127 protein-coding genes, 2 pseudogenes and 3 riboswitches (2 of these 132 cut by a window edge) are annotated in these 115,343 nt (G+C 40.6%); of the genes and pseudogenes, 11 read left to right on the forward strand and 118 right to left on the reverse strand.

Annotated features, from left to right (window positions below):
- The 35 genes and pseudogenes from LIT25_17105 to LIT25_17275 form a co-directional block, all read right to left on the reverse strand.
- Positions 1-276 carry the 5' portion of a ubiquinol-cytochrome c reductase iron-sulfur subunit gene (locus LIT25_17105; GenBank protein USK32310.1) on the reverse strand. It extends 234 nt beyond the left edge of the window, so the window shows 276 of its 510 coding nt (coding positions 1-276); the start codon lies at positions 274-276; the stop codon falls past the left edge of the window.
- A 141-nt stretch (positions 277-417) separates the two neighbouring features.
- Positions 418-873: a YpiF family protein gene (locus tag LIT25_17110; protein USK32311.1), complete on the reverse strand. Its 456-nt coding sequence runs from the start codon at positions 871-873 to the stop codon at positions 418-420.
- 99 nt (positions 874-972) lie between these two features.
- A complete protein-coding gene (locus LIT25_17115) occupies positions 973-1,173 on the reverse strand; it encodes a hypothetical protein (GenBank protein ID USK32312.1) in 201 nt (66 codons plus the stop codon).
- A 19-nt stretch (positions 1,174-1,192) separates the two neighbouring features.
- On the reverse strand, positions 1,193-4,876 hold the full coding sequence (locus LIT25_17120) for an Ig-like domain-containing protein (protein USK32313.1): 3,684 nt from the start codon (positions 4,874-4,876) through the stop codon (positions 1,193-1,195).
- Positions 4,877-5,043: 167 nt separating this feature from the next.
- The gene (locus LIT25_17125; protein ID USK32314.1) at positions 5,044-5,583 is read right to left on the reverse strand and encodes a ReoY family proteolytic degradation factor; all 540 of its coding nucleotides are present in this window, start codon (positions 5,581-5,583) and stop codon (positions 5,044-5,046) included.
- An 81-nt stretch (positions 5,584-5,664) separates the two neighbouring features.
- Positions 5,665-6,933 carry a tetratricopeptide repeat protein gene (locus LIT25_17130; GenBank protein ID USK32315.1) on the reverse strand — a complete coding sequence of 423 codons (1,269 nt, stop codon included), beginning with the start codon at positions 6,931-6,933 and terminating at the stop codon, positions 5,665-5,667.
- A 24-nt stretch (positions 6,934-6,957) separates the two neighbouring features.
- Entirely contained in the window at positions 6,958-7,851 is an 894-nt protein-coding gene (locus tag LIT25_17135) for a hypothetical protein (protein ID USK32316.1), read from the reverse strand.
- A gap of 185 nt (positions 7,852-8,036) precedes the next feature.
- The gene (gene aroA / locus LIT25_17140) at positions 8,037-9,353 is read right to left on the reverse strand and encodes a 3-phosphoshikimate 1-carboxyvinyltransferase (protein USK32317.1); all 1,317 of its coding nucleotides are present in this window, start codon (positions 9,351-9,353) and stop codon (positions 8,037-8,039) included.
- A gap of 14 nt (positions 9,354-9,367) precedes the next feature.
- Positions 9,368-10,480, reverse strand: a complete 1,113-nt coding sequence (locus LIT25_17145; GenBank protein USK32318.1) for a prephenate dehydrogenase — start codon at positions 10,478-10,480, stop codon at positions 9,368-9,370.
- Between the two features lie 215 nt (positions 10,481-10,695).
- The gene (hisC, locus tag LIT25_17150; protein USK32319.1) at positions 10,696-11,778 is read right to left on the reverse strand and encodes a histidinol-phosphate transaminase; all 1,083 of its coding nucleotides are present in this window, start codon (positions 11,776-11,778) and stop codon (positions 10,696-10,698) included.
- A 55-nt stretch (positions 11,779-11,833) separates the two neighbouring features.
- Positions 11,834-12,652, reverse strand: a complete 819-nt coding sequence (gene trpA, locus LIT25_17155) for a tryptophan synthase subunit alpha (GenBank protein USK32320.1) — start codon at positions 12,650-12,652, stop codon at positions 11,834-11,836.
- Positions 12,615-13,844, reverse strand: a complete 1,230-nt coding sequence (gene trpB / locus LIT25_17160) for a tryptophan synthase subunit beta (GenBank protein USK32321.1) — start codon at positions 13,842-13,844, stop codon at positions 12,615-12,617. Before trpB ends, trpA begins: the two co-directional genes overlap by 38 nt.
- Positions 13,825-14,481, reverse strand: a complete 657-nt coding sequence (locus tag LIT25_17165; protein USK32322.1) for a phosphoribosylanthranilate isomerase — start codon at positions 14,479-14,481, stop codon at positions 13,825-13,827. Before LIT25_17165 ends, trpB begins: the two co-directional genes overlap by 20 nt.
- Positions 14,474-15,235 carry an indole-3-glycerol phosphate synthase TrpC gene (trpC, locus tag LIT25_17170; protein ID USK32323.1) on the reverse strand — a complete coding sequence of 254 codons (762 nt, stop codon included), beginning with the start codon at positions 15,233-15,235 and terminating at the stop codon, positions 14,474-14,476. Before trpC ends, LIT25_17165 begins: the two co-directional genes overlap by 8 nt.
- A complete protein-coding gene (trpD, locus tag LIT25_17175; protein ID USK32324.1) occupies positions 15,225-16,244 on the reverse strand; it encodes an anthranilate phosphoribosyltransferase in 1,020 nt (339 codons plus the stop codon). The genes trpC and trpD overlap by 11 nt, the downstream gene beginning before the upstream one ends.
- Complete coding sequence (trpE, locus tag LIT25_17180; protein USK32325.1) at positions 16,241-17,761, reverse strand: anthranilate synthase component I; 1,521 nt, start codon at positions 17,759-17,761, stop codon at positions 16,241-16,243. The genes trpD and trpE overlap by 4 nt, the downstream gene beginning before the upstream one ends.
- A gap of 380 nt (positions 17,762-18,141) precedes the next feature.
- Positions 18,142-18,528: a chorismate mutase gene (gene aroH, locus LIT25_17185; protein ID USK32326.1), complete on the reverse strand. Its 387-nt coding sequence runs from the start codon at positions 18,526-18,528 to the stop codon at positions 18,142-18,144.
- On the reverse strand, positions 18,525-19,613 hold the full coding sequence (gene aroB, locus LIT25_17190; protein ID USK32327.1) for a 3-dehydroquinate synthase: 1,089 nt from the start codon (positions 19,611-19,613) through the stop codon (positions 18,525-18,527). The genes aroH and aroB overlap by 4 nt, the downstream gene beginning before the upstream one ends.
- On the reverse strand, positions 19,613-20,785 hold the full coding sequence (gene aroC, locus LIT25_17195; GenBank protein ID USK32328.1) for a chorismate synthase: 1,173 nt from the start codon (positions 20,783-20,785) through the stop codon (positions 19,613-19,615). The genes aroB and aroC overlap by 1 nt, the downstream gene beginning before the upstream one ends.
- 101 nt (positions 20,786-20,886) lie before the next feature.
- Positions 20,887-21,649 (reverse strand): annotated as a pseudogene (locus tag LIT25_17200) (protein-glutamate O-methyltransferase CheR).
- Between the two features lie 175 nt (positions 21,650-21,824).
- Complete coding sequence (ndk, locus tag LIT25_17205) at positions 21,825-22,271, reverse strand: nucleoside-diphosphate kinase (GenBank protein ID USK32329.1); 447 nt, start codon at positions 22,269-22,271, stop codon at positions 21,825-21,827.
- Between the two features lie 101 nt (positions 22,272-22,372).
- Positions 22,373-23,335: a heptaprenyl diphosphate synthase component II gene (gene hepT / locus LIT25_17210; GenBank protein ID USK32330.1), complete on the reverse strand. Its 963-nt coding sequence runs from the start codon at positions 23,333-23,335 to the stop codon at positions 22,373-22,375.
- Between the two features lie 133 nt (positions 23,336-23,468).
- Entirely contained in the window at positions 23,469-24,164 is a 696-nt protein-coding gene (locus LIT25_17215) for a demethylmenaquinone methyltransferase (GenBank protein USK32331.1), read from the reverse strand.
- 1 nt (position 24,165) lies between these two features.
- The gene (locus tag LIT25_17220; GenBank protein ID USK32332.1) at positions 24,166-25,059 is read right to left on the reverse strand and encodes a heptaprenyl diphosphate synthase component 1; all 894 of its coding nucleotides are present in this window, start codon (positions 25,057-25,059) and stop codon (positions 24,166-24,168) included.
- Between the two features lie 27 nt (positions 25,060-25,086).
- Positions 25,087-25,314 carry a trp RNA-binding attenuation protein MtrB gene (gene mtrB / locus LIT25_17225; GenBank protein USK32333.1) on the reverse strand — a complete coding sequence of 76 codons (228 nt, stop codon included), beginning with the start codon at positions 25,312-25,314 and terminating at the stop codon, positions 25,087-25,089.
- Between the two features lie 18 nt (positions 25,315-25,332).
- The gene (folE, locus tag LIT25_17230) at positions 25,333-25,899 is read right to left on the reverse strand and encodes a GTP cyclohydrolase I FolE (GenBank protein ID USK32334.1); all 567 of its coding nucleotides are present in this window, start codon (positions 25,897-25,899) and stop codon (positions 25,333-25,335) included.
- Positions 25,900-26,115: 216 nt separating this feature from the next.
- Positions 26,116-26,394, reverse strand: a complete 279-nt coding sequence (gene hbs, locus LIT25_17235) for a non-specific DNA-binding protein Hbs (GenBank protein USK32335.1) — start codon at positions 26,392-26,394, stop codon at positions 26,116-26,118.
- A gap of 526 nt (positions 26,395-26,920) precedes the next feature.
- A complete protein-coding gene (gene spoIVA / locus LIT25_17240; GenBank protein ID USK32336.1) occupies positions 26,921-28,399 on the reverse strand; it encodes a stage IV sporulation protein A in 1,479 nt (492 codons plus the stop codon).
- A 200-nt stretch (positions 28,400-28,599) separates the two neighbouring features.
- Entirely contained in the window at positions 28,600-29,322 is a 723-nt protein-coding gene (locus tag LIT25_17245) for a hypothetical protein (GenBank protein USK32337.1), read from the reverse strand.
- A gap of 27 nt (positions 29,323-29,349) precedes the next feature.
- The gene (locus tag LIT25_17250; GenBank protein ID USK32338.1) at positions 29,350-29,550 is read right to left on the reverse strand and encodes a DUF2768 domain-containing protein; all 201 of its coding nucleotides are present in this window, start codon (positions 29,548-29,550) and stop codon (positions 29,350-29,352) included.
- Positions 29,551-30,849: 1,299 nt separating this feature from the next.
- The gene (locus LIT25_17255) at positions 30,850-31,884 is read right to left on the reverse strand and encodes an NAD(P)H-dependent glycerol-3-phosphate dehydrogenase (GenBank protein USK32339.1); all 1,035 of its coding nucleotides are present in this window, start codon (positions 31,882-31,884) and stop codon (positions 30,850-30,852) included.
- 15 nt (positions 31,885-31,899) lie between these two features.
- Positions 31,900-33,210, reverse strand: coding sequence for a ribosome biogenesis GTPase Der (der, locus tag LIT25_17260; protein ID USK32340.1), 1,311 nt, complete (start codon positions 33,208-33,210; stop codon positions 31,900-31,902).
- Positions 33,211-33,373: 163 nt separating this feature from the next.
- Positions 33,374-33,565 (reverse strand): hypothetical protein, encoded by a 192-nt coding sequence (locus LIT25_17265; protein ID USK32341.1) that lies wholly within the window; start codon positions 33,563-33,565, stop codon positions 33,374-33,376.
- A complete protein-coding gene (locus tag LIT25_17270) occupies positions 33,562-34,458 on the reverse strand; it encodes a YIEGIA family protein (GenBank protein USK32342.1) in 897 nt (298 codons plus the stop codon). The genes LIT25_17265 and LIT25_17270 overlap by 4 nt, the downstream gene beginning before the upstream one ends.
- 1 nt (position 34,459) lies before the next feature.
- Positions 34,460-35,053, reverse strand: coding sequence for a hypothetical protein (locus LIT25_17275; GenBank protein USK32343.1), 594 nt, complete (start codon positions 35,051-35,053; stop codon positions 34,460-34,462).
- A 180-nt stretch (positions 35,054-35,233) separates the two neighbouring features.
- Here LIT25_17275 and LIT25_17280 point away from each other — a divergent pair, with 180 nt between their 5' ends.
- Positions 35,234-35,365, forward strand: coding sequence for a YpzI family protein (locus LIT25_17280; GenBank protein USK32344.1), 132 nt, complete (start codon positions 35,234-35,236; stop codon positions 35,363-35,365).
- A 106-nt stretch (positions 35,366-35,471) separates the two neighbouring features.
- Here LIT25_17280 and fni read toward each other — a convergent pair whose 3' ends face one another.
- The 10 genes from fni to prsW form a co-directional block, all read right to left on the reverse strand.
- Positions 35,472-36,533 (reverse strand): type 2 isopentenyl-diphosphate Delta-isomerase, encoded by a 1,062-nt coding sequence (fni, locus tag LIT25_17285; GenBank protein ID USK32345.1) that lies wholly within the window; start codon positions 36,531-36,533, stop codon positions 35,472-35,474.
- Positions 36,534-36,545: 12 nt separating this feature from the next.
- Positions 36,546-37,691 carry a 30S ribosomal protein S1 gene (gene rpsA, locus LIT25_17290; GenBank protein USK32346.1) on the reverse strand — a complete coding sequence of 382 codons (1,146 nt, stop codon included), beginning with the start codon at positions 37,689-37,691 and terminating at the stop codon, positions 36,546-36,548.
- Between the two features lie 129 nt (positions 37,692-37,820).
- Positions 37,821-38,405 carry a 1-acyl-sn-glycerol-3-phosphate acyltransferase gene (locus tag LIT25_17295; GenBank protein USK36319.1) on the reverse strand — a complete coding sequence of 195 codons (585 nt, stop codon included), beginning with the start codon at positions 38,403-38,405 and terminating at the stop codon, positions 37,821-37,823.
- A 5-nt stretch (positions 38,406-38,410) separates the two neighbouring features.
- Positions 38,411-39,082: a (d)CMP kinase gene (gene cmk, locus LIT25_17300; protein USK32347.1), complete on the reverse strand. Its 672-nt coding sequence runs from the start codon at positions 39,080-39,082 to the stop codon at positions 38,411-38,413.
- A gap of 86 nt (positions 39,083-39,168) precedes the next feature.
- Complete coding sequence (locus LIT25_17305) at positions 39,169-39,363, reverse strand: YpfB family protein (protein ID USK32348.1); 195 nt, start codon at positions 39,361-39,363, stop codon at positions 39,169-39,171.
- Between the two features lie 250 nt (positions 39,364-39,613).
- Positions 39,614-39,859 (reverse strand): flagellar brake domain-containing protein, encoded by a 246-nt coding sequence (locus tag LIT25_17310; GenBank protein ID USK32349.1) that lies wholly within the window; start codon positions 39,857-39,859, stop codon positions 39,614-39,616.
- Positions 39,853-40,011 (reverse strand): hypothetical protein, encoded by a 159-nt coding sequence (locus LIT25_17315; GenBank protein USK32350.1) that lies wholly within the window; start codon positions 40,009-40,011, stop codon positions 39,853-39,855. The genes LIT25_17310 and LIT25_17315 overlap by 7 nt, the downstream gene beginning before the upstream one ends.
- A gap of 147 nt (positions 40,012-40,158) precedes the next feature.
- Positions 40,159-41,502 carry a germination protein YpeB gene (gene ypeB, locus LIT25_17320; protein ID USK32351.1) on the reverse strand — a complete coding sequence of 448 codons (1,344 nt, stop codon included), beginning with the start codon at positions 41,500-41,502 and terminating at the stop codon, positions 40,159-40,161.
- A 12-nt stretch (positions 41,503-41,514) separates the two neighbouring features.
- The gene (sleB, locus tag LIT25_17325; GenBank protein USK36320.1) at positions 41,515-42,402 is read right to left on the reverse strand and encodes a spore cortex-lytic enzyme; all 888 of its coding nucleotides are present in this window, start codon (positions 42,400-42,402) and stop codon (positions 41,515-41,517) included.
- A gap of 193 nt (positions 42,403-42,595) precedes the next feature.
- Positions 42,596-43,249 carry an intramembrane metalloprotease PrsW gene (gene prsW, locus LIT25_17330; GenBank protein ID USK32352.1) on the reverse strand — a complete coding sequence of 218 codons (654 nt, stop codon included), beginning with the start codon at positions 43,247-43,249 and terminating at the stop codon, positions 42,596-42,598.
- 116 nt (positions 43,250-43,365) lie between these two features.
- Between prsW and LIT25_17335 the strand changes: the two genes are divergently transcribed.
- Positions 43,366-44,334: an asparaginase gene (locus LIT25_17335; GenBank protein ID USK32353.1), complete on the forward strand. Its 969-nt coding sequence runs from the start codon at positions 43,366-43,368 to the stop codon at positions 44,332-44,334.
- A gap of 424 nt (positions 44,335-44,758) precedes the next feature.
- Here LIT25_17335 and LIT25_17340 read toward each other — a convergent pair whose 3' ends face one another.
- The 13 genes from LIT25_17340 to LIT25_17400 all read right to left on the reverse strand — a co-directional run bounded on the left by LIT25_17340 (position 44,759) and on the right by LIT25_17400 (position 55,479).
- On the reverse strand, positions 44,759-44,923 hold the full coding sequence (locus LIT25_17340) for a transposase (protein USK32354.1): 165 nt from the start codon (positions 44,921-44,923) through the stop codon (positions 44,759-44,761).
- Between the two features lie 165 nt (positions 44,924-45,088).
- Complete coding sequence (locus LIT25_17345; protein USK32355.1) at positions 45,089-45,277, reverse strand: helix-turn-helix domain containing protein; 189 nt, start codon at positions 45,275-45,277, stop codon at positions 45,089-45,091.
- Positions 45,278-45,473: 196 nt separating this feature from the next.
- Entirely contained in the window at positions 45,474-46,442 is a 969-nt protein-coding gene (locus LIT25_17350; protein USK32356.1) for a YpdA family putative bacillithiol disulfide reductase, read from the reverse strand.
- Positions 46,443-46,537: 95 nt separating this feature from the next.
- Positions 46,538-47,809 (reverse strand): Glu/Leu/Phe/Val dehydrogenase, encoded by a 1,272-nt coding sequence (locus tag LIT25_17355; GenBank protein ID USK32357.1) that lies wholly within the window; start codon positions 47,807-47,809, stop codon positions 46,538-46,540.
- A 331-nt stretch (positions 47,810-48,140) separates the two neighbouring features.
- Entirely contained in the window at positions 48,141-48,737 is a 597-nt protein-coding gene (locus LIT25_17360; protein USK32358.1) for a genetic competence negative regulator, read from the reverse strand.
- Between the two features lie 131 nt (positions 48,738-48,868).
- A complete protein-coding gene (locus LIT25_17365) occupies positions 48,869-49,789 on the reverse strand; it encodes a MerR family transcriptional regulator (GenBank protein ID USK32359.1) in 921 nt (306 codons plus the stop codon).
- 130 nt (positions 49,790-49,919) lie between these two features.
- A complete protein-coding gene (locus LIT25_17370) occupies positions 49,920-50,318 on the reverse strand; it encodes a hypothetical protein (GenBank protein ID USK32360.1) in 399 nt (132 codons plus the stop codon).
- Positions 50,319-50,360: 42 nt separating this feature from the next.
- Positions 50,361-50,996, reverse strand: a complete 636-nt coding sequence (locus LIT25_17375) for a CBS domain-containing protein (GenBank protein USK32361.1) — start codon at positions 50,994-50,996, stop codon at positions 50,361-50,363.
- 69 nt (positions 50,997-51,065) lie between these two features.
- Positions 51,066-51,524: a YpbF family protein gene (locus LIT25_17380; protein USK32362.1), complete on the reverse strand. Its 459-nt coding sequence runs from the start codon at positions 51,522-51,524 to the stop codon at positions 51,066-51,068.
- 110 nt (positions 51,525-51,634) lie between these two features.
- A complete protein-coding gene (locus tag LIT25_17385; protein ID USK32363.1) occupies positions 51,635-52,351 on the reverse strand; it encodes a LysM peptidoglycan-binding domain-containing protein in 717 nt (238 codons plus the stop codon).
- Positions 52,344-52,940, reverse strand: a complete 597-nt coding sequence (locus LIT25_17390) for a CPBP family intramembrane metalloprotease (protein USK32364.1) — start codon at positions 52,938-52,940, stop codon at positions 52,344-52,346. The genes LIT25_17385 and LIT25_17390 overlap by 8 nt, the downstream gene beginning before the upstream one ends.
- A gap of 4 nt (positions 52,941-52,944) precedes the next feature.
- On the reverse strand, positions 52,945-54,420 hold the full coding sequence (locus tag LIT25_17395) for an ATP-dependent DNA helicase (GenBank protein ID USK32365.1): 1,476 nt from the start codon (positions 54,418-54,420) through the stop codon (positions 52,945-52,947).
- 9 nt (positions 54,421-54,429) lie between these two features.
- Complete coding sequence (locus LIT25_17400) at positions 54,430-55,479, reverse strand: helix-turn-helix domain-containing protein (GenBank protein USK32366.1); 1,050 nt, start codon at positions 55,477-55,479, stop codon at positions 54,430-54,432.
- Positions 55,480-55,760: 281 nt separating this feature from the next.
- Here LIT25_17400 and LIT25_17405 point away from each other — a divergent pair, with 281 nt between their 5' ends.
- Positions 55,761-56,009: a ferredoxin gene (locus tag LIT25_17405; protein ID USK32367.1), complete on the forward strand. Its 249-nt coding sequence runs from the start codon at positions 55,761-55,763 to the stop codon at positions 56,007-56,009.
- 41 nt (positions 56,010-56,050) lie between these two features.
- Here the strand turns inward: LIT25_17405 and LIT25_17410 are convergent, their stop codons facing one another.
- Positions 56,051-56,632, reverse strand: coding sequence for an ECF transporter S component (locus LIT25_17410; protein USK32368.1), 582 nt, complete (start codon positions 56,630-56,632; stop codon positions 56,051-56,053).
- A 151-nt stretch (positions 56,633-56,783) separates the two neighbouring features.
- Positions 56,784-56,921, reverse strand: a riboswitch (FMN riboswitch).
- Between the two features lie 180 nt (positions 56,922-57,101).
- On the opposite strand from LIT25_17410, the gene serA reads away from it, so the two are divergent.
- The gene (serA, locus tag LIT25_17415; protein USK32369.1) at positions 57,102-58,676 is read left to right on the forward strand and encodes a phosphoglycerate dehydrogenase; all 1,575 of its coding nucleotides are present in this window, start codon (positions 57,102-57,104) and stop codon (positions 58,674-58,676) included.
- 151 nt (positions 58,677-58,827) lie between these two features.
- Here serA and LIT25_17420 read toward each other — a convergent pair whose 3' ends face one another.
- The 21 genes from LIT25_17420 to LIT25_17520 form a co-directional block, all read right to left on the reverse strand.
- Positions 58,828-60,081 carry an ATP-binding protein gene (locus LIT25_17420; protein ID USK32370.1) on the reverse strand — a complete coding sequence of 418 codons (1,254 nt, stop codon included), beginning with the start codon at positions 60,079-60,081 and terminating at the stop codon, positions 58,828-58,830.
- 160 nt (positions 60,082-60,241) lie between these two features.
- Positions 60,242-61,054: a histidinol-phosphatase gene (locus LIT25_17425; GenBank protein ID USK32371.1), complete on the reverse strand. Its 813-nt coding sequence runs from the start codon at positions 61,052-61,054 to the stop codon at positions 60,242-60,244.
- A 66-nt stretch (positions 61,055-61,120) separates the two neighbouring features.
- Positions 61,121-61,978: a peptidoglycan DD-metalloendopeptidase family protein gene (locus LIT25_17430; protein ID USK32372.1), complete on the reverse strand. Its 858-nt coding sequence runs from the start codon at positions 61,976-61,978 to the stop codon at positions 61,121-61,123.
- Between the two features lie 415 nt (positions 61,979-62,393).
- On the reverse strand, positions 62,394-63,536 hold the full coding sequence (locus tag LIT25_17435) for a hypothetical protein (protein USK32373.1): 1,143 nt from the start codon (positions 63,534-63,536) through the stop codon (positions 62,394-62,396).
- The gene (gene sigX, locus LIT25_17440; protein ID USK32374.1) at positions 63,533-64,069 is read right to left on the reverse strand and encodes an RNA polymerase sigma factor SigX; all 537 of its coding nucleotides are present in this window, start codon (positions 64,067-64,069) and stop codon (positions 63,533-63,535) included. The genes LIT25_17435 and sigX overlap by 4 nt, the downstream gene beginning before the upstream one ends.
- Before the next feature lie 295 nt (positions 64,070-64,364).
- Complete coding sequence (locus LIT25_17445; protein ID USK32375.1) at positions 64,365-64,943, reverse strand: cob(I)yrinic acid a,c-diamide adenosyltransferase; 579 nt, start codon at positions 64,941-64,943, stop codon at positions 64,365-64,367.
- A gap of 71 nt (positions 64,944-65,014) precedes the next feature.
- Complete coding sequence (locus tag LIT25_17450; protein USK32376.1) at positions 65,015-65,530, reverse strand: ECF transporter S component; 516 nt, start codon at positions 65,528-65,530, stop codon at positions 65,015-65,017.
- A gap of 15 nt (positions 65,531-65,545) precedes the next feature.
- Positions 65,546-65,965 (reverse strand): DUF4430 domain-containing protein, encoded by a 420-nt coding sequence (locus LIT25_17455; GenBank protein ID USK32377.1) that lies wholly within the window; start codon positions 65,963-65,965, stop codon positions 65,546-65,548.
- 165 nt (positions 65,966-66,130) lie between these two features.
- A riboswitch (cobalamin riboswitch) is annotated at positions 66,131-66,334 on the reverse strand.
- Between the two features lie 90 nt (positions 66,335-66,424).
- Complete coding sequence (locus LIT25_17460; protein USK32378.1) at positions 66,425-68,230, reverse strand: HAMP domain-containing protein; 1,806 nt, start codon at positions 68,228-68,230, stop codon at positions 66,425-66,427.
- Entirely contained in the window at positions 68,227-68,949 is a 723-nt protein-coding gene (locus LIT25_17465) for a response regulator transcription factor (GenBank protein USK32379.1), read from the reverse strand. The genes LIT25_17460 and LIT25_17465 overlap by 4 nt, the downstream gene beginning before the upstream one ends.
- 247 nt (positions 68,950-69,196) lie before the next feature.
- Complete coding sequence (gene ccsB, locus LIT25_17470; GenBank protein ID USK32380.1) at positions 69,197-70,372, reverse strand: c-type cytochrome biogenesis protein CcsB; 1,176 nt, start codon at positions 70,370-70,372, stop codon at positions 69,197-69,199.
- Positions 70,373-70,397: 25 nt separating this feature from the next.
- On the reverse strand, positions 70,398-72,035 hold the full coding sequence (locus LIT25_17475; GenBank protein ID USK32381.1) for a cytochrome c biogenesis protein ResB: 1,638 nt from the start codon (positions 72,033-72,035) through the stop codon (positions 70,398-70,400).
- A 16-nt stretch (positions 72,036-72,051) separates the two neighbouring features.
- A complete protein-coding gene (gene resA, locus LIT25_17480) occupies positions 72,052-72,573 on the reverse strand; it encodes a thiol-disulfide oxidoreductase ResA (GenBank protein ID USK32382.1) in 522 nt (173 codons plus the stop codon).
- A 100-nt stretch (positions 72,574-72,673) separates the two neighbouring features.
- Positions 72,674-73,399 (reverse strand): rRNA pseudouridine synthase, encoded by a 726-nt coding sequence (locus tag LIT25_17485; GenBank protein ID USK32383.1) that lies wholly within the window; start codon positions 73,397-73,399, stop codon positions 72,674-72,676.
- Positions 73,400-73,577: 178 nt separating this feature from the next.
- Positions 73,578-74,105: a spore maturation protein gene (locus LIT25_17490; protein USK32384.1), complete on the reverse strand. Its 528-nt coding sequence runs from the start codon at positions 74,103-74,105 to the stop codon at positions 73,578-73,580.
- Position 74,106: 1 nt separating this feature from the next.
- Entirely contained in the window at positions 74,107-74,700 is a 594-nt protein-coding gene (locus LIT25_17495) for a spore maturation protein (protein USK32385.1), read from the reverse strand.
- Positions 74,693-75,850, reverse strand: coding sequence for a D-alanyl-D-alanine carboxypeptidase (locus LIT25_17500; protein ID USK32386.1), 1,158 nt, complete (start codon positions 75,848-75,850; stop codon positions 74,693-74,695). Before LIT25_17500 ends, LIT25_17495 begins: the two co-directional genes overlap by 8 nt.
- Before the next feature lie 157 nt (positions 75,851-76,007).
- The gene (locus LIT25_17505; GenBank protein ID USK32387.1) at positions 76,008-76,496 is read right to left on the reverse strand and encodes a YpuI family protein; all 489 of its coding nucleotides are present in this window, start codon (positions 76,494-76,496) and stop codon (positions 76,008-76,010) included.
- Between the two features lie 27 nt (positions 76,497-76,523).
- Entirely contained in the window at positions 76,524-76,934 is a 411-nt protein-coding gene (locus tag LIT25_17510) for a hypothetical protein (protein USK32388.1), read from the reverse strand.
- Positions 76,935-77,037: 103 nt separating this feature from the next.
- Positions 77,038-77,622: an SMC-Scp complex subunit ScpB gene (gene scpB / locus LIT25_17515; protein USK32389.1), complete on the reverse strand. Its 585-nt coding sequence runs from the start codon at positions 77,620-77,622 to the stop codon at positions 77,038-77,040.
- A gap of 4 nt (positions 77,623-77,626) precedes the next feature.
- The gene (locus LIT25_17520) at positions 77,627-78,373 is read right to left on the reverse strand and encodes a segregation/condensation protein A (GenBank protein USK32390.1); all 747 of its coding nucleotides are present in this window, start codon (positions 78,371-78,373) and stop codon (positions 77,627-77,629) included.
- A gap of 201 nt (positions 78,374-78,574) precedes the next feature.
- Here LIT25_17520 and LIT25_17525 point away from each other — a divergent pair, with 201 nt between their 5' ends.
- Both LIT25_17525 and LIT25_17530 read left to right on the forward strand, forming a co-directional pair.
- Complete coding sequence (locus tag LIT25_17525; protein USK36321.1) at positions 78,575-78,676, forward strand: YjcZ family sporulation protein; 102 nt, start codon at positions 78,575-78,577, stop codon at positions 78,674-78,676.
- A 111-nt stretch (positions 78,677-78,787) separates the two neighbouring features.
- Complete coding sequence (locus LIT25_17530; protein ID USK32391.1) at positions 78,788-79,312, forward strand: DUF309 domain-containing protein; 525 nt, start codon at positions 78,788-78,790, stop codon at positions 79,310-79,312.
- A 20-nt stretch (positions 79,313-79,332) separates the two neighbouring features.
- Here LIT25_17530 and LIT25_17535 read toward each other — a convergent pair whose 3' ends face one another.
- The 7 genes from LIT25_17535 to LIT25_17565 all read right to left on the reverse strand — a co-directional run bounded on the left by LIT25_17535 (position 79,333) and on the right by LIT25_17565 (position 85,935).
- The gene (locus LIT25_17535) at positions 79,333-79,689 is read right to left on the reverse strand and encodes a GNAT family N-acetyltransferase (protein ID USK32392.1); all 357 of its coding nucleotides are present in this window, start codon (positions 79,687-79,689) and stop codon (positions 79,333-79,335) included.
- Positions 79,690-79,879: 190 nt separating this feature from the next.
- Complete coding sequence (gene ribE, locus LIT25_17540; protein USK32393.1) at positions 79,880-80,344, reverse strand: 6,7-dimethyl-8-ribityllumazine synthase; 465 nt, start codon at positions 80,342-80,344, stop codon at positions 79,880-79,882.
- A gap of 15 nt (positions 80,345-80,359) precedes the next feature.
- Complete coding sequence (locus LIT25_17545) at positions 80,360-81,556, reverse strand: bifunctional 3,4-dihydroxy-2-butanone-4-phosphate synthase/GTP cyclohydrolase II (protein ID USK32394.1); 1,197 nt, start codon at positions 81,554-81,556, stop codon at positions 80,360-80,362.
- Between the two features lie 14 nt (positions 81,557-81,570).
- Positions 81,571-82,215 (reverse strand): riboflavin synthase, encoded by a 645-nt coding sequence (gene ribE, locus LIT25_17550; protein ID USK32395.1) that lies wholly within the window; start codon positions 82,213-82,215, stop codon positions 81,571-81,573.
- A gap of 6 nt (positions 82,216-82,221) precedes the next feature.
- Positions 82,222-83,310, reverse strand: a complete 1,089-nt coding sequence (gene ribD / locus LIT25_17555) for a bifunctional diaminohydroxyphosphoribosylaminopyrimidine deaminase/5-amino-6-(5-phosphoribosylamino)uracil reductase RibD (GenBank protein USK32396.1) — start codon at positions 83,308-83,310, stop codon at positions 82,222-82,224.
- 146 nt (positions 83,311-83,456) lie between these two features.
- Positions 83,457-83,603, reverse strand: a riboswitch (FMN riboswitch).
- An 866-nt stretch (positions 83,604-84,469) separates the two neighbouring features.
- Complete coding sequence (locus LIT25_17560) at positions 84,470-85,384, reverse strand: NERD domain-containing protein (GenBank protein USK32397.1); 915 nt, start codon at positions 85,382-85,384, stop codon at positions 84,470-84,472.
- A 116-nt stretch (positions 85,385-85,500) separates the two neighbouring features.
- Positions 85,501-85,935, reverse strand: coding sequence for a peptidylprolyl isomerase (locus tag LIT25_17565; GenBank protein USK32398.1), 435 nt, complete (start codon positions 85,933-85,935; stop codon positions 85,501-85,503).
- 193 nt (positions 85,936-86,128) lie between these two features.
- Here LIT25_17565 and LIT25_17570 point away from each other — a divergent pair, with 193 nt between their 5' ends.
- Positions 86,129-87,010, forward strand: coding sequence for a DUF1002 domain-containing protein (locus LIT25_17570; protein ID USK32399.1), 882 nt, complete (start codon positions 86,129-86,131; stop codon positions 87,008-87,010).
- Positions 87,011-87,332: 322 nt separating this feature from the next.
- Here the strand turns inward: LIT25_17570 and lysA are convergent, their stop codons facing one another.
- The 19 genes from lysA to spoIIM form a co-directional block, all read right to left on the reverse strand.
- The gene (gene lysA, locus LIT25_17575) at positions 87,333-88,655 is read right to left on the reverse strand and encodes a diaminopimelate decarboxylase (protein USK32400.1); all 1,323 of its coding nucleotides are present in this window, start codon (positions 88,653-88,655) and stop codon (positions 87,333-87,335) included.
- A 139-nt stretch (positions 88,656-88,794) separates the two neighbouring features.
- On the reverse strand, positions 88,795-90,270 hold the full coding sequence (locus LIT25_17580; protein USK32401.1) for a spore germination protein: 1,476 nt from the start codon (positions 90,268-90,270) through the stop codon (positions 88,795-88,797).
- Positions 90,230-90,835 (reverse strand): stage V sporulation protein AE, encoded by a 606-nt coding sequence (locus LIT25_17585; protein USK32402.1) that lies wholly within the window; start codon positions 90,833-90,835, stop codon positions 90,230-90,232. Before LIT25_17585 ends, LIT25_17580 begins: the two co-directional genes overlap by 41 nt.
- A 9-nt stretch (positions 90,836-90,844) precedes the next feature.
- Positions 90,845-91,195: a stage V sporulation protein AE gene (gene spoVAE / locus LIT25_17590; GenBank protein USK32403.1), complete on the reverse strand. Its 351-nt coding sequence runs from the start codon at positions 91,193-91,195 to the stop codon at positions 90,845-90,847.
- Positions 91,195-92,217 (reverse strand): stage V sporulation protein AD, encoded by a 1,023-nt coding sequence (gene spoVAD, locus LIT25_17595; GenBank protein USK32404.1) that lies wholly within the window; start codon positions 92,215-92,217, stop codon positions 91,195-91,197. Before spoVAD ends, spoVAE begins: the two co-directional genes overlap by 1 nt.
- A gap of 19 nt (positions 92,218-92,236) precedes the next feature.
- On the reverse strand, positions 92,237-92,689 hold the full coding sequence (gene spoVAC / locus LIT25_17600) for a stage V sporulation protein AC (GenBank protein ID USK32405.1): 453 nt from the start codon (positions 92,687-92,689) through the stop codon (positions 92,237-92,239).
- A gap of 19 nt (positions 92,690-92,708) precedes the next feature.
- A complete protein-coding gene (locus LIT25_17605) occupies positions 92,709-93,131 on the reverse strand; it encodes a stage V sporulation protein AB (protein USK32406.1) in 423 nt (140 codons plus the stop codon).
- Positions 93,121-93,741 carry a stage V sporulation protein AA gene (locus LIT25_17610; protein USK32407.1) on the reverse strand — a complete coding sequence of 207 codons (621 nt, stop codon included), beginning with the start codon at positions 93,739-93,741 and terminating at the stop codon, positions 93,121-93,123. Before LIT25_17610 ends, LIT25_17605 begins: the two co-directional genes overlap by 11 nt.
- A 207-nt stretch (positions 93,742-93,948) precedes the next feature.
- Positions 93,949-94,707 carry an RNA polymerase sporulation sigma factor SigF gene (gene sigF / locus LIT25_17615; protein ID USK32408.1) on the reverse strand — a complete coding sequence of 253 codons (759 nt, stop codon included), beginning with the start codon at positions 94,705-94,707 and terminating at the stop codon, positions 93,949-93,951.
- Positions 94,708-94,718: 11 nt separating this feature from the next.
- Positions 94,719-95,159 (reverse strand): anti-sigma F factor, encoded by a 441-nt coding sequence (gene spoIIAB / locus LIT25_17620; GenBank protein USK32409.1) that lies wholly within the window; start codon positions 95,157-95,159, stop codon positions 94,719-94,721.
- A complete protein-coding gene (gene spoIIAA, locus LIT25_17625; protein ID USK32410.1) occupies positions 95,156-95,509 on the reverse strand; it encodes an anti-sigma F factor antagonist in 354 nt (117 codons plus the stop codon). The genes spoIIAB and spoIIAA overlap by 4 nt, the downstream gene beginning before the upstream one ends.
- Positions 95,510-95,648: 139 nt before the next feature.
- Positions 95,649-96,809 (reverse strand): D-alanyl-D-alanine carboxypeptidase, encoded by a 1,161-nt coding sequence (locus LIT25_17630; protein USK32411.1) that lies wholly within the window; start codon positions 96,807-96,809, stop codon positions 95,649-95,651.
- Between the two features lie 118 nt (positions 96,810-96,927).
- Entirely contained in the window at positions 96,928-98,232 is a 1,305-nt protein-coding gene (locus LIT25_17635) for a pyrimidine-nucleoside phosphorylase (GenBank protein ID USK32412.1), read from the reverse strand.
- 17 nt (positions 98,233-98,249) lie between these two features.
- On the reverse strand, positions 98,250-99,077 hold the full coding sequence (locus tag LIT25_17640; protein ID USK32413.1) for a purine-nucleoside phosphorylase: 828 nt from the start codon (positions 99,075-99,077) through the stop codon (positions 98,250-98,252).
- 13 nt (positions 99,078-99,090) lie between these two features.
- Positions 99,091-100,278, reverse strand: a complete 1,188-nt coding sequence (gene deoB / locus LIT25_17645; GenBank protein USK32414.1) for a phosphopentomutase — start codon at positions 100,276-100,278, stop codon at positions 99,091-99,093.
- A 266-nt stretch (positions 100,279-100,544) separates the two neighbouring features.
- Positions 100,545-101,438: a site-specific tyrosine recombinase XerD gene (gene xerD / locus LIT25_17650; protein USK32415.1), complete on the reverse strand. Its 894-nt coding sequence runs from the start codon at positions 101,436-101,438 to the stop codon at positions 100,545-100,547.
- A 6-nt stretch (positions 101,439-101,444) separates the two neighbouring features.
- Positions 101,445-101,669 (reverse strand): YqzK family protein, encoded by a 225-nt coding sequence (locus LIT25_17655; GenBank protein USK32416.1) that lies wholly within the window; start codon positions 101,667-101,669, stop codon positions 101,445-101,447.
- 111 nt (positions 101,670-101,780) lie between these two features.
- Entirely contained in the window at positions 101,781-102,242 is a 462-nt protein-coding gene (locus LIT25_17660) for a transcriptional repressor (protein ID USK32417.1), read from the reverse strand.
- Positions 102,243-102,356: 114 nt separating this feature from the next.
- Positions 102,357-103,007 (reverse strand): stage II sporulation protein M, encoded by a 651-nt coding sequence (gene spoIIM, locus LIT25_17665; GenBank protein USK32418.1) that lies wholly within the window; start codon positions 103,005-103,007, stop codon positions 102,357-102,359.
- 123 nt (positions 103,008-103,130) lie between these two features.
- Between spoIIM and LIT25_17670 the strand changes: the two genes are divergently transcribed.
- Positions 103,131-103,694 carry a GNAT family N-acetyltransferase gene (locus tag LIT25_17670; protein ID USK32419.1) on the forward strand — a complete coding sequence of 188 codons (564 nt, stop codon included), beginning with the start codon at positions 103,131-103,133 and terminating at the stop codon, positions 103,692-103,694.
- Here LIT25_17670 and LIT25_17675 read toward each other — a convergent pair.
- Genes LIT25_17675 through LIT25_17685 form a run of 3 tightly spaced genes read right to left on the reverse strand, consistent with a single transcriptional unit; the run spans position 103,691 to position 106,053 of the window.
- Positions 103,691-104,275 carry a VanZ family protein gene (locus LIT25_17675; protein USK32420.1) on the reverse strand — a complete coding sequence of 195 codons (585 nt, stop codon included), beginning with the start codon at positions 104,273-104,275 and terminating at the stop codon, positions 103,691-103,693. The two genes, LIT25_17670 and LIT25_17675, sit on opposite strands and share 4 nt — an antisense overlap.
- Positions 104,276-104,315: 40 nt before the next feature.
- Positions 104,316-105,500: an endonuclease Q family protein gene (locus LIT25_17680; GenBank protein USK32421.1), complete on the reverse strand. Its 1,185-nt coding sequence runs from the start codon at positions 105,498-105,500 to the stop codon at positions 104,316-104,318.
- Between the two features lies 1 nt (position 105,501).
- Positions 105,502-106,053, reverse strand: a complete 552-nt coding sequence (locus tag LIT25_17685; protein ID USK32422.1) for an NUDIX hydrolase — start codon at positions 106,051-106,053, stop codon at positions 105,502-105,504.
- Positions 106,054-106,277: 224 nt separating this feature from the next.
- Between LIT25_17685 and LIT25_17690 the strand changes: the two genes are divergently transcribed.
- From LIT25_17690 to LIT25_17700, 3 genes and pseudogenes are all read left to right on the forward strand, one after another.
- The gene (locus LIT25_17690) at positions 106,278-106,400 is read left to right on the forward strand and encodes a Z-ring formation inhibitor MciZ (GenBank protein USK32423.1); all 123 of its coding nucleotides are present in this window, start codon (positions 106,278-106,280) and stop codon (positions 106,398-106,400) included.
- A 69-nt stretch (positions 106,401-106,469) separates the two neighbouring features.
- Positions 106,470-107,375 (forward strand): aldo/keto reductase, encoded by a 906-nt coding sequence (locus LIT25_17695; GenBank protein ID USK32424.1) that lies wholly within the window; start codon positions 106,470-106,472, stop codon positions 107,373-107,375.
- 222 nt (positions 107,376-107,597) lie between these two features.
- Positions 107,598-108,101 (forward strand): annotated as a pseudogene (locus LIT25_17700) (DUF3189 family protein).
- 115 nt (positions 108,102-108,216) lie between these two features.
- On the opposite strand, the gene LIT25_17705 reads toward LIT25_17700, so the two are convergent.
- From LIT25_17705 to LIT25_17745, 9 genes are all read right to left on the reverse strand, one after another.
- Complete coding sequence (locus tag LIT25_17705) at positions 108,217-108,717, reverse strand: VOC family protein (protein USK32425.1); 501 nt, start codon at positions 108,715-108,717, stop codon at positions 108,217-108,219.
- Positions 108,718-109,329: 612 nt separating this feature from the next.
- Complete coding sequence (locus tag LIT25_17710; GenBank protein ID USK32426.1) at positions 109,330-109,998, reverse strand: NlpC/P60 family protein; 669 nt, start codon at positions 109,996-109,998, stop codon at positions 109,330-109,332.
- A 235-nt stretch (positions 109,999-110,233) separates the two neighbouring features.
- Complete coding sequence (gene rpsN / locus LIT25_17715; GenBank protein USK32427.1) at positions 110,234-110,503, reverse strand: 30S ribosomal protein S14; 270 nt, start codon at positions 110,501-110,503, stop codon at positions 110,234-110,236.
- A gap of 149 nt (positions 110,504-110,652) precedes the next feature.
- Entirely contained in the window at positions 110,653-111,009 is a 357-nt protein-coding gene (locus LIT25_17720; protein USK32428.1) for a hypothetical protein, read from the reverse strand.
- Between the two features lie 249 nt (positions 111,010-111,258).
- Positions 111,259-112,464 (reverse strand): GTP-binding protein, encoded by a 1,206-nt coding sequence (locus LIT25_17725; GenBank protein USK32429.1) that lies wholly within the window; start codon positions 112,462-112,464, stop codon positions 111,259-111,261.
- Positions 112,465-112,594: 130 nt separating this feature from the next.
- Positions 112,595-113,752 carry an NAD(P)-binding domain-containing protein gene (locus LIT25_17730; GenBank protein ID USK32430.1) on the reverse strand — a complete coding sequence of 386 codons (1,158 nt, stop codon included), beginning with the start codon at positions 113,750-113,752 and terminating at the stop codon, positions 112,595-112,597.
- A 578-nt stretch (positions 113,753-114,330) separates the two neighbouring features.
- A complete protein-coding gene (locus LIT25_17735) occupies positions 114,331-114,585 on the reverse strand; it encodes a DUF3886 domain-containing protein (GenBank protein ID USK32431.1) in 255 nt (84 codons plus the stop codon).
- 68 nt (positions 114,586-114,653) lie between these two features.
- Complete coding sequence (locus LIT25_17740; GenBank protein USK32432.1) at positions 114,654-115,322, reverse strand: CoA transferase subunit B; 669 nt, start codon at positions 115,320-115,322, stop codon at positions 114,654-114,656.
- Positions 115,323-115,336: 14 nt separating this feature from the next.
- On the reverse strand, positions 115,337-115,343 hold the final stretch of the coding sequence (locus tag LIT25_17745; protein ID USK32433.1) for a CoA transferase subunit A. 689 nt of this gene lie beyond the right edge of the window; 7 of the gene's 696 nt are visible here — the last part of the coding sequence; the start codon falls outside the window, past its right edge; it ends in the stop codon at positions 115,337-115,339.

Raw genomic sequence — 115,343 nt, forward strand, 5'->3', positions numbered from 1 at the left:
TTTGTCATTTTTAAAAACCCATGCTGATCTAGGTTCATCAGACTTGTGCCAGGCATCAACTTGTTTAATTTTAAAATTAAATCGTTGAGGTTCTTTAGTAATTTCATCTACATTCACTACCTGCACAAGATCTTGCTCTTCAACCTTGCCCAGTACAGGGTCGAGCGCAAAGCGAACCATTGGCATTAGCATACCCGCAGCCATGAAACCGCCTACACCTGTCAGCGTATAGTTGAGAAATTGTCGTCTTGAAACCCGATGTTTTTTCTCGCTCATCATTTTCCCCCCTCTATCTTAAGCTGAAGTCCGTCAGGACATACGATAAAACCATATAAAACTAGGACATTCTCATGATATATCAATCTTCCAGTAAGGTCAATATTATCCTTTTTTGGAACTTTAAAAATGTAAGGGTTTTTATGAAACCCTCCAAGATTGTAAGAAAATGTTCAAAATTTGACGCACTTGATCCTCAATCATTTTCCTTTTCAGGGACTCGTCCATATGTTCCATAGGAATTGGAGGAAGATAGATCACGCTGTCCTTATGCGGACCGCCTTCATTTCGCCACAATTCATCGCTCGTCACGAAAAAAATATGCTTGAAATTGTCCTTTAATTCATGATACCATTGTAAAATTGTTTTTTCACTGTCATGCATTTGTCCTGATATGTACGTGCAGGCTGGAAGCAAAAAAACTCTTCCTTTAAGCTGGCGTTCAAGGTCTTCTGTGATCAGTGATGTATACTCTCCCTCTCCCGCCAAAGATTTCAGATTATTTCCAAATCCTATTTGAACAAGCGGGATTATGGCGGTATCTACATATTCTTTTGACTGAAGAAACATGTTTGTGTCTTCTGATGTCCATTTCATGACTTACATCTCCCTCTGCTTATTATGTAATAATTATATAGGTATTATTTGTGTTTGTTAATAAGGTTTTGAAATTGTGACAGATATTGGCTTTTCAGCTCATTGTGAAGAACCTTTTGTTCCAAAATCAGTCTTATCAATTCTTACTTTAAATGTTATTTCTGCTTCGCTGAATTTCTTATCCCATTGCTTTCCATACTTTCTCCAATATGAAGGATGCTGATTTTTAACATACTGAAAGAGACCGGCCACACCTGTCTTATACTCGTGCTGAAGCATAAAAACTAAAAGCCCCTTCATTTTAGAAGGGGCTGTATTTTTAAGTTTTTTGGTATTTTTTTCTAAACAAAATCGTTCCCAATATCAGCAAGAGAGCTCCTATCACCATGTAAGTATAGGTATTTGTCGATGTCGCAGGAAGCTTATTGTTTTCATTCTTCGAATCTGTTTCACCTGCTGTTTTGCTTTCTGAGAGATGTTCATTGGATGTATTTGGGCCCTGAACTGTTTCGTTTTCTTCATCAATGTCAATCGGACCCGGAGGATTTTCCCCTTCTGCCGGAGGCTCAGTCCTTTCATTTTCAAGAGATAAAATGAATGTACCTCCAAGCTCCCGATCCACTAAGTCAACCGTTACTTGCTGTTCACTGGAAACCTTGTATTTTTTACCGCTGTATAAATCAATAACATCAGCTACTTTTTCAAATGGCACATCAATTGTTATCTGCTGATCTTCTTCTGTCGTGTTTAATCCGATAACCAGAGATTGATCTTTGTATTCTCTTTTGAAGACAAGGTATCCATCTTCATTGCTGCCTGCTACTTTTGTCCGATCTCCTTTTGCAAAAATGCTTGAATAGTCTTTACGGATGTTTAATAGCTTCTGGTAGTGAGTTAACAGATCATTATTTTCCGTATTGTCCCAGTCAAGATTGTATCGATTTTCATTAAACTCGCCTTTATCCATGTCGCCAGCGTGTTTTCCAGTTTGCCCAAGCTCTTCTCCGTAATAGATAACCGGCTGTCCTTTGGCTGTTATTTGAAGAGCAGCAGCAATTTTCTGCTTGCTTTTATCTCCGCCTGCGTGCGCCAGCAAGAAACCGTCTTCATCATGGCTGCTCAGGAACTGTCCCATTGTCGCTGTGTTCGAGAGCTTGCCGCCCCGCTCCTCAAGTCTTGCTTCAACAGCTTCAATCTCACCATTAATAAAATCTCTTGCTTCGTATTTAAAATTGAAATCCAGCAGAGAATCCATCTGTCCGCTGTTTAAATAGCCGCCTGTATTATCAATGCCGCCGCCATAATACTCCCCAATTAGTTTAAAATCAGGATTTACTTTAGTCAGTTCATTTTTAAATGCTTTCCATGTTGTCTCTTCCACATGTTTCACAGTGTCTACCCGGAAGTAGTCAATTGCATTTCCTTTTTTGGTTTTGTGCGATGCCCACGCTGTCTGCCAGTCAATGATTTGCTCTCTTACAGCCGGATCTTCTGTAATCAGGTCCGGCAGTCCGGCAAGCTCGCCTTTTATGACATCCGTCCCTCCGCTGCGAAGCATACCTTTGAAGCGTTCACGATCTTCATCCAGAGGAAAGTTGGGGATGTTCTGTTCATTCTTGTCCGTTTCTTTTAATCCATAGCCGGTATGATTCAATACAACATCGACCATAATCTTTATATTTCGTTCATGTGCCTTATCAAGTAATTCATTCAAATCTTCCATCTTGCCAAGGTGTTCATCAAGCTTTGAGAAGTCCTTTGCCCAATATCCGTGGTAACCGTATTGATTGCCGTTTTTATTATGACGAAGATCCCAATCAATATTATCCACAATTGGAGTAATCCAGATTGTATTAATGCCAAGATCATCAAGATAGTCAAGCTTTTCGGTTATACCTTTAAAATCTCCGCCGTGATACGATTCAGGATGATTCACATCATATCCTTCATTATTGGGATCGTTATTCCCTTTGTCGCCATCATTGAACCGGTCAGTCAGCATAAAATAAATTCTTGCCTCGTCCCAGTCAAAATCTCCTTCTCCTCCGGAAACTCTTGGTTTTACTGAAATCGCTGCTGTTGTTGTATGTTTGTTGCCAAATTCATCAACAGCTGTAACCGGAATTTCTTTATCACCGGCAGGCACCGAACCCTTTACTGACAAAGTCACTTCTTTTAATTGAGGATCGATCTGCAAGGCATCCGGTCCTCCAATAGATGAGGCATCAGCATACATATCTGAAAACAGGATTTTCTCCTGATCAGATTTTATATCCAAACTCAAGACGGCATTCTGATTGGATGTCACTTCTTTTGGAGATACAGCTGCTTTCATCTTTACTTTTGGAATAACGTAGTCGATATATGATTTTTCATAATATAGATCTGTTACTTCTTTCGTTGTTCCGCCCATTGTGACAAGATACTTGTATTCGTACTTACCCTCTTTTGGCAGATCAAATGTATATAAGAAATATTCATTTTTCTCATCATATTTCATGTCAAATTGCTTTCCGTCAATTTTTAATTTTACATGATCAATATCAGACATCGCATTGTTTTCGAATAGCTCCTGATCGCGATAGAAGAATGTTGCTTTTCCTTCCGATATGACAGGACCCTTTATCGCTGGAATTGTGTGAAACTCACCCTTTCCGCTTTCTACAAACACTTTTGTCATCGGCTGTGTGGGATCTGTTTCAATATATCTGTCTTGATCATATGGATCCTTTACAGCCCAGTCCTGACCTTTTCGAATGACAAATCCTATGTTCGTTGCCTCCGCTCCTATTTCAAACTTTGAAACGGCACCTTTATCAGTCTCATCAGTAAACAGCTTTTCGCCATCTTCAAGTCCCGTTTGCCAAGTCCATATATTCCAGCCGTCATAATCGGCGTCCTCTCTGGAATACGTAAACAGTACATACCTTTTAACCGGACTGTTCAACTCACTTGTTTTAAAAGAAAGCGAGAGATCCTGCTCTAATGCTGTTCCTGATTTTTCTCCGGTGATGAATTGCTTTGGAACAGTCAGCGTATAGTCTTGCGCTTTTTGCAGAATCTCAGGAACTATTTTCAGCTGGTTTGCATCCGCAGTAATTTCTGACTTTACAGCCTGTCCACCATTTTCTTTAAGGGAAATGCTATTCGGCAGCTCCAGTTTTATAGACTCATTAAACGTCAGGATAATTGGTGAAGTTGTTTTAACATCCGCAGCTCCATCAGCAGGTGCTGCTGAAGTAAGTTCAAGCTGTTTTGCATCGATGATTCCTTTCATGGTATATTCAGCGCTATAGACAGATTGCTTATTTGAATAATCTTTTTCATTCCATGAACCTGCAGTAGTATTTCCGCTTGCCTCAGGGCTTACATCAAATGCACCATGTTCAGCAGCAGTATTTCCGCTTAATACGGCAATTGCTTTTAGTGCATCATTATTTTCAAGCCCCAGTTCACTTAATGGGATTCTTCCTTCAAATCCCTTCGTGCGGTCAGAAGCGAACTGTGCACCTTTGATATTTTCCCAAGTGGAAAGTCTGGGATGATTAAAATCATCAGCACTGTATAACGCAGCTTCCGCTATTTCACGATCATTCTTTATTCTTGAAACGATATGAAACTGAGGTTTTGCATCTGTACCTCCAAAATGGAATGGTGCTCCCCATGGATTTCCTTGCACATTAGAATCTTCGTTATTTACGTTTAATGCCAGATTCATGAACATGCCATTGTCGCCCCAGTTTGGGACATTTTTAGCATCGACCCAGTAATAGAGAAACTGGCTGTCATTTTTCAGATGGACATCTCCGAGATGAAATCCTTCATATCCCGGGTTTGAAGATGATGCAAGCGGTTCTATTCCTGTCCAGTCATCATCGTTTCCATCAACCGTAATCACATTCTGTTCAGCAGCGGCAAACGCCTGCCAAGAACTCATTACACCACTGGACAGAAGCAGAATAATTAACAGAATGGATGTCCATTTCCTTCTCATTCTCTTCATCCCATTTCCTCCTTTTGCTGTAAGCGAAATCGGTTGCGCTGTTTAGTTGCTACACATATAAACGATTACAATTATCAATGATATTTTGTCATGTTTCGACCGATAAATCAATTGAAAATTCTGAATAAAAGATTAAAAAAAGAACCTCATCTAATGGAGGTTCTTCCTTATTTCAAACATTTCAGTTTTTCAGTCAAGCTTTCAAATGCTTCTTTATCCTGGCGGTCAAGTGCGTCATCAATCATTTGAAGTAATTTTTCTTTTTGGAACGTTTGAATCGATTGCTCTAATATGCGTTCAGCTACTACACGGTCTTTTTCATTAATGTTGAGATGTTTCGGCATAAATGGATTGGCTTCAAGCACTGCTGCATAATTCGGCGATTGATAAGCCGAGCGGAAGTTGAGCTGAATGAACAGATCCTCGTCTTTATTTAACCGAATGTCATGGAAGGATTTTTCTGCATCCGTTGTCATGACATTTTCTTTGTAAAAACGAAACGGCACTTCCTCTACGCAGTGGGTTGACATGATAATCCCGCGCGGACAATATTGGGCCTGCTCAACGAAATGCACTTTTTCCATCAGCGTGTCGTGACTCATTAAGTAATTCAAAATCCAAACACATTCTCGTCTTTTCAACTGATAATGATTTAAAAACCACCTGATAAAATCCTTCTTCTCAATGACAGATACAGGGGCCATCATATGCATTTCCCTCCTCTGCTAACTGTAGATTCTTATTCTTAAAGTTCAACAGATCCTAGGTGAAATCCTTCCGATTGGACGTTAAAAATCATTTTCTAATTGTATCAAAATCTCTTCGATTTCGACATTCGCCGGATCATGCTTTAATGCCTGGCGGAACATTTCCCTGGCGGCGGCGCGATTTCCGTCCTCTAGCAAGTAATAACCGTACTCTGTAAGAAAATCTGGTTCTTCCTTGAAGAAATTATATGCTCGCTGGTAATGGTTTAATGCATCCGAATATTGCTCTGTTTCATGATAAGCTCGTGCTAATTTGCGGTCATATTCAGGATCTTCCTCGCCGTACCTCATCACTTCTTTCAGACAGTCAATAACCTCTTCATATTTTTGCTCCTGCATATAAATATTTGTCAGTGTAATGGTTGCTTCGACATGCCCTGGATCAATGGCAATGGCTTGCTGAAGCAAGGCTGATGCTTCGTTTGGCTCATTATTTTTTAAAGCGATTTTCCCACCGTAAACATAAAGCTCTTTATTATACTCATCTGCCTTCAACCCGTCTTTTACTGTTTCAAGACTTTCCTTCAGCATGCCTTCTTCTTCATATGCTTTTGCTAAATATAAATAAAGAGATGTATATTCATGATCGAGCTCTTTTAATTTTAAAAACTGATCAATTGCTGTCTTGGGATAATTTGCTTGAAGTGCTGTAAATCCATAACCGAACAACGTGTGCAAATCTACTTGTTGATCGACTGCTTTTTCATAGTACGGAAGAGCTTCTTCAAATTCACCTGAAGCACTGATCGATTCTGCAAGCCTTTGATAGACATTGACTCCAGTTATAACTGTATGCTCTTTTAATACATCTGTAAAATAGGGTATGGCTTTGTGATAATGCCCCTGATGAAAATATAGTTCACCAAGAGCAAAGTCGATCACAGGTTCATTCGGCACCATTTTTTTGGCAGACAGCAGCTTTTGTTCACTTACTTCATTTAATCCCTGCATTTGATACAAATCAGCAGAAAGGATCAAAGCCTGAACATAAGCGGGGTCTGTTTCAGGGATTGTGCCCAGCAGTTCAATTGCTTTTTCTTCTTCGTCCATATCTATATAGACTTCTGCTAAAAATACCGTAACCTCAGATTCTTCCGGGTACAATAAATGCATGTCTTCCATTATATTCAGCGCATGCTCCGTATTGCCCCATTGGTAGTATTTTTCCGCAAGCAGAAATTTTTCTTCATCATGCAGAGTCTTCTCAAGTCCTGAAAGTTTTTTTAGGCCTTCTTCAGCTTGTCCTGACTCAACTAATTCTATTGCTTCAATTAGTGAATTTTTCAACATGTAACGCCCTTTCCAAGGAAATCCTTATGGGACAGCATTTGCAGCAAACCTGCCCGACATGGAGAATTCACACAACTCTCCAAATCCAGGCTTTATGCAAACTTTTTCATCCACTTTGATCAGCTGTCCCTTATGAATCGTAAATTTAGGAATATGATTATGATACCCGCTAGCGGACATTTCTTCAACTGAATTGAATCCATTTCGCACAAAGAGGTTATAATCAACTTCGCCGCCGATCCTGATATCTCCTTTTTCAGGATATATCCCGATTTTCATTAAAAGTGATTTTTCAAGCGGTTCATGTTCTGTGGGACAGTCTGGTTCTGCGGACATTCGGTGTCTATCCATCAATGCAGCGAACTGTTTTCTCCTTTTATCTGAATGTATTCCGGTCCATTGAGGCAGGAATGTCATCGGGAATCCGTATATGCTGCCGCGGATCCATTCCCATGGAAAATCAGCGATTGAATCTTCTGGATGAATTTCTAAAATGAGGAGTGGAATTTTATTTTTTTTGCAGCTAATGAGCAATGATGGGGTCAATCTTTTCAGCGGAACTTTCACACCGATGCAGTAATCGATTGGAGAATTGATCATCATTTGTTTCTTTTTGCGAATGGCTTCGGGGAGATCCCGTTCATATTCTGTCTGGGCAATGGCTATTACAGTGGTACAGCCTTTTACAATCAGTTTTTCTGTGAAAGTTCGTTTTATTTCTGAAAAAGAACCTCCAATAGAAAAATCAAGCATCACATGTCCAGATGTTAACAGATAGTCCGCAGCATTCATTTTCATGCAAGTCATCCGCTGCAGCGAAGGACTCATGTAATCAATTTTGTTGTTTCGAATTAGAATCGAGGTCTTAACGATTGCGCCATTTTTTAAAACATTTGCATCTTCGATAAGATAGGCCAACGCCTTTCATCCCTCCCTTACAACCTTCTTAAGACAAGCTATGAAGGGAAGGCGAAGGATATGACAATTAATGAAGAAACCTGCAGGTAAACTTTTATCCTGCAGGCATTTTTCCTGAGTGAAGTAGTAAGTTTAAAAGTTTGCTAATTAGTTCTGGCTCCACCGCCCAACTCCTCGGCCTGAGCTTAACGGGCACTTCCGCTTTTCTTATCAGCGAGCTGATTTAAGTGATCAAAAAATTGCGGATAGGATACATTGATTGCTTCATGACCTGACAATGAAACGTCTCCTTCTGATATAAGGGCAGCAACTGCCAGCATCATACCGATTCTATGATCCCCATGGCTTGATACCGAAGCTGAAGTTCTTAAGGCCTGCTTGCCCCGGATAATCATGCCGTCATCTGTCGGCTCAATATCCGCTCCAAGCTTCTTAAGCTCCTGTACTACCGTATCAATACGGTTTGTTTCTTTCACCTTTAGCTCACTTGCATCTTTAATGATTGTATCCCCATCAGCTTGAGTGGCAAGCAAAGCAATAACGGGAATTTCATCGATCAATCGCGGAATCAGTTCACCTGATATCACTGTTCCTTTTAATTTAGATGCTGAAATCGTTAAATCCGCAACCGGCTCATGGGCGTGAGATCCTTTCTCTACAATCGTTAAATCCGCACCCATTTTTTTAAGAACTTCAATAATCCCAATTCTGGTGGGATTAATCCCTACATTTTTCAGCGTAATGGTACTGTCTGGAACAATTGCACCTGCTACTAAGAAAAAGGCTGCGGAAGAAATATCACCAGGAACCTGAATGGATGCAGCCTTAAGAGACTGACCTCCGATAATTTCTGCCGATAGATCCTCTTCCTTCACTTCAACACCGAAAGCTCTAAGCATTCTTTCCGTATGATCTCTTGATTTATGCGGTTCTGTTACTCTTGTTTTTTCATTTTTTGCCTGAAGCCCTGCAAGCAGAATAGCTGACTTTACTTGAGCGCTTGCTACAGGTGATACATAGTCTAATCCTTTAAGTGTGCCTCCGCGAATGGAAATAGGCGTGTAATTGCCGTTTTGTCTGCCATCAATAGACGCACCCATTTCTCTTAGCGGATCAGTGACACGTGTCATCGGCCTTTTAGCAATAGATTCATCGCCGATGATGCAGGCATGGAATGGCCGTCCAGCTAAAATGCCCAGCATTAGACGGGTAGTTGTTCCTGAATTGCCGACATCCAATAATTCTTCAGGTTCCCTGAGGGCATCAATTCCTTTTCCGTAGACTTTCACCTTCTCTCCGTCCTGTTCTATTTCAACGCCCATTTGTCTGAAGCAGGCAATGGTGGATAAACAGTCTGCTCCAGCAAGGAAATTTTCAATAACTGTCTCACCATTTGCAAGAGCTCCGAACATGACCGCTCTATGCGAAATGGATTTATCACCGGGAATAGCAATTTCACCGCTTAAAGTCTCTGCTCTTCGCAATTTCTTTTCATTTGACATGCTGATTCACCTCTTTAACTGAAAAATGTTTTGTAGTCTGTATATTTCTCGATGCATTTTTGAGCCCGTTCACGGTCGACATCCGTCTGAAAGCTTAATCTCAGCACTCCATAGATTTCTTCACGTGTTTCGATAATCCGAATGTTCGTAATGCTGATTTCCTCCATTGCAAGGTAACCTGTAATTTCAGAAATGACCCCGGGATAATCCGGAACGTCCACATATAAATCGTAAAAAGAAGGAATCGCGCCTTTTTCTCTCATTGGCAGGCCATCTCTAAAATCCTTAGCCTCCTGAAAATACAAAAATAATGCATCTCCGTCAAGTTCATCCACAAGCTCTCTGACACGGTCCATTTCGTATTGCCAGTCATCAAATAAAGCAAGCAGCTTCTCTTTATTATGAAGGAGTATATCTCTCCACATTGCAGGGCTGCTTGATGCAATCCTCGTGATATCCCTGAATCCGCCGGCTGCCAGACGTTTTATGACAGGATGATTGTCTTCAAATCTTCCTGCCTGGTGAACAAGACTCGCTGCGACGATATGCGGAAAATGACTGATGATGCCAGTAACCTCGTCATGTTCAGCTGGAGTCATTTCAACAAAATGAGCTTTTGTTCCTTTTAGAACGTTCTGAAGGATGCCAAGCGATTCTCTGGAGGTATGCTCCATTGGTGTCAGGATATAAAACGCATTTTCAAAAAGGTGGGCTTTTGCCGCAATAACCCCTGATTTATGTGATCCGGCCATCGGATGTCCTCCGATAAACTGCACACTGCCCCCGAAAACAGAAGCTGCGTGCTTGCTGATTTTTTGTTTTGTGCTGCCTACATCCGTAATAATGACACTTTCTTTTAATGAAAGTGAACTTAATGCGGCGATAATAGACAAAGTCTGTTCAACCGGAGTAGCAAGAATAATTAAATCGGCTGTCTCTATGCCGTCGAATTGACCTGCGGCTATTTCATCAATGACGGTCAGAGTCTTTGCGATTTCAGCCTGGCTTTGATTAATATCATATCCAACAATCGTTATGGCAGGAAACTCCTGCTTAATTGCAAGAGCGATAGAACCGCCTATTAACCCTAATCCTACTATATGTATTTTTTCGATCTGCTGTTCCATTTCTTATCACCTTCAGTTGCAGTATGTATAGGAAAAGCGTAATCGCCCGTTTAGCCCGGGCATGATAGATAAGTCCGGCAGAAAAGTCCGGGTCTGATGACTTTTTTGACGGATTTGTTCTGACTGAGAAGCTGGGCGATCGTGCTAGACATCAAAGTATATCCTTTATATTTCCTATAGTTATAAGAAAGAGGTGATTAAGATCACCTCTTCTGTTATGAAATCAATTCTGTTAAAATCTGCAGAATCTCTTCGTTTTGTTCTTTCGTTCCGATCGTGATGCGGATAGACGTCGGAAATCCGAGTGCTTTACCGGAACGGACGATATAGCCTTTTTCCAGGAGCGCCTGAAATACTTCATCAGCATCGCGGTTAAAATCAATCAGAATAAAGTTTCCTTCTGAAGGATAGTAGGATAGGCCGTGTTCTTTGCTGAATTGATAAAATTGTTCCAGACCCTGTTTATTTTTTTCTGCACATTGTTTAATGAACTCCTGGTCACTTAAAGCATGCAGAGCTGCAGTTTGCCCTAAACGGTTCGTATTAAAAGGCTCTCTTGCAGGTTCGATGCTTTTGATTAACTCCTTGTTCGCAATTCCATATCCGACGCGGAGTGCTGCAAGACCGTATGCTTTTGAGAATGTGCGCAGAATCATGACGTTTTTATATTCTTTAATTAATGTCAGCGTTTCTGGAAAATCAGAGGCTGTCACATATTCATAGTAAGCTTCATCCAGAATAACCAGCACATGCTCAGGAACCTTATTCATAAAGGGATGCAAAGACTGCTCGTTAATATAAGTGCCTGTAGGATTGTTGGGTGAACAGAGCCAAATGACCTTTGTTTGTTCATCAATTGCTGCAAGCATGGAGTCAAGATCGTGATTTCCATTAATCAGCGGAATTTCCTTAATATCTGCGTCTTCGATGACGGCATTGTGGCGGTATTGAGGAAATGTCGGTGTTGCCATCACTGTATTTGTCCCTTTTTTCAAAAATGCTCGGCAAATGATCTGAACAATTTCATCGGATCCATTTCCAAAAATAATTTCGTTTTCCTCTACTTTTAAAAAACGTGCCAGTGTTTCACGGAGCAGTGCACTGTAGCCGTCTGGGTACATAGCAAGCTGATTCAGTTCATCCTGAATCGCTTTTTTCGCACGTTCTGAGCTGCCGTATGGGTTTTCGTTGGAAGCGAGCTTCACAATGTGAGTTAAGTTAAATTCTTTTTTTACCTCTTCAATTGGTTTTCCCGGCTGATACGGTTTTAAGTTTGTAAGCTGATCTTTAATTTGCATGAATGGACACCTCTTCTGTTATAAAAGCGAAAACTTTATTCGCTTACTGCTCATTTCATCCTGTTTTTACTTTAGCATCTGAAACAAATGAGCCCGCTTTTTCTTCAAACTCAAGCAGCGCAGCATCCAGTGAGTCAGCCTCTTTCAATTTTGAAGATAACCTCTCTATTTCTTCTATTAATGCGCTCCCAACAACAACTCCGTCACATACCTTCGTCAGTTCTTCTACATGTTCCCTTGATGAAACACCAAAACCGACAACGACAGGGACTGAAGCTTCTCGGTTTACCTCACTCAGAAAATCGAAAATGCGCTGATCAAACGTCTTTCTCGATCCCGTTACACCTAACGATGAAACACAGTATAGAAAGCCTTCAGCACTTGATACAATTTTCTTTAGCCGCAAAGCAGAAGTAGGGGCAACCATTGAAATAAACGTGACTCCATGCTGCTTGCAGGACTCTCTTAACTCCCCGCTCTCCTCAAAAGGAAGATCTGGAATCAGCAGTCCGTCTATTGTGTTTTTCTCCGCTAAAGAAAAGAAGGATTCTTTTCCTAATTGTAACACAGGATTATAATACGTAAAAAGAATTATTGGAATAGTTAGACCTCTTTCACGCATGGAGGGTACAAGTTCCATGGCTTTTACGATATTCATTCCTTCTGACAGCGCTCTTTGTGAAGCCCTCTGGATGACAGGCCCGTCCGCAAGGGGATCTGAATATGGAATGCCGAGTTCAATAGCTGCAGCTCCAGCCTTCTGAAGAGTAAGAGCGAGCCCGATTGTAGCTTCGCCATTCGGGTCGCCTGCTGTAATAAATGGGATAAATAATTTCTTATTTTGCTCCAGCTGCTTCTGCAAGTATTCCTGCATTCTTATCGCTCCCTTCAAGTGAACTCATTAGTGTATGAACATCTTTGTCTCCCCGTCCTGATAGACAGATGAGCAGCGTTTCGTCCGGATCCATTTCCTGCGCAAGCTGGAATGCTTTTGCGAGAGCATGAGCAGTTTCAATAGCCGCAAGAATTCCTTCTTCCTTAGCTAAGCTGGTTAACGCTTCTAATGCCTCATCGTCTGTTACACTCTCATATTTCACTCGGCCGGTGTCTGCAAGGTGCGCATGCTCAGGTCCTATTCCAGGGTAATCAAGCCCTGCAGATATAGAATATGGTTCAATAATCTGTCCGTACTGATCCTGCAAAAGATACGTGAGTGAACCATGAATAACCCCTTTTGTGCCCTTAGTGATTGTTGCAGCATGGAGAGGTGTATCAACGCCTTTACCGGCAGCTTCTACTCCTACTAGGTCAACATCTTCTTCAATGAAGGCTGCAAACATGCCGATCGCATTGCTTCCTCCGCCGACACATGCAACCACTTTATCAGGAAGGCAGTCCATTCTTTCAGCCAGCTGCTGCTTTGCCTCATCTCCTATTACTCTTTGAAACTCTCTGACCATTTGCGGATAGGGATGAGGTCCGACTACTGAACCAATCATATAGAAATGATCCTCGCAATGCTGGACCCAGTATCTGATCGCCTCGTTTGTAGCATCCTTCAGTGTTTTATTGCCGCTGTGAACAGGAATGACTTCTGCCCCGAGCAGTTTCATCCGAAAGACATTGAGCTGCTGTCTCATGACATCTTCTTCACCCATAAAGACTTTGCATTCCAGTCCAAACTTTGCTGCAACCGTTGCTGCCGCAACACCGTGCTGGCCTGCACCAGTCTCTGCGATGATCTTTGTTTTCCCCATTTTCTGTGCAAGCAGGGCTTGCCCAATCGCATTATTGATTTTGTGGGCGCCAGTATGGTTAAGATCCTCGCGTTTCAAGAAAATTTTTGCTCCGCCAAGTTTTTTCGTCACGTTTTCGGCATACGTCAATGTTGTAGGCCTTCCGGAATATTCAAATAGAAGACGTTGGTATTCATTCATAAATGCAGGATCTGCCACCGCTTCTGCAAATGCCTCTTGCAGCTCCTCAAGCGGCTGCATTAGCGTTTCAGGTACATACTTTCCTCCAAAATCTCCGAATCTGCCAAATTCATCTGGAAACTGATACATGGTGATTCACCCTTTCTTCTAGCCTTGTCAACAAGGTCTCATCTTTTTTTCCTTTTTGTTCAATCCCGCTTGAAATATCGATTCCCGGCGGATGAAGCCCGAGCAGCTGATGAATATTGTCAGGAGCAATGCCTCCTGCAATAAAGAGTGTTTTGTTCAATTTCTGAGCTGCCTGTATATAACATGGTACATTTGACCAATCAAACGTCAGTCCTGTTCCTCCGAAAGCACCTTTGACTTTAGAATCAATCACAAAGCCATCCGCTGCATCTGCATATAATCTCATATCAGACAGAGTTCCCTCATAGTGTGGCAATGCCTTCCATACTCTCCGATTAAAATGATGCTTGATTTCAGCTACTTCGCTGACTGTCTCAGAGCCATGGCATTGAATGACATCAATTGGGAGCTTTTTCATTATATCTTCTATTTCATTCAGGCTGGCATTTACAAAAATCGCAACTAACTGTTTATCCTTTATATCAACTGAATCAAGCCATTCTTTTACCTGATGGGCTTGCACCCTGCGCTTACTTTCGGCAAAGATAAGTCCGAGATAGTCTGCATTTGACCCGCTTGTCATTTTTAAATCTTCCAAAGAACGATTTCCGCAAAGCTTAATCAAAGGTCTATTCATTTTCTTCTCCGTACAGGGCTTTGATGGCAGATGTTTGATCATTCTCCCGCATGAGTGATTCTCCGACTAAAATGGCATTAGCGCCTTCTTGCTGAACAGTCTTAACATCTTCAAATGTAAAAATCCCGCTTTCACTTACAAGCAGTGTATCTTTCGGAACGGATCTGCTTATCGTCATTATTTGATGGATATCAGTCTTAAAGGTTGAAAGATCTCTATTATTCACACCAAGTATTTCTGGGGTGAACGCAGGCAGAAGCTTTTCCAGAACTGCCAGAGAATGCACTTCCACTAAAACAGCCATGCCCAGCTCATATGCATGCAAATACAGTTCGTGCAGCTCTCTTGCTGCAAGTGCCTCTCCTATTAAGAGGATGGCATCTGCTCCTATATTCTTGGATTCCTCTACTTGCTTGTGATCAATAATGAAATCCTTTCTTAAAACAGGGAGACTGACTTCTTTCTTAATTTCAGCTATAAAATCACGATGGCCCTGAAAAAAGCTTTCATCCGTTAAAACAGAGAGACAATCGGCTTTTCCAGCTTCATATGCTATTGCAATTTCCACCGGATGAAAGTTTTCTTTAATGACCCCTTTAGAGGGAGATGCCTTCTTTACTTCTGCAATTAAAGCAGGTTTTCTGTTTGATTGCTTCAAGGCATTGTAAAATGACCGTTCAGAAACGTTTTTTCTTTCAGGAATAGTAAGCGAAAGGACTTCTTCCCGTTTCTTTTCAAGAATTTTAGTAAGCATATTGCTCCTCCTTCTTACTTTGAAGACGGGCGAGCTGACGATAGGCTGTGCCATTTTCGATTGCGTCCGCCGCTTTTTTCACTCCATCAGCCAATGAATCAGTCTTGCCTGCTACATATAAAGCAGCACCAGCATTCAGTGCAACAATGTCTGCTGCTGCCCCTTCGCGTTTCCCCTCGAACACATCGAGAATCAGTTTTGCGCTTTCCGCCGGACTCTCAACCTGGATATCTTTTAATTCGCCGCGCTCAAGACCCATCTCTTCAGGGTTTATTTCATAACGGTCAATCTTGCCTTTTTTCAGTTCAACAATATCTGTTACACCTGTAATGCTGCATTCGTCAAGGCCATCTCTTCCGGTTACAAGAAGAACATGCTCTGAGCCAAGTACGCGAAGGGCATAGGCTATTTTCTCTGCATACTCTGTAGAAAACACCCCCATCACCTGGCGCTTCGCATTGGCAGGATTTGCTAATGGACCAAGTAGATTAAAGACCGTTCTAAAGCCGATTTCCTGCCTTGGACTTACGGCGTGCTTCATTGAAGAATGGTAGATTGGCGCGAATAGAAAACTCATATCATAAGCCTGCAGAGCGAGCTTCGCTTCATCCGGTGTTGTTTGAATGGAGATTCCAAGCTGTTCAAGCACATCTGCACTGCCGCTTTTGGATGAGATTGCACGATTGCCGTGTTTTGCTACTTTTGCTCCGAGAGAAGATGCAAGAATGGCTGATGCAGTCGAGATATTAAATGTCGATGCCCCATCTCCCCCTGTACCGCACGTATCAATCAGATCCTCTGCATAATCAATGCGAGTCATATGCTGTTTCATTGCTTTTGCAAAACCGACAAGCTCGTCAACCGTTTCGCCGCGGAATCTTAATATGGAAATAAAACTTGCGATTTGGCTGGAAGTGGCTTTTCCCTCCATTACCTGATTCATGGCAGCAGTTGCTTCTTCTTCTGTCAGCGTGTGGCCTTCAATGCATTTGCTGAGTAATGTTTTCATTTTTGAGCCTCCTCCTTTTTGCCAAACACTTTTTCAGCAAGTTCAATCGTTTTGATTAAGGCACTTGCTTTATTTCGCGTCTCTTTCCATTCAAGTTCTGGCTTTGAATCAGCTACTATTCCAGCTCCTGCCTGAACATAGGCTTTTCCGCCCTGCAACGCAATCGTCCTGATCGTAATACATGAATCAATATTCCCGTCAAAGCCAATATAAGCGATGCACCCTGCATAAGCGTTTCTTGCTGTTGGCTCAAGCTCCTGCAAAATCTGCATGGCACGGACTTTCGGGGCACCTGATACCGTTCCGGCAGGGAAAGATGACAGCAGGGCATCAATTGGATGTGTGCCGGTTTTTAATCGGCCGGTCACCTTTGAAATTAAATGCATCACGTGTGAAAATCGTCCGAGCTCCATTAACACCGGAGTTTTGACTGTCCCGTAATCTGCAACTCTCCCAATATCATTTCTTGCAAGGTCCACAAGCATATAATGCTCTGCTTTTTCCTTTTCATCGCTGCGCAGATCTTCCTCGAGACGCAGATCCTCTTCTTCTGTCTTTCCGCGTTTTCTGGTCCCTGCAATCGGATGGATTTCCAAGTAGCCGTCCTGCACGTAGATCAGTCTTTCCGGAGAACTGCCGATCAGCTCAGTCTCATCAAATTTAATGTAGAACATATAGGGCGAGGGATTCACAACCCTCAGCATTCGATATAAATCGAAGCCTTTGGCCGTAATCGGCACTTCAAATCTCTGAGAAAGAACTCCCTGAAAGATATCGCCTGCTTTGATGTATTCTTTGATTTTTTCAACTGAATTCAGAAAATCATCTTTTTCAAAATTGGAGTTTACTCCTTCGAACGAAACAGATGCCTGATCCATCGGAGAGAGCATCAAATCATTGAAGTCTCTTTTTTCGGTCAATTGTGAGATCAGCTGATTGATTTTAGCTTCAGCAATCTCATAGACTGCGCGCTTGCCTGCTTCTGATTCTTTTCCAGATAGACGTTCGTAATGGATAAAAGAGAGTGTTTTATCAATATGATCGAACGCTATCATCGTATGGCAAACGAATAATAAGCACTTTTTAAAATTTAAATCTTGATTGTCATGCTTTTGAACTCGTTCAAACATCGTGACAGAATCATATCCTAAATAGCCTACGGCTCCCCCTGCAAAAGGAATATCAAGATCTGGAAGCTTTACTTTTAAATAGCCATCCATCCAGAGGAAGATTTCTTTCAAAGAAGATGATTCATAGATTGTTTTTCTTTGCTTGGATCTCACACAGTAACGGTCATTTTCTTCCTCAATGAACAAAAAAGGATTTAACCCAATAAATGAATAACGTGACCACGACGATTCTTCATCTTTGCTTTCTAATAAATACACCGCTTCATCTTCAAACACTTTGAAGAGCTGAATCGGGGTGAACGTATCAACTTGAAAAGACTTAATAACAGGTATTGTTTGATAGCTCATACTATCTTGTTTAAATGAGGCAAAATCGGTATGAAACATAAGTACTCACTCCTCCAGCATTGTGGAGAATAAGTATTTAGGAGGTTTTAAGCGGAAACGCTGCGGTAAAAAGAAAAAACCCAAAAACAAAGAATCTGTTTTTGGGTAGTCTTAACCGTAACGGAAAATATAAAAGACCTCAGCTAAACTCATTCTCGGCTACCCTAAACTCATGCTAAACTAGTTCCTTTTTGACTAAACTGATCTGACTTTCTCACTATACTCATCTAACGAACTGGAACATATTAGAAGCTCTCTTCTAATTTCTATTCTTGGGGTTTATCTTAATACACATGCTGTTTTCTGTCAACGAAATGATGTTTCCTCCGAAGGGACATTTATGCTCATCATAGTAAATAGATAAACTGATCTAGGGGCACTCATTTAAATGCTGATTTTATTCTTTCACCTGTTAAATCAGGTCTTAACACAATCGCATTCCCCTGGTAAACATGCTTTACTTCTTTTTGATTTAGGCCGGTCTGTACAGTCATCATGACCCTGATGCACTTTTCAAGACTTCCTGCTACAGGGATTTCCTGCATGCACATGACAGGGACATATTCCCAGCCATCAAAGTTTCGCAGAGCTTTTGCTGGAAACACCGCATCTAAATCCCCTGTCATTGAGAGCAGGACAGATGCGACATCTTCAGGATCTACATTGTTTTTTTCAATCATTTCTAAAAGCAGAGCTTCAGTTGCTTTGATGATTAGAGCTTCATCATTAAGTTCAACTGTTGCAGCCCCTCTAATTGCACGAATCAAACTGATCCCTCCTGTCTCCATGTTTCTAGCAAGGATCTTAATTGATCTCTTTCGAAAGGAGAAATTTCTGGTGCTCCGACGGTTCTTAACAAAACCATAGTGATCGTCCCGGAATGCGACTTTTTATCTTTTAGCATTCTGCTGATTAACGCATCAGTAGATAAGTTTTCCGGAACTTCAACTGGAAAGCCTAATTCTTTAAACCACTTTTTGATTTTTTCATAAGGAAGATTCAATTTATAAACCCTCCCGCTGAGCCAAATCGCAAAAAGCATACCTATGGCAACACCATCTCCGTGGCTGATCTTTCCATATCCTTCTTCTGCTTCAATCGCATGTCCCAGGGTATGGCCAAAGTTCAGATGAGCTCTCACACCAGTTTCCTTTTCATCTGCTTTTACGACTGCCGCTTTGACACGAATACCTTCAATAATCATATGCTGAAGTTTTTCATCAATTAGATCATCAAGAACAGAAATTTCAGCAGTCAGCCAATGATAGAAATCAGCATTTCCAATCAGTCCATGCTTAATTACTTCAGCAAAGCCAGAACGAAGCTCATGACGTGGCAATGTTGATAAAAAAGCCAGATCATAAATGACCGCACGGGGCTGATAAAACGCACCGATCATATTCTTTCCTTCTGGATGGTTAATGGCGACTTTTCCTCCGACGGCACTATCGTGTGCAAGCAGAGTAGTCGGAAGCTGAATAAACGGGATGCCTCTCATGTATGTTGCAGCAGCAAAACCAGCCAAGTCACCAATGACTCCTCCGCCGAATGCAAGAATGAGAGATTTCCGGTCAAGTCCAAGTTTAAGAGCGAATGATTGAATATCATAAAAAGATTCAAATGATTTATATTCTTCCCCGCTCGGTACAATGTAGACTTCCGCTTTGTAAGAACTCCTCAGTACTTTCAGCAGCTGTTCACCATACAGGCTTTGAACAGCTGAATCAGCTATAATCAGTATGCTTGTAGGCTTAATTTCCCCTATTTGTTCAACAAGCTTTGTTTCAATGATATTTCTTCCAACTGAAACAGGATATGATCCGGAAGCAGTTTCAATAAGCAAATTCTTCATTAGAACTTCCTCGCATACTCGCGCATTTCCTGAACGTGCTCACGAATCGAATCCATCCGGTCTGAACCGAACTGTTCAAGAACCGCATTCGCAATTTCCCATGCCACAACTGCTTCAGCGACAACACTTGCAGCCGGGACTGCACAGCTGTCAGACCGTTCAATGCTTGCTGAAAAAGGCTCTTTCGTTTCAATATCCACACTTTGAAGCGGTTTATAAAGAGTTGGAATCGGCTTCATGACCCCTCTGACCACAATCGGCATACCAGTAGACATTCCGCCTTCTAAACCGCCTAAACGATTTGTCTTGCGGGAGTATCCTGTCTCTTCACTCCAAATAATTTCGTCATGTACTTCACTGCCAAATCTTCGGGCAGCTTCAAAGCCAATACCAAATTCAACACCTTTAAAAGCATTGATGCTCACGATGGCTGCTGCAATTTTCGAATCAAGCTTGCGGTCGAAATGGACGTAGCTTCCTACTCCTGCAGGCATTCCTTCTACAATGACTTCCACAACACCGCCAATAGAATCGCCGTTGCTTTTTGCATCATCAATGGCCTGCATCATTTTCACTGCAGCATTCTCATCCAGGCAGCGCACAGGTGATCCCTCTGTGATCCGCTGTAACTCTTCTATCGAAGAATACTCTGTTTTTTCAGCTTTGATGGATCCTATTTCCACTACATGACCTGCCACTTTAATGCCAAGTTCTGCCAATAATTTCTTTGCAACTGCGCCCACCGCAACTCTGACCGTTGTTTCACGGGCTGAAGAGCGTTCAAGCACGTTGCGTATATCTCTGTGGCCATATTTAATAGCACCGTTTAAATCTGCATGGCCAGGACGAGGACGGCTTATTTGACGTTTAATATCTTTTTCTTCGCCATCTTCCAAAGGCTCAATGCCCATTATTTTCGTCCAATGTTTCCAATCATTATTTTCAACAACAAGTGCGATTGGAGAGCCCAGTGCTTTTCCATGACGGATTCCGCTTGTGATCTGAACCTCGTCCTTCTCGATCTGCATTCTTCTTCCTCTTCCATGACCCTTTTGTCTGCGCGTAAGATCAAGGTTAATATCCTCTGCGGTAATAGACAGACCCGCCGGTACTCCTTCAATAATCGCGGTTAATTGCGGTCCATGTGATTCTCCTGCTGTTAAGTATCTCATCTAAAGCTCTCCCTTCAGCGCACTAACGCTTTTAAGTAACACTAAATTATTTTAAGTAACACTATATCATATGTAGAGGCAATTGAATAGGAAGTTTACGGCTAGATTTTCTTGTAAAAAAAAGTACCTGCTGATTCCAGATTATATTGATCGCTGTAAAAAATCAGTTCTGTACTCCCTATAAAAAAGATTCCCCTGTTTTTTTATGCCTTTGAAAACTTGTTATAGAGCAAATTTTATGCATCTTCTGTAAAATAAATCAGCACGTTTCGGCAAACGATTAAATCAAATACTTTTTCAAAAGGGTCTGAGAGCAGATTGTGTTTATTAAATTGTACCGTCTCAATAATTTCTTTACTAATTTGATAGCCTGCCCCATCCTGAGTAAAATATTTGCGTTTCATCTCTTCCGGCAGCTCAGAAAGGCTTCTTTCCGGATAAATTCCAAGCTTTGCTCTCGCCATGACATGTCTAAATCTGTTGCGAGGATATTAATAGACCGCAATGGCAAATATTTTGACAGAATCATCGCTATCGTAAAAGGCTCTTCACCGATTCAACAGGCTGCACTCCATATTTTCAGCGGGCGGGATCTGTTTAGCATACAGGCAGCAATTCAGTCTCTAAAAGATCCCAGCGCTTTTTATTTCTATAAAACTCTGTTACGTTAATGGTTATTCTGTCCAAAAGCTCATAGAGCAGCTTCTTCTCTCTTTGTATTGCTGAATAATACTCTTTAAAATCCTTAAATCCCCTTTTCAAATAAAGAGAGGTAATTCATCTTTTCATTTGTGCCTCTTTATAAAGGGCAAGATCTATTCCTGTTAACTTTTTAAACTCTTTCTGAAATTGCATATAATCCATCTTTCTCAACTCTCCTGCAGAAATTCCTCTATGTACAGTATATCGGAAATTGATAGATTCTTGTGAGGTACGGATAAAAAAATCTGAAAACTCATAAAGATTCGCGTGAGAAGTTTTAATAGGAGGGAATATTTGAATATGGAAAAAGCCAGCATTTCTGCTGGCTTTAAGCGGATTAATAAATCCAAGTATGAATAGCTTTGTCGTATTCTACTAATTCTTCTTGTTTGAAGAAAAGGTTAATTTCGCGCTCTGCACTTTCAGGTGAATCGGAACCGTGGATAATGTTTTTTCCGACGAATAAACCATAGTCGCCTCTGATTGTACCCGGCAATGCTTCGGATGGTTTTGTTTTGCCCATCATCGTGCGTGAGATCTCAATCACATTTTCCCCTTCCCAAACCATAGCGAAAACTGGTCCGGAAGTTATAAAATCAACAAGTTCCCCAAAGAATGGCTTCCCGTTGTGTTCTCCGTAATGCTGCTCTGCAAGTCCAACTGGAATTTGCATTAATTTTGCCCCAACTAATTGTAAGCCCTTACTTTCGAATCTGGAAATAATTTCCCCGATAAGCTGACGCTGAACGCCATCAGGTTTGACCATCATAAATGTTTTTTCCATCTTAATTTCTCCACCCCGCGATTGTTATGTATGGGCTTTCATGCCCCATGGAAATCGTATCATTTTTTCACTCTTTTCGCAATCGTATGGTGCGGAGGAATTTAAAATTTTCTTTTTCCAATATATTTTGCAATATTGGATAAGGCAGATCTTGCTCTATTTTTCGGCAATTGGTTTAAAATGCTGAACCCTTTCTGAAGATACATGTCACTCACTTGGATGGACCGTTCAATTGCATTCGAAGATGAGATGACATCGATAATTTCCGCCATTTCCGCTTGGGGCGTATCACTAGTTACCTTGCTGATTTTCTTTTTCAACTCGGGATTTTCCATTGCGTAAAGCACGGGAAGGGTAATGTTGCCCTGAAGCAAGTCTCCGCCAACTGGCTTTCCAAGCTCTTCTTCTGTAGAGGTAAAATCAAGAATATCATCTGTAATTTGAAAGGACATTCCTACATAGTAGCCGAAATGAAATAATTTTTTATGTATGGATTCGGGAACACCGCCGGCAATCGCTCCAAGCTGACAGCTGGCAGCAATTAATAACGCTGTTTTCCGTTTTATGCGTCTTAAATAAACACGCAGATTCTGGTCAAAATCATACTTGTCTTTTATTTGTTCTATTTCACCAAGCGAAACTTCAACAATCGTTTTTGAGAGAATCTGATGAGCCGCAATATTTTCTAAAGATGTCATAATCTCAAGAGATCTTGCAAATAAATAATCCCCTGTATACATTGCAATGCGGTTATCCCACTTTGCTTTAATTGTCGGTTTCCCGCGTCTGAGCTCGGCATCGTCAATCACATCATCATGCACCAAAGATGCCATATGAATAATTTCTAGAGCGATGGCCACTTTTTTTACTTTATCGATATCATATTCGCCAAACATGGCAGAAAGCAATACAAAAACAGGGCGGATGCGCTTTCCCCCTGCCTGAAGAAGGTGAAGCCCTGCCTCGCTTAGCAAAGGCTCTGTTGAGCTTACCGTTTGTTCAAGTTCCTGTTCAATCAGATCAAGATCTGCATTTAAGAACGAATACGCCATTTTAAATTTCATTCAATTCACCTAAATACTCGCATTTTTAAAACATGGCTGTTTCATAATATTGTTGTGATTCGTGCTTGAATATGTCCGAAGTCTTCCATTATGAAGCAGACTTTCAGCATTAATAAACAACAAAACTGCTAAATCATTTACAGCCGAGATGCATTGCAGCTACGCCGCCTGTAAAAGGCTTCACGTCCACATCTTTAAAGCCTGCATCTTTGAACATTTGTGCAAGCTCCCGCATTCCGGGAAAATCCCTAGCTGATTCCTGCAGCCATGAATATTCATTATAGCTTTTAGCAAACAGTTTCCCAAAAACAGGCATCACAAATCGGAAGTAACCATAGTAAAGCTGCTTAAATCCGATCATGGTAGGCTGTGAGGTTTCCAGGCAGACTACTTTTCCGCCCGGCTTTACAACACGGTGCATTTCCTTAAGCACAGTCATATAGTCAGGAACATTCCGAAGTCCAAAACCAATCGTAACATAATCAAACGTGTTATCTTCAAATGGAAGTTCCATGGCATTGCCGTGAATTAATTCAATATTAGAGAAATTTTTTATTTTCTCTCTGCCAATCTTCAGCATATTATTGCTGAAATCAAGGCCAATCGCTCTGCCCTTCTCCCCAACTGCATCAGCCATAGCAATAGTCCAGTCTGCTGTACCGCAGCAAACATCCAGGGCAATCGAACCTTGTTTGACATTCATTCGTTTCATTGTTTCCCGGCGCCAGGCAATATGGCGCTGAAAACTGATGACCGAATTCATCTTATCGTAGTTTTTATATATTTTTTCAAATACAGAATGGACTCTTTCTTCTTTCGACTGCTGCATTTCATAAACCTTCTTCCGCGAGCGTAGTATACCTTATATCCTGATTATACTTGAATGATTGCAATCTTGCTAACAGGACTTTCTGCAGAGAAGACGGCTGCTGAAAACAGTTTTCTAAAAGGTCGGCTGTCTCTTCGAAATAACGGTTGCAGAACTCTTTTAAATACACGCCGGTAAATTCGATTGTGCCGATATTTTTCTTCTTTTTCTCCAAATTTCTCATGATGGATAAAGATTCTGCGCTGTATCTGTTTTTCTCAAGCGTCAGCCGTTTGTATGACAGATATTTAGTCGTCAGCTTAGAGAATAAGCCTGCCTGAAAATAGTCAGAAACATGCTGAAAAATAGCTGTTTCTACTTTTATAATACTTGCAACGAATGAATCAAAATCACTTACAGTCTCTTCGTACAGGCGAATTTTATGTTCGTTAATCTCTTTTATTGCCGTTGCTAACGTTCGAATCATTCCAATGTCCTGCATTTCTGATAATAACGCGTAATACAGAGCGCTGAAGTAGTCTCCTGCAAGAACAATCAGCTGTCTTTGCATGAACTCTTCTTGCTTTAAATGAAAGGAAGTGGATACTTCATCATGAGTATCAAGGGCAATTTGCACAAGCATCGCTGTAATTATGTAGTTCTCTTTTTTTTCAACTGGAAGATCAATCTGATCGAACAAAGCATAGAAGAGGAGCAGTTTATCTTCATCAATAACAGGAGAAGGTATATATTTTGCTAAAAATGGATGAGTGAGCTTTAAGTGTAACGCGTCTTTTATCTTAGCCATTTGTACATAGATGTCTTGCAAATGAATCACCCTTGTCCCCATGTAAATAGATATTTTTTCGAAAAAGCCAGCAACAGCAACAAACATTTTCAGCTGAATACTACTCATTATACCATATCTGCAGAGCTCAGAAAATTATCTTCTGGAGTCGCTTTCTATTTCTCCGTAGCTTGTTTGAATAATGGCTTTCCCTCTTATCTTAATAGCAGATGTGTGTTCTGTAAATTGGGCAATCATTACCTCGCCTTTATCCAGCTTCTCTGAATGATGAAATCTAGTATCCGATCCGCGGGTCAGACCGATGACATTCACTCCATCCTCTACCGCTTTTATCACTAAAAAATCATTTGTGTTGTCTTTCATATGTTCACCCCCGAACCCTTATTCTTTAATAAATGATAATACTTCAGCTCTGGCTGCAGGATCTTTCACAAAAACCCCTCTGACAGCGGATGTGATCGTTTTGCTTCCCGGCTTTTTGACTCCGCGCATTGTCATGCACATATGTTCAGCTTCTACAACCACCATTACGCCATGAGGTTCTAGAGAATCAACAATGCTCTCTGCAATCGTCGAGGTAATTCTCTCTTGAAGCTGAGGTCTTCTGCAAACTGCTTCCACAGCTCTGGCAAGCTTGCTCAGCCCTGTTACTTTTCCGCCTTTTGGTATGTATGCAATGTGAGCCTTTCCAAAAAACGGAACCAGGTGATGCTCACACATAGAATGAAATGGAATATCCTTGACTAGCACAAGTTCTTCATGGTCTTCTCCGAACACCGTTTTAAAATGTTCTTTTGGATCTTCGTTAAGTCCTGAGAATACTTCGGCATACATTTTAGCAACACGTTTGGGAGTATCAAGAAGCCCTTCGCGATTTGGATCTTCCCCGATCGCCTCAAGTATGAGCCTTACTGCCTCTTCGATCTGCTGTGTATTAATTTGCCCCATAAATATCCTCCTAAAAAACAATATATTTGATACAGATTCTAGCATATGTAAGAGATTAAAAGCAAAGAATGATGTATCTTGTGAAGTTTATAAGAGAGAGGATGTCAGGCTCATATCTGCAATTTGTGCCAGAACAAAGGAAAAGCCCCTATAAAAGGGGCTATCCATGGCATCATTGTGTATGTAATTTATGCATCATACACGGGTAAGAGCACATTATTTTCCAGCAACAGCGTCTTTAAGAGCTTTACCTGGTTTGAACGCAGGCACTTTGCTTGCTGCGATTTCGATTTCTTCGCCAGTTTGTGGGTTGCGTCCTTTACGTGCCGCGCGCTCACGTACTTCGAAGTTACCAAAACCGATCAATTGTACTTTATCACCGTTTTTAAGTGCATCCAAAAGTGTATCGAAAACAGCATCAACAGCTTTCGTTGCATCTTTTTTTGATAATTCGCTAGCTTCTGCTACCGCGTTGATTAGTTCTGTTTTATTCATGCCTTTCACCTCCTCCCAAAGATTGATTGTTAAGCAATAAAAGCATTCTGTTATTTTCATTTCTTCACAGATTATGCAGAATCTATACATGATAGATAAGCATTTACTGTTAACACGCTAATCTTATACGATTAACGGCTATAATTCAATGATTTTCCGCATGAATATTGGGTTTCTAGGAAGAATCGACCAATACAGAAAATAATTTCTGATAGTAGATTAACATATCCTTTTTCGCTAAGCAAGGAGAAACCTTTATAAAACCTATATAAATCAATAATTGAAGGTGATTTCAGCGAACGTGCATTCCCACCTGGAACTTATTTCACAAAAAAATAGTAGAAGAGGTAAATATTATTTTGGAATATGTAAAACTTATTAAAAACACTAATACATATTGAGAAAGAAGTAAACATTAATTTTATTAAAATAAAATTTTGTAAGCTAATTGTCATCGAAATGAAAACTATTTTTAAAGACAAAAAGATGACCACTTTTTTTGTGGTCATCTGTTCTTTTTCCTATTCTATAGGATAATCGCGATTAAACCGCCAGAGCCTTCGTTAATCATGCGTTCGAGCGTTTCTTTCAGCTTATATCTTGCATTTTCAGGCATTAATGAAAGTTTTGCCTGAATTCCTTCCCTCACGATTGAACTCAGACTGCGTCCGAAAATATCGGAATTCCAGATCGACAGCGGGTTATCTTCAAAATCCTGCATCAAGTATCGAACCAGTTCTTCACTTTGTTTTTCTGTTCCGATAATTGGAGCAAATTCTGACTCCACATCAACTTTTATCATATGAATCGATGGGGCCACAGCTTTTAACCGGACTCCGAATCTTGCACCCTGCCTGATAATTTCCGGTTCATCAAGGCTCATGTCGCTGAGTGCAGGCGCTGCAATGCCATAGCCTGTTTGTTTTACCATTCTAAGCGCATCCGATACTTGATCATATTCCGCTTTTGCATATGCAAAGTCCTGCATAAGCTGCAGCAAGTGATCTTTCCCGCGGATTTCTACTCCAACAACCTCTTTTAAAATTTGATCATATAAATCATCAGGCGCATACAGGTCAATTTCAGCGATCCCCTGCCCCATTTCAATGCCTGCAAGGCTTGCCCGGTCAATGAAGTCATATTCACTGAAATAACCTACCACACGATCAACATCTCTTAGCCTTTTGATATCCTGGACCGTGTCTTTGACTGCTTCCTGATAGCTTTCCCGCAGCCAGTGATTGTCGCGTAGAACCATTACCCAGCTAGGCAGATTCACATTTACCTCAAGCACCGGGAACTCATACAGCGCTTCACGGAGAACGTTCATGACATCTGTCTCGCGGATACTTTCAACACTCATCGCAAGGACCGGAATGTCATATTTTTCACTGAGCTGTCTCCGGAGTGTTTCTGTTTCAGGATGATAAGGCTGAACCGTATTAATAATCATAATGAAAGGTTTTCCGACTTCCTTTAATTCCTCGATAACCCGTTCTTCAGCTTCAATGTAATCCCTTCTTGGGATTTCGCCAATTGAACCGTCTGTCGTAATGACGACACCGATAGTTGAATGCTCCTGAATCACCTTGCGGGTGCCGATTTCAGCCGCTTCATGGAAAGGAATCGGCTCCTCATACCACGGAGTATTGATCATTCTTGGTCCATTTTCGTCTTCATACCCTTTTGCTCCAGGTACTGTATAACCAACGCAATCTACCAATCTAATATTGACGTCAAGTCCCTCTTCAACATGGATCGAAACCGCTTGATTCGGAACAAATTTAGGCTCTGTCGTCATGATGGTTTTTCCAGCAGCACTTTGCGGCAGCTCATCCTGTGCCCGTGCCTTATCTGCTTCATTATCAATATTCGGAAGCACGACTTGCTCCATGAACTTTTTGATAAAAGTAGATTTGCCTGTTCTTACTGCTCCCACTACTCCAAGATAGATATCGCCGCCGGTGCGCTCTGCGATATCTTTAAAAATATCTACCTTTTCCAAGTGATCCCCTCCCGATCATAGGCTTCTTGGGTTATTGACCGTCTGCTTCTTCGTGTTTTAGGACACTATATATTTATGACGTTGTCCTATTTATTTATGACAGTGATCTGAAATTTTTTTCATTTCATTTTTCTTATATGATTGTAAAAAATGAAAAACCCTTCTTTCAGAGTTTATTTCTCTTAAGAAGGGTTCATGACTTATTTATCTAAAAAGACAGGTTCATTTTTTTCATTGACTGTATAAGGCAATGAAAATGCAGGTACAAACGGAGAATCCTCAACCAAAAGATTGCGTATGTCTTCACCTTTTGCGGCTGTATTTTTCTTTTCGCTTAATACTTTGTACAAATCAATGCGGTAATCAACGTATACTTCCCCGGTATTATCAATGACAAAAGGCAGTGTTTCGCCGGAATAAGGGCTTACAGCATGAGGAGCTTCCTCATAGCCAAGCTTCTTGTAGTCTAGGGTAAACACGTTTTCAGCTACAACCTCTTTATAAGGCGGATAGCCGCCGTTCGATGCTTTATACACATTTAACCTCGTTTTTAGATCACGTATTGCTTCTGAGATTCTGAGGTCAATCAGTTTTACCGTTGGGTTTTCCTCAACATCAACAAGCACATACAAATAAACTCCGCCGCTTTCATAGGATGTTCCAGGCGGTTCAGCCATGTATTTCGGCACAAGCTTGGCGAAATCAACCGGGTATTTCTGATAAATAGGCGTTTTCATATCTCTTGTTTTAATCGGAAGCAGCCCACCGGAATCTTCTTTAAACCGGTCAACCGTGTTTTGAACTCCTGCAATCTGATCTTCATAGGGAACCTGATTCTGGCTTAGCTCCTGATCAGGATACAAGCAGCCTGAGAGCAGTGTCATTATTAAAAAAACAGGTAACAAAGAAGCAAGCTTTTTCATGAAAATCTTCCTTTATAGTGAAGTTCTTTATTCATTAACAGGCCCGCTGAAAACAACGAAAATAATCAACAATCCTGCCAGAATCATAAAAAAATAGGCAATTGCGGCAAAAGCAATCTTTAAAAACCCTTTCATTTTAAATCTGCTGAAATAGATTGATATAATCGCAACAAACATAAACCCCATTGAAGCGAGAGCAATCCACATCTTCATCAACCCTGGACTCATTACCTTACCTCCCCTTATTATCCGAAAAATATTATATCACAAGAAATGCGGAATCGCCTGTTTACTTAGAAAAGCAGAACCGACTGCTTAGCTCCGACAGACAGATAAGGAGCAGACTGGAAAGTCCGGGTTTGACTTTTCAGGCTGATCCGTTCTGGCCGAGGAGTTAGGAGGTGGAGCTGGACAATATGAACAGTGGAGCAAACAGTTTGACTCAGACAGACAGATAAGGAGCAGACTGGAAAGTCCGGGTTTGACTTTTCAGGCTGATCCGTTCTGGCCGAGGAGTTAGGAGGTGGAGCTGGACAATATGAACAGTGGAGCAAACAGTTCGACTCAGACAGACAGATAAGGATCCGACAGAAAAGTCCGGGTTTGACTTTTCAGGCTGATCCGTTCTGGCCGAGGAGCTGGGCGATGGAGCTGGACATCAAGAAATGCGGAATCGCCTGTTTACTTAGAAAAGCGGAACCGACTGCTTAGCTCCGACAGACAGATAAGGAGCAGACTGGAAAGTCTGGGTTTGACTTTTCAGGCTGATCCGTTCTGGCAGAGGAGTTAGGAGGTGGAGCTGGACAATATGAACAGTGGAGCAAACAGTTCGACTCAGACAGACAGATAAGGATCCGACAGAAAAGTCCGGGTATATCATTTCTGCGCTAAAACTTCGATTCTGGTACAGCCGGAAATTATAATTTAGCCAAATTCGCCTATTTATTAGCCAAAATCTCATTTTATTTTGCCGTTTTCCGATTTTATTTAGTCGATTTTGCATTTATTATAGCTTTACAGTTTTTTAATATAGCCGTTTTGCATCTTATTAAGCCGCACTGGGCAATATTTAGCTGATATCCTGATTTTCTAGCCGAGTTCGGGTTATAATCACCATAAAAAGATGAATCAGCAACTTAGCCGTTCACTCTGCTTCTCTATGTATGCCATACTTCCAAGAAACACAATGGCTTATCCCTTTTCATAACAAAAAAAACCGAAGTAAAGAGGGGGCAGCTTTACTTCAGCCATGTTTTACTTCGGACTAATCGGAACCCATTGATTAGAGCAACTCATAATTTACTACGATGCATTTTATGCGAATTTCAGAGCATTTGCATCCTCTAATGCCTATTTTTAAAGATAAAGTAAGCCATTTTAAAGGGCAGAGAGGAAACGTAAGTATGTGATTCAATGCTTTAGTGTGATTCACGCATTTGCACCTAGTGGTCCGTTTCATGAGTAAGATTGTTATTCTTTCACAAACTCAAGCTATTCTATGCATTTCCCGGCCTTGTGCCACAAGAGTCAGCTGCGATTTCCACTAATATTCACAAGATCTTCCATTTCGTTTGTTTTCACTCTGGCCATGAGGGAATCAACGGCATCTTTTACTTCTTTATCGTTGAATAAGACATCATATAGAGCTTCTGTAATCGGCATTTTCACTTCATATTTTTGGGCAAGCTGATAGGCTGCCTTAGTCGTTCTGACGCCCTCTACGACCATGCCCATGTTTTCAAGAACATCCTCAAGCTTTTTGCCTTTTCCAAGCAAATTGCCGGCTCTCCAGTTTCTTGAGTGAACGCTTGTACAAGTAACTATTAAGTCTCCTATACCTGTGAGTCCCGAAAACGTTAACGGATTCCCGCCCATTATACTGCCAAGGCGCGCTATTTCAGCAAGGCCTCTCGTAATAAGAGCAGCTTTGGCATTATCTCCGTAACCGAGACCGTCCGTTATTCCTGCTGCAAGTGCAATGATATTTTTCAGAGCTCCGCCAATCTCAACCCCTATGACATCAGGGTTTGTATACACTCTGAAATGCTGATTCATAAATAAATCCTGAATAAGCTCTGCTGCTTCAAGGTTATCGGATGATGATGTTACCGTTGTCGGCTGTCTCAAGCTCACCTCTTCAGCATGGCTTGGCCCTGATAAAACCACTACATCCTGAAGGAGGTTAACAGGAACTTCCTCTTTAATAATTTCAGATATGCGCATGAGGGAATCAGGCTCAATTCCTTTGCTTACATGGACAATCGTCAATTTATGATCTATCACTTCTATGACATCCTGAAGAACTTCTCTTATTGCTTTAGTCGGAACAGCCAAAACCGCGATATTTACTGAATTCAGTGCTTCAGCTAAATCTGTATAGCCTTTGATAGCATCTGAAAGCTCTACATCAGGCAAATATTTTTGATTCCGGTGTGTTTCATTAATTTGTAAAATCAGCTCTTGGCGATGCCCCCATAGTCTTACTTCGTGATTATTATCTGCTAGTACAATACTAAGCGCTGTTCCCCAGCTGCCTGCACCAAGAACGGCAATTCGTTCCATCCCTATTCACCCCTATTATTTTCTGGCTCTTGCGAAAATCTTAATTGGCGTGCCTTCAAAACCAAATGCATCGCGGATTCTGTTTTGCAGGAATCGCTCATATGAAAAATGCATTAATTCTGGTTCGTTAACAAAAATAGCAAATGCCGGCGGCTTAACAGCAACCTGTGTAGCATAATAAATTTTCAATCTCTTGCCTTTATCAGTAGGAGTAGGATTCATCGCTACAGCATCCATGATGACATCATTCAGGACGCTTGTTTCAACACGCAGAGAGTGATTTTCACTGGCCATAATGATTTTTGGCAGCAATGTATGGATACGTCGGGTCGTTTTTGCAGACAGGAAAACGATTGGAGCATAGTCCAGGAATAAGAAATGCTCTCTAATGTTCGTTTCGAAATCTTTCATTGTTTTTTCATCTTTTTCAACTGCATCCCATTTATTCACGACAATCACGACTGCACGACCTGCTTCATGTGCGTAGCCTGCAATTTTTTTATCCTGCTCGATAATGCCTTCTTCCCCGTCAATGACAACTAGTACGACATCTGAACGATCAATGGCTTTCAGGGCACGGAGAACACTGTATTTTTCAGTGGACTCGTATACTTTTCCCTTTTTTCTCATGCCGGCAGTATCAATAATAACGAAATCCTGTCCTTCATACCGGTAGCTTGTATCAACTGCGTCCCTTGTTGTACCTGCAATGTTGCTCACGATTACGCGGTCCTCTCCAAGGAGTGCATTCACAAGCGAGGATTTACCGACGTTTGGCCGTCCGATTAAACTGAACTTGATTGTTTCTTCATCATAATCTTCCGTCACAATATTTTTGAAATGCTCTGCAACTGCATCAAGCAAATCTCCAAGTCCCAGACCATGTGATCCTGAAATTGGGAATGGCTCTCCAAATCCAAGCGCATAGAAATCATAGATGCTGGCTCTCATTTCAGGGTTGTCCACTTTGTTTACAGCAAGGACAACCGGCTTTTTGCTGCGGTAGAGAATTTTTGCCACTTCTTCATCTGCAGCGGTCACACCTTCTCGTCCATTTGTCAGAAAAATAATAACATCCGCTTCATCAATCGCAATTTCAGCCTGCTGACGAATTTGAGCTAAAAACGGCTCATCTCCAATATCAATTCCACCTGTATCAATCACGTTGAATTGATAGTTCAGCCATTCTCCTGAACTGTAAATTCTGTCTCTTGTTACTCCTGGTATATCTTCGACGATTGACACACGCTCGCCAACGATTCGATTAAAAATCGTCGATTTCCCGACATTCGGGCGGCCGACGATTGCAATTACCGGTTTAGCCATAGCAATCTTTCCTTTCAACTTGCAGTTTATGTATTTTAATGCGGGCAACATATAAGTTCATATCTTACATTATAAGCTTTCCCTTTTCATGAAAGAAACCCTTCTCTATTTTCGGGAAGGGCTTAACTTTTATATATTAGCAGAGTTTAGCATGTTGTACAACTCAATGCTTTACAATAATGTACAGATCTTCACCAATTCCGTGAGCTATTCCATCTAAAATCGCTTCTAGATTTTTTGCGTAAAAATCCATTTCTTCTTTTGTTTTGACTACAAAGACGGCTGTCCCGCCTGTTACTTTCTCAGGGCTTGTCGTTACCGCTGCCAGAATATATTTTTCGAGTGATGTGTTCACTTTTCAGACCTGCCTTTTTTATTCGCCTTGGATTCACTTGGCATTCTAATCGCATTTTCAAGCGTAGGAACTTCCCCTATAACCGTTTTAGCAAGCTCAATGTCCCCTCCTTGCGGAAGGACAAATACACCTACTCTTCCATCATCCAAATCACGTTTAGCAAGCGGAACCAAGGATGGCTCACCAGAATCGCGGTGCACACCAAGAGCTGTTGACACATCGTGCAGAATCGCCTGTCTTTGGCCAAGATTTGCAATGGTCGTTCTTGCATTGTAATTTTTCGGAGTCAAAATAAATCCCATGCCATATTTCATTACAGCTTCCTGCTTTGCAGGTATCCCAATATTCATTATATAAATGTTATCAATATATAAACCTGCGCCTTCAAAATGGGGTTCTTTATATTCAATATGGACGATATCCTTCATTTTGCTGCCGGCCATTAGTTTTTTAGAAATGATCAGACATATTACACCTGCTGCAAGGGCTGCCCAAATGTTAAAAACTAAATACGCAAAGGTAGTCGTTAAAGAAGTAAAAATCACAAGGTAATTTCTGCTTTCAAAGGCAACGGCAATTCCCTCAATGTAGGTTTTCCCTCTGGGAACAAGCTCATATCCGTCCAGCTCCGACAGAGTATTCCGTTCCATGTTTCTGACTTCTCTGAATTGCGAAGCAGCAAGCGAGAGAAAGGTAATCGCAGTAAATTCTTCTTCCATTATTGCTGGGATGGCAATTGTGCCAAGACCGGCTGCAATAAACCCCAAAGCAACATGAATTATTTTACCATGCAGATAGGTAGGGTACTGCCTGTAATCTGTTCTTAGCATATACAGTCTTGAAATAACCCCAAAAGCAACACCGAATAAAATCGGATAAGTATACTCATTCATATTAAACCTGTTTCCCCCTTGCTGATTTTTGAGCCTGCTGATTAAATGACGCCATAATTTGTTCTAAATAAGTCCACGCACATACGATGAAATATCCAATCGCAGCCATATTCAAGTAATCAGCTGTTCCGATTGTTAATCCATTATGAAATTTGCTCAGGATCACCCAGAACAATAACTCCCCTTGGCTCATGGAGAGGACAAGCAGCCCTATACGTTCGGGCATACTTTTCCCCAGATAAATCGTCAATATACTGATAACACCAATAATGACAAAGTAACGATCGACTATAAACCATACTGGATCAAAAATTTCGAATAAATGTATGCCTGCATAGGCACTAGTTAACGTCATCACAGAAAAAAAGTGATAAACCTTCCGCTTGCATCCCGAAGCCAAATAATACCCGATGCACAAAACCAGGATAAAAGAAATTCTAACCGAAAAAGAAGAAACCTCTATAAACATTTCTCCAGATGCTATGCACACTAAAATAACCGCTGATATCATTGTTCGCCTTATGGATTTTTGCAGGAAAAAAGCAGCGACAATCCAAGCTCCCCACAAAATCCAATAATAAAAGACATTTTCCACCATTCTCACTCCTATTCTTACCATTATGGGTTGATTCTTTGATCTTTAATCCACTTATTGATTGAAAAGGGCTGTTTATATCGAGAATTTTTTCATGGATGATATCATGCTCTATCTCAAAATTGAATTCATGGAGAATGGATGCTTGAGTCATACTAAAGGAATAAAAGGAGGGATATAATGGGACGTGACCGTCAGGAAAAAAAGCTGAAAGCAAGCAAAAGAGTTGAATCTGACCGAGATCAATCACTTAATTACAAAGGAGCCACTTCTTTAGAGAGCCCTGAAGAATCAAGAGCCCGAAACAAATAGGAAAGCGGAGTAGTCCGTTTTTCTCGAAACAAACCCAATAGGCGACTAATAAAAAAGCGTCTTTTTTTCAAAACAAAATCCGCACCCTATAATAGGATGCGGATTCTTATTTTTCTATAATTCGATTGCTGAAGAATTTTGTATCAATGTTTCGCTCATTTAATCTATGATGAGTCAAACCGGATATAATGACAGGTGCATTTTGAAGATGACTGATGCTTACGGCTCCGAGTGCTGTCATGATCATTCTCAAATCATCCTGAACGGTTTTAATTTCTGAAACAAGAGCATCATATCCGTCTTCAATTAATATTTTCAGAAAGAATCCTGCCATCCCTGCGCTGGATGCGCCGAGGGAAATTGCTTTTGCTATATCCATCGCGTTCTGTATGCCTCCGGAACCGAGAATGGAGATGCCTTTAACAGACGATTTGAGCTCGGCAATTGAAACAGCGGTTGGAATTCCCCAGTCATTGAAATAAGATAACAGTCTGCTTCTTCTTTCGTTTTCAATTTTTGCAAAGTTCGTTCCGCCGAAGCCTCCGACGTCTATAGCTGTCACGCCGGCATCTCTCAGCTTTTCGGCCGCTTCACGGTTCATTCCGAATCCGACTTCTTTTACGATAACCGGAACCTCTGACGCTTCTGCAATGGCAGAAATTCTTTTTAAAGCACCGCTGAAATCCCTGTCTCCTTCAGGCATAACTAATTCCTGAACAACATTTAAATGAATTTGAATGGCATTTGCTTCTATCATATCAATGGCCATTTTTGCCTGATCCGGCGTTGCTTCGCTTCCAAGGTTTGCAAAAAGCAAGCCCTGTTGATTAACCTTCCGTACGACTTCATAAGAAGGCCTTTCTGAAGCATCGCGGATAGCAGACATTTGCGAGCCGACAGCAAGCGGTATTTTACACTCAGCAGCAGCGGAAGACAAAGCTTCATTAATTTTGACGGTTTCTGTTCCGCCTCCGCCTGTCATTGCATTGATAAAAATTGGCGAACTTAGAACAAGTTCGCCAATTTCAGCGTGCAGATCAATGTGATGAACCGCAGTATCAGGCAAGCTCTGGTGCAGAAACATGACATCATCAAATCCGTTTTCTCTCAGCTGCCCTGTTTTTAATGCATGTTGAATATGGTCGATCTTACGCTTAGCTCTGCTCACAGTCATCACCGTTTATTTCAATTTATTTAATTTATCGCCAATCATTTCGCCTAATTGAAAACCTGAAGACTCTTCTTTAGCCTGATAATTGCGGTAATCCTCTTCATCGGCTTTAGATGGACCTTCTAATTCTCTAATACTCAGGGAAATTCGCTGTTCGTTTTCATTTACATCCAATACCTTCACTTTTACTTCTTCATTCTCTGAAAGCACTTCTTGAGGTGTGCCGATGTGCTTATTCGAGATTTGAGAAATGTGAACAAGACCTTCTACACCAGGCAGAATTTCCACAAATGCACCGAAAGAAACTAAACGTTTCACTGTGCCGTCCAAAACATCGCCGGCTTTTACTTTATCAGCAATGGTTTCCCAAGGTCCAGGAAGGGTTTCTTTAATAGATAGTGAGATTCTTTCGTTATCGCGGTCAATCGATAACACTTTCACTTGAACTTTTTGTCCTTCTTCTACAACTTCAGACGGTTTATCGACGTGATTATGTGACAGCTGTGAAATGTGAACCAGCCCGTCAATGCCGCCGATATCAACAAAAGCCCCGAAATCAGTCAGACGCTGAACCGTTCCCTCAAGCACTTCGCCTGCTTTAATCATATCTAATCTTTGCTGTTTCTTTTCGCCGTGTTCTTTTTCAACTACAGCGCGGTGGGATAAGATGACACGATTTTTCTCACGGTCAATCTCAACAACCATCAGTGACAGCGTTTTTCCTTTATAGTCAGAAAAATCTTCAACAAAGTGAGACTCCACTAACGATGCAGGAATGAATCCTCTTACACCAAGGTCAACCACGAGGCCTCCCTTAACAACATCCTTGACTTCCGCATCAAACACTTCTTTTGATTCGAATTTAGTCTGCAGCTGATCCCAGGCAAGATCTGCGTCAATTGCTCTTTTAGAAAGGATTAATGCTTCATCCTCGACTTTTGTCACTTTTAACTGCAATTCTTCATTTTCACTTACAACATCAGAAGCTTTTTCAACGTGCAGACTGGAGAGTTCACTTATAGGAATAATACCGATATGTTTCACGTTGTCAATTTCAACAATTACCTGTTTGTCTTCCACCTTAGTAACGATCCCTTTCAGAATGTCACCAACTTCCGGTGTTTTTACTTCTACATTATTCATGTCTTCAACCATTCCAATTACCTCCTTGGTCACAACCTACGACTTAGTTGGATATGTATGAAATCACTTTTTAGAATAAAGTGAAAATACTCTTTTTACTAACTTCTAATAAATGTTACATTTTGTCAAGTAGTAAGACTCTTAAGAGCGATGTTTTTCGAGAAGTTCTGCAATTTTTGACATAATCAGCTCAGTTGCCTCTTCAGCCGTTGCTTTTCTTTCTCTTAAAGGATCAAGATTGATAGGTTCACCGAAGAAAACTTTTACTTTTTGAAAAGGCTTATAAGTGCCGATGACCGCACAGGGAACTACTAAAGCATTAGATCTGAGGGCAAAAAAACCTGCTCCAGCAAGACCTTTTCCAAGCTTCCCGTCTTTGCTTCTGGTGCCTTCCGGAAATAACCCCAAAACGCCTCCGTCTTTCAGCACATTTAAACCATTTCTTAAAGCTTCTCGGTCACTCATGCCTCTTTTAACAGGGAAGGATCCCACTTTTCTGACTATACCCCCTAGGACAGGGACTTGAAACAATTCTTCTTTCGCCATAAAATGCACTTGCCTTGGAGCTGATATCCCAACTGTAGGAGGATCTAAATTATCAATATGATTCGAACATAAAAGGATCGCGCCTTCTTTAGGAAAATGCTCTTTCCCTTTTACCTCGATCCGGTAAAGCGGAAAGAACACAGATGCTACAACACCTCTGGCAAATTGATAAAAGTTCATTTTCATCAAAGCCTCTCTTTGACAATTTTTTTGATTTCTTCCACAACACCTGTAATAGACAGTGACGTTGTATCAATTTCAACAGCATCATCTGCTTTTTTAAGAGGAGCAATGACTCGTTCCGAATCCAATTTGTCCCTTCTTGCAATATCAAGCTTCAGCTGCTCTAAATCTGATTCAAAGCCTTTTGATAGATTTTCATCATGACGTCTTTTCGCACGTTCAAGTACAGATGCTCTTAAGAATATCTTCACTTCTGCATCAGGCAGAACATGAGTGCCGATATCTCTTCCGTCCATGACCACTCTGCCGCCGCTTGCCATTTCTTTTTGTCTTTTGACCATTTCTTCTCTGACAGAAGCATGCTTTGCTACTATTGAAACAGAATTTGTGACTTCATGCGTCCGAATTACTCCTGTGACATTTTCCCTATTTACATAAACAAGCTGTCCTTTTTCGCTTGGAATTAGGTCTATTTTTATATTAGACAGGATTTCTTTCAATAGTTCTTCGTTTTCTAACTCCGCATTCTCCTGAATCGCTTTATAAGTAAGAGCTCTGTACATTGCTCCCGTGTCGATATAAACATATGAATAGTCTTCTGCTAAGATTTTTGCAACTGTGCTTTTGCCTGCTGCTGCAGGTCCATCAATTGCAATAGATAAATTTCGTTCCATAGGTCCTCCTTGATAGTTTCCTAGATACGTATTCAGGAATCTTCATGCTGCACATGTTAAAAATAAGAAATAAAAATAATGCAGGTCTATTCATCCTGCATAGTTGACTGTTTAAAGGTTTCAAGCCATTCGCTGATTGTCAGCTTATTCACACCTTCATATTGTACCACACGCGAGATGTGGGGCTGCAGATTTGCATTCGTCAGCGCAGCTTGTGCACAAATTAAAAGAATCAATTGAATGATCACAATCTTGATCACAATCCGTTCAAATCGCATCATACCTGTATCCATCTCCACTTTTTATATCTAGTATGATGCAATTAGAATCTTCTTATTCGGCTTAAACTCCCTTTTTCTTTAAAAGCAGCTGCTGGTCAAATTCCGCTTTTTATGATCCTGATCATTTTCGCTTTGATTTTTGCATATTCTGTTGTTCCTTTTTGAAAAGGCAAAGAAAGCCGAGAATGGACCTCTTCATTTTGATTGATCGAGATATGAGGCGGCAGGCTGACTGCAGCACCGCCGGCACTTAAATCATCGTTGTCGTCACAAACGGCTTAAACATGCCATTTACTGAATGCAGGGCAATATCAATAGCTGTCTCAATCCTGACGTACTCTCTTCTTTGTATTCTTTTCATTTCATGTGCTGCCGGCATTTTAAAGGCGAGCATCGGTATTTTATCTTTGTATCTGCCCAGGACTTCTGTAGGAAAATGATAGGCATTTTGATCATTTCCGACGAAGGAGGCATCTAAATGTGTTCCGTTCAGCAAAAAAATGGTTTTCCTGTCTTTTCATTAAATGGATAATCGGTATATAATACCCGGTCCAAAAGATCGACTACTCGGCATTTTAATTTCACAGACTGATCATCTTCTGCTTCTAAAAATAAACGATCCCCAATATTCAGCACATGATCACACACTCTCTATTTCTCTCTACTCTAATATTAAATCATGGAATAAAAAAAAGGAAAAGTCTATTTCATCTTTTCCTTTTTTTATTTAGGTTCTTTTCGTTAGATTCATTTTTTTTGAAAAATTGGCTTTTTCATTTTCACACTTTTTTCTTACTAAATTTCCTGATAGATTGGCTCAGAGTTGTCAAGCTTTTCAACTTTTTCTTCCGTTCCATCATTGGCATTTACAAAGATTCTGTAAGTATCATTTTCCATTGTTCCTAAAAACTCATAAGTAAGAACTTCTTCACCAAGATCATTTGTAATGATAGCCAGTCTGTCTTCCTGCACCATTAAATTCGGATTGACAAAGCTTCTTGCTTCTTCTGTACTTATTTTCGCCTGCGGTATTTCACGTTTTCGGTGTGATGCCAGATAGTCTCTTGCAGAATAGCCGATTACTTTTCCATCATCAAGAGCCACTTTCATTCTGATTGCATCAGGATAAAGCCTTACATTTTTATAGACTGACACAAATGAGAAAATGCCTATGTTTTCAAACTGAGCACTTTCGTATAAAATCAAATCCTCAAACCCCTGATCTTTTAAAAATTTTGCTGCATTATTGGAGGCATCATTTAAACTGATCTTAGGGTCTTTTACTTCTCTGTTCTGAAGCAGCCAAATTGGATAGCCGCCTTTTTTTGTAATATCGATATAGATCTCAGATTTCTTTTTCGGATCGTTTACAGTAACACTGTAAAACTCAAGCGATGAACCTTTTCCATTAGGCGTTACTTTCATGTTTCCGGTTGCGCCCGGAACAAACTTTTCTACTATCTTCGGAACTTCTTTTTCGGTAATAACTTGGCCTTTTAAATGGTCAAAGCCTTCTTCCTTCTTTTTTACTGAAGTCAAGGAAGGATCAAAATCTGTTTCTGAATAGGCATTGACATTTTTCTCAACAGTTTTGAATCCATTAATAATGGTGTTATCATCTTTTACATCGCCGGCAGCAAGAGCAAGCTCAACATCCATCCATCTGAGATTATTATCGATAACCATATGCTGTACATTGCGCAATTCTTTTTGTATATCTTCAGATTTGGTATAAAGCTCCTTTAATTTCGCATATTCCTGATCTGATAAAGGCTCTTTATCCAGGTCGCGCACGGCTGTGCGGTAGCTGAAATCAGATATACTCGCTAAAAACTCTTCTGTTTTATTAAAAGGGAGCAGAGTCAGCGGCAGCTGCCCAACATCAGAATGAGCTTCTGAAGTAATTCTCCAAACTTCAACTAGTCCTGGTGACAGCGATTTTTTTGAATTCATAGCAAGAGTGGCGCCAATCTTATCGTGCAGCTGATCAACTTGGTATGTCAAATCATGGAATGCACGCTGATAGTTATTCTCAGCATGAATCAACACTGCATTTTTCTCTTGATGCTCTTTGTAGCCCCAATAAGCCGTTCCAACGACTCCAATTGTTAAAACAGCAATCAAAATTCCTCTGATCATTACATTCACCTCTTAGTTGCAGAATATGTGCTTCCCTATCTGTTTAATTTGAGGACGTCCCCAAATCCAGCCGCTTGTTGCAGTATTGGGATTAAAATAATAAACCGCATTTTCTGTTGGATCCCAGCCATTGATGGCATCCATGACCGCTTTTTTAGCTGTTTCATTCGGAGTCAGCCAAATTTGCCCATCTGCTACAGCTGTAAAGGCTCTTGGCTCGAAAATAACACCAGATACTGTATCAGGGAATGTTGGGCTGTCCACCCGGTTTAAAATAACGGCCGCGACTGCAACCTGACCGATATATGGTTCCCCGCGCGATTCACCATAGACAGCATTCGCCATGAGCTGAATATCATTTTGCGAAAAACCCTCAGGCATATTTACAGCGGTTGTTTTAGCTTTTGGCTGTGCTTTAGCTTTCGGCTGTGCCTTCTGTTTTGGCTGCTTTTGCTGTGCCTGCTGCTTTGGCTGTGTCTGTTTTGCCTGCCCCGCTTGCGACTTGCCTGCACCTTTCTTGCCGTAAGAAGCTCTCATTTTAGCCTTGAATTCTTTAGATGGCGCGCTCTGTCTACTTAACGGAACACCGCCATAATGAGTAAAGTCCTTTCCAGAGTTTAGCTGTTTATGGACAAAATCCCGATAATATTTTGTAGTCTGGGTGAGTTTTTGTTTTGTTGACTCTCCAACAAGTCCGTCTATTTCCTTTAGTCCAAATTCATATTGAAAGTTGCGTACCGCCCAATAAGTGCTCCATCCATATACTCCATCAATTGAACCGTTATAATATCCGTTGTACTGCAATCTTGCCTGCAGTTCCACAACATCATCGCCAACAGCGCCTTTTTGAATGACTTGATTCGAAAACGCATGGGCTTCATTTTGATTTAAGATAGTCATTTGAAAAAAGAGGGCAATAATTAGTGCACCTGCCGTCATCCAAATGATACGATTTTTCTGCATGCTGCTGCCTCCTCATGATTAATGGTTTTCCTTACAACGTATTTTTTGTAGTAAATGGCATTTTATACAACCTGATTAAGAAGTTCTCTCCATAAAAAATAAGCAACCCTTTAAAAGGATTGCTTTTTGCTTAAACGGGATGCTTTAACATTCTTGCTTTTTTTGCTTTGCGCAGAGCAAACCACCATAAGAAAAACATAAAAGGCACCATATAAAACCGCCAAAGTTCGTGTGAAACCAGGATGTAATCATACAATCCGTGCAAAAGAACCGGCAGCAAGAAAGACAGTAAAATCCATTTCTTTTTTTCGGAAATAAGGGAAAACTTTCCTTTCCCGAGATAATACCCCATAATGACACCAAACAGTGCATGACTTGAAACGGGCAATAACGCTCTTCCAATTGCGAATTCAAGGCCATTTCCGATCAAATACAGAATATTTTCCAGGGTGGCAAATCCAAGAGAAGATGCCACTCCGTAAACGATGCCGTCATAATGCTCATCAAAATGGACATGCGGATATATTGTAACAAATAAAATAAACCATTTAAAAAACTCTTCCAGAAGCCCGCTGGAGATAAAAGCAAGCATCAGCCTTGAGTCAATGACATTTTCTGCTTCAAGAACATATTGAATAAACATAATAGGAAAAACGAGCAATGCCCCAAAAACAAATGACCGGAAAACCATATAGAACGGCTCTGAATCATACTGGTCTTTTAAATAAAAATAGCTTAATATGGCTAAACCAGGGGCTATGCCGGCAGATATAATTGCAATCATCCACAGGCCTTCTTTCTTCTAAAATCTTCTATTTATTCATGGTATCATGTTATCATAGAATTGAAAATGAATCAGATCCAAACAGAGAAAAAGATTTCAAATATTCGGAGGAACTTATGAAACATATATTTGTCATTCACACAGGCGGAACGATTTCTATGAGTGAGGATGAAACAACAGGGGAAGTCAAACAGGGAGAGTCAAATCCCCTGCTCCAAAACTTACTGAAATTCAATGATATCGTAATTACGGCAAAGGAATTATTTTACCTGCCTTCGCCGCATATTACCCCAAAAGAAATGCTTGAATTAAAAGAAACAATTGAAAAAGTCTGCCAAAAAGATAAAATTGACGGGATCGTGATCACTCATGGTACAGACACTCTTGAGGAAACGGCTTATTTCCTCGACTTAACCTTAAATGTTAATATCCCCGTCGTCATTACAGGTGCTATGAGATCAAGCAATGAACTTGGTTCAGACGGCTTATACAATCTAGTATCCTCCATTCAAGTTGCTGCAAGCAAAGAAGCAGCAGAAATGGGGGTGCTTGTTGTCATGAACGATGAGGTTCACTCGGCAAAAAATGCTACGAAAACCCATACAAGCAATGTAGCGACGTTTCAAAGTCCGCAATACGGCCCAATTGGCATTGTAAATAAAAGAGGCGTTGCCTTTCATCATAAACCTGTCAGCCTAACGTCACTTGCCGTTAACTCACTAACGAAACAAGTCCTGCTTTTAAAAGCATATGCAGGCATGGACGAAACAATATTAAAAGCCATTGAAGAATTAAAACTCGACGGATTGGTCATTGAAGCTCTCGGACAAGGCAACCTTCCACCCAAGATGATGACTTCCTTAAAAAAGTTAATGAGCTTAGGCGTAAAAATTGTGATCGTATCCAGATGCTTCAACGGAATCGTACAGGACGTCTATGCCTATGAAGGTGGAGGAAAAACACTCAAAGACGCCGGCATTATTTTCAGCAACGGCCTAAACGGCCAAAAAGCGAGATTAAAACTGATGATCGCCCTTGAAACAACACAGGATGCAGGAGAATTGCAGGAGATTTTTTCATTTTAAAACAGAAAAGCGGAACCGCAAGTCGCCGCTCTCCCTTCCGTGCGGGAACTCCTGCTTATTAACGTTTGAGGGAAAAAACTGCAGAATATAGAGATGAAAATGGGTACTAAATTGCACAGCAATTTGTATCCATTTTTTATTATTGTTTACGTCTTGATGTTTTGAAGTAGAGGGGGGTTACCGGTTTTATGGATTCACCTTACCCAAAAAATATGACTGTTTTAGGGTACTAACTGCACTCTATGTGTATCCAGAACCTTTGAGTAATCCTGCTACTTTTTTATAAGGCTTACAGTTGTTTTTGATTTATTCTCAAATAAATATAAAATCGCCAGGATAGATAAATGAAGTGACCCCAAAAAGTTAACTACGTGGGATGCCAGCGAGGCTGAGTAATGCTTTTAGTGGAAAAGCAGACCTTAGTTCAAATACTACTTGCGCTTTGTCTTGTTTTGAGATTTTCCTTGTTTTGAACTAAGGCATTCAACTTTTTTAAGTATGCATTCTCCATACGTAAACGCTCTAATTCTGCTTGTAGTGCTTCGACTGATCCTTCAACGTGAGTTGATTTTTTCGGTTCCTTCTTCATGGTTGCACGCCCCTTTTTCTTTGACTTGAAGGCGTCCATTCCTTGTGTTTCGAACTGTATTCTCCATTTTCGGATCATGGCAGGAGAAGTTATGTTAAAAATCACAGCTGTTTCATTAGGGGACGTCCCATAATTATTCTGATAATTAAGTACGTCCAGTTTAAACTATGCCGAGTAACTTGTATAGGATTTCTTAAACAGCATTTCTACACCATGAATTTCGTATTGCTTTACCCAATTCTTTACCACACTGCTAGATGTGCCAATTGACGACGCAATCGAAGCATAACCCTCCACACCTTTTAAATAACGTTGAATGGCTGCTAATTTATCATCTTCAGTAAATTTAGCCATAAAAAAATGCACCCCTCACTGTTAGAATCTGTCTAACAATAGGGGTGCAGTTCAAAAATCGGGCGTTTTACTAGTGCTGTTCACTTAGCCAAAGACCAAATGGCCTGATCGTTTACTTACCAAAAGCCTTGAGAAAAACAATTTTCTCTTCAAAGACAGAAGGCATTACCAACAAAGTTAATGCCTTACTTCTTCTTTAGTTTAATTTTTCTGCAATGTCTTCAGCGAGAAGGCCGCCATGGAAGCGCCCGTTTTCAATGAAGATTTCATTTGCGTTGTTTCCAGCCGCAATGACGCCGGCAATGTAGATGCCCTTTGCGTTTGTTTCCATTGTCTTCTCGGAAAAAGCGGGTCTGCCGGAAGCTTCGTCAATGGCCACACCCATTTTGGTTAAAAATGAATGGTCCGGATGATATCCGGTCATGGCAAACACAAAATCATTTTTTATCGTTTTTTCTTCTTTGCAGTTCACTTCATAGGTAACAGCTTCTTCTGTTATGCGCTTTAAAGTGGAGTTGAATTCCATTTTAATTGTGCCGTTTTTGACAAGGGCCTCAAATTCCGGCAGGATCCATGGTTTTACACTAGGGGAATAGGTTCCTCCCCTGTAAACGACAGTAACACGTGCGCCTGCATGAACAAGCTCGAGCGCTGCATCCACACTTGAATTTTTTCCGCCTACTACAACTACATCTTTATCGAAATAAGGATGGCCTTCTTTAAAATAGTGGAAGACTTTTGGAAGGTCTTCCCCTTCAATGTGCATGTAGTTTGGATGATCGTAATAGCCGGTTGCGGCCACGATAAATTCAGTTCGGTACTCAGCTTTGGACGTCTTGACAATAAAACCTGATCTTTCTCTCAAAACTTCATTTACTTTCTCAAAAGCATTGATTCTTAAGCCAGTCCTCTTCACCACTTCTCTGTAATAAGCAAGCGCCTGAATACGGAATGGCTTCCTGTTTTCAGTAATAAAAGGAATTTTGCCAATTTCAAGTTTTTCACTTGTGCTGAAAAACGTCTGATGAGTCGGGTAGTTATAAATGGAATTTACGATGTTTCCTTTTTCTATAATTAGAGGGTTAATCCCTTTCTCTTTTAAAGCAATGGCTGCAGCTAGCCCGCAAGGACCACCGCCGATAATAATGACAGTCTCTGACTTCAAAGCGTTCACTCCTGAATAAAACTAAAATCGTCCTAAGAAAAAAATCTCCTATCAGTTATGATAGGAGATTTCTTGAATTCATGCAAATATTTGATTTAGATCCAGCCTCTGAAGCGGGATGCTTCTGCCATTTTGCGGACCCCGACCATGTATGCTGCGAGTCGCATATCTACACGGCGTGTTTGCGCTGCTTCATAAATATTATTGAATGATTTAATCATTACTTTTTCAAGCTTTTCATTGACTTCTTCTTCTGACCAATAATAGCCCTGGTTGTTCTGTACCCATTCAAAATAAGAAACTGTTACGCCACCTGCACTTGCCAGTACATCCGGTACAAGCAGAATGCCGCGGTCAGTCAGAATCTGGGTTGCTTCAAGCGTAGTCGGACCATTAGCGGCCTCTACCACGATGCTTGCGCGGATTAAGTGTGCATTCTCTTCTGTGATTTGATTTTCAATCGCAGCAGGTACTAAAATATCACAATCAAGCTCAAGCAGTTCTTTATTTGTAATCGTATCATTAAATAATTTTGTTACCGTTCCGAAGCTGTCGCGGCGGTCAAGCAAGTAGTCAATATCAAGGCCTTCAGGATCATGCAGACCTCCATAAGCATCTGAGATACCAATGATTTTCGCACCAGCATCATGCATGAATTTTGCTAAATAGCTTCCTGCATTCCCAAATCCCTGTACAACAACACGGGCGCCTTTAAGCTCAATCCCTTTTTTCTTGGCAGCTTCATAAATACAAATTGTTACACCCTTTGCAGTTGCTGATTCACGTCCATGTGAACCTCCAAGCACAAGAGGCTTTCCTGTAATGAATCCAGGAGAATTAAATTCATCTATTCTGCTGTACTCATCCATCATCCAAGCCATAATTTGAGAATTCGTGAATACATCCGGAGCAGGAATATCTTTAGTCGGTCCTACTATCTGACTGATTGCTCTTACGTATCCGCGGCTCAGGCGTTCTAATTCACGGAATGACATATCACGAGGATCACATATGATACCGCCTTTTCCTCCGCCGTAAGGCAGATCAACAATACCGCATTTTAAACTCATCCATATTGACAGCGCTTTAACTTCAGTTTCGGTAACACCCGGATGGAAACGTATTCCGCCCTTAGTAGGTCCTACTGCATCATTATGCTGGGCGCGGTAGCCAGTAAAAATTTTGACTGAACCGTCATCCATCCTTACAGGTATTTTTACCGTCATCATTCTAAGCGGTTCTTTTAATAATTCATAAACTTCTTCAGGATATCCTAGTTTCTCTAGGGCTTTATGTATCACCGTTTGTGTTGATTTCAACACATCATGCTTTTCTCGTTTATGATCGGTGCTTTTTTCGGCTACCATTCGAGTAAACCTCCTACTGTCTTTTCAATTGTGTGGAAATGTCCACCTTTCATGACATAGTATACACCTTCAAATGTGTTCTGCAAAGTAGAAAAAGCAGAAATAAAGCAAAAACAAACCCATTTTTGTAAGCGATTGCAATGAAGTGGTTCTAATGGATGAAATTGGATGAAATTCGCTGTTTGAAGTTAGAAAATAGAGAATATTTTTAACCATTTGAGGACTTAATTTTTATCCTCATCAACCCATTTTAAGCGCTTGTTCAAAGTACAGGGCAAATCTGAAATTCAATTAACAAAACCCGCAGTCATCTATCCTGCGGGCAGCATGGCTATTTTGTATTACTCCAATAGTAATGATGAAGTTTTTCAACTGCACCATCAGGCAATAAGCACTTTCCATATTCATGCAGATAATGAATCGAGATCATGGAAGGATTTCCATATTCAGCAATGATTGAGACTAAGGAATCCACTTCGATTGGCTGATGCTCATCTAGCATGAAGTAAAATCTGTTTTGATGGGAGTATACGGCTCCTTCTTTTATTCCTTGCGAGAAAAGTGCATTTGATAACTGGATAATGTCTTCAAATTCATTGAATTCAAAAATAATATCATAGCTTTGATCAAGCTTCACCTGCATCTCGATGTAATCATCTGCATAATCTTCGTCAATCTCTTCTTCCTCATGGTTTTTGGTCACGATAATGACCATGCCCTGAGCTTGAAGAGAGTATACTTCAACAGCAATTGGCCCGCTTGCTTCGAAACCAAGCTCTTCACTTGCTTCATCCATCATTTCTCTAAAAAGCTGATGCACTTTCAATGAATCTTTCCATAAGTCTTCCTTCGTAAGTCCTCTGTCCATTAGATCGTCTATTGTTAAGAATATTTTTATCTTGTTATAGTTCAATCGCTCTAGCCGCATCCCTTACCCTCCTGCCGTCAGAACGCCCTTTTCCTTATCATATGAAATGTAGATGGGATGGTTCGTTGATTTTTAACAAGTTTACACTCTCTTAACCCATTAAGACAAGCAAAAGATTTTGAAGGGCTCTTTTACACAGATAAGCGTTCTTTAAGCCAATTGTCCCACTGGTTTTTCGTATCCCCGACGAATAATGATTCATAATTTTTCAGGTGCTCTCTCGGAGTTTTATTAAATCCGCTGCCTCCAAGGCCAATAATTAAATTCCTGTATTTTTGGGACAGCCCCTCAACCGTTTCAACCGTTTTTACAACGTTCTCCTGGAGGGTACAGGAGTAAAATAAAAACTTCGGATTTACTTCCTCAAGGATAATATCAATGTCCCCATCGGCAATGCTCGTCCCAAGATAAATGACTTCAAATCCTTTTCTTCTTAAATACAGCGTGAATATCAGAAGTCCAAGCTCATGCCATTCCCCTGGTCCGCAAACGGAAACTACTTTCGGGAGCAGTCCGTTCACAGGAAGGGTGTGAAGGATAATCCCGATTCTCGAGCGGAGAAATGAGGAGGCAAAATGCTCATGTGCCGAAGTAATTTTGCCATTTTCCCACATGTCTCCAATTTTCACGAGAAGCGTTCCTAATATATCAATGAGAACCTTGTCAATTGAAAAGAGACTGAAAGCCTTATTTAATAGTTCGTGAGCTTGATTTTCATCAAAAGAAAGCAAGGCAATAAGCAGCTCTTCCGTTAAATCCAGAGCATGGTCGGGGCTGTCAGAACTTGCTGAAACTGCTATTGGCTCTTCTGAAGACAAGTCGCTGTTATCAAGCAAATTGACTGCCTGGCTGATTGTAAAGCCTTTATTTACTTTAGTGATCAGCCACTTTAAAATCCTAATATGTGCTTCTGTATATAAACGGTGACCTGAATCATTCCGAACCGGTGCAATCATATTATAGCGTCTTTCCCAAGCTCTTAATGTTCCTGGTTGGATTCCAAGCATTTTGGAAACTGCCTTAATGTTGTATTTGCCTTCATGATTAGACATATCTAATCCTCCAATAACAAAAATCACTGTATTCAAAGTATATAGGATTAAACAGCGTGTGTAAACTTTGTACAACAAATGAATAATCCCGCTGTTTGCAGCAGTGATAATTTATCATTAGATATGTACACTATAATCTCAGGTGTGCTTTTTTCAAAGAGGTTCTTTGAACCTTTGCCGTTGCGAGCCCATATAAAACTGTAAAAGCTGCTAAAACTAAAGTTTGCCAAAATCCTATTTGAAATAATAGATAAAAATTAATAAAAACACAATAACTAATCGTCGCCTCGAGCACACTGCCTTCGTTTCTTAAAATTTTATACGTTAGACTGAATGCTGATTTTATTAGAATAGAGTGCAAGATGAACCCGATTGTAAATAGGATCATCGAAAAAAAAGATTTTGTCGGGTTCAATATCAGCATCATGATAAATTCTGACATCTGAAATGGAAGCTGTACAGGCACCCATGTACATACAAGATAGGCTGATAAGTACCCAATGATTAGATACGCGGCATGTTTAAACAAAAAAATCCCTCCCCTACACTTTTATATGTAGGGAAAGGAGCTTTATTCGTCTTCATGGATATCGAGGACTCTGAATCCTGACTTTTCAATCCTTTCAATAAACCGCTTGATATTGTCCTTTTTTTCAATTTTCATCACAATTCTTCTGACCATGCTTTCGGTTTCATCAAACGTAACAAGGGAAATGATATCTTCATGAAACTGTTTTGCAAGCTCTGTAAGCCTTGCGATCCTGCCCTCTGTTTCAACTGAGGTGAAGGCAATTCTGACCCCTTTTTTATTCATTCCAAATGCACTCTGAAATTGTTCAAGAACGTCATATCTCGTGACAATACCCAAGTATTCCTTTTCTTCTCCCACTACAGCAATAAGCGGAAAATCTTTTAATCTCAGCAGTGTCTTTTCGAAAATTTCATCACCTTCAAGGAACACATCACGATTGACAGCTATTTCTTCAGCCTTTCTGTTTTTTAAGAACTCCTCTTTCTCAACATTTGACTGAAAAAAATGCTCGTATAGGTTATAGCGTGTAATCATCCCTATATAGGCCGTCCCCTTTAAGACTGGAATCCCATCTATCTTGTGTTTTTTCAGCTTTTCAAGCACCATCAGCAGTGAATCATCCGCGGACGCATGAATTGTTCTTGCTTTAGGAATCATTGTACTTTTAACAAACATCGCATCACCCCATTAACGTTTTAGCATACATTCGCTGTTATTCACTAAAATCCTTTCATGCTCACACAATTACTTGCTTTCAAAATAAAGGTTGATATCAAAATCCTTCTTCATCATGTCATAAATCTCGCCTCTTTTTTTCCAGTGATAAGGCTGCGGCCACAGTTCAGAGCTCTTGCGGATTATTTCCGTTCTTAATCCATGATATTCCTTTTCGTACTTATCTTCTTTTTTCTTATAATAATGGGCTGTTGCATACCCTGCACCAATGGTTAATATGATGAAAAAGTGAAATGCGCTTCCAACTAATTCACCGAGCATATAGCCAATATTGCTGTCGTTTGGAACGACAATGAATTGATAAAAGTAGAGGAAAAAGGCCATCCCTCCTGTAAGTGTAAACATCTGCCATCTAAAACAATTCTTTTTAAATCGCTCATATTTTCTTTTTTTATTCAGCACGCTTTGAAGCATTTGTTTGGTCGCTAAATCGGTAGAATCACTCAGCAGCTGTATTTGTTTTTCCACATGCATCACATCTCCTGGGAAAGGTTTTCTTCATATTCCAGATTATATGATGTTGTCCATCTTGATATGAAAAGCAAGCATAAAAAAAACGCATGCTGTCATTCATGCGTTTACTGTTTGAGCGGTATTTTAAGTACTTGACCTTCATACACACTGTCTCCGCTCAGATTGTTCCATTGCTTAATTAAAGCCTCGCCAGAGCGGTCACTGTAATACTTCACAGAGATTCTGAACAGATTTTCTTCAGGACCCACTGTGTGTTCGATTACTTTGAACTCTTCTTTTGGTTCTGGCTTTGGTTCTGGCTTTGGTTCTGGCTTTGGTTCTGGTTTTGGTTCTGGCTTTGGTTCTGGTTTTGGTTCTGGTTTTGGTTCTGGCTGTGTTTTTACAGGTTCAGGCTCTGCTGAAGTTTGCAGAGGTGCCTCCTCTGTTTTGACAGTTGTTTCAGCTGAGCTTACAGACGCTTGCTCAGCTTCTTCAGATTTTGTTTCAGGTTCTTCTAAGGACTGTTCGTCAGAAGACTGCTCTTCTTCTTCCTCATCATCACCATATTTAATTAAAACATCTTCATAGTCGGAAATATTTTCTCCATTGACGGTTTTACTGCGGTCATCGAAATAAGAAATACTGTAGTAAAACACAATCGGAAGCAGAAAAAAGAATAATGCCAGTAAACTAATAGCGGGATATTTATATTTTGATTTTTTTTTGTCTTTCTTATTATGAATTTCACTTCTGGATGGATAGCTTCCTGTTCTTGATTTGTACTCTTCTATATTATTTTGTCTTGAGGCACGTGTCGAAACTGCTTCTTCTTTTTTACTCATTTTTTTCACCTCCGTTAATGTACTGCAAACGAATTTGAACGGCAAACACCAAATCAATTAAAAAGTGTGCAAAGACTGTCACGAATAAATTTCCTGTCCAGTCATACACAAACCCTAACAGCAAACTGATCAGCATCACCATAATAAACAGCAGCCCTTTTGTTAAATAACGAAAATGCAGAATGGCAAAGATGAAGCTTGCCGTCCAAATGCCAAAATGAGTCTGAATGACACCGCGAAATAAGAGCTCCTCTGTAAAAGAGATTAATAGGCATAGCAAGAAAATGTGCGGCAAAGAACGGTGCCTGAACATTTTTTCATTGATGCCGCCATCATCATACCATTCTTTTGGCATTGTCCGCATAATGATCCAATCGCCTATCAGCACAATAACAGCAGTCAATCCGCCAATCAGCAGCATTTCGGTCAGTTCAGGGCGCCAAATTGCCTTAAAATCAGACAGCCTGTTAAATAACATCATACTTAAAAAGATGGAAATTGTAAGTAGTAAAATTTGAGTAAAATAGAGCTGCTGAAGCAGCTGTCCATCTGTCATTCTTTTAACAAGTTCATTTTGACGCTTAACCATTTTATCACTCGTTCTGGCCAAATATAGCCTTTAATTCTGCCTTCCACTCAAGGAGCTGCAAATGAGTATGCTTCTCTTCCCTTTCTTCGTACCGCAAAAGATCAAGTCCGCACCTGTCACAGCAAATCTCCTGAGTTTGTAAATTCTTTTCCTCAAAGTATTTGAGTATGCCCTGTCTCCTGCATTCTTTTGAAAGCAGCCATTTCATTACGGCATTTAGTTTTCTTTTTTTGAACTTTCGCCTGTCTTCAATTTTTGCCCATATTAGATTTAACGATTGTTGTTCATTTCCAGGCAGAGGATAAGGAATCTTTTCTAAATGATGCATAATAAACCTACCCTGAACTTCATTCACACCAGTCCGTTCAAATGCTTCTTCAGCTTCCGTACCTGCAGAGAGGAGATAAAGGGTCTGATGAAGCTGTTCATATGTTGAAAACTCCGATTCCAGCAGGGACAATGGTATTTCCATATCTCCGCTTCCAATAAGAGATATCGCTGCACTTGGAAGTCCGTCTCTTCCAGCTCTCCCTATTTCCTGAACGTATGATTCCATTTGAGCCGGAAAATGAAAATGGATGACATATCTGACATTTCCTTTATTAACACCCATTCCAAATGCATTTGTACAGCAAACTACTTCTAATTGATCATAAACAAACTGCTGCTGTATAAGGGTTCTCTGCTCTTGTTCCATCCCTGCATGATAGCAGGCTGTTTCATGAACGCCCTCTATTTTTAAAAACTGCTCAAGGTTTTCAGTCCATTTTCTGCTTGAGCAGTATATAATCCCAGGCCCTTTCAGCTTTTTAACCAGCTCAGATACTCTTTTCATTTTATCTTCAAGTGAATGACATTCCTCAATCATAATGGCTATATTGCTGCGATTAACTGATTGAATATGCATTTTCACATTCGTCATCTGCAGAGAACTTTCAATATCCTGAAGTACTTCTGGAGTCGCAGTTGCTGTCAGCGCTATGCACGGTGCCTGGCCAAGTTTTCCTCTTAACTCACCGAGCTTTGAGTAATCAGTTCTGAAATCATGGCCCCATTGTGAAATGCAGTGTGCTTCATCAACAACAAATAAAGATAGGTTAATTTTACAAAGTGCAGACGCGACGGCTTCTGACTGCAGAATTTCCGGAGATGCAAAAATATATTTGTATTGATGCAAGTTAAGCAATGCTTTTTGCCTTTCCATATAGGACAGAGCACCATTTAAGCCAATAACCCTTTTTTCTCCGCGCATGCGAATTTGCTGGATCTGATCCTCCATTAGTGAAAGAAGCGGGGAAACGATCAGAACCGCTCCTTCCAGAATGTAGGCAGGCAGCTGATAGCACAGCGATTTCCCTCCTCCTGTCGGAAGCAGGGCTATTGCATCATTGCCGGCTAGTATGTCAATTATGATGTTTTCCTGACCAGTTCGAAAGGTATCATGGCCGAAATGGCGCTTTAATGCTTCTTGAACGTTCATGACTTCCCCCTAAAGACGCGTAAAAGCGAGCCTGATCTGAAAATATGAATAACGGTCTTTCAGTGCTTCTTTTACAATTCTCAGCTGATGCGTGTTTAATTCTTCAATCTTCCTAGCAATAACCTGCAGACAATCATCCGCTAAAAACATGGATAGATCAAATGAAGAGTCATTCAATGAAATCTCCACGATATGATCTTCAATCGTGCTTTGTTTTAAATGCCGGATTCTTGCAATGTCCTCCAATGATTTTCCCAGACGGATCAGCTGCAGCGTTTTTGAGGTAGATTCAGTAAGAGGGTGAATTCTTGAAAGGTCTCGTACCATCGAGTACAAAAGCGGATATTGCTGTGTTTTCAGGCTGCATTCTTCAAGTACACGATGAATGAGGTTCCAAAACAAAATTTTTATGTACTCTGCATCTTCTTTAAATTTTTCGCCAAGCTGTTCGTACGTCAAGCCAATGCGCTGATTTGAAGTCAATTGATAAACCCAGATCGCTGCCTCCCGATCTGAAAAACGCTGAAGATGACTGAGCATTTCATGATAAAGAGCATCTGACAGATCCGTTTTATTCACAGCTGACCTTTTTAAAAATTGCTTTACCCACCGCTGCACTTTTTCATCTTTTGTTACAGGCAAATATATTGTGCTCCCTGCTTTTGAGTGGGACAGAACTTGTGTCATCAGCATGAGCCTCTTCCAGAAAAGAAAACCGATTGATGCATAGATTGATCCATTCAAGCTTGCGGGAATAGGCTTATTGTCCAGTACTGATTCAAGGAGCGTTTCAGCTTTATTTGTTAATACATGAGTATCTTTATCTGAATAAATTAAGTACCCTTCTTCTGTGAGAAACTGCACAGCTGCATCAAAATCTTTTCTCTTTAAACCCGGATACATGCCGAATAAATTTGAAAGGTGAAACAGCTTGCTGTCCTGGATAGTCTGTGAGGATTTTTTCCCTTTTAACAAATGGAAAACGGCTGATGATGAGCGTTCCCCGCCAAATTTCTTCAGGCAATCTAAATAGATAATATCTAAATAATTTTGAGTCATCCACATCACCTTACACTTTTTGACACGTTTCGATTCTTGCTTCTATTGTAACAGATTCCATCTGAAATTTGGCGTTTAAAGTTGCCTGGAAAGGGTATCTTATATACTAGAAAGCCTTGTGTGATAAGCATTCTCAATGTACTTTCCTATTGAAAAGTTTCGAAAACAGATTTACAATGTATAAATATAAAGAGGTACGCACCTGATTTTTCAGTCTTAAGCTGACAAATGAATGAATGTACCATATCATAGAGAGTGACCATTTCAGAGGAGGTTTTTTTATGGCAAAGTATACAATCGTTGACAAAGATACTTGCATTGCTTGCGGTGCATGTGGAGCAGCAGCACCAGACATTTATGATTATGATGATGAGGGTATTGCATTTGTAACCCTTGATGATAACCAGGGAATTGTCGAAGTACCTGAAATCTTAGAGGAAGACATGATGGACGCTTATGAAGGCTGTCCGACTGATTCCATTAAAATTGCAGATGAGGCTTTTGACGGCGACGCTTTAAAGTTTGAATAGAAAATAAAAAACCCTCTGCAATTGCAGAGGTTTTTTTAAAATTAAGCAGCACGTTTATAGTCCGATTGTGCATGAACCCATGTTTTCAGCTTGGCGAAGATCGCCATAAACACAAATCCCATGACAATTCCCTTGATTAAGTTAAAAGGCAGAATTCCTGTTGCAATAAGGGCGCGCAATTCTGGCGCTGCCATTGCCGGGGCATTAAGGAACCAGGTGTATGCCGGCATGAACAGGTAATAATTTAACACACTCATAACTAAGGCCATTACGATTGTGCCGATTGAAAGTCCAATTGCAAGGCCTCTCATTGAATTCATTTTACGGTACATATAGGAAGCAGGCAGGATATATAAAACGCCTGCGACAAAATTAGCCAGCTGGCCAACAGGAACTCCTGTTGCATTCCCTATAATAATGTAATGAAGAATATTTTTGATCGCTTCAACCATAATTCCAGCACCAGGCCCAAACAGAATAGCTGCAATAATGGCTGGAACATCTCCGAAATCAAGCTCTAAAAAGCTTGAAAATCCAATCGGAAAATTAAAAATCATTAATACAAACCCTACACTTGCAAGCATTGCGATTGATACCTGCTTTTTCACCTTACTTTGCTGCATCTTTCTCTCTCCTTTTTCGATCCATCCGGAAAGAAAGGAAACGTCCTGTTATTCCCCTGCAAAAAATAAAACCCTTTGCGCATCGTACACAAAGGGAGAATTTAAACAAGGTCAAATAAACGGTTAAAATTCGCATTTTAAACGCCAGAACCTCCATCTTCTCCCATCCAGACTATACTGTCGGCTCTGGAATCACACCAGATCCTGCCAAACTGCTTACGGCTCGCGGGCTAGAAACATTTGTTTCATTACCGCCGGTCGGGAATTGCACCCTGCCCCGAAGATAGATCATATTATTTTGTATTCGAGATAAATTATACTGCATCCATTTCATTTTGTGAATAAAAATGCTTATTCATTCTTTTCCCAATAATAGTCTTTACCCTTTTAACGCTTTACTGTTATTGACATAATACTCTTAATATGATAAATTATCTGATATTTAGCAGAAGTGCTTAGGGGGATAAACATGTATCGAATTTTAGTTTCAGATTCAATGAGTGCAGATGGACTTCAGCCTTTGCTCGCAGCAGAAAATGTAGAGGTTGTTCAGAAAAAAGCGTCTGAGGCAGCAGACGAGCTACATACCTTTCACGCTTTGCTTGTCAGAAGTGCCACTAAAGTGACGGATGAGTTAATAGGTAAAATGCCGTCTCTTAAAATAATCGCAAGAGCCGGCGTTGGAATCGATAACATTGATCTTGATGCTGCGACTAAACATGGCGTTGTCGTCATTAATGCACCAGATGGTAATACGATTTCTACAGCTGAGCATACCTTTGCTATGATGACTTCCCTTCTCCGCCATATTCCGCAGGCGAATGTATCGGTTAAATCTAATGAATGGAATCGTACAGCATTTGTAGGAACTGAGCTTTACGGCAAAACATTGGGTATTGTCGGCCTCGGCAGAATCGGAACAGAAATTGCTAAACGAGCGCAGGCGTTTGGAGTAAATGTACTTGTATTTGACCCATTTTTAACACGTGACCGCGCTGCAAAAATCTCAGTAAAAAGTGCGAGTCTTGATGAACTTCTCGAGCAGGCGGATATCATTACGGTTCATACCCCTCTCACTAAAGAAACACGCGGACTTATAGGAGCAAAATCATTGCCTAAGACTAAAAAAGGCGTTTATTTGCTCAACTGCGCACGAGGCGGGATTATCGATGAAGAAGCCATCATCCCCTTTTTAGAGAACGGCCATATTGCAGGAGTAGCGCTGGATGTGTTTGAAACAGAACCGCCTGTTAATCACCCTTTATTGCAATATGACAATGTAATTGCAACTCCGCATTTAGGAGCTTCTACGAAGGAAGCGCAGTTAAACGTTGCAGCCCAGGTCGCTCAGGATGTTCTTCATTTTCTGGACGGCAAAATGGTGACTACATCCGTCAACCTGCCGACATTAACAAAAGAAGTATTTGAAAAAATTCAGCCTTTTTACAAGCTTGCCAAGAAAATGGGGAACGTTGTATCACAGTGCATGAAAGAGCCTGTGAATGACATATCTATAAAATATGAAGGATCAGTAGCTGAGCTTGAGACTTCATTTATTACAAAAAGCTTGATTGCAGGGTTCTTAACTCCCCGTGTTGCTTCGAATGTAAATGAAGTAAACGCAGGCATGATTGCAAAAGAACGCGGGATCAGCTTCAGTGAAAAAATCACTTCAAATCAGTCTGGGTATGCAAATTGCATCACTGTTATCATTCATGGAGATCAAACGGATTTTGAAATAAAAGGCACGCACATTCCTCATTACGGTGAACGAATTGTCGGCATTAATTCCTTCAATATCGACTTTTACCCATCAGGACATCTTATTTATATTCAGCACACTGATAAGCCTGGGGTCATTGGACGCGTAGGACGGATTTTAGGTGACCATGAAGTAAATATTGCAACCATGCAAGTAGGACGCAAAAATGCCGGCGGAGAAGCCATCATGATGCTCTCATTCGACCGTTCCTTAGACGAATCCTTGCTGACAACTTTATCTGAAATTAATGATATCGTTTCTATTAGAGCGATTGAATTATAATATGCAGAACCGACTGCTTAGCTAAGGCAGACAGATGAGAATTAGGCAATGGAGCTAGACAAAATGAAGTACGGAGACGCCTTTTTCACTTTTATAAAATAAGTAAAACTTCATTCAAAAAACAGAGAGCAGGCTGCCTGCTCTCTGTTTTTTATGCTCTTTTCATTGGAATTTCAATTTCAACGGCAGTCCCTTTTCCAACCTTGCTGTGAAAAGAAATTTTACCGTTATGTGATTCAATGATTCTGTAGCTTACGGTCAGTCCCAGTCCTGTTCCTTTCTCTTTTACGGAGTAGAAAGGTTCACCAAGTCTTTTAAGTCTTTCTTCCTCCATGCCCTCACCATCGTCTGCAATAATAACGAGAGCATGTTCCTTGTGTTGGCTGACTTTTATCTCAATGATTGTAGATCCGGCTTCAATCGAATTCTTGATGACATTAATAAAAACCTGTTTAAGCTGATTTGGCTCACAATCTATATCCGGCAGGCCGATTGCATGCCTAAATTTAATATTGATATTGTACATATTTGCCTGTGATTCTAATAAAGAAATGACATTGCACAGAAGCTGGTTCAAATTTGTCTTTTTAAATTGGATGTTCTGCGGCTTGGCCAGAACAAGGAGTTCGCCGACTATCTCATTGATCCGGTCAAGCTCGCTTTCCATGATTTCATAATACGTTTTATTTACACTGTCATTTTTATTCATAAGCTGAACAAAACCCTTTAGGGAAGTCAGAGGGTTTCTTATTTCATGAGCTACGCTTGCAGCAAGTCCGCCGACAACACTTAATTTTTCAGCCTTTTGCAGACGGTCTTCCGCTTCTTTCATTTGAGTAATATCGCGTCCGATTACGACAAGCGCCTTCCTGCTTTCGTCTTCGTTATACAGTGGAACCTTGATCGTATCAAACGTTTTAAAGCTGCCATCTGGCAATGAGATAATCTCTTCACTTCGGCTGACAGCTCCGCCCTGCCATGTGATCTCGTCAGACTTTTCACAATAAAGCAGTGCCTCTTTATAAAAGTCAGTGTACTCAGCAAGCTCTCTGTCTGTTTTTCCTTTATAGTCGACACCCTGCAGCTGAAATAAATTCAAACCAAACGTATTCACTTCAATCCAGCGGCCTTGTCCATCTTTGAAATTCACAAAATCCACCATGGAATTGATAAGAGACAAAAGCTTTTCTTTCTCACGCTCTAATTCCTTAAACTGTTCATTTTTATTAATCAGGTAATAGATGAAAATACTTGTTGCGACTATAAAAACGATACCTTTTAATTTTGAAATTAGAATAAACGTATAAATATCGTAGTCAAAAAATGCAACAAGTTGATCGGTCCCAAAAATCCAGATAATACTGATCAAAACATATATATAAAGAACTTTTTTCATATTCGACATGACTATCTCCCGCAAAATGATGTTTAGACTTTCATTTTACTACTATTATTGACTAAATAGATAGGAGACGATTGAATTTTTTCTATTTCAGAAAAGAAAGTGAAAATATTTTTTTACACAAAACAGTGCTATTTCAAATGAAATAACACTGTTCAATCGATTATTTAAGAGGCACTTCTTTTCGTTCCCCTTTTTGAAACGTCATTAATGAAGAATAGCCGACTTTTTCGGCAAGGGCAATGGCCTGGTCATAATCCGCACCTACGTCACCGGGTATATGAGCGTCAGAAGAAAGGACGATCGGAATGTTTTTCTGGAAACAAAGCGATAGGAGTCTCTCATCCGGATACAGTTCCCCAACAGGTTTTCTTAAGCCGGCTGTGCTGATCTCAACACAGGTTTTCGAAGAGGCAAGGGCATCTGTTGCCCGTTCATACTGCTTCATTAAAAATTCTTCATCGCCTGGCACATATTTAAAAATCTTTACTAAATCAAGGTGACCCACAATATCAAATAAATTGGACTGTGCAAGAGTTACGACCTGATCGAAGTATTTTTCATACACTTCATTCACATCACGCCTGTCCCATTCATGAAGAAATTCTTTTAAATCAATGCCAAAGTCATCAACCCAGTGGATTGAACCTATTACATAATCAAAATCATATGTATCAATGAATCTTTTCATCTCGGCATGCTTTCCTGGCGTATAGTCCATCTCAATAGACATTTTCACATCAATTCCGTGATTCCAGGCCTCTTTAAAAAGATCAACATAGTCCTTCATATCATAGTATCGTCTTTCTTCAACCCATGGATTGCTTAGTATATCTTTAGTCTGATAAAAATGATAGGCATGCTCTGAGATTCCAAAGTGCTGAATGTCTTTTTTTGCAGCTTCATCTGTGAATTGCTTCAAATATTCAAGTGTCAGGCTGCCTCGTTCTAAATGATTGTGATAGTCTGTGCGCATTGTCTGCCCCCCGCAAGTTTTGTCTATTATAACTTTTTTTGCGAAGTGTGACAATGCATTTTCCGTTTATTCTGAAGAACTGAAATGATTAGAAATTTTTAAGTTCTGATAAGGAAATATCGCTTCCGTTTTTAAACGATTTTCTTTTTTCAGCTGCTGAACAGAAACTTGAAACTCATCTGCAATTGAGAAAAGTGTATCTCCCTTTTTAACTGTGTACGTTTTAAATTTCGTCTTTTCTATTACAATTAGCCCTTGACCTATTTCCAGACTGTCTGAAGTAAGCCCGTTCAGCCTTTTTAGAGCTTCAACGGAAAGACCGTATGCCTTTGAAAGCCCCCACAGCGTGTCCCCTTTTTTCACAGTAATAGCAGCTGGATTTTTCACTTCAGCAGAGGCGGGCTGAGAAAGGACAGGCACTGTTTCAATCTTGTTTGCACTAACCATTAGAAATGGATCAACAGCATTTTTTTTATCGTAGGTCCACTTTTCCTTATGTACTTCAAAATGAAGATGTGTCCCTCTGGAAATCCCGGTATTTCCGATAATGCCAATTTCCTGCCCTTTCTCCACTTTAGCAGATTCCGAGACTGACCTTTTGCTTAAATGAGCATAGACCGTTTCATAGCCTTCAGGATGATGAATAAATATAACATGTCCATATGTATCTGAATAATAGGATTTCGTAACATGGCCCTCCTGCACTGACTGAATGGTTGTGCCTTCAGGAGCTGCAATATCAATTCCTTTATGCTTGCCGCTTCTTGTTCCAAATGTATCTGTAATCGTACCCTTTATCGGGCTTGACCATTTTACAGCATTGGCTCTTTCTTCGGCCTTCGCCTGCGTTCCGCTTACGAATAATAGAACAATGCATATTCCGATTAATAATGCGATTGATAATCTTCTTAACAAATCTAACATAGCTTCCCCCTAGATACTTGTTTGTCAAAAAATGACCAATACTAGTATTATGCAGTGATTTCCATTTCATACATGAAGATTGCCTTTACAAAGACCGTCCTTGTTTTGATAAGTGCGGCAAGCAGGATTAATCCTGTATTTTTTCTATAACTTTATATCATTTTAGAAATTATATTTTTTTAACTGCTTGTTTTCTTTTTAAGTTTGCTTGCTGCCTCTATTAAGGCGAACCTGCCTTAAGCATGTTTGGCTCTTCTTTTTAAATGCGAAATATGATTTTTCAGCGGAAAATATCGGCTTATTTGCAAAAAGGCTCTTTTCAGCAAAATCGTGAAGTTACAAGGCTCGGCAAAATCCAATAAAATAAAATGAAAAGAAAAAACCGCAGCATTCCTGCTGCGGTCTTCACATCTCTTTATTCTTTTAAATCGACTGGATTTGGAGAAAATGGCACAGGCACTGCCTCTGTAACATCCATCTCTCCGACTCTGTCTACATTTATTCCTTCAAACTTCACATTCTCATACCCAAACTCTTTAGCTGTCATTAGGATGGCTTCAAGCATCAGAGTATCTGTTTCATTATCATCAATTGTTGATTCATCTGTAAACTCAATTGTTACGTTATGATTTTTTTCTTCAATCTCTTTAATGACCACTGTTTTTTCGATGACAGGCTTAAGCCCGAGCGTTCCATTGTCTTTCATTGCGGACAATGCCTCAGACAGATTTTCGAAAGGGAGCAGGGACGGTGCAAGAAGTTTAGGCGCTTCAATGCTCTCCTGGTATAGGAAATAAGCTTTTCTTTTGAATTTGTCCAGTTTCATCCCTTCCTGGAAACCATATGCACCAAGCTCTATACCTTTCTCTCCATTTTTATAGTACTCTGCTTCTTCAACGCCCTGCCAGCGGAAGGACTCTTCAATGCCTTCTGTAAAAAGTTTGTTGTCCGTTTCTGAAGAGGACTGAGCAAAAGAATTTTCGTTCACGTCGATTAAAAGCTTAGAAGTCGCCCCTTTCGCATAATCAAGGTTAGTTCCCGTTAAAGAAGAAGAACTCAAGCCGAGCTGTGCTGGATCAAATGCTGAAAGAGCCGATTGAAATAATTTCAGATAATCTTCACTCTTTTCCATTTTAACGCTGACTGGAATCATGTTTTGAACTTGCTGATCAGGATATGCAAGTGTGACAATTGAAACCTGGTCTTCGGGACGGGCAACAAATGTGGTTTTTTCAGACTGAACGTAAAGTTTAGATTCACTCTTTATACTTGAGTCCTGTATGGATTGCTCTGCTTGTTCATAACTTGCTTTGTCCATGCTTGAATCTGATTTGCTTTCGTTTACTCCGAGCTGATTAAGGAAGTATGGCGATATTAATAAGAGAATTATAAGTGCGGCAATGCTTGTGACAGCGGGTGTCACCCAGTGCTTTCTGTGTTTATATTCTTTTTTCGGCAATCGGGCATAAATTTCGGCAGAAGTCCGTTTATCTTCAATCGCCGGAAGCTTTCTTAGGGCTTTTGCAATTTGTTCTTCATTCCAATTTGATTTGTTCATCCCTTTAAAATCCCCTCCTCCCTCACATTATGGTCAGCCAAATGTTTTTTTATTGCTTTTAATGCTCTGTGCTGTGTGGTCTTCACCTTACTCTCAGTAAAGCCAAGTGCAGCCGCAGTCTCAGCAATGGACAGCTCTTGAAGATAACGGAGAATGATGACAGAGCGCTGGTCTACTGTACAGCTGTCAAGAGAACGGTATATTCCCTGCAATTCTTCATTTTGAGCGGCAATTTCCTCAGGCAAAGGCTGAATATCCTGTATTTGCTGCCGGTCCCAGTCAAATGTTTCAAGAATTCTTTGCTTCAATGTTTTTTGCTTTCTGAAAAAGTCGATGGCAACATGCCGTGCTATAGAAAAGATCCACGTTTTTTCACTGCTTCTGCCTTCAAAGCTGTCATAGGATTTTAAAATGCGGATATATACTTCCTGAACGAGGTCTTCAGCCTGCTCACGATTTTTCACCATATAAAATAAGAATTGAAAAATATCTCCATGATATTTTTCATAGATCCTCTGAAAGGCCTCTTCCATGAATGAACCTCCGATCACACCATTAGTCGATTTTCTTTTATAAAAAGTTACATATTATTCACCATATATCTGTTCAATTAAGAAAAGCGCAAGCGCCAGTTTACCCCAGGCATGACAGATAAGAATCCGCCAGAAAAGTCAGGTTGTGACTTTTTTTGCCGGATTCGTTCTGACACGCGATCTAGGCGCCGGAGCGAACGCAGATATCTTTATTATATAATCCACAGCCTTTGACTTTTATTAATTCCTGAACGTATAAAAAGGAAGGTGCTCCCTTCCTTTATTTCCAGCTATTTTATGACTGTTTAGGCTTCGTAAATACGATTGCGCTTCTTTCGTATTCTACATCTTTAGAACCAAGCCTCGCATTCGCAACTCTTGCAGCAGCAAAGAAGTAATCTGACAATCTATTCATATAGGTTAATACGTGTTCATTAATCTCCGTCTGCTTCTGCAGGGAAACGATGCAGCGTTCAGCTCTTCTGGCTACTGTTCTTGCAATATGTATCGCGGATGCTGCCTTTGTGCCTCCGGGAAGGATAAAGCGCTGCAGCGGAGGAGCTTCAGCAGAATAATGATCGATTCTTTCTTCTAAAAATGCAATCATTTCAGCTGTTGTTTTATAGGGATGCTTCTGTTTGCCATGTATGACCGCAAGATCGCTGCCGCAATCAAACAGCTCATGCTGGATCTTTTCAAATTCATGATACAAGTCAATCAGATTTTCTTCTTGAAGCCACGTCATGGCAAGACCGACAAATGAATTTACTTCATCAATTGTGCCATATGCCTCGACTCTTAAGTCATCTTTGTCGACACGGCCGCCAATTATACTTGTTTTCCCTTTGTCGCCAGTTCTCGTATACAGATTCAATTTTAAGCAGCTCCTTTAGGGTTTAAAATAAAAAGAGCGAATCTTATCGCTCTTTTATTTTACCATTTTTCTTATTGCATTGTTATGCCATAATCCTTCTTATTCAAGTAATACTCAAACGTTTTTCGCATAACAGGATAAAGCAGAAGAAAGAAAATTCCATTTCCGATTGCATGTGCTGTATCAAAAGGCAAGCCTGCAAGGTAATAAGCTAAGCCATGGTCAGTTATAACAAACATATTCAGTGATACAATAAACCCGAAAAGATAACCCGACAATACAGAAATGGGTGTAAAGATGATCAAACGATTTGATTTCACATATTTGCCTAATAGACCTGATAATAACGCGAGTGTACCCCATGCGAGCATTTGCCAGATTGTCCATGTCCCCATTCCGAGCAGCAAATTGCTCAAGAAGCAGCCTAATACGGCTACAATCATGCCATTTACAGGACCAATTAAAATAGAGGTAATCAGAATAATCGCTGTCATTGGCTGGACGTTTGGAACAAATTGAAAGGCCATTCGCCCTACAACTGATAAAGCAATAAGCAGGGAAAGCAGACTGATTCTTCTAGTTGTCATAACGTGCTCTTAGGATTACTCATATTTTCTTAAATCGAACTCTACTTTATCTCCATCTTTCAGCTCGATTTCATTAGCACCAGTCATTGCATCTTCGCCATTTACGATTAAGTGCCAGTAGGTTTTATCCTTATCGCTTGCCATCATTCCATCAATTCCGCTGATGAACCCTCCAGCTTCTTCCACTTCAAAATTCGCTTTCATTGCATCCATCAGAGTCTGCCCTTCTTCAAAAGATACTTCTTTTGAATCAACTTTCTCTGCCATTTCGTTTTTAGTCAGTGTAACAACAGCTTTTGTCTCTTCTGTTTTTTCTCCATTTTCAGCAGCCTGCTCTGATGCTGGAGCTTCCTTCTTCGGCTCCTCTGCTGTATTTCCGCATGCTGCAAGCAGCGCTAAAAAGAAAACGGATAGTAAGCTTAAAAATTTATTCACAATTAATCTCTCCTTCTTATGTATGTATCTATTTGGTGAATCATGAAACCACAAAACAAAAAAGCCCATCTGCAGATGGGCTTAATAAACGGCATAATAAGATACAGATTGTATGCAAAGAAGCATAAATCCTGCCGTTTCTATGCTCAACCCCCGAAGAATACAAACAATGTAAGAGATTCCGGCAGGTCTACTGACTTTTGCTTCATTCTCCACTTGAACCTTCCCATATAATAAACAGCAATAGAGCCATCTGATTATACAGTGGTTTAACCCAAAGTTTCGTCAGCAAATACAGTTGCGGGGACAGTTCAGGCATTGCACCTGATTCCCTATTAAGCGTAAAGCACCTATATCTCAAAATATACAATTTTATAAATTCAGTCTTATATTACATAAAATGATTCAGGTCTTCAACAGAAATTTCATTAGGCGTTCCTTATGAAACAAGAATTTTCGTCACGCTCTATCAGAAAGACTGCTTTTTCGAGGCAAATAGAAGCTGAAGGCAGTACCTTCATCTACCTTGCTGTGCACATTGATCGTACCGGAATGGGCATCTACGATGTTTTTTGCAATCGCCAGGCCAAGGCCGGTGCCCGAACGGCCTCTCGTTCTTGCTTTGTCCGCTTTATAAAACCGTTCAAAGACAAAAGGCAGATCCTCTTCTATAATACCTGTACCTGTATCTTTTACGTCTATTTTCATGCCGCCAGCAACGGTTTGAACATGAACTTCAACAGATCCCCCTTCAAGCGTATGTCTGATCGCATTATCAATAAGATTCGTCAAAACCTGCTCAATCTTATCGGGATCCAGAACAAACTCAGGGTCATCTATCGAAAATGAAGAGGTTAACGTGATTTTTTTGTCCCTTGCAAGTCCCTGGAATTTCCGGTTGATTTTTTCAATAAATTCATAAATCGAGATTCGTTCTAAATTCAGAGAAATGTGACTGGCTTCCATTCTTGCCAGGTCCAGTAAATCGTTAACAAGTCTTCCCATGCGCAGTGATTCATCGTAGATTACCTGTGCAATCTCCTTTTTCTCTTCCTCAGAGCTTGCAATGTCATCGACTATCGCTTCACTGTATCCCTGCAGCATGGCAATCGGCGTTCTCAGCTCATGACTGACATTCGCAATAAAATCCTCCCGTAGCTTATCTAGCCTTCTCTCTTCTGTCATATCTCTGAGAACAGCAACTGCACCCCGAACATATGACTGGTTATAGAGAGGGCTCATGACCATCACCCAGCTCCTGCCCTGAAGATTGACCTCGACTATGTGTTCTCTCTCTGTGTTGACAACTCTTTGAAATAATTCTTTTGCTTCTGGAGGGATTTCCTCTCCCTCATTGATTTGCATTTTTTGTTCGTAGTACCAGGACTGAAGAAACCGTTCAGCAGGGGGATTGGTCACGAGAATCGTCCCGTCAATATTCAGCGTAATGACTCCGTCTGCCATACTGCTTAAAATACTGGTTAAATGTTCTTTTTCCTGGTTAAGTGCATTGATATTGAATTTCAGCTGCCTGCCCATTTGATTAAACGCGACGGCAAGCTCGCCAATTTCGTCATGACTTAAAATCGGCACCTTCGTATCAAACTTTCCGCGTGTAAGCTCCTGCGTTACTTCCCGCATTTTTCTGAGCGGATAAGTGATTCTTGTTGATAGAAAGAATGCGAATATCGTCGTTAATACAATGGCAATACCTGCCGTAAGCAGAATATATTTTGTCGTATGCTCTGTTGTTTCGTGAACAGCAAGCAGCGACTGCGACATAAACACTGCCCCGTTTTCCCCATTTTTCAGCTCATAGGGTACACCGACGACCAGCACTTCCTCGTTATTATCCGAACTGATCTGCTGCTCTTTGGAGAGTTCGGTGAGCTTGCTGACATTTTTTTGATCTGCAAACACTTTAGACAGCTCGCTGTCATTCTGAATATCCTCCATTTCAAAAACAGGGGTACTGTCAAATTTCTTTGGTGAAAACCAGTATTTGTTCTGATCTTCGACGATGATGATGCTTGTAAGTTCATCGGCCAGTTCCCATGAGATTGACCTCGCCAGTTCCTGATCTTCATGTTTTTCAAGAATAACCGAGATTTTGTTGGCTAATTGTGTAAGCTCCCGTTTGGCCTCGTCCACATGATAATTTTCAATGAATTCTAGAAGTAGCACAGTCAGAATTAATAAAACAAAAGAAACGAGCAATAAAATGGTAAACCACAGTTTACCGACTACGCTTTTCCAAAACATCATTCACTGCCTACCTCAAATTTGTATCCAACTCCCCAAACAGTCACGATCATGGCAGCTGCATCAGGTGATACCTTGCTCAGTTTTTCTCTAAGGCGTTTTACATGTGTATCAACTGTACGCAGATCACCAAAGAACTCGTATTGCCATACTTCTTTTAATAATTTCTCGCGGTCGTATACTTTGTCCGGCGTTTTTGCGAGGAAATAAAGCAGCTCATATTCTTTTGGAGTTAAACTGACCTCTTTGCCGTCTGCAAGCACCCGGTGTGCATCGTGATCAATAGAAAGATTCGGGAACACGATAACATTCTTAGCTTTCGTTTCTGTTTTCAGGAATGATGTTGTCGATGAGCGTCTAAGAAGTGCTTTCACTCGCAGAACGACTTCTCTTGGACTGAAAGGCTTTACGATGTAATCATCTGTTCCCACTTCAAAGCCCTGAACCCTGTTTACCTCTTCACCTTTTGCCGTAAGCATAATGATAGGAGTGGCTTTTTTCAGGCGCAGTTGTCTGCAAACTTCAATCCCATCGAGTCCGGGCATCATTAAATCAAGCAGGATTAAGTCATATTCTGTAGACAGTGCCATTTCAAGAGCATCACTTCCGTTGTCAGCTTCTTCAATTTGATAGTTTTCTCTCTCTAAATACATTTTCAAAAGTCTTCTGATTCGGTCTTCATCGTCAACGACCAAGATTTTATAGTTCATGTTGTTTTCCATCTTGTTTCTCCTCCTTCAAGTACTCAATACCTTTATCTTACCAAAAAACCTTCACTTTATATGAGTGAAGGCTCTCTTGATAAGAAAAGTGCCCGTTTAGCTCCGGCAGACAGATAAGAATCCGGCAGAAAAGTCCAAGTTTGACTTTTCCTCTGGAATAGTTCTGGCTGATGAGGTGGGCGATGGAACTGGACACCACTGCAAAAACTTTATACTTTCTTTTCTCTTAAAGAAAAACTCTTATTAACTATGCATAAGAATGCAGACCGGCAATCACCAGATTGACAAAAATCAGATTAAACATGATGATGGCAAAGCCAATAACGGCAAGCCATGCTGATTTTTCTCCCTGCCATCCTTTTGAAAGACGCAAATGCAGGTAGGCCGCATAGAAAAGCCAGGTAATTAATGCCCATACTTCTTTAGGGTCCCAGCCCCAAAAGCGTGTCCAGGCGATTTGAGCCCAGATCATCGCAAAAATGAGCGCTCCCAGAGTGAATACCGGAAATCCTATTGTAACAGATCGATATCCGATTTCATCTACTAAATCCAGATTTACGTTTTTGGTGAGAGGCTGAAGGAAAGCTGAGATTCGCTTTCTCAAGATTAACCGGATCGCTCCGTATAATAATAATCCGGTGCCAATTGACCAAATGACAGTATTCAGCTTTCTCGCAGAAATAAGAGCGGGAACTTCAATAAGAGCTTCCATTTTGCCTTCTGTTAAAAGTTCGCCTTTATGAGGGCCTACCAGAGCAGGCATATTATAGATCATTTCTGCATTTTGCTCATTTTTATCTGTCCATTTATAAACGGCTTCATAATCCATCATTCTGAAGGTGCTTGTTATTGCAATGAATGCAATCGTAGCTACAAGTGTATACATGACAACTTCAAGCCAGAATGTTTTTTTGGAATTTTTCGTTTGATCCACTGTCCGGATTAAATAAATCACACCCGCTATAAAGCTGATGGCAAGAATCGCCTGACCAAGAGCCGCTGTTGTCACGTGAATGTGCAGCCAGCTGCTTTGAAGCGCTGGGATAAGCGGTGAGATATCTGACGGAAACATGCTCGCATAAGCGATAATCAGCAATGCGACCGGCAGAGTAAAAAGCCCTAAAATAGACACTTTATAAATAAAGTAGAGTACTATAAATGCAAGAACAAGCATCATGCCAAAGAATGTTGTAAATTCAAAAAGATTGCTGACCGGTGCATGACCGGATGCGATCCATCTCGTAATGAAATAGCCAACTTGTGCTGCAAAAGCAAGAATCGTAATTGCAATACCTGCAGTCGCCCATTTACTTGGCTTTTTGTATTCTTTTCTCTTATCACGGATGGCTCCGCCAAAAAGAAATGTCGCAGTCAGATATAAAATGAATGCTGCAAATAGCAAATTACTGCTTAAAGCCGCCACTCCTTTTCCTCCTCTATGACTTGTCTTATTTCTCGTCTGACTGATCCTTCGGCTTTTCAATCAATGTGCCTTCAAGCACTGAATCAATCTCATTTTTAATGCCGTACCAATTCTTATTTGTATGCCCGGCAAGAAGAATTCCTTCTCCGGTTCGTCTGATCCAGATGCGTCGATGATTCCAATACATACCTTGGGTGACGCCTATCATGAAAATGGCACCGCCAAGTCCAAGAAACCAAAGAGTATTGTCTTTGCGAACAGTAAGAGCTGAGAGATTCTTTGTTTCCACGCCTTCAAACTTCATTTTCAGCTGGTTGTCTTCATTTGGTTCAATTGTCTGCTGAATGGCAACGAAGCTTGTTTCGCCCTTAGGTTTATCAGGAGAAATCATTTTAAATACAAAAGCAGGATTATCCGGTATTCTCGTTTTCGTAGCAGGCTCTCCCTCACTGTTAAAATAAAAATCAGGAAGGTAGCTTGCCACTTCTACTTTATAGCCATTGCCCAAATCAAATTCTTTTTGAGGATCCAGCAGATCAATTGTCAGCTGTCCAAAGTTTTCCTCCGTCTTTTTGTCTACTAAACTAAATGTCATTTTATTCAATTCATTTAATTTATAATCCACTTGATACAAGGCGTATGAATCATGCTTAAGCGGCTGATTTACTTTGATTTGCTCATCTTTTATTTTTTTCAGCTCAGGCTCTTCCCCGATGACCGCTTCACCTTGTCTCTCGTACAAAGTAACGTTCGTCTGGTAATTTTTTACAACGCTGCCGTCCCCAACTCTTGTAAGGGCATCCTGAAACACTTCATCTTCGCTGTCTTTTTTGTATGTTTCCATCACAAACTTGTCACTGTGGAGAAAATACTTGCCTTCAGTTCCCGGAATGACATTCGTTTCCCCTTCGCGGATCCAAATGACATCATCCACATACATTCCCGGTACAAACCTCAGCATAGCTCCAAACAAAAAGATGATCAGACCGATATGATTGACATACGGTCCCCATCTTGAAAAACGATTTTTCTCTGCAAGGAGATTTCCGTTTTCTTCTCGAACATGATAGCGTTTTCTCTTCAGTCTGTCTTTAATATTTTCAAGCTGTTCCTCCGCCTTGTTGACTGAAGGGGTTTCGCTGAATAATCGCTGTCTTCGCATAAAGCTTTCATGGCGTGTGACACCTTGTTTTTTCAGCGCACGATAGAGCGGTACAAAGCGGTCTAAGCTTGCAATGACCAATGAAGCAGCAAGCGCTCCGATTAAAACCATGTACCACCATGAGCTGAATAATTCATGAAACCCCATTTGGAAATAAAGCTGTCCGATTACCCCGTACTCCTCGCGGTAAAATTCTTCGGGAGTTACATTTGGCGGAATGTACATGACCTGCGGAAGGATTGTGCCGATTGCTGATGCAATTAAGATCAGTACGATAATCCAGATGCCGACCTTTACAGATGAAAAGAAGTTCCAGATCTTATCGACCGGCGTTTTCTTATAAGTCTGTGAGCGTCTTGCACTGCCATCATATTTCATATCCAATAGTTTTTCAGAAACAGCTTGATTGCTGTCCATTTCCTGAACAGGACGACCGCAGGATTCACAAAGAATCGTTCCGTGCGGATTACTGTGTCCGCACTTGCATTTCACTTCATTCATGATGAAAACTCCCCGTTTACGGCTTGATTGATTCCATATAGTCCCTGACCATCCGCTCATTCATCTGGCCAGTGATAATTTCTGCTACTTTTCCATTTTTATCTATCAGAAATGTAGTCGGAAGAGGGACAACACCGTATGCATCTAAAACTTGCCGGTCCTTATCCAGGACGACAGGAAAAGATAAATCATATGTATCCGTAAAGTTCTGTACGGCAATCTTTGATTCTGCGATGTTGACGGCAATCACCTCTACACCTTGTTCTTTATAATAATCATACTGATTTTGCATGTAGGGCATTTCGCGTTTGCACGGTTCGCACCATGTTCCCCAGAAATTCAGGAAAACGCCCTTTCCCTTATAATCAGAAAGCTGATGCTTGTCCCCGTTTAAGTCTGTTAAAACAAAATCAGGGGCATCGCTTCCAACCTTCACTTTTTCCTTGCTTGAGAAAAAGTTCGTATATAACGTATATCCAAGTGCTGCAACCAGCACAAAAAGGATGATCGATCTCATGAGCAACCGTCTTTTTTTCATAAAAAACTCTCCCATATCCTCATACATTTCAACTCATTATATCACTGTTTATTTCAAACGTTTTCTTAATAATTTGAAGTTTATGTGAAAATTAAAGGGCTTACTTTCCAAACTTGGCAAGTGATCTAAGCTGTTTGACCTCATGCGGAGATAATTCACGCGCATCTCCTGTTTTCAATCCTTTTAAGTCAAGGAACGCATACGTTTCACGCTTTAGTTTCAAGACAGGATGGCCAATTGCCTCAAACATGCGGCGGACTTGACGGTTTCTGCCTTCATGGATCGTCAGTTCAATGATGCTCGTTTGCTTCTTTTTATCCAATGAAACAAATTTGACTTTTGCCGGGGCTGTTTTGCCATCTTCCAGCATAATTCCCTTTTCGAGAGACTTCAGGTTTTCACGGAGCGGAATTCCTTTTACTTTGGCTACATAGGTTTTCTCTACTTCACTGCTTGGATGCATAAGCAGATTGGCAAATTCACCGTCGTTCGTCATGATTAAAATTCCCGAAGTATCATAATCAAGCCGTCCTACAGGATAAATACGTTCTTTGATCTGGGGAAAAAAGTCCGTAACTGTTTTTCTTCCTTTATCATCAATGGCAGCTGAAATGACGCCGCGCGGTTTATAAAGAATAAAATAGACTGGTTCTTCCTTTTCAACAGGGACACCTGCCACTTCAACACGGTCATTTCCGGAAACTTTAATGCCAAGCTCTCTTACGACTTTTCCGTTAACTGTCACTTTTCCTTCTAATATAAGCTCCTCTGCTTTTCTTCTTGATGCAAGACCTGCATGAGCTATCACTTTTTGTAAACGTTCCATTTCTTTCACCTCGTTAACATCTTACTTCTTATCATTTTTTTATACAAGTTCTCATCAAATGAACCTCTTTAAAAAATGCATGAAGCCTTATTATCTCACAAAAACAGGAGCAATGAGACAAAAATATTTCAGCAGATAAAAAGAGGCTCCGCATTTTCCGGAAGCCCCTTCAAATCTATTAAAAAAGCATCATGACAATGATGATTGATGCAATGATTCCCATAAGATCAGCAAGCAAACCTACTTTAAGCGCATCCCCCATCTTTTTAACCCCTACAGCTCCAAAATAAACGGTCAATATATACAAGGTTGTATCTGTGCTTCCCTGCATGACTGCTGCAAGCCTCCCAATAAAAGAGTCAGGTCCGTAGGCTGCAATTAAATCTGTTGTCATGCCAAGAGCTGCTGTTCCAGAAATGGGCCTGATAAATGCTAGGGGAACAATCTCGCTTGGAACGCCGATTGCATCCAATGCCGGTTTCATCATGCCTATAAAAAATTCAAGGGCTCCTGAAGCTCTGAAAATCGTAATCGCAACGAGCATGCCCACTAAATAAGGAATAATTGAAAACGCAATATCAATTCCTTCTTTACCGCCCTCTACAAAAGTTTCATACGTCGGCACTTTTTTGTACGTCCCATATAATAGAATAAACCCGATGATCAGCGGGATCATCCATAAAGAGATTAGACTGATCATTCCCATCCTATTTTCTCTCCTTCCGCATTCTTCTATGATAGAAATAGCGGTCAATCAGAATGGCGCCTATGGCTGAAATTATCGTTGCAAGCAAAGTCGGGCCAACAATATCAGTTGGAGATTTTGAACCGTATGTCATTCTTACAGCAATCACCGTCGTTGGAATTAAGGTAATACTCGACGTGTTGACAGCAAGAAATGTGATCATGGATCTGCTTGCAACAGGTTTGTCTCCGTTTAATTTTTTCATCTGCTCCATCGCTTTAATTCCAAGCGGAGTTGCTGCATTCCCCAGTCCAAAAAGATTAGCAATCATATTTGAAAGAATGTAGCCCATTGCAGGATGATCTGCGGGAATCTCAGGAAAAAGCCTTTTTACAAATGGTTTAAACAGCTGGCTAAGCTTTTCAAGCAAACCCGCCTTTTCAGCAACCTTCATGAGCCCCAGCCAGAAAACAAGGACGCTGATCAGTCCGATGCTGATGGTTACAGCATCTTTCGCGCCTTTGAAAACGGCAGAATTCACTTGTTCCATCGTTCCATTGATCATGGCGAAGACAATGCCGATGACAGTCAGCCCAACCCAAATAATATTAATCATAATCGCTGAAGCCTGCCCCAATGAAAAATAGCTTGCGGAGTTTCTCAAAAAGCGTCGCATTTGGTTTATTTGTTAAACCATTATCATAATAAACCGGAACCTCATCCACTCTTTCGTCTTCAACAATAATCGTGATTTTACCGACAACGTTCGGCACATCCTTCGGGTCATCCCAGTTTTTTTCCGGTTTGAGCAAAGAAACATTGATTCTGAGTTTATCTTCCTCTTCTTCAGTAAGAGGATAGAACACATCTCTTTTTATAAAAAGCTTATTTTTATAAATTTTATCTTTAATCTTTATATTTTTTAACATGCCTGAATCTTTTATCTTAAATAGATTATATTTGCTGAACGCCATATTAAACATTCCTATATGATCATTCCAGTCATCTGACGCATCAATTGTAACGGCTACTAAATTCATGCCATCTTTTTGAGCAGTCGAAACGAGGGTGCGTTTTGCCCTTTTTGTATAGCCTGTTTTCCCTCCGGTGCTGTACTCATATAAACTTGTCAGCAGCTTATTCTTATTTCTCCATACACGGTCCCATTGTTCATTCGGATTTGGAGCCCGATGAACCTTAGTTCCGGAAATCTTCTGATAGATTGGATTTTCCATTGCATACCTTGTAAGGATTGCCATGTCATAGGCAGAGGAATAGTGATTTTCGTGATCATCCAGACCATGCGGATTAGCAAACTCCGTATTCATCATGCCGATTTCAGCAGCTTTTTGATTCATTAAATGAACAAATCCTTCAACACTTCCTCCCACATGCTCAGCAATGGCTACTGCCGCATCATTGCCTGAACGGAGCATAAGACCATATACAAGATCTTCAAGTTTAATTTTTTCACCTTCTTGCAAGTAGACCGCAGAACCCTCTGCATGTATCGCACGATTGCTTACAGTTGCCTTCTCGTCCATTTTTCCGGACTCAATTGCAAGAATCGCTGTCATAATCTTTGTAATGCTGGCAATTCTTCGTTTGGTATGGGCGTCTTTCTCAAATAGGACTCTTCCGGATTCCTGTTCAATTAAAATCGCACTTCTTGCGCTCACGTCCATTTCAGCAGAAGAATGGCGCGGTACTGATATCAGCAAGAAGAAGATGAGTACGATCGCTGTTATCTGTTTCCATTGCCGCATAACACCCACGTCCTTTTATTGTTTTGTACAAGTTTATGCGGATGGACAAAGGTTATGAACGTTAAATTTGAAAAACAGCGTGCCTAAAACTCCGAAGCAGCCTTGAAAATGACATAAAAAAAACAGCTGCCCTGAAAGTACAGAACAGCTGCTTTTATTATTTTGACTGTATCATTTTCGTACGATAATCAGTCTCGTAGTATTCAAGTTCCTCGCGGATTTCCTGAAAACCGCTTTCCAGAGAGGCAATCATGGCCTTAAGTGTATCCGGAGCAGGGTGGCGGTATTTAATCGCATTTTTGCCTGTATAGGCAGATCTGCTGTCTTCATACCATACATCATTTTTCGGATTATAAAATTCTTCAATGCACTGATGATAGATTTTATAGAGCGCTTTTTCCGCTGCCGGCTTTCTGAATGGCTCATTTTGAAGAACGATGCGGCATGCTTCAAGTCCCTCTTCACAATAAACAGAAAGTCTTCTCAAGTTTCGGAAAAGATCCTCATAGTACATTTCATCCCCGGCTGTTTCATCCAAAAATGATGAAATTGTGGATTGATTTAAAAACGTATTCAGCTGCTTGACGACGTTTCCTAAAAATTCTTCAACTTGTTCTGTTTGTGCTTTTACGATCATATTTCCCATTAAAACACATCCTTTCAAATTCTTAAGCTATTCTTTATGTATGGGTGTTTTTAGCTTTTGAACAACTTCAGGCAATTTCAGTGATTGATTCCGGTTGATATCCGGGATCCATTCAATTGCCGCACGAATGTCAATTCCCTGCAGATACATAAGGAATTCTTCTTCTGTGTTTATATAGAGCCTTTTGCGCTCTAGAAGTGCTTCGTTTTGAATGATGCATATCAGCGCCATTACGTCTTTGATGCACAGGTCGGTCCCTTCAAAGAGAAAAGCATTTCGCTCTTTGAATACGTCTTCGAAATACCGCACATACAACACATAAAACGTTTTTTCAGCCTTTTTTGACACAATTGTGACTTCAGAGCGGTTAAAAAAATCTTCGGATGTATTCGGCATCTCTTTTTCTAATTCATACCCTCTGCAGTTTTTTATAATCACCTGATTGCACCCCTATGCGTTTTTCATTCAAAAAAAGGAACAAAGATATTCCTTTGTCCCGTTCTCCTCTATTTTATCATAGGTGATGGTGCATTTGTGTAAATTATTTGATTTCTTCAAAAGTTTGATTGAAATTTTCAAAAAAGAGATCGGCCTCTTCATTAAAGGCATCATCATCGTCTTTTTCAGGGAGCGGAGGGAGTTCTTTTATCGTTTTTAATCCGAAGTATTCAAGAAACTCCTTCGTCGTTCCATATAAAATTGCTCTGCCAGTTCCTTCAGCTCGGCCCACCTCTTTCACAAGCACTTTAGAAGCCAGTGTTTGCAGCGGGCGCTCAGATTTTACGCCGCGAATCTCTTCTATTTCAGCTCTTGTAATTGGCTGGCGGTATGCCACAATCGCCAGAATTTCAAGAGCGGCCTGAGATAAAGCCGTGTGATTCGGTGTCTCAACCAGTTTTTTTAAATAATCGGCATGTTTTTTTTTCGTTGTTAACTGAAAGACTCCCGCTACTTCAATCAGTTCGATGCCGCGCTGTTTTTTCTTATAATCATTCTGAAGTTCCTGTATGACTTCAGTAATCGTTCCCTCTTCTGTCTCAAGAACGGATGTCAGCTGTTTCATTGACAGCCCTTCATCGCCTGCAGCAAATAGAAGTGCTTCAATGATGGATTTCCATTTTTCCAAGGTTTTATGACCTCCCCAGAATATAAATATCTGAAAAATTTTCTTCTTGTTCAATCATGATGCTGTTTTTTTTCATCAATTCCAAGATGGCAAGAAATGTGACAACGAGGTGATCTTTTTGATTGGACGGGAAAAGTTCAGTAAATTTTCGCCGCCCTGGATTCCGCTTAAATTCAAGAAGAATTTCATCCATTCTCTTTTCAATCGGTATTTCCTGTCTTGCAATTCTTGTCTGCAATGGTTTCTGCAGCTTTTTTCTCCGCATCATCTTTTGAAATGCCCCAAGCATATCGTAGATCGTTACATTCATAGATTCTTTATCTAATACAGGCTCACCGGCAAATTCACTCAAATCGCTCGGCGGTTTTGTATAAACCTGAGAACGTTCTTCCTCCATATGTCTCAAATCATCTGCTGCCTCTTTATACTTCCTGTATTCAATCAGCCTTCTCATCAGTTCATCCCGCGGATCTTCCTCGGGTTCAAATCCGAATTCGTCTTCTACCAGCTCTTCCTCGTGCTTTGGGAGAAGCATTCCGCTTTTAATGGAGAGCAAAGTCGCAGCCATCACTAAATATTCAGAGGCAACATCGAGCTGCAGTTCTTTCATCGTATGTATATAAAGCATATACTGCTCTGTAATTTCAGCTACTGGTATATCGTATATATCAATCTCGAGCGTATTTATTAAATGCAAAAGAAGATCTAGCGGCCCTTCAAATGCGTCAATTTTCACTTTGTACTGCAACATCATCCCACCACTTCATTCTGTACCATTCATTTCGGCTACCCTATAGTATAGAACATTCGGGTTCCAATCTCCAATAATTATTTTCGGGGCGGTGAGAGTCTATTGATTCAAAAAAAGTCCAGAAATGTGATAAACGCCCAAACAAACACAATAGCACCCACATATGATACCTATGTAAATGCAAGATACTTAAGGAGGAACATGCAAATGGGAGATAAAGGTTTTGGTTACGGTTCAGGCTTTGCATTAATCGTTGTTTTATTTATTTTGCTGATTATTGTCGGAGCTGCTTGTTTATATTAGTTTTTCATTCAAAAGGTGCTCTTAGTGAGCACTTTTTGTATTTCATAAAGGGCAATTCATTTCTTTTATGCTACACTGAAATTTACATAAGCTTAGATTGAAGGTGATTTTTTGTATCCGAAGCCATATATAGAGTACCTTGTTCATTTTCATGGAGACCGTGATTACTTTGAATGCCATGAAGTTCTTGAAGAATATTGGAAAGAAGATCCCCCAGGGCAGAGAAAGACACACTGGGTTGGTCTTATCCAAATAGCGGTGGGCCTATATCATCACAGGAGAAGCAACTGGAAGGGCGCTCACAGAATGATATCAAATGCCCTCGCCATATTGGAGGAAGAAAAAGACGCACTGCTCTCCCTTGGATTAAATCCTGAGAAAACGGCAGAACTTTTAAGAAAAAGAAGCAAAGACATCGAAAATAAACGCCCTTACGAAAGTGTCGATCTGCCGCTGGAAGACAGCAATCTTCTTAATACATGCATTGAATACTGCGAAAACCATCAGCTGCAATGGGGACATCCAAGCGACTTATCAAATGATTTCCTTATTCATAAGCATTCGCTGCGGGACCGGAGCGATGTAATTGCGGAACGAAAGAGCAGCCTGATAAGCAAACGGCAAAAAAACAGATGAAGCATGAGCTTCATCTGTTTTTAATCGCAATCCAGTTCCGTGCATTTTTCAAAAAATGCTTTCGTATGTTCGTCTGGGATAACTGTTTTTGCCTTGTACTGTTCTTTTAATGCCGTCACCATTTTCTTGCCGATTCCCTGATGACGATGAGAAGGGTTCACACTTACATGCTGAATCTTCACGTGATCATCATCCTCGAACACTACTCCGATTGTTCCAATGATATCTTCATCTTTCCATAGAAACAGCTGCCATTTCTCATCTGTTTCATATTGTTTCATCGTCTGCTGCAAATGTTTTAAATCTTTTTCATTTGGCATAAAAGACAGAAGACCCATTGCAATTTTTTCAAAGCTTTTTTTATAGCGAATTAACATATGAACCCCTCATTAACGAAATAACCTTCCGATTAGAGAAAGCAAAAACAATAAACTTGCGCCTATCATGATGTAAAATAAAATTCTTTCCTGATTTCTTCCCTTATCCTTTTGATCATGATTCATGAAGAATCACTCCACAGAACATTATAAACAGTTTTTCCCGCGTTTTAAACACTTTTACCTAAAATTAATCCATTGTACGCATTAAATTCGCCATTTCAATCGCTGCAACCGCTGCTTCATAGCCCTTATTCCCAGCTTTAGTTCCCGCTCTTTCAATGGCCTGTTCAATTGATTCGGTTGTCAAAACTCCGAAGATAACCGGTACTCCTGTGCTCATTGAAGCTTGAGAAACTCCCTTAGCTGCTTCATTGCAGACATAATCATAGTGGGTTGTAGAACCTCTTATGACAGTTCCAAGGGTTATAACTGCATCATATTTATTTGAAGAAGCCATTTTTTTGGCAACCAGCGGAATCTCAAATGCTCCAGGCACCCATGCAAGCTCTACATTCTCATCTTCAACTCCGTGTCGCTTTAGAGCGTCAACTGCTCCGCTTAATAGCTTGCTTGTAATAAACTCATTGAATCTTCCTACGATGATCGCTACTTTTAATCCTGATCCGACTAAATTTCCTTCATATGTTTTCATGTTTAGTTCCCCCGATTATAAGTTTAGTAAGTGTCCAAGTTTTCCCTGTTTCGTTTTCATATAGCCTTCATTTTCTTTCTTGGGAGGCATTTGAATAGGTACGCGGTCTACTACAGTAAGGCCGTATCCTTCTAGTCCTGCTATTTTTCTCGGATTGTTTGTCAGCAGTTTCATTTTTGAAACGCCAAGATCTCTTAAGATTTGAGCACCAATTCCATACTCTCTTAAATCGTCTGCAAATCCAAGCTTGTGATTGGCTTCTACTGTATCATATCCTTCTTCTTGCAATGCATAGGCCTTCATTTTATTAAGCAGGCCGATCCCCCTGCCTTCTTGTCTCATGTATAAGAGGATGCCGCTGCCCGCTTCCTCGATCTGAGACAGCGCTGCATGCAGCTGCGGACCGCAGTCACATCGGTTCGATCCAAATACATCTCCAGTCAGACATTCAGAGTGAACACGGACAAGCGTCGGCTGATCCTCTGAAACTTCCCCTTTCACAAGGGCAATATGTTCTTTCCCGTCCAAGATATTTGAATATCCGACTGCTCTGAACATGCCGAATTCAGTAGGGAGTTTGATGTCAGCTTCTCTTTTCACAAGAGCATCTGACATATTGCGGTAATGGATCAAGTCCTTGATTGTAATCATTTTCAAATCAAGCTCTTTTGCAATGTCAATTAGATCAGGAACCCGCGCCATCTCCCCATCTTCTTTAATAATTTCACAAATGACTCCGACCGGGCTTGCTCCGCAGAGTTTAGCCAGATCGACCGCTGCCTCTGTATGCCCTGCTCTTCTTAAAACTCCGCCCTCTTTTGCAATAAGGGGGAAAATATGACCAGGTCTTTTAAAATCAAGCGGCTCTGCATCTTCTTTTAAAATGGCTTTAATGGTTTCTGATCTTTCAGAAGCACTGATTCCTGTTTTGGTTGTTTTGTAATCAATGCTGATCGTAAAAGCAGTGCCATGCGGATCTGTATTGTCATTTACCATAGGGTGAAAATTAAATTTCTCAGCATATTCCTCTGTCAGCGGAACACAAACCAGTCCTCTGCCATGCTTAATCATGAAGTTAATAACCTCTGGCGTAGCATAATCTGCCAGCGCAATAAAATCACCTTCATTTTCTCGGTCTTCATCATCTACTACAATGACTGTTTTTCCAAGTTTTAAATCGTCTAACGCTTCTTTAATGGAATGAAATGTCATGGTGATCCCCCATTCTAATAAAAACCATTTTCTTTTAGAAAGTCCGTTGTTAAAGATGAAGATGCCGGATTTGACTGCATCACAAACTTTTGGACATATTTCCCGAGCATATCGCATTCGATATTTACGATATCCCCTGTCTTTTTGCCTCCGAGAACTGTTTCAGACAATGTGTGGGGAATAATCGAGACTGTTACTTTTTCATCCTCTAAACCAAATATGGTTAAGCTGATGCCGTCAATCGCTATGGAGCCCTTCATTACCAGGGATGATGTCATTTCTTTACTAACCTTGATCTCATAGTAGACCGCATTGGCTGAAGGCTTTTTGCGGATGATGGTTCCAGTGCCGTCGACATGACCTGTTACAAAATGGCCTCCGAAGCGTCCATTGGCGGACATCGCCCTCTCCAGGTTGACGGATGAACCAGGCTTAAGAGAATTCAGGGAAGTGGCTTTTACTGTTTCAGGCATCACATCCACAGTAAACGATTTAGAAGTGAAAGCTGTAACTGTTAAACAAACGCCATTTACGGAAATACTGTCTCCAAGATTCACATCTTCCGTAATTTTCTCAGCATGAATCGTCATTTCAATCGCTGCATCTGTTCCCTGCATATTTGCGATTGTGCCGATTTCCTCAATGATTCCGGTAAACATTCCATATCACCCCTCTTTTTTAACACAGACTATTTTGAGATCATCACCGAGGATCTCAGTTTGTTTTATTTTTAAACGAATCGCCTCATTTATACCGCTGAATCCTGCGCCGCCAACTGCAGGAGGGGCCTCTTTTCCGCCGATGAGCATGGGGGCAGCATAGCTCACCACTTCATTGAATAACCCGCTTTTTATAAAACTTCCATGAACGGCAGCGCCGCCTTCAACGAACAGCGATGTAATGTTTTTTTCTCCCAGCAGGAGAAGGAGATTGCCTATTTCAATAGCCGGCGTATTCATTTGGATGATAACGGCTTTTTTCTTCTGAAAAGATGCTATTTTTTCAGGAGAAACTCCGCTGCCTGTGATGATCCAGGTTTCCGATAGACCATCATTGACCACAGCTGCAGTTTCAGGTGTTCGCAGATGCGTATCCAAAACAATTCTGACAGGCTGCTTTTTCGGGTTTTCAAGTCGGCAAGTCAAGGATGGATCATCTTTTATTACCGTTTCTACGCCAGCTAAAATTGCATCATGAAGTTCCCGGTATTTGTGAACATCAAGTCTTGCCTCTTCACCTGTGATCCATTTGCTTTCACCTGTGACAGTCGCCGTTTTCCCATCTAGACTGCCCGCCCATTTTAATGTTACAAAAGGACGTCTTGTTTGAATAAAATGAAAAAACACCTTATTCAGCGCTTCTGCTTCGCGCTTTAAAACACCTGAAACCACTTCGATTCCAGCAGCTTGAAGCTTCTTAATCCCTCTTCCCGCAACAAGCGGATTCGGATCTACCGCTGCAATAACCACTCTTCTCACCTTTGAAGAAATAAGAAGATCAGCGCATGGAGGTGTTTTTCCATGGTGACTGCAAGGCTCGAGCGTAACATAGACTGTTGAATCCTCAGCTTCAGCTCCTGCCATCCTGATGGCATGAACTTCTGCATGAGGTTCGCCCGCTTTTAAATGTGCGCCCATTCCAAGAATTTGACCATTCTTTACAACTACAGCACCTACAAGCGGATTCGGACTTGTTTGTCCTGAACCCTGTTCTGCGAGCTGAAGTGCCACTTTCATATAATCCTGATCTTCCAATGCGCCGCCTCCCTTTAAAGTAAAAATAAAAAGCCCAAGGTAATAAATACCTGGGGCTTTGTAAGGGATTTCAGTCACATATGCATGCCAAACAAGAGTACTATTCTTCTGTTTTTCCAGAAAAATAATACCCATACGTTCACATTGTGTTCCTTCTCCCATCCAGACTATACTGTCGGCTCTAGATTTTCACTAGATCCACCGCTTGCAGTTCATGCAAGTCGGGTCACGGACTTAAAAGCTTCTGCTTTATCACCGCCGGTTGGGAATTTCACCCTGCCCCGAAGGATTTCAATGAATTATGAAGTTTTCCTTTCTATTATCTTATCGGGATTAGACGAAGAATGCAATCATTTAATCTCTGAGTTATCAGATAGGAAATGACGTGCTGGTGCCTTGATTCCAGGTACCCAATACTGAAAATTGGAGCACTCTATTCCGGAAAACCACTATTCCAGGTACCCAAAACTGAAATTTGGGACACTTGATTTGGCAAATGTGCAATTCTAGGTACCCAATACTAAAAATTGGAGCGCTCGATTCAGGAAAACCACTATTCCAGGTACCCCAATACTGAAATTTGGGACACTCTATTCAGGAAAATCGCTATTCCAAGTACCCAAAACTAAAAATTGGAGCACTCGATTCAGGAAAACCACTATTCCAGGTACCCAATACTGAAATTTGGGACACTCTATTCAGGAAAATCGCTATTCCAAGTACCCAAAACTAAAAATTGGAGCACTCGATTCAGGAAAAACACTATTCCAGGTACCCAATACTGAAATTTGGAGCACTCGATTCACGAAAAACGCTTTTCCAGGTACCCAATACTGAAAATTGGGACACTCTATTCAAGAAAACCACTATTCCAGGTACCCAATACTGAAAATTGGGACACTCTATTCAGGAAAACCACTTTTCCAGGTACCCAATACTGAAATTTGGGACACTCTATTCAGGAAAAACGCTTTTCAAGGTACCCAATACTGAAATTTGGAGCACTCGATTCACGAAAAACGCTTTTCCAGGTACCCAAAATTGAAATTTGGAGCACTCGATTCACGAAAAACGCTTTTCCAGGTACCCAAAACTGAAATTTGGGACACTCGATTCAGGAAAAACACTATTCCAGGTACCCAAAACAGCTCACAATGCATTATCTAATATCTTTAAAATAAGAAAATTTTCCATACCCTACTTTTTCAAAATGATCATACAGTATCTTCCGTATCGTTCTTTTCGTTTTAATGAGTTTGCACCATTCTTGGATTTGATCAGCCGTTATTTTCCTCTCTGGAAAAAGGAGTTTAAATTCTTCAATGCTGCGTAAGATTGCAGGCAGATATTCTTCGGTATTCTTACAGTTTGCACATATAAAAACAGATTTATTAAACGAATGATACAGTGATTGACACCTCCTGCAAACAACTCCCTTCCCAACCTCATCATACCGATATTTTGGCAAGCGCAAGTAAGGAGACTCTACCGCATGAAGTGCCAAAAGCTTCGAAGCAAGCTTCGAGTGAACCCCTTTTAATGAACCTGTTTTTCGATTTAATTTCTCTGCAAAACGATTTAATTGGGAGGAAAAAACGATTGGATGTCCAGAAGGAGCTTGATAGAGGTGAAATTCGGGGTTAACAAATACAAGATAGGCTTCGATGGAAAAAGAGAAGTTGTTTTCCTGCAGCAATCTCCTGAACAGAGATTCGTTTCTTTTCAGCTGCAGCAGAGGATTTTTGATTTCGAGCTTTGAAGATGAATACCATTTATCTCTTTCAAGATAAAAGTCACCTTCATAGTTTTTCACTTCAAACAGGTAGATTGTGTGAGCTGTAAGAAACAAGGAATCAATTTGATAAAATGTATTGTTTGTTTCAAACAAAAGATCGTTCAAAATGATTCCTTCCCCGGCATTCGCCAAAAGCCATTCATCAAACCACTTCTCTCCTTCACAGCCTTTCACAAGGTTCAAATAGTGATTTTTTTCTTTTGCAGCCAGATCCATTCGGGAATTTAAACATCTGTAAATCATTAGTTCCAGCGGTAGAGAACGGCTCTTCCTCTTCAATTAATCACCTCCTTCATCTAATCTTATATCAGACAAAAATATTCAACAAATACCTAAAATCTGATTTTCAAAACAATCAAAAAGCTGCCCCCTAAAGGACAGCTTTAAAACCATGCTTATTCTTCCCAGACTTTAACTTCTTTCATAACATCGCCTTGCTTGATTTTATAAATGTTGTCCATGCCTTCAATCACTTGACCGAAAACAGTGTGAACTCCATTTAAATGCGGCTGAGGCTCGTGAACGATGAAGAACTGGCTGCCGCCTGTGTCTTTTCCTGCATGAGCCATTGATAATGCTCCTGCTACGTGTTTATGAGGGTTTCCTGCTGTTTCACATTTAATAGAGTAGCCAGGTCCGCCTGCGCCTGTGCCCGTTGGGTCTCCGCCCTGCGCAACAAAACCTGGAATAACACGGTGGAAGTTTACTCCGTTGTAAAAACCTTCGTTTGCAAGCTTCTCAAAGTTTTCAACAGTTTTTGGCGCTGCCTCAGGATAAAATTCGATCACTAGTTGATCGCCATTTTCCATTGTAATTTGACCTTTTTTCATATGTATGAAACCTCCTGCTTCTTTTTTTCGTCTAATAGACTGAACGTTATTCATTCTACTATAATACGTTCAAGAAAGCCAAGGAGATCGTCTGCCGCCGCAGCAAGAAGATACCGCAGCCAAAAAACTCTGTCGCCAATCAGAAAAAAATACTATAATGAAGGTTGCTGTCATGAACTAAGGAGGTCTTTTTTTGAAAAAGATATTGGTTTCTATAATGGCGTTTGCATTATTTGCTTTCCCGACTATCGGGCTTGCTGATGCAGCTGCCGGTGATAAAATTATCACACTCGGAAAGAACTTAACAGAAGAGCAGAAGCAGTCCATGCTTGATGAGATGGGCGCTGATGACAATTCTCAGGTTATTGAAGTGACGAATGAAGAGGAACATAAATATTTAGGCAATTACATTCCTAAAGCACAGATTGGTACAAAGGCTATTTCATCATCAGCTATTACGATCGAAAAAAGCGGATCGGGCCTTGAAGTAAATACAAAAAACATTAATTGGGTAACAGACGAAATGTACTTGAATGCCCTTATGACAGCTGGAGTAAAGGATGCGACGATTCAGGTTACCGCTCCTTTTGAAGTATCTGGAACTGCGGCTCTGACCGGATTACTTAAGGCGTACGAAGTTACTTCTGATGAAGCCATTCCAGAAGAAGTAAAACAGGTGGCAAACGAAGAGCTTGTCAAAACAGCAGAGCTTGGCGATAAAGTCGGCGAAGAAAATGCAAGTGCATTAATGGCGAAAATCAAAGGAGATATTGCAAATAACGGCGTGCCGGAAACAGATGCGGAATTCCGCGAATTAATTGAAAAAGCGGCAAGCGACCTTGGCATCACTCTATCAGAAGAAGAAATTAACAGTCTCGTTGCATTGTTTAACAAAATGAAAGATGTGAACGTTGACTGGGATCAAGTGGGACAGCAGCTTGATAAAGCAAAAGACAAGATTTCAAACTTTATAGATTCAGAGGAAGGACAAACCTTCCTTGATCAGCTGAAGGAATTTTTCATCGCCCTCTGGGATGCGATCATTTCCATTTTCAGCAATAAAGATAATGCATAATATGTAAAAAAGACGAGCTGCTTAGAGTCCGTCTCAGGCTGCCGACTTTGTCGGCAGCTATTTTTTTGCAGCTGACGTGATTAAAAAATTCCACACGCTAAAAAAGCTACAAAAAGGCGAAAATAATTCAAAAAAAGGCTATAAAAAAGAATTTTCGCTATTAAAAGCGGGAAAAAAATGCATTACCGTAAAAGTTCCTCGGGCGAAAAAAAGGCTGCTTCCGATTCAGAAGCAGCCTTTCTAAGTAATTTATCTGTATTGCATATGAAGACAAAAACGTTTACGGCGAAAAGCTTTGCCGGATATGCCTTAAATGTCTTTTTTAGCTCTGTGTTACTTTCGATTTTAACGGCAGATCCAGCGCAACTAAATCCTGATACGTTTCTCTTTTAATTACAAGCTGTTCCTCTCCATTTTCCGCAAAAACAACCGGAGGACGCGGAATTCGATTGTAATTGTTCGACATGGAGTAGCCGTATGCTCCTGTACAGAATACAGCAAGCAGATCGTCAGGATTTGCCTTTGGAAGCGGCAGGTCCCAAATCAGCATATCTCCGCTTTCACAGCATTTTCCTGCTATTGAAACAGACTCATCATTATTATCATTCATGCGGTTTGCAAGGGCAGCTTCATATTTTGCCTGATAAAGAGCAGGGCGGATGTTGTCGCTCATTCCGCCATCAACTGAAACATACTTGCGGATATTTGGAACTTCTTTCTCAGAGCCTATGGAATAAATGGTTGTTCCAGCATCGCCTACAAGTGAACGCCCCGGTTCAATCCAGATTTCCGGCATCTGAATGCCGCTTTCAGCCACGTGGCCTTTTATACTTTTAACAATTTTTTCAACATAATAAGTAGCCGGCAGCGGTTCATCCTCTTCTGTGTAGCGGATGCCGAATCCTCCGCCTAAATTCACTACTTTTGGTTCATATTGGAAGGTCTCCCTCCAAAAACCGACTTTAGTGAAGATTTTTTCTGCAGCAAGGACAAAACCGGTTGCATCGAAAATCTGCGATCCAATGTGGCAATGATAGCCGAGCATGTTAAATGCAGATGATGAAAGGACATTTTTCATCGCCCGTTCTACTTGTCCATTTTGCAGATCAAAACCGAATTTCGAATCCTCTTGACCTGTAGTTATATAGTCATGAGTATGCGCTTCAACTCCAGGAGTAACCCTGAGAAGAATCGGCACAACTGTGTTTTCTTGTGCAGCAAGTTCTTTCAGCAGCTCAATTTCGTGAAAATTATCAACAACAATACAGCCGATTTTAAGCTTGATCGCCATTTCTAATTCTTCTTTGCTCTTATTATTGCCGTGAAAGTGAATTCTTTCGGTTGGGAAACCTGCTGTGACAGCTGTATAAAGCTCTCCTCCTGAAACAACATCCAGTGATAAGCCCTCTTCTTCAACCAGCTGAAACATAGCAACAGATGAGAAGGCTTTGCTTGCATATGCAACCTGCGCCTTCACTCCAAGCTTTTCAAATGTATTCTTAAAGCTTCTCGCACGTTCTCGAATAAGCGCAACATCATAGATGTACAGGGGTGTTCCATATTTCGATGCCAGTTCGGCCGCGTCGACTCCGCCAATTTCAAGGTGATTCCTCTCGTTAACTTTACTGGTTCCATGTAAGAACAATTTAACATTCCCTCTTTCTTCTCCGGTAAAAAGGACAAAAAGACAGTCGCTGAACCATAGCTTTTAACAACTGTCCATTTATTCGTTTCCTTGAGGTAAATTAAACTTACAATATCATAAAAGCCATGCACTTTCAATCTTACTTAGGCTGTTTTCTTACATTTTGGGGATGGACGATACTAGGCCTGATTTTCGCTCCCGGAACTGACGTGCGAATGAGTATCTGCCACAATGCTTTTGGATTAAATGGAAGGAATGGCCATAGGTATGGTGTATTCAGAGACCGGATGTGTGTCAGAAATAAAAAGATGACGGTTGTGCCAATGACAAATCCTTCTGCCTTGAATAAAGCAACTGACAGCAGCAGAACAAGTCGCAGCATCTTATTGGCGATGCTTAGCTCATAGCTTGGAGTAGCAAACGTGCCAATTGCAGCAATGGCCACATAAAGAATAACTTCCGGTACAAAGAGTCCTACATCAATCGCAATTTGTCCAATCAATGCTGCTGCAATTAATCCCATCGCAACAGACAGGGCGGTTGGCGTATGAATGGCTGCCATCCTTAAAAATTCGATCCCAATGTCAGCCATGAATATCTGTACGACAATCGGAACATTTTTTTGCTCATTCGGGCCGATATACGCAATATTCTCAGGCAGCAGCGATGGCTGGAGCACATACATAAACCACAGTGGAAGAATAAAGATAGAACCAAGGATCCCAAGGAATCGAACCCATCTTAAAAAAGTTCCGACCGCCGGCGCCTGACGGTACTCTTCTGCATGCTGAACGTGATGAAAGAAGGTTGTGGGTGTAATAATGACACTTGGCGATGTATCCACAATTATTAATACATGCCCTTCTAATAAATGATTGGCTGCTACATCTGCCCGCTCTGTGTACCTGACAAGAGGAAATGGATTATATCCCTGTTTTACCAAAAATTCTTCCACTGTCTTGTCGGCCATGGTCAGACCGTCAATTTTAATCGTTTCGAGCTCTTTTTTAACAACCTCGATCAGATTCGGATCTGCAACATCTTCTATGTAGCAAAGACAGATATCTGTTTTTGATCGCTCACCGACATTCATCATCGAATACCTTAAGCGTTCATCTCTGATTCTTCTTCGAATCAGGGCTGTATTTACAATGATATTTTCTACAAATCCGTCTCTGGATCCGCGGACAACTTTTTCGGTATCTGGTTCCTCAGGGTTTCTGCCGGGATAACTCCTTACATCAACAACCAGCCCGTAATCGTACCCTTCAATCATAAAGACTACTAGGCCAGACAGCACTTGATCAACGGCTTCATCAAGCGTTTTGATCCTTTGAACCTGCTGATTCACTAAACGATTTTCGATGATTTCGTTGACTTTCATCTTCTCATGTTCATAGTCATTAATCTCGATTAATTCTTTTAAAAGCTGAATGATGTAGGATGTATCGCAAAGACCATTTACATAATACAGATTTACACCAATGCCCATCACAGTAATTTTACGGACACCCAAGTCAAAACTCTGATTTAAACCTACATGGTTTTTAAAATAATTCTCATTAACAACGAGCTTAGGAGAGATTGATGTCTTTTGTTTCACTTTTTCGCTCATCTGCCATGCCGCTCCTTTCAAGAATCAGTTCTATCGCCTTCATTGTTATCGGTGATCCATGATCCACACTGTCTTTACGGGCCATCTTGCCAATGTCGCCAATCCCTACAATAATAGGAACATCAAGTGTATCAAGACAATAAACCGTATCTCCGGTCATTTTTCCAACTTCGAATTCACGGATGCCGCTCTTATCTACCCCATATTCGGATATAAGGCCATCTCTATCGATAGAAACATCAATATTCGTCCACTCTGAGCCATGTGTCTTAGCGGCAACCGCAATGACCCCAAGCACCTCGATTTGCGGATGCTCCGCCACATATAAGAGCGCTCTTTCACCAGGTCCCTCTTCTAACAAGCCGCAATCATCGAACATGACAAAAACGGGATCATAAGGTGTTTTCATAATTAACTTCACAATCTCAGGTCCAGTCAAAAATGTCGGATTTCCTTTTGATTGGGAAATGCACCTTCCGCCAACCTGTTTTGCAGCATAGGCAATCGCTTTGGCTGCATAAACATCCCCATCTGTTACCAATATGACCCTTCTCGTTTCTGTCATTGGATGATCTTATCCTTTCGGCTTAAAAATAACTGCTACAAAAAAAGCAAAGACGATCGCTGAAGAAATTCCTGCTGAAGTTAATTCGAAAATTCCGATTCCAATACCAATAATTCCGTGTTCCTCGGCCTGATTCATTGCACCATGCAGCAATGAATGACCAAAGCTTGTAATTGGAACCGTTGCCCCAGCTCCTGCAAATTTAATAAAATTATCATAAATGCCGAATCCGTCAAGAATCGCACCTGCAACAACAAATGAACTCATTACATGTGCCGGTGTTAATTTAGCTACATCGAGCAGCAATTGGCCAATCACGCATATGGCCCCGCCTACTACAAACGCAATTAGATATTCCATTATCCGTTCACACCCCTGTTCACACGTTCAAACACGACGCCATGAGCAATTGTCGGAATCGATTCCTTTTGCTGAATCATGGTCGGACTAAGCAAAGCACCTGTTGCAACAACCATTACACGATTAAGACTTCCACTTTTCAATTCTTTGAAAATATGGCTGTAGGTGACTACAGCAGAACACCCGCAGCCGCTTCCTCCGGCAAAAACGTTTTGATCCGGCCGATAAATCATCAGTCCACAGTCATTATGATTTGCAGAAACATCATATCCTTCTTCTTTCAGGAGGTCCTTTAGAATCGGGCTTCCTACAGAAGCTAAGTCCCCTGTCACAATCAAATCGTAGTCTTCAGGCTTTGTGTTTAAATCTTTAAAATGCTGAGCGATCGTATCGGCTGCTGCAGGTGCCATCGCGGAACCCATATCAAATGGATCCGTAATGCCAAGATCCGCCACTCTTCCTATCGTTGCTGAAGTAATCATAATGTCACTTGGATCACGGCTTACGATGACTGCCCCTGAGCCTGAAATCGTTGACTGTGCTGTATCCGGTTTTTGACCGCCATATTCTGTTGGATAACGAAATTGTCTTTCAGCGGTTGCATTATGACTGCTCGTTGCTGCCATAACACGATTGGCAAACCCTCCATCTACAAGCGCTGAGCTTACAGCAAGTGTTTCCATCGATGTTGAACAGGCACCGAACATACAAAGGAAAGGGATCTTATTTTGTCTGGCTGTATAATTTGCCGTCACGTTTTGATTTAATAGGTCTCCAGCAAGGAAAAAATCAATATCTTCTTTCTTATAATTTCCTTTTTTCAAAGCATGCTCAATGGCATCTTCCATTAAACGCCGCTCTGCAAGTTCCCAGTTATCTTCATCGCAATGGAGATTATCGTAAGTTTTGTCATATAATTTACCAAAAGGTCCGTCTGCTTCTTTTGGGCCGACAGCAGTTCCGCTGGACTGAACGTATATTTGATTCTCAAATTGCCATGTCTGTTTTCCAGTCAATCTCATTGTCCAGAAACCTCCTTTTTTAAAAAGCTAATCCGTATACATACCTGATTATCCCGACAACATATGCAGCAACGACCCCGAATACAATAACTGAGCCTGCGAGCTTAAACATGTTCGATGCCACCCCGAGTACCAAACCCTCACTCCGGTGCTCAAGCGCAGCACTTGTCATGGAGTTTGAAAATCCCGTTACAGGAACAGCAGATCCCGCACCAGCAAATTGGCCGATTCGATCATAAATACCAAAGCCCGTCAGCAGAGCTGATATAAGAATTAAAGTAGCTACAGTCGGATTCCCGGCAGTTTTTTCAGTAAAGTTGAAAAAGTGCATATACATATTCTGGATGCCTTGACCTAATGTGCAGATAAGACCTCCAACGACGAAAGCCTTTATACAATTTAAAAGATAAGGCGGTTTAGGTTGATAGGTTTTAATTTTATTCTTGTAATCATCTTTCAGGTTTGTACTCATTTCTTTCACCTCTCGGGTCTTATTGGTCAATAAAATAAAGCCAGTGAAATAACGATCCTGCTACTTTGCCAAAAACAATGGCCATCAAAAGAATAACGATCTTATCAGCAATCCCAATCCGTTTGGCCAGGATAGGAAAGACATTTAAAACTTCTGTCAGCGCGGCAGCAAGCATTCCGATAAATATTCCATTGATTAATCCAATCGGAACGAGAAACAGCTCTGATAAATAAAGCTTGGAATCCCTGAGGCTTACCCATCCGCCTGTAATAGCGCCGGCTACGATAGCCCATTCATAAGCCTGAATTAAATCGACTGTTTTCGTAAGCTGCGTTAACCTTGGTATAATGCCAAGGACAGTTAAAAACGCTACAAATCCGGATCCGACTGCAAGTCCTCCTGAGAGTCCGATGAAAATGGTGACCAAGCCATTAATTGTCATCAATTTTCTTCATACTCTCTTTATTTTCTTTCATAGATACGTACATATCCATATCAAGCTGGTAGTTGAACATTTCCACTTCAAGTGGACTGGGCTCTTCATTAATTCTCTTCTTGAAAAGGTGATTGAAGAAAAGAATCATCCCTAAACCTAAGCCTATGGAATAAGGAATTTGCAGTAGGAGGGGATGTTCGGATGTCTCACCTGTAATAATGGTATAAAGACGCTTGTGCACAAGCTGCATGCTGACGTCTTCGTGAAAGTTCATAATCGCAAGAGCTGCTCCTACAAAGAGGAGGAGCCATACGAGTGCGAATAAAACAGGCGAAAACGTTTTCTTCTGATACACAATCTCAACAATCGTCTGTGCTGGCCCAACTGACTGAACATCTATATCAGGATCTGTTTTATGTACTGCAGACAGCACACGCATGACATCTATCACTACAATGTTTTTATCGCTCGGCTGAACTTGGTGAACCTCAAGCTCTCCAATCATGTCGCGAAGCTGTTTCCCCGCAACAATTTGGGCAATCTTAGAGACGGTTATACAATCGTCCGGATAGACTTGTACGCGATGACGCAGTCTGATGTACACCGTTTTTTCCATTACATTTCACTTCCTGAAAATAGGATTGTATATGTAGTATGCATTGGAAGAATTTATATCATACAGAAAGCACGAATGGTCCATTAATTACCAAAGCTGTATTCCAGACGCTGATTTTAGCTGATTGATTGTTTACGCTGGAATTGCCTTCTAACTATTTTCTAAAAAGCAAAAAAGACATATCCTTATCGGATATGTCTTTTCCATTTATTGATCCATGCGGTCTTTCATCTGCTGAAGAATTTTCTTTTCGAGCCTCGATACTTGCACTTGCGATATGCCAAGCCGCTCAGCAACTTCTGATTGCGTCTGGTCCTTGTAATACCTTAAGTAAACAATCAGCTTTTCACGTTCATCAAGCTCTTTGATTGCATCCTTAAGGACGATTTTATCAAACCACTTGGTCTCTCCTGAATCAGCTATTTGATCAAGGAGAGTGATAGGATCACCGTCATTTTCATAAACGGTTTCATGGATTGAGGAAGGTGCGCGTACCGCTTCTTGTGCAAGAATGACTTCTTCGGATGTGATTTCAAGGTAGGCTGCGATTTCGGAAACAGTCGGCACCTTGCCTAATGATTTTGATAGATCATCTTTAGCTCTTCTGATTTTATTGCCCAGTTCTTTTAGGGAACGGCTCACTTTAACTGTGCCGTCATCTCTGATAAAGCGTTGAATTTCACCAATAATCATCGGTACAGCGTAGGTTGAAAATTTAACATCGTACGATAAATCAAATTTATCAACCGATTTCAAAAGACCGATGCAGCCGATTTGAAACAGATCATCAGCTTCATAGCCCCGATTTAAAAATCTCTGAACAACAGACCACACAAGACGCATATTTTTCTCAACAATGGTATCTCTGGCTGATTGATCGCCCTGCTGGCTGCGCTTAATCAATTCTTTTACTTCATGGTCCTTTAACTGTGTTTTTGAGATATCGTTCTTGACCTCCACATCCATAGCAAGTCTCCTTAATTTACTAAAGCTTTGCTTTTCGATAAGTGTTTAGTAAGCTTTACCGCTGTACCCCGTGATTTTGATGATTCAATCTGCACTTCATCCATGAAATTCTCCATGATGGTAAAACCCATACCTGATCGTTCAAGTTCCGGCTTTGTCGTATATAGTGGCTGTCTTGCTTCCTCTACATCAGGAATTCCCATACCCTCATCTCTGATAGACAACCTGACGACACTGTCCTCGAGTGTTGCCGAGATGTAAACAATACCGCTCGGATCATTGTCATAGCCATGAATAATGGCATTGGTCACGGCTTCTGAGACAACTGTCTTGATTTCAGTTAACTCATCAAGTGTAGGATCAAGCTGAGCAATAAATGCTGCAACGGTAACTCGGGCAAAGGATTCATTTTGGCTGAGCGCTGAAAATTGAAGGTTCATTTCATTTTTCATGAAGCCACCCCCAATGTCATCAGCGCTTTTTCCTCCGATGGCTCCAGACGAATAATTTTAAACAGTCCAGACATATCAAACAGTCTTTTTACTGAAGGTGAAATCGCACAAACGACCATTTCTCCGCCAAATTGCTTGACTTGCTTATATCTTCCAAGAATCACGCCTAAACCAGAGCTGTCCATAAAGGATAATTGCTCTAAGTTCAGAACGATATGCTGGATGTCCTCTGATGCAAGGATTTCTGTCACTTTCTGCCGTAATTCCTCCGCCGTGTGATGATCCAATTCTCCGATCAGTCGAATGCACAGGACAGATTGCTTTACATCAAGCTCTACTGCTAGACTCATCCATATTCCTCCTTCAATTTCTGGATAATGTCTGTTTCGAGGTTTTGATGTGCTTTTCCTGCCCTATGACAAAACTAGTGCGGATTCGCCAACATCAGCTAGACTTCCTTATGTTTCTTATGGGTGAGTTCCCAGGTAATCAGCCAGATTTCGTGAAATCCCCAAGCACTCGTTTAAAGAGAGTCCACCAGCCAGCCTGTTCAATGTCGCCCTCAGCAACAAGCGGGCTTTCCACAACAATTTTATTGTCTTTTTTCAATATCAGTTTTCCAAGTTCATCCCCTTTTTTCAAAGGAGCCTGCAAATTCTGCTTCATCACGACTTCCTGAGTGATATCTTTGACACTTCCGCCCCTTTTCGTCAAAACAGAAATAGGCTCTGAAGTCACTAGGTTTAGATTTTTACTGTTCCCTTTGCTGATTTTCATCTTAGCCACAACTTCATTGCGTTTAAATAAAGGATGTGTTTCATATTGGCTGAATGCGTAATCAAGCATCTTGGTAACCTGTGCATTGCGGTCCTTTGGTGTTGGTGCACCCATAATGACAGCAATCACACGCATGTTTCCTTTTTTGGCTGTAGCGGTTAAACAATATTTAGCTTCGTTCGTAAATCCTGTTTTAACGCCATCTACGCCTTTATAAAATTTCACAAGGCGATTTGTATTGACCAGCCAGAATTTCTTGTCTGTATCCTGACGTAAATAATCCTCATACTGACCTGTGTATTTTGTTATGCCTTCAAATTTTAATAGCTCTTTTGCCATGACGGCCATATCATGTGCTGTACTGTAATGTTCTTTTTCAGGAAGACCTGTCGGGTTTTGAAAGGACGTATTTTTTAGTCCAAGCTCTTTTGCCCGTTTGTTCATTTTTTCAACAAACGCATCTTCAGACCCTGAAATTCTCTCAGCCATAGCTACTGAAGCATCGTTGCCTGAGGCAATCGCAATCCCTTTCAGCATTTCATTCACTGTCATTTCTTCTCCGGGCTCAAGGAATATTTGAGACCCGCCCATAGATGCAGCATATTCGCTCGTACGGACTTTTTCATCCATTTTCAGCTGGCCTTTATCAATCTCTTCCATGATCAGCAGCATCGTCATAATTTTAGTCATACTAGCTGGAGGAAGTTTCTCATCACTGTTTTTATCATATAGAATGTTTCCGGTGTCACGTTCAATCAGCACAGCTGATCTTGCTTGATCTGCAAGCTTTACAGAACCTTCTTCTGCTAATGCCGGTGATGCAATGGTTAATATCATGGTGCTTAGCGCTACGGTTGATAGTAGACGTTTCATCTCCAAACCCTCCATTCTTATACACCCCATTTTTTCCAATTAAAGAAAAAATATACTTGCGGACAAGAAAAAATTGCATGCAAAAAGCCGGGATTTTCTCCCGGCTTTTCATGTGTGATTACTCTTTAATTGTATCGTGAACAAGCGGCGGCGCTTTTACTGAGTCAGCTGTTACTTTAATGCTTTCATAAAGCTTGGCTTTTACTTGTTCCACATCTTGTTGGTTACTGTAAATCGTCACAAGAGAGTCGCCTTTTTTAACTGCATCGCCAATTTTTTTATTCAGCATCAGGCCGACAGCAAGATCAATTTCTGATTCTTTTGTAGCTCGTCCTGCACCAAGCCACATTGCAGCAACTCCAACAGAATCTGCCACAATTTCAGAAACGTATCCGTCTTCTTTTGCTTCAAGCTCTACTTTGTAGCTTGCCTGCGGCATCTTGCTTGGATCATCGACAACTGAACCGTCTCCGCCTTGAGCTTCTAAGAAGATCTTCAGCGTTTCAAGTGCTTTTCCGTTTTGAATCACTTCTTCAAGCATTGCTCTTGCTTCCTCAAGTGATGATGCTTTTTCAGCCAAGAACACCATGTAGCTTCCAAGCGTTAAGCAAAGCTCATGAAGGTCTTCAGGTCCCTCGCCTTTTAATGTATCAATCGCTTCTTTAATTTCTAATGCATTGCCGATTGCATAACCGAGCGGCTGACTCATGTCTGAGATAACAGCCATAGTTTTACGGCCGACAGCGTTTCCGATCTCGACCATCGCCTGAGCAAGCTCTTTCGCATCATCAAGATCTTTCATAAATGCGCCTGCTCCTGTTTTCACATCAAGAACGATGGCATCTGCACCAGCAGCAATTTTTTTGCTCATAATCGAGCTTGCGATCAGCGGAATGCTGTCAACAGTCGCTGTTACATCACGCAAAGCGTAAAGCTTTTTATCTGCTGGAGTCAGGTTTCCGCTTTGACCAATGACAGCAATTTTATTCTGGTTGACCAATTTGATGAACTCATCATTTTCAATTTCAACATGGAAGCCTGGGACGGCTTCAAGCTTATCGATTGTGCCCCCAGTATGGCCAAGACCACGGCCGGACATCTTGGCAACCGGAACGCCGACTGCTGCAACAAGAGGTCCAAGCACAAGAGTGGTTGTATCGCCTACGCCGCCTGTGCTGTGCTTATCTACTTTAATGCCTTCGATCTTGCTTAGATCAATCGTATCACCTGAATGAACCATTTCCATAGTTAATTGAGCGCGCTCCTGCTTCGTCATTCCTTTAAAATAGATCGCCATTGTTAAAGCACTCATTTGATAATCCGGAATATCGCCATTTGTATAGCCTTTGACAATAAAGCTGATTTCTTCTTTCGTCAGTTCCTTGCCGTCACGTTTTTTTTCAATTAAGTCAACGATTCTCATTAGTTACCCACCCTTTGTCAGTTTGATTCGTGTATGTCTGCAACAATCTTTTTAACCAGATTCAAGAAATTAGCTTTTACTTTTTCAGTCGTTTCCATCACTTCATCATGTGATAATGGCTGATCTAAAATACCGGCTGCCATATTTGAGATGCATGAAATTCCAAGCACTTTCATCCCTGCATGATTGGCTACGATTACTTCAGGCACTGTAGACATACCGACGGCATCTCCTCCAAGCACACGTGCAAGACGCACCTCTGCAGGTGTTTCATATGCAGGTCCTGTGTTTCCTACATATACACCTTCCTGAACTTTAATACCAAGCTCTGAAGCTGCATTTTTAGCAAGGGTTCTGAGCTCTCTGCTGTAAGCCTGCGACATGTCAGGGAAACGGACGTCTAGATCAGAATCATTCGGTCCGATTAATGGGCTAGTCCCCATATTATTTATATGATCGGAAATAATCATTAAATCACCCGGTTCAAACGATTCATTCACGCCGCCCGCAGCATTTGTAACGATGATTGTTTTTACACCCATTTCTTTCAGCACACGGACCGGGAACGTCACTTTTTTCATGTCATACCCTTCGTAAAAGTGGAAACGTCCTTGCATGGCAACAACGTTAGCTCCTTTTAATGCGCCGAATACGAGCTGCCCTGCATGGCCTTCTACAGTCGAAACAGGGAAGTTTGGTATTTGCTCATAAGGAATTTTAACCGGGTTTTCTATTTCTTCAGCAAGGACTCCAAGGCCGGATCCTAAAATCAATCCGATCTCAGGCAGGTCTTTTACTTTTTCTTTCATATATTGTGCAGATTGCTTAATTTCTTGAATATTCATTTACCGCTCCCCCTTAATTCTTTAATTCCTGCAAGAAACTTTTACCGTGCTTTGGCATGTTCACTTTAAAGTTGTCAGCAATGGTAGCCCCGATATCTGCAAACGTTTCGCTGACCGGAAGCTCAGAACCGCTTGCAAATCTCGGACTGTATGCGAGCATCGGAACATATTCACGTGTATGGTCTGTCCCATGATGAACAGGGTCATTGCCGTGGTCAGCTGTAATAATTAATAAATCATCCTCTTTTAATTTAGAGAGCAGTTCAGGAAGACGCGCATCATACTCTTGAAGAGCCAGGCCGTAGCCTTTTGGATCGCGTCTGTGGCCGAACAGTGCGTCAAAGTCTACAAGGTTTACAAAGCTCAGACCAGTGAAGTCTCGACCTGCTGTTTCAGCAATCTTGTCCATGCCATCCATGTTCGATTTCGTGCGAAGCGCATCTGTAATTCCTTCTCCGTCATAAATATCAGAGATTTTACCAATCGCAATGACATCCAGACCTCCGTCCTTCAGCTCATTCATGACCGTTCTCTCAAATGGCTTTAAGGCATAATCATGGCGGTTTGGCGTTCTTTGGAAGTTCCCCGGATTTCCCACAAAAGGACGAGCAATCACGCGGCCAACCATATACTTTTCATCAAGTGTCATTTCTCGTGCCATTTCACAAATTTTAAGCTGCTCTTCAATTGGAACAATGTCTTCATGAGCTGCAATTTGCAAAACAGAATCTGCAGAGGTATAAACGATAAGAGCTCCTGTTTTCATGTGCTCTTCGCCCAGTTCATCTAAAATTTCAGTTCCTGAAGCAGGTTTGTTGCCGATGATTTTTCTGCCTGTTTTTTCTTCTAGTGCCTGGATTAATTCATCAGGGAAGCCATCCGGGAATACTTTAAATGGTGTTTCAATATGAAGGCCCATGATTTCCCAATGGCCTGTCATCGTATCTTTGCCGTTAGACGCTTCCTTCATTTTCGTATAGAAAGCTTTTGGTCTTTCCTGTACAGGGATACCCTGAATTTCTTCTATATTGCTCAAGCCAAGCTTCGCCATGTGCGGCATTTGCAGGCCGTTCATATGTTCTGCAATGTGGCCAAGCGTGTTTGAACCAGTGTCGCCAAAATCCGCTGCATCAGGCGCTTCGCCGATTCCCACTGAATCCATGACAATGAGAAATATTCTTTTATATGTATAATCAGACATTTAAATCCTCCTTTAATCGTTCAGAGATCACTCTTTGTATAACATTCCCAATTGTTCAGGAATGATTAGCCGCTATTTATTGGTCAGAAGTCTGACATCTAAAGTATAAACCGTTTTCATGCCTTCTGACAATAGATAACTTGATATTCTTCTATAGTTCTGTTTTCCTTTTACAGGTTTGTTAAAACATATTCGTTCTATTATGGTGCTTCAGGTACTTCTTGCAAACCTAATAAAAAAAGCCACCGCATTTCCTGCGTATGACTTTAAGCTCTCGGATGATATTGTTTATATACATCTTTTAATCTAGTTTTTGAGACATGAGTATAGATTTGCGTTGTAGAGATATCGGCATGTCCAAGCATTTCCTGAACTGCCCTTAGGTCTGCCCCATTTTCCAGCAGATGTGTTGCAAAAGAATGACGAAGCGTATGAGGGGTCAGCTCTTTACTGATGCCTGCCTCAAGAGCAATCTTTTTGAGATTCTTCCAATAACCCTGTCTGGTCATGCGGTTTCCATGATGATTTAAAAACAAAGCTTCCGTTTGTTTTTTCTTTGAAGCTAATTTCGGTCTGCCCTTTTCGATATAGGATTCTAATGCTTCTGCTGCTGTTCTGCCAATTGGAACGATGCGCTCCTTGTTCCCTTTTCCGAAACAGCGGATAAATCCCATTGTTAAATGAACATCGCTCAAATCAAGATTAATCATTTCACTTACCCGGATGCCTGTTGCATAAAGAAGCTCAAGCATGGCTTTATCCCGATAGCCGAATGGCGAGATCAATTTAGGAGTATCCAGCAGTTTTTCAACTTCAGTGAGTGATAATACTTTCGGCAGTGTCCGTTCAACTTGAGGAGATTCTATATGTACAGTCGGATCATGATCGGCTGCTTTTTCTCTTAGAAGAAATTGGTGAAAATTGCGGATGGATGCGGTATGGCGTGCAATCGTCTTGCTTGATTTTCCCGCTTCCTTCAATGATTTTAAAAAATGAATGATTGATAGTCTGGTCACATCCTGAAATGAAGTGATTTGCTGCTGTGCAGTAAGAAATTGATGATAGCTCTTTAAATCGCGTTCATACGAAATGATTGTGTTATGGGAAAGTCCTCTTTCCACAACCAGGTAATGCATGAAATCCTGAATTTGATCTTTCAATTTCCTCTACTCCCCGTTTAAATAGAAGAAAAACAGACGATTCAGCCAGTGCTCTTCTTCGTCAGCCACCATTTTCGTGACTTTCAGTGCCGCACCCTCAGGCTGATCATATCGGTGGATTTCTTCATACTCTAAGTTAATCCAAATAATAGCATAATAGAAAAGAATCGTAAATCCAGTAAACAGAATAAATACTTTTATCATGTCAAATAGTGTTCTCGCTGCTCTCATTGCGGCAGTCCTCCTTTGGCCGGTCTTTCATCTTACCTAAAACATATGCCAAAAAGGACAAACTTTATACTAGTAATAACAAAAAAACCTCTCCAGTTTGACCGGAAAGGTTTATTGTTCATCTTCTTTCTGTTCTTTTTCCTGACAGCGGTAGCAAATGCCATGAAACGTCAGACGATGATCTTTAATTTTAAAATTGAAGTCGCGTTCTACAATCTGTTCAACATCTTCTAAGAGGTCATCTTCAATTTCAGCGACTGAGCCGCATTCGATGCACACAAGATGATGGTGAAAATGTGCTGCGCCTTCTTTTCTTAAGTCATAGCGTGATACGCCATCTCCAAAATTTATTTTATCGACAATTTTAAGTTCTGTAAGTAGCTCCAACGTCCGATAAACAGTTGCTAAACCAATCTCTGGCGTTTTTTCCTTAACGAGGAGGTAAACATCTTCAGCACTCAAGTGATCTTCTTCGCGTTCAAGCAAAACCCTGACGGTAGCTTCGCGCTGAGGAGTCAGCTTATAGCTGGATGAATGCAACTGCTTCTTTATACGCTCAATTCTGCTTTCCATAACACACATTCCTCCCTCGCCACGTTCCTCATTCATTATATCAAAAGAAAGGGATGTGTCCAACGAAAATAATTACAATCTAATAAATGAAATCATTATTAAGTAAAAACTATTCTATTTTGAAACAAGTTCAATTACGTTTTTCATGAGAATCGGCGACGCATAAGCCTCAAGAGTTGATGCGATTATCGTCAGAGCCGAAATGAACATAAAAACAGCCGCGTATCTCGTGAAAAGGGCGAAAGGCGATTGTGTTAAATTTGTTTTCTTCATCAGCAGCTGCTTGACAATTTTCAATGAGAAAGAGATGGCAACCGTACCCATGATAATAAATGCCGGTATTAAGACTATATTTTGAGGCAAAACCGATACAAATGAAAGCATAAAGCCTTGCCATCCCATTTGATTCACTAAAAAACCTACCGTAAATCCTACGACCATTCCTTTTAAGAATAACATAATCAGAATGACCGGCAAACCGATAATTGAGATGCCAAGCACCCACATCAGACCAAGATATTTCAGGTTATGAAAGAAACTCTGCTGAAGCATTTCAACCGAGCTTGCCACTTTCCCTTCAGATACTTGTCCGAAAAACCTGCTTAAATAAAAATACAAATCTTCTTTTTGTGTAAAATTCATGCTGTTGACAATGACCGCACCGAAAATAACCCCCATCAAAAACAATACGAATACAAATACATAAAGCGATGAGCGTTCTTTTATATGCTGAAAAATCATTGCTTTTAATGGATGTTTGCGCATATACCTTCCTCCTAGCGTTCTCTTACTAGATTGTATGAAAAAAGGAAGAAACTATGCCATTCTATCATTGCATTTTTTTCCAAGTGGTATATAATACTAAAAAATCAGAAAGGCGGTTTTGTCATGAAAAATCCATTATTAATTGATTTTCCGACTGAAATTACGACAGAAAGACTCTACATCCGGGCTCCCCGTCCGGGCGATGGAAAAGAAGTCAATGCCGCAGTCAATGAATCTATGAACGAGCTTAAACCGTGGATGCCTTTTGCTCAAAAACCTTCTACACTCGAAGAGACGGAAGCAAATATCAGACAATCGTGCGCGAAGTTCATTTTGCGCGAGGATCTGAGGCTGCTCATTTTTGACCGTGAGAAAGGCCACTTTATTGGAAGCACGGGTTTTCACCGGATGGACTGGGATGTGCCTAAGGTGGAGATTGGTTATTGGATTTCAACGAAATATTCCGGAAAAGGCTATATGACGGAAGCAGTTGAAGCTCTGACGATGTTTGCTGTAAAAGCATTCGGCGCTAAACGTGTGGAAATAAGATGTGATCCTGAGAATACAAGAAGCCGCCGCATACCAGAGAAATTGGGATTTATATTAGAAGGAGTTCTAAGGCAGGATGATGTTTCGGCAGACGGTATGACATTGCGTAATACGTGCGTCTTTTCAAAGATTTTTTAATATTCTTTCACATAAACGGATTTGCTGAAAATTGGATAGAAAACATAGCCTGTAAATAAACCAAGAACATTTAAAATGAGATCATCCATATCAAGGCTGCCCCTGTTTGCTGCAAATTGTGAGATTTCCACTGCTGCGATCACAAACACAGAATAGGCAAATGTTTTTCTCATTGAAGCTGCCCTGCTCTTAAGGAAAATGCCATAAGGGACAAACAAACCGATGTTAGCAGCAAGATTATAGACAGCAATAATCGGTGAAACCTGTCCTGAAAGATAATAGCTGATCGTGTCAAACGGGACGAGATTATAGCTGTTCCCTCCCGAATCCGGTCTAAAAAACAGCAAAATCAGCAGACCAACTGTATGTAGGATAAGACAAGCATGAAACAGTCTTTGCGGGACAACCATCACCTGCTTCTTCCATAAAAAAAGAAAAAATGCCGTGAGTGCCGTGACACAGAACCATACAACCGCTGTAACAACCGGGTGTAAATAAGCTGTTAAGCTCAGCCATAGCGGCAGCATCAGAAAAAAGACACTTTGCGAGACCGCAAGTGAAATAAAATACGTTTTTCTCATGTTCTTATACCTTTCGAACTTAAAATTTGCTGAAGGCACTTCACATCGAAGTGCCTTCATTTGTTGGGGCGATTTTACCGTAAACCCCGCCTCCGCCAGGGACAGCACTCAGCTTTCCCTCCCTCGCAGCAATAATATAATCTGCTGTTTTGGGCGGCAAAACCTTCATTAGGTCCGTTCTTGAGATCTCATTTAAGATAACCATCTCGGTACCAAAGGCCATTTTTAATTTCCCAAGAGTCTTTGGTCCAATTCCGGGAATAAACTGCAAAGGCACCTGGTGCACATATGGAGGACGGTCTGGTTTCTCAGTGTTGTTGTCTGCCAGCTCCTTCAAGCGGGTACTGACCCCTTTAGTTGTTCTCTTGCTGCCGCAGCTTTGACATACCGTGTTCACTGCCTCTTTTTGGGTGCCGCATTTCTCGCAGGTTGTGCCATAATACTTGCCTAATTGCGGATTTATGCCATGATTTGAGAGAATTACACGGTTCCCTATTTGTTTCAGAGCCTTTTTCAGCTCTTCGAAAGAAGGTTCCTTTAATTGAAGTTTCTGATACTCCCTCCCAATTTTGGCAAGTGAGTGTGCGTCAGAGTTTGTCAAAAAAGGATGCGGATTCAGTTCAGAAACCATGGAGGCCATCCCGGTGTCAGAGCTTAAACCAAGCTCAAGTGCATCAATCAGGTCCGGATCTAATACTTCATCAAGCCTTGAGGATACCCCGCTTCCGAAAAGGCTTTTGTGAGGTGTAAAGATATGAGCGGGAATAAATAGACCTCCAAGCTCATTTACTTTTTTCTGAAGAACTCTCGCATCTTCATACATTCTTTGAGTACTTAATGTAATATTTTTAACCCTAAGCGACAGCCATTCGGAAAACTGTTTCATCTGATGAATAGCCGGCATAAAGACAAGCACATGCAATGGACCTTTGCACGAGGTATCATATACTTCAATTTCGGAGCCGAGAATCATTGTGGTCTGTTTAAATTGAATACCACCCTGGGCATGTTCTGACCATATTCCTTCTTTCAAACCCTGATCCAGTGCATCCAAAATCTCCGGTACGTGGCAGTCAATGATTCCGATTATATCCATTCCTTTATGCTCGCTTGCTTCAATCAGAATATTTTCAAGCGTAAGCTTATTTGAAGCAGTTATTTTAACAGGTTTGCCTGAACGTGTCCGCCCGATATGAATATGTAAATCTGCAAAATAGGTATTCATCTTATTTTTGAAGAGCCAGTTTCAACTGCAAATACTGAACGGCGTAAGCTGTTTTCGCATCGAAAATACGCTGATCGTCAATCATTTGCTGCGCTTCCTCAAGTGTCACCTCCAGAACATCTACAAATTCATCCTCATCAAGTTCTGCCTTTTCGGTTAAAATCTGCAATTCTTCCGTAAAATATAAATGCACAAGCTCATCTGCAAACCCCGGTGATGTATAAAACGAGAGTAAGTGCTGAAGCGACTCCGTTGTATACCCTGTTTCTTCTTCCAGTTCCCGTTTAGCCGTGACCTCAGGCTGTTCCCCTTTTTCAAGCTTGCCGGCAGGGATCTCAACGAGGACTCGCTCCATCGCTTTCCGGTATTGCTGAACCATGACAATTTTGTTTTCTTTAGTAATGGCGATCACAGCAACCGCGCCTGGATGCTTGATAATTTCTCTTGTGCTTGTTTTACCGTTCGGAAGCTCTACTTCTTCTAAGTACAAATCAATAATACGTCCGGAAAATAATTTTTCAGATGATTTTGTTGTTTCTTTTAAATGATTCATACTCATTCCTCCGCGTTCTATAAATTCTGCTTTTCACATACATTCTATCATATTAAGAAAAGCGGAATCGCCCGTTTAGCTCAGGGGCATGGCAGATAAGAATCCGGCAGAAAAGTCCGGGTTTGACTTTTTTAAGAGATTCGTTCTGGGCGATGGAGCTAGACATAGATGAGAAAAACTTTATACCTTTTTACCAATTAACGAAAGAAACGAGGCGAGCGCATTTGAAGATCTACCTTCTTGACAAAGGCGTCGTGCTGGTCGGAAAAGCTTGGGAAGTCCGTGAAAAACTGAAGGAATACAGTCGGAAATATGAAACCGTCGAGCAGTGGACAAAAGATAAGTAAGCGTCACAATTGCATTTTCATCTCTCTTGTACTAATGTCAAAGCAAGACATACAGTCAGGAGTGATACGATGAAAAAAAGACAGTTAGGCACATCAGACTTATTTGTCAGCGAACTTGGACTTGGCTGCATGTCTCTTGGGACAGATAAAGAACAGGCAGAGTCCATTATCGATGCAGCCCTTTACGAAGGAATTAACTACTTTGATACAGCAGATTTGTATGATTTTGGACTGAATGAAGAGTTTGTCGGAGATGCACTCAAAAAACGAAGACAGGATTTGATCCTTGCAACGAAGGCCGGCAACCGCTGGAATGTAAACAGAGACGGCTGGACCTGGGATCCATCTAAAGCCTATATAAAAGAAGCTGTGAAACACAGCCTTAAACGATTGCAGACAGATTACATCGATTTGTATCAGCTGCACGGAGGCACGATTGAAGATAACATTGACGAGACGATTGAAGCGTTTGAAGACCTGAAAAAAGAAGGCGTTATCCGCTATTACGGAATATCATCGATTCGCCCAAATGTCATTAAACAGTACTTGGAAAAATCATCGATTGTTTCCGTCATGATGCAGTACAGTCTGCTCGACAGAAGGCCTGAAGAATGGTTTTCACTTCTTAAGGATTACAACGTCAGCGTGATTGGGAGAGGCCCTTTAGCAAAAGGACTGCTGACAGATAAATGGGAATCCAAGCTATCTGAAAAAGGATACCTTTCCTACAGTGAGGACGAACTTCGTCGGCTGCTTCCAGCCATCGATGCAGAAACGGATTTAACCCTGACAGAAACTGCCGTGCAATACTCTCTGAAGCAGGCTGTTGTCGGATCCATTATTCCGGGTGCCAGCAAAATTGAACAGGTTCAGGCTAATTGCCGTGCTGCAAATGCACGTCCTTTATCTGGAGAGGAATATATTGCGCTGCAGGCTTTGACGAAGTTTGAAAAATATGAGCAGCATCGTTCGTAGTATTTGAAGCTTTTTTTAGGGATTTTTTCCGGATACGGAGAGAATCCTTTTTATTTTCAATAATTTTTTGATCCCCAAATTCCCACCAGGACTTTCAACTAGTTAGAGTGAACTACCCGCCAAAAAAGCCGCTCCCTGACGCAGCAGTTTTTCTGTGGCATTACATTTTTTATCTTTTTAAGCAGAAGATAAGGAAAAGGGATAAAAGAAAGGATTGAATTCATGATTTATATTTATAATTGCTATGGCGGCACACATTCCTCTGCACTTGCAGCAGCCTACCATTTAGAGAAGTAGCAAACAATACAGTACCATCTAAAAATGAAATACTTTCTGTTGATATGTTCAATAAACTAACTTCAAAAGACATGGGAAAGATTTTCTTTCATGGCATTGACTCAGATGGAAATAAAGTGTTTTCCTTAGGACGGGGTTCTTCCAAGCTTATCTTACCCTCCATTCAAAGTATGCTGGAAATACTTAATGAAAAAGGAAAACTGGAAGAAAAGATTATCTTTTCAAACACTTCACCCACAGTTCCATTAGCGATGACCCTGGGAGGACTATTTTCGAAGATTAAAAATCTACTTTATTGGTGTACCTTTATTAGTAATGGGAGCGAAAAAAGCCCATCCGGATCTTATTCAATTAGTACAGAATACCAAAGAGGCAGGAAAAGCCTCCATTCGAAACATTGAAATTCTTGATAACGGTTTTGGCAGATAGCGAAAGCCTCGTCAGAGCAGCGGTGATACTCTTGTTAAAAAGCACACATTCCTATCTGATTTTGAAATTCTAATGCCGTTTTAGAAGGTTTTGCTCAACTCTATCTATCGTAATTTTATTCTTCATACGCCTGCTTTAAGGTTTTAATATCCATTTTCTTCATTTGGAACATTGCTTTTAGAACTCTTTCCGATTTTTCAGAATCGGAACTGCTTATCATTTCGGTAAGACAGGTTGGAACGATCTGCCATGATACACCGTACTTATCTTTCAGCCAGCCACAAACCTGGGCTTTTTCATCTCCTCCTTCTGAGAGCTTTTCCCAATAATAATCGACTTCTTCTTGTGTTTCGCAATTGACAATGAATGATATTGCTTCTGTAAATTTGTATTGTGGACCGCCGTTCAATGCTACGAATTCTTGTCCATCCAGCTGAAATTTCACAGTCATCACTGTTCCCTCTGAAATCCCGCTGATATAATGTCTTTCTTTTCCATATCGAGTGATTTTTTCTATCTTCGAATTTTTAAAGACCGAAGTGTAAAAGACTGCTGCCTCTTCAGCTTTTAAATCAAACCACAAGTTAGTTGTGATTTTTTGGATTTTGTTTTCCACTTTTTTTCTCCTTCCTGTAATTCATTGTTACTGAAAGATTTTTAATTCTTATTTATGGACTACTTTCATTCTGATTCTTTAAGGATATATTTAATCCTGTCTCTGGCATAATTTTTTCATCCAATTCAAATATTTATGTAAGAAGATATGCTCAATGTTTCAGTATAATTATAAGTCCATAGCACGAAACCCTTATTTTACAAGCATCGCTAATAATTGTTTTTGATTATGTGTTTCTTATCCAATTAATAGAATTAGGTTTCAAAAAAACTCCCCTCCTTACTCTGAATAAATCCAGTTTTATATTTCACCTCTGATTTCACTAAAAACAATTAAAAGGAAAATAAGTATTAGAGTAATTACTGCGCCAAAAATATATGATATACCATAATTTTCAACTTCTTTCATAGTCAACCTCCTTCACTAATCTATATGATAGAGTTTTAGAAAATCTTAAGTTAGAAGGTATTTAAGTTAGAAAGATAATCAAAGGATCCTTATGTGGCTTATTCGGTTCTTTACTAGCTCAAAAAATGCCAACCATCAATTGATAGTTAGCATTTTTGTGCAATTATAAATTAATTGCGATGATAAGGATAGATTTTACCGATTTCAATATTTTATAGCCCCTATGTATCTTTGAGACCAATAGGAATTGTTCATAGAACCAATGCTTACACCTTTAGAAGAAGAACTATGAATGAATTGATTATTCCCTAAATATATACCTGCATGAGAAGCCCCTCGCTTGTATGTCTCAAAGAATACTAAATCTCCTGCCTTAGGTGATGAAACTTTAACTCCCTGCTTATAAATATCAGCTACTGTCCTAGGTAGTTTTTTACCTGCACTTTCATTAAAAACATAGTTTAAGTATCCACTACAATCAAACCCTTTTGGAGACATACCGCCCCAAACATATGGTACATTTAAATATTTTTTTGCAGTATCAACTAAATTTGACTTACTATTTACAACTGATTTACTGGCTTGCTTTGTAATCCCTAAAGCTTTATATGTATTTACACCTGCAATCCCATCAGCTTTTAAGCCTTTAGCTTTTTGGAAATTAACAACGGCGTTTTTGGTTATAGGACCAAAATAGGTTGTTGTTGTTTTATTAGCAAAGTAACCCTTTTTTTTCAATGTTTCTTGTAATTGTTTTACATCCGAATGGTACATCCCATTTTTCAATGTATGGTCACCCAATGCAGCACTACCAACAATTGGGCTGCTTAATAAAGCGCTGGTTAAGACAAAAGATGCGATTAACTTTTTCATTCTTTACCCCCATATTACTAATTTACTATTTTCTTAATATTATCATCATTAAGTAACAGCAATGTTGAAATTACATTTCATTTACTTTACAAAATAATGCAAAATATGCGCAGATTATACATTCTTCGCTATTATTGGAATTAAAATTAATCGTAAAAAGAACCCTCCAGATATCCGGTGGGGTTCTTTTTAACTCATGTTTTTATTACTAGCTGCTATTATCATAGAAAGTTATTTACCAGCTGGCTTTTTTCACTCCTGGAATCTGACCCTTATGAGCATATTCTCTGAAAGCAATTCTGGAAAGCTTAAATTTTCTTAAGTATCCTCTCGGTCTTCCGGTTACTTCACATCTGTTTTTTAAGCGTGTTGGAGATGAGTCTCGAGGCAGTTTTCTAAGAGCTTCAAAATCTCCTTTTTCTTTCAGCTCAATACGTAATTCTCTATATTTCTCAACTAATGCCTGACGTTTTTTCTCTTTTGCAACTTTCGACTTTTTTGCCACTGCTCTCATCCTTTCCTTCATATTCTATTGAATATACCACAAATCGTAATAATTACTATTTAAACACGAATTGAATAAAATTTCAAATTCTCCCTGTTAAACAAATCCTTAATGTGAGAAAAAATCAAGGTTCTACACGCTCAAAATCCTCAATTGACTAACAGATAATATTTCTTATCTTGATGCGTATTCCCCTGATTTTTCATCACTTTTTCTGTATAGTCGATCCCTCTATGTTTGTCTATTTTTTTGTCCAGTTCACGGTTTATTTCATTTTCAATCTGCTTCATCAATCTATATGTTTCATCGACTGTCATACAAAAATGAACAGCAGCTTGCTGGAATGGAGACCTTTGGATAAGAAGGTTTAAAAACTGCTCCTTTGTCTCACATTGTGAAGCCAGTCTATCTTCCAAACTTTCAATGTATTGATACAGGTTCTTTTTCTTCGGAGGCAGCCCTGCTATAATGCTCCGTGTTAAGACATTCATTAGCTTTTCGTTCATCACTGTCACCTCTTATACATGATATCAATCTATCCAAGTAAGAATGATTACGATTATAACCTTCTGCTTTCCTAAATTCTTATCATGTACATCATGTTAAAGCTATGATAAAAATAATGTAGATTTAACACTGCCAAATAATTCAGCTAAAATATAAATTTCTACATCCTTATTCAAAATACCGCCTTTTTTCAATCCTTAAAACGAAATTTTAAAAAGAGTAATTATGAAAAAAATCTTAAAATAGGGTTAATAATTTGCAATAGGTATCTCCCAGTCAAATGGATCCTCAAGTTTGTTCCAGTCGGAATCAAATTCATCATTTGTAAGTAAACATTTATCCAATAGCTTCACAACATCACGTTCGTTCATATCAACCCCAATAAACACAAGCTGTGTCATTCGATCTCCGAACTCTGGATCCCATTCTGCTTGTATATGAGGGTTCTCTTTCACTAGTGCATCCCGTTCAAGTACAGGCAAAGCTGCTACCCAATAAGACACGGGTTCGATAATGATAGAAGGTCCTGCTTGTGAGACAGAAAGGGCAAGTTTATTTCTTGTAGCACACCAGGCTATTCCTTTGACCCTGACCACATTTTCTGAAATAGAATGCATTAATTGATAAAAACGGTCACTGTGAAAAGGTAATTTTCGTTTATAGACAAATGATGTGATGCCGTATTCTTCTGTTTCCGGCTGATGGTCTTTATGACCGGTTGTTAACTCTTTAATCCATCCAGCAGATTCGCTGGCTTTGTCGAAGTCAAAAAGACCAGTCTGAAGAATTTCCGTGGGCTTGACTTGACCCTTTTCTGTTCGAATGAAGCGTGCCCCAGGCTGAAGCTTTCTTAATACCTGTTCAAGTTTATGTAATGCTTCCTCCGTTACCAGATCACACTTGTTTATGATGAGAACATCACAAAATTCAATCTGATCCAATAATAAGTCAGCAATTTCTCTATCATCTTCTTCACTTAATGCATCTTTGCGGTCAATCAAACTGTCACCTGACCTAAAGTCATGCCAAAAACGGCAGGCATCCACAACTGTGACCATAGTATCTAACTTGCAAAAACGCGTAAGGTCTATGCCCAGCTCCTCGTCAATATACGAAAAGGTTTGAGCCACTGGCACCGGCTCGCTTATGCCTGTTGATTCAATTACTATGTAATCAATATTGCCTTCAAGTGCCAACTTTTCAACCTCAATTAGCAGGTCTTCTCGCAATGTGCAGCAAATGCAGCCATTTGACATCTCGACTAGCTTTTCTTCTGTTCTCTGCAAGCCCCCTCCTTGTTTAATGGTTTCTGCATCTATATTGATTTCGCTCATATCATTAACGATAACAGCGACCCTAAGCCCCTCTCGGTTTTGAAGAATATGATTTAATATAGTTGTTTTTCCAGCCCCTAAATATCCGCTTAAAACTGTTACAGGAATTTTTTCAGCCAAGAAGATCTCTCCTCAAATCGTAATAATTACGATTTAAATATATGATATAAACTCTAAAATGTAAAGTGAAACCAAATTTCTTCCTATTTTATTTATCTATTATTGAAATGGTTTTGATTAAATTATTAACTTAAATTCCTGATACGATTTGTTCAGCAGCTTGTCTTGCACCGGAAATATTTCTAGCAATGGGCCCAATCTGAAGTTCAGCTAATGCTCCGGTTACGTATAAGCCTTCGGACCATTCAAGACGCTCTGTTACAATAGGATATCCGCATTCTGCACATTTTAGCTTTTCCCTTTTGATTAGAGGTGAAATCCATCCTCTTCCTGGGAGTGAAGGCTTAAACCCAGTTGCTAGAATAATTGATCTAGCTAAGATCTCTTTACCCTCTTTAGTAATCAGTATTGTTCCGTTTTCAACTTGCTTAAATGTATTAATCTCCTCATCTAACCATTCAAGCCGTCCACGTCTCTTCAAGTGGTGAAGTTTCATATGAAGATCTTGAGTTATGGAACCTCGGTGTCTGGCTTCAATAATTCCCCTGCGCCGGCTTGAATAATCGGGATTATTTCTAAATGAAGCCTGCTTTTTAGGGCCAAGCCATCCTGGATCACTATCAAACAGCTTGACTCTGAATGGATGCCTTTTCATCATTGTTACTTCACCAGGGAAAATGCTTGCCAATTTGTTCACGAGATGAGCAGCTGTCATCCCTCCTCCAATGACTACGATAGGTCCTAATAAAGATTCAAAATTAAGGGTATCCTCAAAAATATGATGAATGGTCTGTGTTTTATCTTTTAACTTTAGTGCCCATTCAGGCCAATAAGGCTGTTCTCCAATACCAATTGCAATCACAACATTCTTTGTGGTTAACTTATTTCCGTCATCATTGACGATTTCCCAATTAACACCAATCTTTTGAATCTCTATGACCCGACCCTTTATCCAGCATTCTCTCATATTTAATTCATGAAACAGATGATCACAATGCTGCTTAAAAAGCTTTAATGATGGTCTTTTAAAACGTCCATAAAAAGTTTCGCCAGGATTCTGTTTGGAAAATCGTTCAAGCCCAAATGGATTTATCTCAATATGATGAACGGATGGAGATCTCAAATATGGCATTGAAATCGCTTGGGTGCATCGTTCCCAGTTTTCCAGCGGCTTAGTGTGTGTGTCAATAATTCGTATTTTACAAGGTGTTGTTTTTTTGCTTTGCAGAAGAAAAGTGGCCATTGTAACCCCCTGAACTCCTCCTCCAATAATGATCCATTCATACATACAAAATCACTCCTATTATTTAAAACGTAATTATTACGATTTGATAAAAATAAGTGTAACGAAAATAGCTCTTACATGCAATAGCCATAAGAGGATCTGTTTTTTAGAAGCATATTCACAGGATCCACAAGAGAATTGTTGAATCCTCCATTTGGTTTTTGTCTCTTCTAATTTACCGCGTCTGCCTTGGTCTATGGCCCGCGCCCAATATCTACATTAATCACTTTGTTGTTTTCAACGAGCGCATCACTAATATTGCCTAGTAAAAGAATCCCTCCACTGCCTACTTTGTGTCCATTAGGATTACCGTTAACATCATGGACATAATTGCTTTTTATTACTATACCTTATGCGGATTAGCCTCCCATTCTTCCTGATTTGTCGCTGACGTTTTAATTGCAATACCAGCTCTTTGTGAAACGACTGTATCGTTATAATTTGTTACTTCAAAATTGTTGATTTCCAAGTAACTCCCGTCAGTTTTGCAGGGATAGGCCTATTATCAAAACTATAATCAATTTCCTTTTCTATCATTGCACACAAAAAAGACTCCATTTTACGGAGTCTTTACCATTCAGTCATTTATAATCAGACCACTTCATATTGCTGTCATTGAGCAGCTCTTCAAAACTTTTGTTCTTCTCTTTTTCTTTTTTCTCTTTGATTTTTTGAAGTCGTTCTTGCTCTGCCTTCTGCGCCTGTTCTTCCATCAAGCCTTTTTTCATGTTTGATAGCTTTTGGAATAAGTCAGATTCAATATGATCCTTTAAGTTTAAGTTATCTTCTGTTTTTTTAGGCTGAGGTCTATTCTGCCTTTTTTGTTTTTTTGCCATGATGATCACTCCCGTATCCTTTCATTATATACAAGAAAGGTGTTTGGTAGAAAGCGATTTGACCCTTTTTAATAAGCATCGAGCTTTACATCGTCTCCGATAATCAGCTCCGGCTCTGTAGATTTTTTGATATCTTCGATCGTGTAGCCTTTTGCGACTTCAACAAGCTTCAGTCCAAGCTCTGTCACATCTATGACAGCCTGATCTGTAATAATGCGGTGGACAACCTGTTTCCCAGTAAGAGGCAATGTGCACTCATTCAGAATTTTTGGTTCGCCCGTTTTGTTTACATGCTCCATGATGACAATGATTCTCTTTGCGCCATGAACTAAATCCATGGCACCTCCCATTCCTTTAATCATCTTGCCTGGAATCATCCAGTTTGCGAGGTCTCCGGTTTCGGATACTTCCATTCCACCGAGAATAGCCACATTGACGTGTCCTCCGCGGATCATGGCGAATGACTCAGCACTGTCAAAATAAGCAGAACCCGGAATAGCCGTTACGGTTTCCTTTCCTGCATTAATTAAGTCAGGGTCCACATCTGCTTCTTTCGGATAGGGTCCAATTCCAAGAAGTCCATTTTCAGATTGAAGAACAACCTGTTTGTTTTCGCTGATATAATTGGCAACAAGTGTCGGCATGCCGATTCCCAAGTTGACATAGAAACCGTTTTCAATTTCCTGTTCTGCTCTTTTTGCGATTTTTTCACGTACTCCTGCTTTATTCTGTATCATTGCTTTGCCTCCTGTCATCCT

It is taken from the genome of Bacillus sp. F19, from assembly GCA_023823795.1.
In the GTDB taxonomy this organism is placed as follows: Bacteria; Bacillota; Bacilli; order Bacillales; family Bacillaceae; genus Bacillus_P.

What these genes read in the sequence shown, in the direction of transcription:
- LIT25_17505 (USK32387.1), bottom strand. Translation starts at nt 76,496, where the DNA reads ATGGGAAATATGATCGTAAAAGCACAAACAGAACAAGTTGAAGAATTT.
- LIT25_17685 (USK32422.1), bottom strand. Translation starts at nt 106,053, where the DNA reads ATGAATCATTTAAAAGAAACAACAAAATCATCTGAAAAATTATTTTCC.
- LIT25_17710 (USK32426.1), bottom strand. Translation starts at nt 109,998, where the DNA reads ATGAAAAAGTTAATCGCATCTTTTGTCTTAACCAGCGCTTTATTAAGC.
- LIT25_17520 (USK32390.1), bottom strand. Translation starts at nt 78,373, where the DNA reads ATGTTGCAGTACAAAGTGAAAATTGACGCATTTGAAGGGCCGCTAGAT.
- trpB (USK32321.1), bottom strand. Translation starts at nt 13,844, where the DNA reads ATGTATCAGTTTCCAGATGAATTTGGCAGATTCGGAGATTTTGGAGGA.
- LIT25_17640 (USK32413.1), bottom strand. Translation starts at nt 99,077, where the DNA reads ATGAATATTCAAGAAATTAAGCAATCTGCACAATATATGAAAGAAAAA.
- resA (USK32382.1), bottom strand. Translation starts at nt 72,573, where the DNA reads ATGAAAAAAAGACGGTTGCTCATGAGATCGATCATCCTTTTTGTGCTG.
- LIT25_17490 (USK32384.1), bottom strand. Translation starts at nt 74,105, where the DNA reads ATGGGAATGATCAGTCTAATCTCTTTATGGATGATCCCGCTGATCATC.
- LIT25_17655 (USK32416.1), bottom strand. Translation starts at nt 101,669, where the DNA reads ATGAGAGCAGCGAGAACACTATTTGACATGATAAAAGTATTTATTCTG.
- mtrB (USK32333.1), bottom strand. Translation starts at nt 25,314, where the DNA reads ATGAAAGACAACACAAATGATTTTTTAGTGATAAAAGCGGTAGAGGAT.
- LIT25_17660 (USK32417.1), bottom strand. Translation starts at nt 102,242, where the DNA reads ATGGAAAGCAGAATTGAGCGTATAAAGAAGCAGTTGCATTCATCCAGC.
- LIT25_17360 (USK32358.1), bottom strand. Translation starts at nt 48,737, where the DNA reads ATGCGGCTAGAGCGATTGAACTATAACAAGATAAAAATATTCTTAACA.
- spoVAC (USK32405.1), bottom strand. Translation starts at nt 92,689, where the DNA reads ATGAGTACAAACCTGAAAGATGATTACAAGAATAAAATTAAAACCTAT.
- LIT25_17390 (USK32364.1), bottom strand. Translation starts at nt 52,940, where the DNA reads ATGGTTAAGCGTCAAAATGAACTTGTTAAAAGAATGACAGATGGACAG.
- LIT25_17295 (USK36319.1), bottom strand. Translation starts at nt 38,405, where the DNA reads ATGAACTTTTATCAATTTGCCAGAGGTGTTGTAGCATCTGTGTTCTTT.
- deoB (USK32414.1), bottom strand. Translation starts at nt 100,278, where the DNA reads ATGTCTGATTATACATATAAAAGAATATTTCTCATTGTCATGGATTCA.
- LIT25_17500 (USK32386.1), bottom strand. Translation starts at nt 75,850, where the DNA reads ATGCGGCAATGGAAACAGATAACAGCGATCGTACTCATCTTCTTCTTG.
- LIT25_17695 (USK32424.1), top strand. Translation starts at nt 106,470, where the DNA reads ATGAAAAAAAGACAGTTAGGCACATCAGACTTATTTGTCAGCGAACTT.
- aroB (USK32327.1), bottom strand. Translation starts at nt 19,613, where the DNA reads ATGAAGAATTTGCTTATTGAAACTGCTTCCGGATCATATCCTGTTTCA.
- LIT25_17565 (USK32398.1), bottom strand. Translation starts at nt 85,935, where the DNA reads ATGAAAAAAGGTCAAATTACAATGGAAAATGGCGATCAACTAGTGATC.
- LIT25_17355 (USK32357.1), bottom strand. Translation starts at nt 47,809, where the DNA reads ATGGTAGCCGAAAAAAGCACCGATCATAAACGAGAAAAGCATGATGTG.
- LIT25_17680 (USK32421.1), bottom strand. Translation starts at nt 105,500, where the DNA reads ATGAATACCTATTTTGCAGATTTACATATTCATATCGGGCGGACACGT.
- sigF (USK32408.1), bottom strand. Translation starts at nt 94,707, where the DNA reads ATGGATGTGGAGGTCAAGAACGATATCTCAAAAACACAGTTAAAGGAC.
- trpA (USK32320.1), bottom strand. Translation starts at nt 12,652, where the DNA reads ATGCAGGAATACTTGCAGAAGCAGCTGGAGCAAAATAAGAAATTATTT.
- LIT25_17425 (USK32371.1), bottom strand. Translation starts at nt 61,054, where the DNA reads ATGCGCACAGACTATCACAATCATTTAGAACGAGGCAGCCTGACACTT.
- LIT25_17535 (USK32392.1), bottom strand. Translation starts at nt 79,689, where the DNA reads ATGTTAATTCGCTATAAAAAAAGCTTTGAAAAAATTGCAATGGGTCTT.
- sleB (USK36320.1), bottom strand. Translation starts at nt 42,402, where the DNA reads ATGACTATCTTAAATCAAAATGAAGCCCATGCGTTTTCGAATCAAGTC.
- hisC (USK32319.1), bottom strand. Translation starts at nt 11,778, where the DNA reads ATGCAAATTAAAGATCAGCTTACAAACTTAAAACCGTATCAGCCGGGA.
- ndk (USK32329.1), bottom strand. Translation starts at nt 22,271, where the DNA reads ATGGAAAAAACATTTATGATGGTCAAACCTGATGGCGTTCAGCGTCAG.
- LIT25_17110 (USK32311.1), bottom strand. Translation starts at nt 873, where the DNA reads ATGAAATGGACATCAGAAGACACAAACATGTTTCTTCAGTCAAAAGAA.
- LIT25_17125 (USK32314.1), bottom strand. Translation starts at nt 5,583, where the DNA reads ATGATGGCCCCTGTATCTGTCATTGAGAAGAAGGATTTTATCAGGTGG.
- spoIIAB (USK32409.1), bottom strand. Translation starts at nt 95,159, where the DNA reads ATGAAAAATGAAATGAACCTTCAATTTTCAGCGCTCAGCCAAAATGAA.
- LIT25_17250 (USK32338.1), bottom strand. Translation starts at nt 29,550, where the DNA reads ATGAGTCCAGGGTTGATGAAGATGTGGATTGCTCTCGCTTCAATGGGG.
- LIT25_17165 (USK32322.1), bottom strand. Translation starts at nt 14,481, where the DNA reads ATGAATAGACCTTTGATTAAGCTTTGCGGAAATCGTTCTTTGGAAGAT.
- LIT25_17465 (USK32379.1), bottom strand. Translation starts at nt 68,949, where the DNA reads ATGGAAAACAACATGAACTATAAAATCTTGGTCGTTGACGATGAAGAC.
- ribE (USK32395.1), bottom strand. Translation starts at nt 82,215, where the DNA reads ATGTTTACCGGAATCATTGAGGAAATCGGCACAATCGCAAATATGCAG.
- LIT25_17405 (USK32367.1), top strand. Translation starts at nt 55,761, where the DNA reads ATGGCAAAGTATACAATCGTTGACAAAGATACTTGCATTGCTTGCGGT.
- LIT25_17740 (USK32432.1), bottom strand. Translation starts at nt 115,322, where the DNA reads ATGATACAGAATAAAGCAGGAGTACGTGAAAAAATCGCAAAAAGAGCA.
- LIT25_17340 (USK32354.1), bottom strand. Translation starts at nt 44,923, where the DNA reads ATGAAGAAGGAACCGAAAAAATCAACTCACGTTGAAGGATCAGTCGAA.
- LIT25_17475 (USK32381.1), bottom strand. Translation starts at nt 72,035, where the DNA reads ATGAATGAAGTGAAATGCAAGTGCGGACACAGTAATCCGCACGGAACG.
- rpsA (USK32346.1), bottom strand. Translation starts at nt 37,691, where the DNA reads ATGGTTGAAGACATGAATAATGTAGAAGTAAAAACACCGGAAGTTGGT.
- LIT25_17255 (USK32339.1), bottom strand. Translation starts at nt 31,884, where the DNA reads ATGGAACGAATTGCCGTTCTTGGTGCAGGCAGCTGGGGAACAGCGCTT.
- spoVAD (USK32404.1), bottom strand. Translation starts at nt 92,217, where the DNA reads ATGAGATTGACTGGAAAACAGACATGGCAATTTGAGAATCAAATATAC.
- LIT25_17385 (USK32363.1), bottom strand. Translation starts at nt 52,351, where the DNA reads ATGAGTAAAAAAGAAGAAGCAGTTTCGACACGTGCCTCAAGACAAAAT.
- hepT (USK32330.1), bottom strand. Translation starts at nt 23,335, where the DNA reads ATGAAATTTAAAATGGCGTATTCGTTCTTAAATGCAGATCTTGATCTG.
- LIT25_17735 (USK32431.1), bottom strand. Translation starts at nt 114,585, where the DNA reads ATGGCAAAAAAACAAAAAAGGCAGAATAGACCTCAGCCTAAAAAAACA.
- LIT25_17420 (USK32370.1), bottom strand. Translation starts at nt 60,081, where the DNA reads ATGTCGAATATGAAAAAAGTTCTTTATATATATGTTTTGATCAGTATT.
- LIT25_17305 (USK32348.1), bottom strand. Translation starts at nt 39,363, where the DNA reads ATGATGCGATTTGAACGGATTGTGATCAAGATTGTGATCATTCAATTG.
- aroA (USK32317.1), bottom strand. Translation starts at nt 9,353, where the DNA reads ATGTCAAATGAAAAGAAATTGCGAAGAGCAGAGACTTTAAGCGGTGAA.
- sigX (USK32374.1), bottom strand. Translation starts at nt 64,069, where the DNA reads ATGGAAGAGGCCTTTCAGAGGATCTATGAAAAATATCATGGAGATATT.
- LIT25_17130 (USK32315.1), bottom strand. Translation starts at nt 6,933, where the DNA reads ATGTTGAAAAATTCACTAATTGAAGCAATAGAATTAGTTGAGTCAGGA.
- spoIIM (USK32418.1), bottom strand. Translation starts at nt 103,007, where the DNA reads ATGCGCAAACATCCATTAAAAGCAATGATTTTTCAGCATATAAAAGAA.
- ribE (USK32393.1), bottom strand. Translation starts at nt 80,344, where the DNA reads ATGAAAACATATGAAGGAAATTTAGTCGGATCAGGATTAAAAGTAGCG.
- LIT25_17585 (USK32402.1), bottom strand. Translation starts at nt 90,835, where the DNA reads ATGACAGAAACGAGAAGGGTCATATTGGTAACAGATGGGGATGTTTAT.
- LIT25_17280 (USK32344.1), top strand. Translation starts at nt 35,234, where the DNA reads ATGGGACGTGACCGTCAGGAAAAAAAGCTGAAAGCAAGCAAAAGAGTT.
- folE (USK32334.1), bottom strand. Translation starts at nt 25,899, where the DNA reads ATGGGGCAAATTAATACACAGCAGATCGAAGAGGCAGTAAGGCTCATA.
- LIT25_17245 (USK32337.1), bottom strand. Translation starts at nt 29,322, where the DNA reads ATGAAAAAGCTTGCTTCTTTGTTACCTGTTTTTTTAATAATGACACTG.
- spoIIAA (USK32410.1), bottom strand. Translation starts at nt 95,509, where the DNA reads ATGAGTCTAGCAGTAGAGCTTGATGTAAAGCAATCTGTCCTGTGCATT.
- LIT25_17335 (USK32353.1), top strand. Translation starts at nt 43,366, where the DNA reads ATGAAACATATATTTGTCATTCACACAGGCGGAACGATTTCTATGAGT.
- der (USK32340.1), bottom strand. Translation starts at nt 33,210, where the DNA reads ATGGCTAAACCGGTAATTGCAATCGTCGGCCGCCCGAATGTCGGGAAA.
- LIT25_17365 (USK32359.1), bottom strand. Translation starts at nt 49,789, where the DNA reads ATGTCTAATCATGAAGGCAAATACAACATTAAGGCAGTTTCCAAAATG.
- LIT25_17400 (USK32366.1), bottom strand. Translation starts at nt 55,479, where the DNA reads ATGACTCAAAATTATTTAGATATTATCTATTTAGATTGCCTGAAGAAA.
- LIT25_17450 (USK32376.1), bottom strand. Translation starts at nt 65,530, where the DNA reads ATGACAACTAGAAGAATCAGTCTGCTTTCCCTGCTTATTGCTTTATCA.
- trpE (USK32325.1), bottom strand. Translation starts at nt 17,761, where the DNA reads ATGTTTCATACCGATTTTGCCTCATTTAAACAAGATAGTATGAGCTAT.
- LIT25_17395 (USK32365.1), bottom strand. Translation starts at nt 54,420, where the DNA reads ATGAACGTTCAAGAAGCATTAAAGCGCCATTTCGGCCATGATACCTTT.
- trpC (USK32323.1), bottom strand. Translation starts at nt 15,235, where the DNA reads ATGCTTACTAAAATTCTTGAAAAGAAACGGGAAGAAGTCCTTTCGCTT.
- LIT25_17120 (USK32313.1), bottom strand. Translation starts at nt 4,876, where the DNA reads ATGAAGAGAATGAGAAGGAAATGGACATCCATTCTGTTAATTATTCTG.
- LIT25_17605 (USK32406.1), bottom strand. Translation starts at nt 93,131, where the DNA reads ATGACAATTAATGGCTTGGTCACCATTTTCATCGGACTCTCAGGAGGA.
- aroC (USK32328.1), bottom strand. Translation starts at nt 20,785, where the DNA reads ATGAGATACTTAACAGCAGGAGAATCACATGGACCGCAATTAACCGCG.
- hbs (USK32335.1), bottom strand. Translation starts at nt 26,394, where the DNA reads ATGAATAAAACAGAACTAATCAACGCGGTAGCAGAAGCTAGCGAATTA.
- LIT25_17270 (USK32342.1), bottom strand. Translation starts at nt 34,458, where the DNA reads ATGAATGAGTATACTTATCCGATTTTATTCGGTGTTGCTTTTGGGGTT.
- LIT25_17345 (USK32355.1), bottom strand. Translation starts at nt 45,277, where the DNA reads ATGGCTAAATTTACTGAAGATGATAAATTAGCAGCCATTCAACGTTAT.
- LIT25_17610 (USK32407.1), bottom strand. Translation starts at nt 93,741, where the DNA reads ATGGAAAAAACGGTGTACATCAGACTGCGTCATCGCGTACAAGTCTAT.
- LIT25_17215 (USK32331.1), bottom strand. Translation starts at nt 24,164, where the DNA reads ATGCAGCAGTCGAAAGAAGAAAGAGTCCATTCTGTATTTGAAAAAATA.
- LIT25_17375 (USK32361.1), bottom strand. Translation starts at nt 50,996, where the DNA reads ATGTTTGTTAAAAGTACAATGATTCCTAAAGCAAGAACAATTCATGCG.
- LIT25_17460 (USK32378.1), bottom strand. Translation starts at nt 68,230, where the DNA reads ATGATGTTTTGGAAAAGCGTAGTCGGTAAACTGTGGTTTACCATTTTA.
- LIT25_17545 (USK32394.1), bottom strand. Translation starts at nt 81,556, where the DNA reads ATGACATTTCATTCCATTAAAGAAGCGTTAGACGATTTAAAACTTGGA.
- serA (USK32369.1), top strand. Translation starts at nt 57,102, where the DNA reads ATGTATCGAATTTTAGTTTCAGATTCAATGAGTGCAGATGGACTTCAG.
- LIT25_17580 (USK32401.1), bottom strand. Translation starts at nt 90,270, where the DNA reads ATGAGCGAAAAAGTGAAACAAAAGACATCAATCTCTCCTAAGCTCGTT.
- LIT25_17430 (USK32372.1), bottom strand. Translation starts at nt 61,978, where the DNA reads ATGTTAGATTTGTTAAGAAGATTATCAATCGCATTATTAATCGGAATA.
- LIT25_17720 (USK32428.1), bottom strand. Translation starts at nt 111,009, where the DNA reads ATGAACGAAAAGCTAATGAATGTCTTAACACGGAGCATTATAGCAGGG.
- LIT25_17410 (USK32368.1), bottom strand. Translation starts at nt 56,632, where the DNA reads ATGCAGCAAAGTAAGGTGAAAAAGCAGGTATCAATCGCAATGCTTGCA.
- LIT25_17730 (USK32430.1), bottom strand. Translation starts at nt 113,752, where the DNA reads ATGTATGAATGGATCATTATTGGAGGAGGAGTTCAGGGGGTTACAATG.
- trpD (USK32324.1), bottom strand. Translation starts at nt 16,244, where the DNA reads ATGAAAACATTACTCAGCAAATGCATTGAAGGCCACACGCTGACAGAA.
- LIT25_17495 (USK32385.1), bottom strand. Translation starts at nt 74,700, where the DNA reads ATGATTAATATTATTTGGGTTGGGCTGACTGTCATCGGCATTGTCTTC.
- LIT25_17525 (USK36321.1), top strand. Translation starts at nt 78,575, where the DNA reads ATGCAAATGGGAGATAAAGGTTTTGGTTACGGTTCAGGCTTTGCATTA.
- LIT25_17485 (USK32383.1), bottom strand. Translation starts at nt 73,399, where the DNA reads ATGGAACGTTTACAAAAAGTGATAGCTCATGCAGGTCTTGCATCAAGA.
- LIT25_17675 (USK32420.1), bottom strand. Translation starts at nt 104,275, where the DNA reads ATGAGAAAAACGTATTTTATTTCACTTGCGGTCTCGCAAAGTGTCTTT.
- cmk (USK32347.1), bottom strand. Translation starts at nt 39,082, where the DNA reads ATGGAACGAAATTTATCTATTGCAATTGATGGACCTGCAGCAGCAGGC.
- ypeB (USK32351.1), bottom strand. Translation starts at nt 41,502, where the DNA reads ATGATCAGAGGAATTTTGATTGCTGTTTTAACAATTGGAGTCGTTGGA.
- spoVAE (USK32403.1), bottom strand. Translation starts at nt 91,195, where the DNA reads ATGGAATATCTAATTGCGTTTGTAGTAGGCGGGGCCATATGCGTGATT.
- LIT25_17630 (USK32411.1), bottom strand. Translation starts at nt 96,809, where the DNA reads ATGAAACGTCTACTATCAACCGTAGCGCTAAGCACCATGATATTAACC.
- prsW (USK32352.1), bottom strand. Translation starts at nt 43,249, where the DNA reads ATGATTGCAATTATATCTGCCGGCATAGCCCCTGGTTTAGCCATATTA.
- LIT25_17145 (USK32318.1), bottom strand. Translation starts at nt 10,480, where the DNA reads ATGGAACAGCAGATCGAAAAAATACATATAGTAGGATTAGGGTTAATA.
- LIT25_17435 (USK32373.1), bottom strand. Translation starts at nt 63,536, where the DNA reads ATGAACAAATCAAATTGGAATGAAGAACAAATTGCAAAAGCCCTAAGA.
- LIT25_17670 (USK32419.1), top strand. Translation starts at nt 103,131, where the DNA reads ATGAAAAATCCATTATTAATTGATTTTCCGACTGAAATTACGACAGAA.
- LIT25_17220 (USK32332.1), bottom strand. Translation starts at nt 25,059, where the DNA reads ATGAGTAGTATTCAGCTGAAAATGTTTGTTGCTGTTGCTGGCTTTTTC.
- LIT25_17115 (USK32312.1), bottom strand. Translation starts at nt 1,173, where the DNA reads ATGAAGGGGCTTTTAGTTTTTATGCTTCAGCACGAGTATAAGACAGGT.
- LIT25_17635 (USK32412.1), bottom strand. Translation starts at nt 98,232, where the DNA reads ATGAGAATCGTTGACTTAATTGAAAAAAAACGTGACGGCAAGGAACTG.